This window comes from Pseudomonas guariconensis (assembly GCF_015680235.1).
Taxonomy (GTDB): Bacteria; Pseudomonadota; Gammaproteobacteria; order Pseudomonadales; family Pseudomonadaceae; genus Aquipseudomonas; species Aquipseudomonas guariconensis_A.
Window position 1 is genome coordinate 1 of sequence record NZ_JADLJL010000018.1, and the last position, 95,906, is coordinate 95,906.

Annotated in this window: 81 protein-coding genes and 1 tRNA gene; 47 read left to right on the forward strand and 35 right to left on the reverse strand. The window is 63.9% G+C overall.

Features of this window, described 5'->3' with window-relative positions; translation table 11 throughout:
* Window positions 1-79 precede the first annotated feature (79 nt).
* Window positions 80-1,543 carry a D-alanyl-D-alanine carboxypeptidase/D-alanyl-D-alanine-endopeptidase gene (gene dacB, locus IRZ56_RS13955; protein WP_196145456.1) on the reverse strand — a complete coding sequence of 488 codons (1,464 nt, stop codon included), beginning with the start codon at window positions 1,541-1,543 and terminating at the stop codon, window positions 80-82.
* A 185-nt stretch (window positions 1,544-1,728) separates the two neighbouring features.
* Between dacB and IRZ56_RS13960 the strand changes: the two genes are divergently transcribed.
* A complete protein-coding gene (locus IRZ56_RS13960) occupies window positions 1,729-2,076 on the forward strand; it encodes a YggL family protein (RefSeq protein ID WP_196145457.1) in 348 nt (115 codons plus the stop codon).
* Window positions 2,077-2,109: 33 nt separating this feature from the next.
* Here the strand turns inward: IRZ56_RS13960 and IRZ56_RS13965 are convergent, their stop codons facing one another.
* The 6 genes from IRZ56_RS13965 to IRZ56_RS13990 form a co-directional block, all read right to left on the reverse strand.
* Window positions 2,110-5,724, reverse strand: a complete 3,615-nt coding sequence (locus tag IRZ56_RS13965) for a transporter substrate-binding domain-containing protein (RefSeq protein ID WP_196145458.1) — start codon at window positions 5,722-5,724, stop codon at window positions 2,110-2,112.
* 8 nt (window positions 5,725-5,732) lie between these two features.
* The gene (locus tag IRZ56_RS13970; RefSeq protein WP_196145459.1) at window positions 5,733-6,353 is read right to left on the reverse strand and encodes a response regulator transcription factor; all 621 of its coding nucleotides are present in this window, start codon (window positions 6,351-6,353) and stop codon (window positions 5,733-5,735) included.
* Between the two features lie 270 nt (window positions 6,354-6,623).
* A complete protein-coding gene (locus tag IRZ56_RS13975) occupies window positions 6,624-7,955 on the reverse strand; it encodes a deoxyguanosinetriphosphate triphosphohydrolase (RefSeq protein ID WP_196145460.1) in 1,332 nt (443 codons plus the stop codon).
* A 75-nt stretch (window positions 7,956-8,030) separates the two neighbouring features.
* On the reverse strand, window positions 8,031-8,360 hold the full coding sequence (locus IRZ56_RS13980) for a hypothetical protein (protein WP_196145461.1): 330 nt from the start codon (window positions 8,358-8,360) through the stop codon (window positions 8,031-8,033).
* Window positions 8,357-8,731 (reverse strand): phage holin family protein, encoded by a 375-nt coding sequence (locus IRZ56_RS13985; protein ID WP_196145462.1) that lies wholly within the window; start codon window positions 8,729-8,731, stop codon window positions 8,357-8,359. Before IRZ56_RS13985 ends, IRZ56_RS13980 begins: the two co-directional genes overlap by 4 nt.
* Window positions 8,732-8,740: 9 nt before the next feature.
* Window positions 8,741-9,055, reverse strand: coding sequence for a DUF883 family protein (locus IRZ56_RS13990; RefSeq protein WP_196145463.1), 315 nt, complete (start codon window positions 9,053-9,055; stop codon window positions 8,741-8,743).
* Between the two features lie 297 nt (window positions 9,056-9,352).
* Here IRZ56_RS13990 and IRZ56_RS13995 point away from each other — a divergent pair, with 297 nt between their 5' ends.
* From IRZ56_RS13995 to IRZ56_RS14015, 5 genes are all read left to right on the forward strand, one after another.
* Window positions 9,353-10,561, forward strand: coding sequence for an ammonium transporter (locus tag IRZ56_RS13995; RefSeq protein WP_196145464.1), 1,209 nt, complete (start codon window positions 9,353-9,355; stop codon window positions 10,559-10,561).
* A 72-nt stretch (window positions 10,562-10,633) separates the two neighbouring features.
* Complete coding sequence (locus IRZ56_RS14000) at window positions 10,634-10,870, forward strand: glutaredoxin family protein (protein WP_196145465.1); 237 nt, start codon at window positions 10,634-10,636, stop codon at window positions 10,868-10,870.
* 89 nt (window positions 10,871-10,959) lie between these two features.
* The gene (locus IRZ56_RS14005; RefSeq protein WP_196145466.1) at window positions 10,960-11,391 is read left to right on the forward strand and encodes a D-Ala-D-Ala carboxypeptidase family metallohydrolase; all 432 of its coding nucleotides are present in this window, start codon (window positions 10,960-10,962) and stop codon (window positions 11,389-11,391) included.
* 64 nt (window positions 11,392-11,455) lie between these two features.
* A complete protein-coding gene (locus tag IRZ56_RS14010) occupies window positions 11,456-11,764 on the forward strand; it encodes a transcriptional regulator (protein ID WP_196145467.1) in 309 nt (102 codons plus the stop codon).
* Window positions 11,765-11,814: 50 nt separating this feature from the next.
* Window positions 11,815-12,699, forward strand: a complete 885-nt coding sequence (locus IRZ56_RS14015) for a pseudouridine synthase (RefSeq protein WP_196145468.1) — start codon at window positions 11,815-11,817, stop codon at window positions 12,697-12,699.
* 249 nt (window positions 12,700-12,948) lie between these two features.
* Here IRZ56_RS14015 and IRZ56_RS14020 read toward each other — a convergent pair whose 3' ends face one another.
* From IRZ56_RS14020 to acnA, 3 genes are all read right to left on the reverse strand, one after another.
* Window positions 12,949-14,514 carry a methyl-accepting chemotaxis protein gene (locus IRZ56_RS14020; RefSeq protein ID WP_196145469.1) on the reverse strand — a complete coding sequence of 522 codons (1,566 nt, stop codon included), beginning with the start codon at window positions 14,512-14,514 and terminating at the stop codon, window positions 12,949-12,951.
* 63 nt (window positions 14,515-14,577) lie between these two features.
* Window positions 14,578-15,363, reverse strand: a complete 786-nt coding sequence (locus IRZ56_RS14025; protein WP_196145470.1) for a CPBP family intramembrane glutamic endopeptidase — start codon at window positions 15,361-15,363, stop codon at window positions 14,578-14,580.
* A gap of 491 nt (window positions 15,364-15,854) precedes the next feature.
* Window positions 15,855-18,596: an aconitate hydratase AcnA gene (gene acnA, locus IRZ56_RS14030; protein ID WP_196145471.1), complete on the reverse strand. Its 2,742-nt coding sequence runs from the start codon at window positions 18,594-18,596 to the stop codon at window positions 15,855-15,857.
* A gap of 240 nt (window positions 18,597-18,836) precedes the next feature.
* On the opposite strand from acnA, the gene rlmM reads away from it, so the two are divergent.
* The 3 genes from rlmM (at window position 18,837) to pdxB (ending at window position 21,495) form a co-directional block, all read left to right on the forward strand.
* The gene (gene rlmM, locus IRZ56_RS14035; protein ID WP_196145472.1) at window positions 18,837-19,901 is read left to right on the forward strand and encodes a 23S rRNA (cytidine(2498)-2'-O)-methyltransferase RlmM; all 1,065 of its coding nucleotides are present in this window, start codon (window positions 18,837-18,839) and stop codon (window positions 19,899-19,901) included.
* Between the two features lie 149 nt (window positions 19,902-20,050).
* On the forward strand, window positions 20,051-20,293 hold the full coding sequence (gene tusA / locus IRZ56_RS14040) for a sulfurtransferase TusA (RefSeq protein ID WP_196145473.1): 243 nt from the start codon (window positions 20,051-20,053) through the stop codon (window positions 20,291-20,293).
* Between the two features lie 59 nt (window positions 20,294-20,352).
* Window positions 20,353-21,495: a 4-phosphoerythronate dehydrogenase PdxB gene (pdxB, locus tag IRZ56_RS14045; RefSeq protein WP_196145474.1), complete on the forward strand. Its 1,143-nt coding sequence runs from the start codon at window positions 20,353-20,355 to the stop codon at window positions 21,493-21,495.
* 136 nt (window positions 21,496-21,631) lie between these two features.
* Here pdxB and IRZ56_RS14050 read toward each other — a convergent pair whose 3' ends face one another.
* Window positions 21,632-21,805 carry a PA1571 family protein gene (locus tag IRZ56_RS14050; protein ID WP_196145475.1) on the reverse strand — a complete coding sequence of 58 codons (174 nt, stop codon included), beginning with the start codon at window positions 21,803-21,805 and terminating at the stop codon, window positions 21,632-21,634.
* A gap of 265 nt (window positions 21,806-22,070) precedes the next feature.
* Between IRZ56_RS14050 and IRZ56_RS14055 the strand changes: the two genes are divergently transcribed.
* The gene (locus IRZ56_RS14055) at window positions 22,071-23,834 is read left to right on the forward strand and encodes an ABC transporter transmembrane domain-containing protein (RefSeq protein WP_196145476.1); all 1,764 of its coding nucleotides are present in this window, start codon (window positions 22,071-22,073) and stop codon (window positions 23,832-23,834) included.
* Window positions 23,835-24,387: 553 nt separating this feature from the next.
* Window positions 24,388-25,983, forward strand: a complete 1,596-nt coding sequence (gene mqo / locus IRZ56_RS14060; RefSeq protein ID WP_196145477.1) for a malate dehydrogenase (quinone) — start codon at window positions 24,388-24,390, stop codon at window positions 25,981-25,983.
* A 298-nt stretch (window positions 25,984-26,281) separates the two neighbouring features.
* Here mqo and IRZ56_RS14065 read toward each other — a convergent pair.
* Both IRZ56_RS14065 and IRZ56_RS14070 read right to left on the reverse strand, forming a co-directional pair.
* Window positions 26,282-26,358, reverse strand: a tRNA-Pro gene (locus tag IRZ56_RS14065).
* Window positions 26,359-26,440: 82 nt separating this feature from the next.
* On the reverse strand, window positions 26,441-26,662 hold the full coding sequence (locus tag IRZ56_RS14070) for a YgdI/YgdR family lipoprotein (protein WP_196145478.1): 222 nt from the start codon (window positions 26,660-26,662) through the stop codon (window positions 26,441-26,443).
* A 176-nt stretch (window positions 26,663-26,838) separates the two neighbouring features.
* Between IRZ56_RS14070 and moaB the strand changes: the two genes are divergently transcribed.
* A complete protein-coding gene (gene moaB, locus IRZ56_RS14075) occupies window positions 26,839-27,378 on the forward strand; it encodes a molybdenum cofactor biosynthesis protein B (protein ID WP_196145479.1) in 540 nt (179 codons plus the stop codon).
* A 22-nt stretch (window positions 27,379-27,400) separates the two neighbouring features.
* Window positions 27,401-28,588: a gephyrin-like molybdotransferase Glp gene (gene glp, locus IRZ56_RS14080; protein WP_196145527.1), complete on the forward strand. Its 1,188-nt coding sequence runs from the start codon at window positions 27,401-27,403 to the stop codon at window positions 28,586-28,588.
* Here the strand turns inward: glp and IRZ56_RS14085 are convergent.
* Window positions 28,577-29,824 (reverse strand): glycosyltransferase family 4 protein, encoded by a 1,248-nt coding sequence (locus tag IRZ56_RS14085; protein WP_196145480.1) that lies wholly within the window; start codon window positions 29,822-29,824, stop codon window positions 28,577-28,579. The genes glp and IRZ56_RS14085 overlap by 12 nt on opposite strands.
* A 196-nt stretch (window positions 29,825-30,020) precedes the next feature.
* On the opposite strand from IRZ56_RS14085, the gene yegS reads away from it, so the two are divergent.
* On the forward strand, window positions 30,021-30,908 hold the full coding sequence (yegS, locus tag IRZ56_RS14090; protein ID WP_196145481.1) for a lipid kinase YegS: 888 nt from the start codon (window positions 30,021-30,023) through the stop codon (window positions 30,906-30,908).
* Here the strand turns inward: yegS and IRZ56_RS14095 are convergent.
* From IRZ56_RS14095 to IRZ56_RS14105, 3 genes are all read right to left on the reverse strand, one after another.
* A complete protein-coding gene (locus IRZ56_RS14095) occupies window positions 30,892-31,551 on the reverse strand; it encodes a response regulator (protein WP_196145482.1) in 660 nt (219 codons plus the stop codon). The two genes, yegS and IRZ56_RS14095, sit on opposite strands and share 17 nt — an antisense overlap.
* Window positions 31,541-32,437, reverse strand: a complete 897-nt coding sequence (locus IRZ56_RS14100; protein ID WP_196145483.1) for a sensor histidine kinase — start codon at window positions 32,435-32,437, stop codon at window positions 31,541-31,543. Before IRZ56_RS14100 ends, IRZ56_RS14095 begins: the two co-directional genes overlap by 11 nt.
* A gap of 285 nt (window positions 32,438-32,722) precedes the next feature.
* On the reverse strand, window positions 32,723-33,235 hold the full coding sequence (locus IRZ56_RS14105) for a histidine kinase (protein ID WP_196145484.1): 513 nt from the start codon (window positions 33,233-33,235) through the stop codon (window positions 32,723-32,725).
* A gap of 340 nt (window positions 33,236-33,575) precedes the next feature.
* Between IRZ56_RS14105 and IRZ56_RS14110 the strand changes: the two genes are divergently transcribed.
* Together IRZ56_RS14110 and IRZ56_RS14115 are read left to right on the forward strand one after the other, a co-directional pair.
* Window positions 33,576-34,511, forward strand: coding sequence for a chemotaxis protein (locus IRZ56_RS14110; protein ID WP_196145485.1), 936 nt, complete (start codon window positions 33,576-33,578; stop codon window positions 34,509-34,511).
* Window positions 34,512-34,571: 60 nt separating this feature from the next.
* Window positions 34,572-35,375: an MOSC domain-containing protein gene (locus tag IRZ56_RS14115; protein WP_196145486.1), complete on the forward strand. Its 804-nt coding sequence runs from the start codon at window positions 34,572-34,574 to the stop codon at window positions 35,373-35,375.
* A 181-nt stretch (window positions 35,376-35,556) separates the two neighbouring features.
* Here IRZ56_RS14115 and IRZ56_RS14120 read toward each other — a convergent pair whose 3' ends face one another.
* A complete protein-coding gene (locus IRZ56_RS14120; RefSeq protein WP_196145487.1) occupies window positions 35,557-37,485 on the reverse strand; it encodes a transglycosylase SLT domain-containing protein in 1,929 nt (642 codons plus the stop codon).
* Between the two features lie 221 nt (window positions 37,486-37,706).
* On the opposite strand from IRZ56_RS14120, the gene IRZ56_RS14125 reads away from it, so the two are divergent.
* The gene (locus tag IRZ56_RS14125; RefSeq protein WP_196145488.1) at window positions 37,707-39,641 is read left to right on the forward strand and encodes an ATP-binding cassette domain-containing protein; all 1,935 of its coding nucleotides are present in this window, start codon (window positions 37,707-37,709) and stop codon (window positions 39,639-39,641) included.
* A 225-nt stretch (window positions 39,642-39,866) separates the two neighbouring features.
* Here IRZ56_RS14125 and IRZ56_RS14130 read toward each other — a convergent pair whose 3' ends face one another.
* Window positions 39,867-40,310 (reverse strand): universal stress protein, encoded by a 444-nt coding sequence (locus IRZ56_RS14130; RefSeq protein ID WP_084859247.1) that lies wholly within the window; start codon window positions 40,308-40,310, stop codon window positions 39,867-39,869.
* 108 nt (window positions 40,311-40,418) lie between these two features.
* Here IRZ56_RS14130 and IRZ56_RS14135 point away from each other — a divergent pair, with 108 nt between their 5' ends.
* The 7 genes from IRZ56_RS14135 to IRZ56_RS14165 all read left to right on the forward strand — a co-directional run bounded on the left by IRZ56_RS14135 (window position 40,419) and on the right by IRZ56_RS14165 (window position 48,563).
* The gene (locus tag IRZ56_RS14135) at window positions 40,419-40,856 is read left to right on the forward strand and encodes a hypothetical protein (RefSeq protein WP_196145489.1); all 438 of its coding nucleotides are present in this window, start codon (window positions 40,419-40,421) and stop codon (window positions 40,854-40,856) included.
* 384 nt (window positions 40,857-41,240) lie between these two features.
* Window positions 41,241-43,388 (forward strand): fatty acid oxidation complex subunit alpha FadB, encoded by a 2,148-nt coding sequence (gene fadB / locus IRZ56_RS14140; RefSeq protein WP_196145490.1) that lies wholly within the window; start codon window positions 41,241-41,243, stop codon window positions 43,386-43,388.
* A gap of 31 nt (window positions 43,389-43,419) precedes the next feature.
* Window positions 43,420-44,595, forward strand: a complete 1,176-nt coding sequence (gene fadA / locus IRZ56_RS14145) for an acetyl-CoA C-acyltransferase FadA (protein ID WP_196145491.1) — start codon at window positions 43,420-43,422, stop codon at window positions 44,593-44,595.
* 75 nt (window positions 44,596-44,670) lie between these two features.
* Window positions 44,671-44,922: a DUF1653 domain-containing protein gene (locus IRZ56_RS14150; protein ID WP_196145492.1), complete on the forward strand. Its 252-nt coding sequence runs from the start codon at window positions 44,671-44,673 to the stop codon at window positions 44,920-44,922.
* Window positions 44,923-45,022: 100 nt separating this feature from the next.
* Window positions 45,023-47,632, forward strand: coding sequence for a type I DNA topoisomerase (topA, locus tag IRZ56_RS14155; RefSeq protein ID WP_196145493.1), 2,610 nt, complete (start codon window positions 45,023-45,025; stop codon window positions 47,630-47,632).
* Between the two features lie 123 nt (window positions 47,633-47,755).
* A complete protein-coding gene (locus IRZ56_RS14160; protein WP_196145494.1) occupies window positions 47,756-48,277 on the forward strand; it encodes a DUF6586 family protein in 522 nt (173 codons plus the stop codon).
* 52 nt (window positions 48,278-48,329) lie between these two features.
* On the forward strand, window positions 48,330-48,563 hold the full coding sequence (locus IRZ56_RS14165; protein ID WP_084858188.1) for a hypothetical protein: 234 nt from the start codon (window positions 48,330-48,332) through the stop codon (window positions 48,561-48,563).
* A 50-nt stretch (window positions 48,564-48,613) separates the two neighbouring features.
* Here IRZ56_RS14165 and sulA read toward each other — a convergent pair whose 3' ends face one another.
* The gene (sulA, locus tag IRZ56_RS14170; protein WP_196145495.1) at window positions 48,614-49,102 is read right to left on the reverse strand and encodes an SOS-induced cell division inhibitor SulA; all 489 of its coding nucleotides are present in this window, start codon (window positions 49,100-49,102) and stop codon (window positions 48,614-48,616) included.
* A 13-nt stretch (window positions 49,103-49,115) separates the two neighbouring features.
* A complete protein-coding gene (lexA, locus tag IRZ56_RS14175) occupies window positions 49,116-49,724 on the reverse strand; it encodes a transcriptional repressor LexA (protein ID WP_196145496.1) in 609 nt (202 codons plus the stop codon).
* Between the two features lie 265 nt (window positions 49,725-49,989).
* Between lexA and IRZ56_RS14180 the strand changes: the two genes are divergently transcribed.
* The 3 genes from IRZ56_RS14180 to nagZ are packed head-to-tail and all read left to right on the forward strand — an operon-like array spanning window position 49,990 to window position 52,290.
* Complete coding sequence (locus IRZ56_RS14180; RefSeq protein ID WP_084858185.1) at window positions 49,990-50,703, forward strand: TetR/AcrR family transcriptional regulator; 714 nt, start codon at window positions 49,990-49,992, stop codon at window positions 50,701-50,703.
* A gap of 40 nt (window positions 50,704-50,743) precedes the next feature.
* A complete protein-coding gene (locus IRZ56_RS14185; protein WP_196145497.1) occupies window positions 50,744-51,268 on the forward strand; it encodes a L,D-transpeptidase in 525 nt (174 codons plus the stop codon).
* Between the two features lie 23 nt (window positions 51,269-51,291).
* On the forward strand, window positions 51,292-52,290 hold the full coding sequence (gene nagZ, locus IRZ56_RS14190) for a beta-N-acetylhexosaminidase (protein WP_196145528.1): 999 nt from the start codon (window positions 51,292-51,294) through the stop codon (window positions 52,288-52,290).
* Between the two features lie 126 nt (window positions 52,291-52,416).
* Here nagZ and IRZ56_RS14195 read toward each other — a convergent pair whose 3' ends face one another.
* Genes IRZ56_RS14195 through mfd form a run of 3 tightly spaced genes read right to left on the reverse strand, consistent with a single transcriptional unit; the run spans window position 52,417 to window position 59,764 of the window.
* Window positions 52,417-55,683: a DEAD/DEAH box helicase gene (locus IRZ56_RS14195; RefSeq protein ID WP_196145529.1), complete on the reverse strand. Its 3,267-nt coding sequence runs from the start codon at window positions 55,681-55,683 to the stop codon at window positions 52,417-52,419.
* A gap of 49 nt (window positions 55,684-55,732) precedes the next feature.
* The gene (locus IRZ56_RS14200) at window positions 55,733-56,305 is read right to left on the reverse strand and encodes a CsiV family protein (RefSeq protein WP_196145498.1); all 573 of its coding nucleotides are present in this window, start codon (window positions 56,303-56,305) and stop codon (window positions 55,733-55,735) included.
* Window positions 56,306-56,314: 9 nt separating this feature from the next.
* Entirely contained in the window at window positions 56,315-59,764 is a 3,450-nt protein-coding gene (mfd, locus tag IRZ56_RS14205) for a transcription-repair coupling factor (protein WP_196145499.1), read from the reverse strand.
* Between the two features lie 167 nt (window positions 59,765-59,931).
* On the opposite strand from mfd, the gene IRZ56_RS14210 reads away from it, so the two are divergent.
* The 3 genes from IRZ56_RS14210 to sthA all read left to right on the forward strand — a co-directional run bounded on the left by IRZ56_RS14210 (window position 59,932) and on the right by sthA (window position 64,107).
* On the forward strand, window positions 59,932-61,395 hold the full coding sequence (locus IRZ56_RS14210) for a glyceraldehyde-3-phosphate dehydrogenase (protein WP_196145500.1): 1,464 nt from the start codon (window positions 59,932-59,934) through the stop codon (window positions 61,393-61,395).
* Window positions 61,396-61,537: 142 nt separating this feature from the next.
* Window positions 61,538-62,509: an FAD:protein FMN transferase gene (locus IRZ56_RS14215; RefSeq protein WP_196145501.1), complete on the forward strand. Its 972-nt coding sequence runs from the start codon at window positions 61,538-61,540 to the stop codon at window positions 62,507-62,509.
* Window positions 62,510-62,712: 203 nt separating this feature from the next.
* On the forward strand, window positions 62,713-64,107 hold the full coding sequence (gene sthA / locus IRZ56_RS14220) for a Si-specific NAD(P)(+) transhydrogenase (RefSeq protein ID WP_196145502.1): 1,395 nt from the start codon (window positions 62,713-62,715) through the stop codon (window positions 64,105-64,107).
* Between the two features lie 42 nt (window positions 64,108-64,149).
* Here sthA and IRZ56_RS14225 read toward each other — a convergent pair whose 3' ends face one another.
* Window positions 64,150-64,872, reverse strand: a complete 723-nt coding sequence (locus IRZ56_RS14225; RefSeq protein WP_196145503.1) for a glycerophosphodiester phosphodiesterase — start codon at window positions 64,870-64,872, stop codon at window positions 64,150-64,152.
* A gap of 30 nt (window positions 64,873-64,902) precedes the next feature.
* Window positions 64,903-65,487 carry a PilZ domain-containing protein gene (locus tag IRZ56_RS14230; protein ID WP_196145504.1) on the reverse strand — a complete coding sequence of 195 codons (585 nt, stop codon included), beginning with the start codon at window positions 65,485-65,487 and terminating at the stop codon, window positions 64,903-64,905.
* Between the two features lie 93 nt (window positions 65,488-65,580).
* On the opposite strand from IRZ56_RS14230, the gene IRZ56_RS14235 reads away from it, so the two are divergent.
* The 3 genes from IRZ56_RS14235 (at window position 65,581) to IRZ56_RS14245 (ending at window position 68,828) form a co-directional block, all read left to right on the forward strand.
* Window positions 65,581-66,831 carry a lipoprotein-releasing ABC transporter permease subunit gene (locus IRZ56_RS14235; protein ID WP_196145505.1) on the forward strand — a complete coding sequence of 417 codons (1,251 nt, stop codon included), beginning with the start codon at window positions 65,581-65,583 and terminating at the stop codon, window positions 66,829-66,831.
* Between the two features lie 7 nt (window positions 66,832-66,838).
* Window positions 66,839-67,522, forward strand: coding sequence for a lipoprotein-releasing ABC transporter ATP-binding protein LolD (gene lolD, locus IRZ56_RS14240; protein ID WP_196145506.1), 684 nt, complete (start codon window positions 66,839-66,841; stop codon window positions 67,520-67,522).
* Window positions 67,523-67,583: 61 nt separating this feature from the next.
* A complete protein-coding gene (locus IRZ56_RS14245; RefSeq protein WP_196145507.1) occupies window positions 67,584-68,828 on the forward strand; it encodes a lipoprotein-releasing ABC transporter permease subunit in 1,245 nt (414 codons plus the stop codon).
* 180 nt (window positions 68,829-69,008) lie between these two features.
* On the opposite strand, the gene IRZ56_RS14250 is transcribed toward IRZ56_RS14245, so the two are convergent.
* The gene (locus tag IRZ56_RS14250; RefSeq protein ID WP_196145530.1) at window positions 69,009-70,355 is read right to left on the reverse strand and encodes a heavy metal sensor histidine kinase; all 1,347 of its coding nucleotides are present in this window, start codon (window positions 70,353-70,355) and stop codon (window positions 69,009-69,011) included.
* Window positions 70,352-71,032: a heavy metal response regulator transcription factor gene (locus tag IRZ56_RS14255; RefSeq protein ID WP_196145508.1), complete on the reverse strand. Its 681-nt coding sequence runs from the start codon at window positions 71,030-71,032 to the stop codon at window positions 70,352-70,354. The genes IRZ56_RS14250 and IRZ56_RS14255 overlap by 4 nt, the downstream gene beginning before the upstream one ends.
* Before the next feature lie 221 nt (window positions 71,033-71,253).
* On the opposite strand from IRZ56_RS14255, the gene queF reads away from it, so the two are divergent.
* On the forward strand, window positions 71,254-72,084 hold the full coding sequence (queF, locus tag IRZ56_RS14260; protein WP_196145509.1) for an NADPH-dependent 7-cyano-7-deazaguanine reductase QueF: 831 nt from the start codon (window positions 71,254-71,256) through the stop codon (window positions 72,082-72,084).
* Window positions 72,085-72,163: 79 nt separating this feature from the next.
* Here the strand turns inward: queF and IRZ56_RS14265 are convergent, their stop codons facing one another.
* Window positions 72,164-72,427 (reverse strand): DUF4404 family protein, encoded by a 264-nt coding sequence (locus IRZ56_RS14265; protein WP_084858169.1) that lies wholly within the window; start codon window positions 72,425-72,427, stop codon window positions 72,164-72,166.
* 123 nt (window positions 72,428-72,550) lie between these two features.
* A complete protein-coding gene (locus IRZ56_RS14270) occupies window positions 72,551-73,114 on the reverse strand; it encodes a phosphonoacetaldehyde phosphonohydrolase-related protein (protein ID WP_196145510.1) in 564 nt (187 codons plus the stop codon).
* A gap of 191 nt (window positions 73,115-73,305) precedes the next feature.
* Here IRZ56_RS14270 and IRZ56_RS14275 point away from each other — a divergent pair, with 191 nt between their 5' ends.
* The 3 genes from IRZ56_RS14275 to rssC all read left to right on the forward strand — a co-directional run bounded on the left by IRZ56_RS14275 (window position 73,306) and on the right by rssC (window position 76,106).
* Window positions 73,306-74,013, forward strand: a complete 708-nt coding sequence (locus tag IRZ56_RS14275; protein WP_196145511.1) for a VacJ family lipoprotein — start codon at window positions 73,306-73,308, stop codon at window positions 74,011-74,013.
* A 429-nt stretch (window positions 74,014-74,442) separates the two neighbouring features.
* Complete coding sequence (gene rssB, locus IRZ56_RS14280) at window positions 74,443-75,627, forward strand: two-component system response regulator RssB (RefSeq protein ID WP_196145512.1); 1,185 nt, start codon at window positions 74,443-74,445, stop codon at window positions 75,625-75,627.
* Window positions 75,624-76,106, forward strand: coding sequence for an anti-sigma factor antagonist RssC (gene rssC, locus IRZ56_RS14285; protein ID WP_008099230.1), 483 nt, complete (start codon window positions 75,624-75,626; stop codon window positions 76,104-76,106). Before rssB ends, rssC begins: the two co-directional genes overlap by 4 nt.
* Window positions 76,107-76,199: 93 nt before the next feature.
* On the opposite strand, the gene IRZ56_RS14290 is transcribed toward rssC, so the two are convergent.
* The 3 genes from IRZ56_RS14290 to dusA form a co-directional block, all read right to left on the reverse strand.
* A complete protein-coding gene (locus IRZ56_RS14290) occupies window positions 76,200-78,086 on the reverse strand; it encodes an alkaline phosphatase D family protein (RefSeq protein WP_196145513.1) in 1,887 nt (628 codons plus the stop codon).
* A 191-nt stretch (window positions 78,087-78,277) separates the two neighbouring features.
* Window positions 78,278-79,204: a transaldolase gene (gene tal / locus IRZ56_RS14295; protein ID WP_196145514.1), complete on the reverse strand. Its 927-nt coding sequence runs from the start codon at window positions 79,202-79,204 to the stop codon at window positions 78,278-78,280.
* A gap of 122 nt (window positions 79,205-79,326) precedes the next feature.
* Window positions 79,327-80,337: a tRNA dihydrouridine(20/20a) synthase DusA gene (gene dusA, locus IRZ56_RS14300; protein ID WP_196145515.1), complete on the reverse strand. Its 1,011-nt coding sequence runs from the start codon at window positions 80,335-80,337 to the stop codon at window positions 79,327-79,329.
* Between the two features lie 538 nt (window positions 80,338-80,875).
* Here dusA and IRZ56_RS14305 point away from each other — a divergent pair.
* From IRZ56_RS14305 to IRZ56_RS14325, 5 genes are all read left to right on the forward strand, one after another.
* Window positions 80,876-81,358, forward strand: a complete 483-nt coding sequence (locus IRZ56_RS14305) for a formate dehydrogenase subunit gamma (protein WP_084858113.1) — start codon at window positions 80,876-80,878, stop codon at window positions 81,356-81,358.
* Window positions 81,352-82,911, forward strand: a complete 1,560-nt coding sequence (locus IRZ56_RS14310) for a formate dehydrogenase beta subunit (RefSeq protein WP_196145516.1) — start codon at window positions 81,352-81,354, stop codon at window positions 82,909-82,911. The genes IRZ56_RS14305 and IRZ56_RS14310 overlap by 7 nt, the downstream gene beginning before the upstream one ends.
* Window positions 82,908-85,784: a formate dehydrogenase subunit alpha gene (gene fdhF, locus IRZ56_RS14315; RefSeq protein ID WP_196145517.1), complete on the forward strand. Its 2,877-nt coding sequence runs from the start codon at window positions 82,908-82,910 to the stop codon at window positions 85,782-85,784. Before IRZ56_RS14310 ends, fdhF begins: the two co-directional genes overlap by 4 nt.
* On the forward strand, window positions 85,781-85,990 hold the full coding sequence (locus IRZ56_RS14320) for a formate dehydrogenase subunit delta (protein WP_196145518.1): 210 nt from the start codon (window positions 85,781-85,783) through the stop codon (window positions 85,988-85,990). The genes fdhF and IRZ56_RS14320 overlap by 4 nt, the downstream gene beginning before the upstream one ends.
* 184 nt (window positions 85,991-86,174) lie before the next feature.
* A complete protein-coding gene (locus IRZ56_RS14325) occupies window positions 86,175-87,992 on the forward strand; it encodes an ABC transporter ATP-binding protein/permease (protein ID WP_196145519.1) in 1,818 nt (605 codons plus the stop codon).
* 5 nt (window positions 87,993-87,997) lie between these two features.
* On the opposite strand, the gene IRZ56_RS14330 is transcribed toward IRZ56_RS14325, so the two are convergent.
* A complete protein-coding gene (locus tag IRZ56_RS14330) occupies window positions 87,998-89,215 on the reverse strand; it encodes an MFS transporter (protein WP_196145520.1) in 1,218 nt (405 codons plus the stop codon).
* 320 nt (window positions 89,216-89,535) lie between these two features.
* Here IRZ56_RS14330 and IRZ56_RS14335 point away from each other — a divergent pair, with 320 nt between their 5' ends.
* The 5 genes from IRZ56_RS14335 to IRZ56_RS14355 all read left to right on the forward strand — a co-directional run bounded on the left by IRZ56_RS14335 (window position 89,536) and on the right by IRZ56_RS14355 (window position 94,576).
* Window positions 89,536-91,770, forward strand: coding sequence for a TonB-dependent siderophore receptor (locus IRZ56_RS14335; RefSeq protein WP_196145521.1), 2,235 nt, complete (start codon window positions 89,536-89,538; stop codon window positions 91,768-91,770).
* Window positions 91,771-91,874: 104 nt separating this feature from the next.
* Window positions 91,875-92,162 (forward strand): iron transporter, encoded by a 288-nt coding sequence (locus tag IRZ56_RS14340; protein WP_196145522.1) that lies wholly within the window; start codon window positions 91,875-91,877, stop codon window positions 92,160-92,162.
* Window positions 92,159-93,688, forward strand: coding sequence for a PepSY-associated TM helix domain-containing protein (locus IRZ56_RS14345; protein ID WP_196145523.1), 1,530 nt, complete (start codon window positions 92,159-92,161; stop codon window positions 93,686-93,688). Before IRZ56_RS14340 ends, IRZ56_RS14345 begins: the two co-directional genes overlap by 4 nt.
* Complete coding sequence (locus IRZ56_RS14350) at window positions 93,685-94,011, forward strand: DUF3325 domain-containing protein (protein WP_196145524.1); 327 nt, start codon at window positions 93,685-93,687, stop codon at window positions 94,009-94,011. The genes IRZ56_RS14345 and IRZ56_RS14350 overlap by 4 nt, the downstream gene beginning before the upstream one ends.
* Window positions 94,012-94,036: 25 nt before the next feature.
* A complete protein-coding gene (locus IRZ56_RS14355; protein ID WP_196145525.1) occupies window positions 94,037-94,576 on the forward strand; it encodes a histidine phosphatase family protein in 540 nt (179 codons plus the stop codon).
* Between the two features lie 82 nt (window positions 94,577-94,658).
* Here the strand turns inward: IRZ56_RS14355 and IRZ56_RS14360 are convergent, their stop codons facing one another.
* Window positions 94,659-95,444: a sulfite exporter TauE/SafE family protein gene (locus IRZ56_RS14360; protein WP_196145526.1), complete on the reverse strand. Its 786-nt coding sequence runs from the start codon at window positions 95,442-95,444 to the stop codon at window positions 94,659-94,661.
* Window positions 95,445-95,906 lie beyond the last annotated feature (462 nt).

Below are 95,906 nucleotides of genomic sequence, written 5' to 3' on the forward strand. Positions count from 1 at the left end.
GGCTCCCACAGGCCATGTGGGAGCCGGCTTGCCGGCGATGGGGCCGGGATTCAGGCGCTACAGGCCTAGCCCAGAACGATCAAGGCACGACGCCTATCGTCCCAGCCCCCACCTTGGGCTGGCGATAAAGGTCCAGCAATACCTGGTCCAGAACCTGCGAAGCCCCCCAAGGCTTGGGGTCGTTCAAGATCGCTGCCACCGCCCAGGTATGCCCATTGCTGTCGCGGCTGAAGCCGGCGATCGCCCGGACGGTATTGAGCGTTCCGGTCTTGATATGGCCTTCGCCACTCAGGGCCGTGCGCTTGAGTCGCTTGCGCATGGTCCCGTCCATGCCCACCAGGGGCATGGAGCTTATGAATTCTGCCGCGTAAGGGCTCTTCCAGGCCGCCTGCAACAGCGCCGCCATTTCACGGGTGCTGACCCGCTCGGCACGGGACAGCCCGGAGCCATTCTCCATGACCAGGTGCGGCGCGGTGATGCCCTTCTTCGCCAACCACTGGCGCACCACACGCTGGGCGGCACGTGCGTCATCCCCGTCGGCATCGGTGCGGAACTGTGCACCCAGGCTCAGGAACAGCTGCTGGGCCATGGTGTTGTTGCTGTACTTGTTGATGTCGCGGATCACCTCCACCAGGTCCGGCGAGAACGCCCGGGCCAGCAGGCGTGCGCTCTTGGGCACGTTCTCGATGCGGTCGCGGCCTTGGATGCTGCCGCCCAGCTCGTTCCAGATCGCACGTACGGCGCCGGCGGCGTAGGTCGGATGGTCGAGCAGCGACAGGTAGGTCTGGGAGTTGCAGCCATCACCGAGCTGGCCGCTGACAACCACGCTTACCCCATCGGCCTGGGTCACTGGGTTGTAACGTACATCGCCCGTGCAGCGCTTGGATGCCACGGCCTTGACCTGGTTGTCGATACGGATGTTGGCCAGCGGCGGTTCGACGGCCACCGTCACCTTGCCGCCGTCGTTGCGGGCTACGAAACGCAGGGCCTTGAGGTTGACCAGCAACGAATCCGGGCGTACCAGGAACGGCTTGTTCATGTCGCCGCCGTCGTCATTGAACTGCGGCAGGTTAGGCTGGACGAAGTGACTGCGGTCCAGCACCAGGTCACCGGTAATGGTGCGCACGCCGTTGGCACGCAGGTCGCGCATCAGCAACCAGAGCTTTTCCATGTTCAGCTTCGGGTCGCCGCCACCTTTGAGGTACAGGTTGCCGTTGAGTACACCATTGCTCAGGGTACCGTCGGTATAGAACTCGGTTTTCCACTGGAAGGTCGGGCCGAGCAGTTCCAGCGCCGCGTAGGTAGTGACCAGTTTCATGGTCGAGGCCGGGTTGACCGAGACATCGGCATTGAACACGGTCGGCGTGCCTGGGCCGTCAAGGGGCAGCATCACCAGAGACAGGGCCGAATTTTCCAGCTTGTTGGCCTTCAGCGCCTGCTGCACCTTGGGCGAGAGGGTGGTATTGACCGTGGCAGCCTGGCTGGTCATGGCGAATGGCAGGAACAGGCCGGCAAGAATCAGGGGACGAAGCGTTTTGATCATGTGTGATTTCAACCCTGCGCACGAGGGAAAAGACAACGGGGCTGTATAGATGATGGCCCCAGGACAAAATACTGTGCGCATTATGCCCCAAGCGCACCGCCCATGGGCCATGTTCGACGGAAAAGCGCCGCTTTGGCGCGGAAACTGGTAAAGTGCCGCGCGTTAATACTCAAGAGGATTGTTTCATGGCCACCAACCGTTCCCGTCGCCTGCGCAAGAAGCTCTGCGTGGACGAATTCCAGGAGCTGGGTTTCGAACTGAACCTGGAATTCAAGGAAGACCTGTCCGACGAAGCCATCGATGCCTTCCTCGATGCCTTCCTCGCCGAAGCCATGGATGCCAATGGCCTGGATTATGTTGGCGGCGATGATTTCGGCCTGGTCTGCCTGGCCAAGCGTGGCTCGGTCAGCGAAGAGCAGCGCGCCATTGTCGAAGCCTGGCTCAAGGGCCGCAGCGAGCTGACCAAGATCGAACTCAGCCCGCTGCTGGACGCCTGGTATCCGGACAAGCCGATCAATACCTCGGCTTCCTGATCCATCTGCGCGGCCGCCGCTCGGCGCGCCGCTTCAGCGAGCCCTGGCCAGATCCTGCAGATGCCTGGCCAGGGCTTTCTCGACACGGCGCATATGCCGTGCCAAGGCCTGCCTTCGCAGCTTGCGTTGCGACAGGGCCAATGGCTGACCTTCCAGCGCCTCGCACGCCTTTATCAAGGCCCTGGCTTCGAGCATCCTCGCCACGCCGAGGATATGGTGTGCCTGGGTGGCGAGCATGTGTGGATCGAGGCCTGGGTCGATGGCCATCAACGTGGCCAGGTCCTGTTGCAAGCTTTGCTGCAGGGCTTTGAGTAGCCGTTCATGGTTGGCGGGATCATCTCCGGCGATGGTGGCCAAGCCTGCGGGTTCGAAGTGCTTGGGTCGCGGTTTTGCAGGTATACCCTGCCAAGCGGGGACGATGGCGGCGAGGCGTTGGTTCAACATGTGCAAGCTGATGGGTTTGAGCAGGCAATCGTCCATGCCGACGTCCAGGCACTTCTGACGCACTTCCGGTTGGGCATTGGCGGTATAGCCCAAAATCACGCAACGTGGCCAACCAAACCGGTGTTCCTGCGCTCGAATCGCTTCGGCCACCTGGTAGCCGCTCATGCGCGGCATGTTGCAGTCCAGGATCACCAGGTCGAAACCACCCGTTCGCCATTTCTCCAAGCCTTCATGGCCATCACGCGCACTGTTCAGGCATACCCCCAGGAAGCCCAGTTGTTGCTCCATCAGCAGCAGGTTGGCTGGATGATCGTCGATCACGAGCACGTTCAGGCGCGCCACGGGCGCTTCGACCTCAGGTATGAGGGGCGTCGCTTCCATCGGCGCGGCGACACATTGCAGCGGCATGACCAAGCGCACCTGGGTACCCACTCCCGGAAGGCTCTTGATCGTCAGGCTGCCTCCCATCATTTCGCAAAGACTGCGGCTGATCGCAAGGCCCAGGCCGGTGCCCGCGCGCGCGCCTTCGCTGTGAGGGTTGGCCTGAACGAAGGGGTTGAACAATTGCTGCAGGTCATCTTCATGGATACCGATACCGGTATCACGCACTTGCAGGTCCAGGGTCGGTGCGTCCGAGCCGCCATCGCTGAGGGCGAGGCTGACGCACACCTGGCCGTCCTGGGTGAACTTGATGGCATTGCTCACCAGGTTCGAAACGACCTGTTTGAAGCGCAGTGGGTCGAGCAGGGCATGGCAGCGTGCATCCGCTGCGATCACCACCTGCAGGGTGAGGCCCTTCTGGCGCGCCAGGCCGTCGAATACCCGGGCCACCGATTCGACCAGGGTACTGGGGTCGACCGGCTCGGGCGCAAGGTAGAGATGCCCGGATTCGATGCGAACGAAATCCAGGATATCCCCGATCAGCCCCAACAGGTCCTTGGCCGAATGATAGGCGACCTCCAATGCCGGTCGGTCCAACTGCCCTTTGTCGGCGCGCCGTACGGCCAACTCCAGCATGCCGATGACCGCATTCATGGGGGTGCGGATTTCATGGCTGATGGTCGCCAGGAAGGTGCTTTTGGCACGGTTCGCGTCATCGGCCTGCTGCTTGGCCAGGCGCAGTTCCTGAATCAGCTTGCGGCGCTCGCTGATGTCGATCCAACCGCCAATGATGCCCTGGACCTCGCCCAGCGAATCACGATAGGGCAGGATCCAGTGATAGAGCGTCAGATGCTGACCGCCGATGTGGAAAGCGCGATCGAGTATCAGGGGGGTGCCTGCGGCCATGACCTGCCGGTAGTCGGCTTCTATCTGCCGGGTGTATTCACGTTCATTGCCCAGGCTTTCGTCCAGGCGTTTGCCGATCAAGTCCTCGGCCTGCGCTTCGACAGCCTCCAGGTAGCTGGCGTTGCAACTCTGCAAGCGCCCTTCGCGGTCACGTACATACATGGGGTGGGGCGTGCCGTTGAGCAGGGCGCCCATGAATTCCAGCTGGTCGTTGAGCGCGCGTTCCACACGTTGGCGGTGTTTGATCTGCCGGCGCAGGTGCGCATTCCAGAGCAAGGCCAGCAACAGCAGCAAACCTATGGCCAGCAGGAACTGCAGGGCCTCGCGGCGAAACGCCTGCCAAGGTGCGTCGTCATGCAACCGATAGCCCCGCCAGCGGTTGTCGATCACACCCAGCTCTTCCGGGGAGATGCTCTGCAGGGCTTTGTCGAGTATCGACGCGAGCGCCTGGGGTTGGCGGTTGGTGGCCATCGCGAAGGTGGCCGGCTCGCTGCCGATCGTACTGCGGATCACCAGGTCCGGGTTGTCGGCCAACGCGTGGTTGGCGTCGATCAATGTGGTGATGGCCGCATCCACCTCGCCGCTGCCGAGCAGGGCCATGGAAAAGAACGGACTGTCGGTCTCGATCCGGCCGATCTGCGGATAGCGTGCCGAGAGCAGTTCGGCGATGTTGCTGTCGCGCATGATCGCGACCTGCCTGTTCTGCAGTTGTTCGAGCGATGATGCCTGGTCACTGCCTGCACGGGTGACCAGTACATAGGCGCTTTCCAGGTACGGTCGGCTGATGTGCAGTGCAGTGTCATGTTTTTCATCGCTGGAAATGGCTGCGATGACATCGGCTCGACCATCCTTGAGCCGGGCCAGCATGTCCCGAATGCCGCTGGCCCGTTCGATTTCGAAGCGCAGGCCCGTGCGCAGGCGGACGAGTTCGAGCAAGTCGGCGGCAATGCCGCGGAAATGACCGTTGCCATCGAAGTAGGAAATGGGGGCGGCCGTTTCGTTGATGGCCACGCGCATGACCGGATGCTCTCGCAACCACTGCTCCTCGTTAGGCGAAAGCTGCAGCTTGCGATCGCTCAGAAGCAGGTCGCTGCCGGCACCCCAGCGTTTGAAGATGCTGGCCTTCATGGCGTTGGGCTGGTTGTCGAGGGTCGTGTCGACCAGCGCCTTGAGCTGGGTGTCCTGGCGACGCAGGGCGAAGCTGAAGCCGATGGCCTCGTGCTTGCCGAAGCTGGCCATGCGCAGGGGGGGCATGTGGCCCCGGTTGAGTTGGTAGTGGGTGGAAATGGTATCGCCGATGAACACATCGGCCTGGCCAAAGGCGACGGCATTGAGCGCCAAGGTCGAGGACTGGAAGGCGAGCAGTTCGGCCTTTGGGTAGGTTCGCAATACGTTCTTTGGCGACAGATAGTGATAGAGCATGCTCAAACGCAGGCCTTCGAGCTGGTCATCCAGCACGCGGCCTTCCTGTTCGCGGGTCACCAGCACCGGTTGGTCGACGGCATAGGGCCGGGAAAGGGCGAGCCCGGCACTGGCCTCGTAGCCGTTGGCGCTGCCGAGCAGGTCGATCTGGCCTCGGGTGAGTGCGTCGATCGCTGCCTGGCGACTGTCGAAACCCAGCACCTGCACTGGCAGCCCCAAGGCACTGCCGATCAACCCTGCATACTCGGCGGTGAGTCCTTGGTAGTCTCGCCCTCCCGTGGTGATGTCAAAGGGCGGATAGTCCGGAAAGGACGTCCCGACCACCAATACCCGCTTTTTTTCCAGCCACTGACGTTGAGCGTCGTTCAGCGCCGGAGGGATCGGCTTGAGGTTCGAACGCGTGAGCAGGTTCAGCATCTTGGGGGGCGCCGGTTCGGCAACGGCCGCGCCGCACATCATGAGCAAAGCTAGATAAATGGCCAGGTACCGCCCCATGCCGCACCTCAAACCAAGGCGTTGCGCTTGGCGACATCGATCAGGTCGACCAATGTCTGGACCTGAAGTTTTTGCATGAGCCGTTTTTTGTAGGTGCTGACGGTCTTGTTGCTGAGAAACATCCCTTTGGCGATATCCTTATTGCTTCTTCCCTGTGCGAATAGTTGCAATACCATAAGCTCTCTGTCATTGACTTGTCGGAAAAGTCGTATTTCAGTGTTGGATTCGGCAAGGCTGCCATTAACCGCCTGGCTTGGGAAGTAATTGTAACCAGACAGGACCGCTTTGATTGCACTTAGCAGCTCGCTAAGATCTTCTTGTTTTCCGACATACCCCGCAGCGCCTGACTGCATGCAACGGATGGCGAAAAGCGCAGGTGACTGGGCGGTCAGAACTAGAACTTTCAAGGGTAACGCCATGCTTTGGAAGCGGGAAAGCACTTCCAGGCCGTCCAGCTTTGGAATGGCGATATCCAGGATTACCAAGTCGGGGCGTGTTTCGCGGATCATCTGCATGGCGTCCACGCCATTGTCCGACTCGCCGACAATCTTGTAATCCTGGTTCTCCAGCAGCATTCGAACTGCCAGGCGAATTACGGGGTGATCGTCGACAATATATACAGAGTGCATATTCAACTTCCATGCGTAGGTGTCGGAAACAGCGGATACCTTAGCTCAGTTGCTAGATGAGGAATACGCGATGAAAGGCTGTAATTACGATATGGGAAAAGGCTTACAGTAAAAAGCTATCCGCGCTACGCATTCAGCGTGTTTAGGTGGGTGTCAGACCAAGATTTGGTTACTTTTTATTTGGAAATATAAAGAGATGTTTAATTGAAAGGGTGGTTGTTAAGATATTTCCTTCAATGACGTCGATTGAGTGTGGGTTGGCTCCCGCCCTTATGCAGGGCTGGAGCGTCCGGTCATTTCACTGGCCATTTCGCTGGCATAACTATCAGTCATGCCGGCAATGAAGTCGATCATGCGCAGGAACGCATTGTGTAGCGAGCCATGAGGGTCAGGGGCATGGTTGCCGATCAGGTCCAGCACACGTCGGCTCTTGAACGACGGCGTGCGCCCACCATGCTGTTCCAGCGCAGCCCCACAGAACGCGTTGAGGAGGATCTCAAGGGTGGTGTAGGCGCCTATTTCATGCAGGGTCTTGCGCTTGTCCTGGAAGATTTTCTTGCGTGCCATGTCCTTGGCCTGCAGGACGCAGCGCTTGGCTGGGCCATGCATGTGCTCCACCAGGTCCCCGGCCAGGTGGCCGGCAAGCAGGGCTTGTTGCTGCTCGACGAAGGCCTGGGCGGCGGCATTGGTCAGGTGTTCGATGGCCTTGCCACGCAGGATCGCCAGTTTGCGTCGCTTCGAGTCCGCCGGCCCGAGCTGGCGGTAGGTTTCGGGAAGGTCGTCGCCCACCAGGTCAAGCAGCAAGGCCTCGACTTCGGCGTACTGCAACAACTCCATCTCCAGGCCATCTTCCAGGTCGATCAATGCGTAGCAGATATCGTCGGCCGCTTCCATCAGGTACACCAATGGATGCCGTGCCCAGCGCTGCTGCTCGAGCTGCGGCAGGCCAAGCTTGCGGGCAATCTGTTCGAGCAGTGGCAGTTCGCTCTGGTAGCAGCCGAACTTGTGCTTCTTGTAGCCCAGGGCGTCGGCGTGGCGGGCACTCCAAGGGTATTTCACATAGGTACCCAGGGTGGCGTAGGTCAATCGGGTCCCGCCGTCGAACTGGTGGTATTCCAGTTGGGTGAGGACGCGAAAGCCTTGGGCGTTGCCTTCGAAATTAAGGAAGTCGGCCCGCTGGTCGTCGCTCATGTCGTCCAGCCAGCCGCGCCCGGCTGCCTGTTGGAACCAATGGCGGATGGCGTCTTCGCCGGAATGCCCGAATGGCGGGTTGCCAATGTCATGGGCCAGGCAGGCGGACTGGATGATCATCCCCAGGTCGCTGGGCTCGCACCAGGCGGGCAGGCTATCGCGCAGGGTCTCGCCGACGCGCATGCCCAGCGAGCGGCCGACGCAACTGACTTCCAGGGAGTGAGTCAGGCGGGTATGGATATGGTCGTTGCTGGAGACCGGGTGTACTTGGGTCTTGCGTCCCAGGCGGCGGAAGGCACCGGAGAAGATGATGCGATCATGGTCCTTGTGGAAGGGGCTACGCCCCAGTTCCTCGGGGCTGTACAGGGCTTTGCCCAGGCGTTCGCGGGTCAGCAGGGTATGCCAGTCCAAGGCTCGATCTCCCATCAGATGGAGGCCATAGCTTCCCGTGTCGAGCGCGCCCGCGCAAGCGGCGGGCACGAGGGGTCAGGGGCGTCGGCTGCCGTGCAGGAACAGGCGGACCAATGGCACCAGGCTGGTACCCAGGCGCAGCAGGCGGCTGAGGTTGCCGCTGCGTACGCCTTTACCCGTGAGAAAGCCCAGGGCGACCACCGCGCCCAGGCCCCACAGAGGCGCGTGCTTGATGCCCAGGCCGCCGTGCAACGAATCGCCCATGCCGCGCAGGCGGCGGACGGGCTCGAGCAGTTGCGCCGATTCGTGGCGGATCTCCTGACGGTGCATTTCCAGGCGCAGGCGCAGCAGCGCCTTGCGTAGCTCCTTGGGGTTTCGGGTATTGGGCAGTTCGGGCAGGCTCATGGCAACAGGCGCTCCCGGTCCTTGGCAAGTTCTTCGAGGGTGGCGCTGAAGGGTGACGATTCGTCGAACACGGCAGCTTTCAGGCGCAATCCGCAGTACAGCGCAGCGATGCCATAAAACACGCACAAGCCAACGATGCCGGCCAGGCGATAGCTGTCCCACAACAGCACCAGCACCAGGCCGGACAGCGCCGTCAGCAGCAGCAGACCGAACACCAGGGCAAGGCCCGCGAACAACAGCAGGCTGAGGGTTCGGGCTTTCTGTTCCTGCAGTTCGATGCCGAACAGTTCGATATGGCTGTGCAGCAGGCCGAGCAGGGCCGCGCCGAGGCGCTTGCCGGAAGCGCTGGCGCCTGGGGCGTCGTTGTCCATGGGCACTCCTTAACGTCGATTGGCCAGCAAGCCGATCAGCAAGCCGACCCCGGCGGCAATGCCAATGGCTTGCCAAGGGTTTTCCTGGACGTATTGCTCGGCACTGCCTAGGGCTGCCTGGCCACGTTCGCGGACCGAATCCTGGGTCGAGTGCAGGGATTCTCGGGCCTGGGTCAGGCGCTCATGCAGCTGTTCGCGAAGTGCATCGGCCTGGTCGCCGGCCAGGTTGGCTGTGTCGGCGAGCAATTTCTCGGTGTCACGCACCAGGGCCTGGAAGTCATCCATCAATAGCTCTTGAGCAGTCTTTGCCGGTTTGTTGGCCATGCGATTTCTCCCTGTGAAAGTGTGTGGCTATTTCGAGTGATGGGCGAAGCGGAAGGTTCAGTGCAGTTGCTGGTATGGCCCTTGCTATTACCTGGGGCATGGTCATCAGGGCGTGCGTCGAATGCGTGCACCTGGCTGGCCGATACCGATAAACCTTAACCCAATCCACGACAAACCCAAGAAAAAACCACGCAGCTCCCGCCCGGCTCACCGAAACAGGGCAGGGGGCTGGCACCGAACCGGTGCACGGATGCGGGCTCTTGAACTGTCCTGGTGCTTTTTCAGGTCTGCCTACTCATGGAAAACACGCACAGCGCTATGGACTCCCTCGTTCATGGCTCCAATACCCTGTTCATCCTCATGGGTGCCATCCTGGTGCTGGCCATGCATGCAGGCTTCGCCTTCCTCGAGGTGGGCACGGTGCGTCACAAGAACCAGGTCAATGCCTTGTCGAAGATTCTCAGCGACTTCGCCATTTCGGCCCTGGTGTATTTCTTCGTCGGCTACTGGGTGGCCTATGGTGTGAGTTTCCTCCAGCCGGCTGCCGAGCTCGCCACCGACCATGGCTATGCATTGGTCAAGTGCTTCTTCCTGCTGACCTTCGCCGCGGCGATCCCGGCGATCATTTCTGGCGGCATCGCCGAACGCGCCCGTTTCGCGCCGCAGCTGTGCGCCACAGCCCTGATCGTGGCATTGGTCTACCCCTTCTTCGAAGGCGTGGTGTGGAATGGCAACTTCGGCCTGCAAGCGTGGCTGCAGGCGCGTTTTGGCGCCCCGTTCCATGACTTCGCAGGGTCGGTGGTGGTGCATGCCATGGGCGGCTGGCTGGCGTTGGCGGCGGTATTGCTGCTGGGCGCGCGCCGTGGACGCTACCGCGACGGGCGGCTGGTGGCGTTCGCGCCGTCGAGCATTCCGTTCCTGGCGCTGGGTTCGTGGATCCTGATCATCGGCTGGTTCGGCTTCAACGTCATGAGCGCCCAGACCTTGCAGGGCATCAGTGGCCTGGTGGCGATCAATTCGCTGATGGCCATGGTCGGCGGAACGCTGGCCGCCCTGGTGGCCGGGCGCAACGACCCAGGTTTCCTGCATAACGGCCCGCTGGCAGGGTTGGTAGCCATTTGTGCAGGCTCCGACCTGATGCATCCCATCGGTGCCTTGGTGACCGGCCTGATAGCCGGGGCCTTGTTCGTCTGGTGCTTCACCGCCGCGCAGAACCGCTGGAAGATCGATGATGTGCTGGGTGTCTGGCCGCTACATGGGCTTTGTGGTGTCTGGGGCGGCATTGCCTGCGGTGTCTTCGGGCAATCGGTACTGGGCGGAATGGGAGGTGTCAGCCTCGTCAGCCAAGTGCTTGGCAGCCTGGCAGGCGTACTCGTGGCGTTGGTGGGCGGCTTCGCCGTGTACGGATCGATCAAGGCAGTGCATGGGCTGCGCTTGAGCCATGAGCAGGAATTCCAGGGCGCTGACCTGTCGCTGCATCGTATCGGGGCCACTAGCCAGGATTGATGCTCGTCAGGTGCGCAGGGCAGGGGATGGACCTAGAATAGGTATCCCCCTCCATAGACCCGAGGCTTGGTCATGCTGCCTGAATGCCAATTGTTCGGCACCCTTGGGTGCCACTTGTGCGAAGTCGCCGAGGGCGTGCTGATGCCTTTTGTCGAACATGGCCTGCTGGTCGAACTGGTCGACATTGCCGACAGCGAGGCCTTGTTCGAGCGCTATGGGTTGAGCATCCCGGTGTTGCGACGTTGCGACACGGGGGCTGAACTGGGTTGGCCGTTCGATGCCGAGCAGGTCGTGGCGTTCTTGGGGTAAGAAATGCTCGGGTAGGAGTCATCTCCCTCCTGCATCCAACAGGGCATGGATCGAAAATTCGGGGCCGATCCGAACCCTGGAGTAACGTGATGTTCATTACCCCCCATTTCACTCTCGCAGAAATGACCGTTTCGCAAATCGCCGCGCGCGAAGGGCTGGACAACAAACCGGGCCCGCAGGCCTTGGCCAATCTTGACCTGTTGTGCCAGGCCTTGGAGGGCGTGCGTGCGCTGTGTCGAGCCCCTGTTCTCATCAGCAGTGGGTTTCGCAGCCAGGCCGTCAACCAGCGGGTGGGCGGCGCTCGCAACAGTGCCCATCTTTCCGGGCTGGCCGCCGATTTCACTGTGGTGGAAATAGAGCCTCGGGAGGTGGTTCAGCGCATCCTCGCCAGCGACCTGGTGTTCGACCAATTGATCCTGGAATATGACAGTTGGGTCCATCTTGCCGTGGCGGTACAGGCGCCGCGACGGGAGGTGCTGACCGCTCGACGAGGCACGGGTTACCTTCCGGGGCTGCATTGAGGCGATTGACGCAGGCGTGGCGGCATCCGTATGCTGTATATAAATACAGTATTGGGAATGCCACATGCTCAATGTCGAGCAATTGAAATACAGCGTCAATCGCATGCCGCCTTCGCGTGTGAGCGAAGCCGTGCTGGAACTGCGGCTCGAAGGCCTGGTGACCGACGACCGCACCCCGTTCGGCAAGGTCCACTTCAACACCTGTTTCGCCGAAATCGAGGCGCTGTTCCAGCGCGCCGGCTATCACCGCCCGCTGGATGTGGTGGGGTACCAAGGGCTGGTCTATGCCCTCTTCGATCCGGGCCGCTGGGAGGCCGTGCAGGTGTTGCGCTGGTTGAAGGAGCACAGCGAGTTGACCGGCCAGGCTGGTTGAGCCGGCGGGCATGACGGATAATGCCCGCCTTTGAATGCCCGAGCCTTGCCATGACCGCAACTTTCGACCCCGCCCGCCAGCAAGCCAGTACCGTATGCCTGCCCCCTGGCCGTTGGGCGACCGTGCTCGATTGTTTGAGCGATCATTTCAAGGGCATCGGTCGCGAGCAGTGGCTCGACCGTTTCGCCCGTGGGCGGGTACTGGACGCCGAAGGGCGGGCGATCCCTGCTGACCTGCCCTATCGCCAGGGCATGCGCCTGCATTATTTTCGCGAAGTGCCCAACGAAAGGCCGATACCCGTACAAGAGGCCATCCTGCACGTCGATGAGCATCTGGTGGTGGCCGACAAACCGCATTTTCTTCCCGTCACCCCCACGGGTGAATATGTCGAGCAGACCTTGCTGCGCCGCCTGATCCGTCGTCTGGACAACCCCCACCTCGTGCCGTTGCATCGAATCGACCGCCACACCGCGGGGCTGGTGCTGTTCTCGGCGAACCCGCAGAGCCGAGGTGCTTACCAGCGGCTTTTTCCCGAGCGACGTATCGACAAACACTACCAGGCCATCGCTGCGGCGCTGCCGGAGCGGGCGTTCCCGTTGGTGCATCGCAGCCGCCTGGTACATGGCGAGCCCTTCTTTCGCATGCACGAAGTGGAAGGGGAGGCAAACAGCGAAACGTGGGCCGAGGTGTTGGAGAAGAACGGCGAGCTGTGGCGCTACGGGCTGTCGCCGGTGACCGGCAAGACGCACCAGTTGCGGGTCCACATGGCGTCCCTGGGCGCCGGGATCTGCAACGATCCGTTCTATCCGCAGCTGACGAACGAAGAGGACGACTACCGGCGTCCCTTGAAGCTGTTGGCGCAGAGCTTGCGGTTCGAAGACCCGTTCACGGGGCAGGTGCGTTATTTCGAGAGCCGGCTGGCACTTGACTGGTGATCGACGGCTTGGGGTGGGTGGGCCGTATGGCTTGACTTTTCAGGTCCTGTGGGGCTTGCCCCGCGGTTAGGCCGGGGCCGATAACACCGTCGCCTGGCAAGGGCTTCGCCCTTGATCGCGGGGCGAGCCCGCTCCCACAGGGGGCGCTGGGTGACCTTCAGGTAAGACGGTGTCTCTGAGCAGCGCAGGGCAGGTGGGAGCCGGCTTGCCGGCGATGGGCTGCGAAGCAGCCCCGCTTCAGGACAGGCCTCAGCGGTTGAACCGCTCCACCAGCGAATACTGGCTGCCGGCCGTGCTGGTCAGTTCCTCGCTCAACAATGCCGAACGCTGCGCCTGTTCGGCCGTCTGGTCGGCCAGGTCGGCGATGGTGCTGATGTTGCGGCTGATCTCGTCGGCCACGGCAGTCTGCTCTTCGGTCGCGGCGGCGATCTGGGTGGCCATGTCGGTGATGTTGGCCACCGCTTCGCTGATCCCCGCCAATGCCTGGTCGGCTTCCATGACCCGTTCCACACCTTCCTGGGCCTGGCGATGGCCATTCTCCATGGTCTGCACTGCATTGCTGGCAGTCTGTTGCAGCTTGGCGATCAGGCCGTGGATCTGCCCGGTGGACTCGGCGGTACGCTGGGCAAGCTGACGAACCTCGTCGGCCACTACCGCGAAGCCACGGCCCATTTCGCCCGCCCGGGCGGCTTCGATGGCTGCGTTCAGGGCCAACAGGTTGGTCTGGTCGGCGATGCCTTTGATCACATCCACCACGCCACCGATCTCGTCGCTGTCCTTGGCCAGTTGGGTCACGGTCTGCCCGGTTTCGCCAACGGCAACCGACAGGCGCTCGATGGCTTCACGGGTTTCCCCGGCGATCTGACGGCCCTGGCTGGTCAGGCGGTTGGCTTGCTGGGTGGCGTCGGCGGTGCGTTGTACGTGGTTGGCCACCTCTTGGGTGGTGGCGGCCATCTGGTTGACCGCAGCGGCCACCTGCTCGGTTTCCACGCGTTGGCGCTCGAGCCCGGTGGAGCTCTGGTGCGCCAGGGCATCGGACTGGCGAGCCTGGTCGCTGAGCTGTTCGGCGCTGTCCTGCAGGCGCGTCAGGCAGGTCTTCATGCGCGCATCCTGGCTGAGCATGGCCATTTCCAGGCGTGCCTGGACGCCGCGGCTGTCGGTGTACATCTGCGCGATCAACGGGTCGGAGGTGGTCTGCTCGGCCAAGCGCAGCAGGCGCTTGAGGCCGCGCTGCTGCCAGCCTAGGCCAAGCAGGCCCAGCGGCACGGACAGGCCTGCGGCCAGGGCGAAGCCCCAGGAATGGCCAAGCCAGTTGCCGATGGAAAAGCCGATCTGGCTGATCAGGATGAACGGCAACCAATCCTGCAGCACCGGCAGCCATTTGTCGCGGCGCGGGATCGCTGGCTTGCCTTGGTTGATGCGCTGGTACAGCGCCTCGGCCCGGCGGATTTGCTCGGCCGTGGGCTTGACCCGCACCGACTCGTAGCCGACCACCTGGTTCTTTTCGAACACCGGCGTGACATAGGCATTGACCCAATAATGGTCGCCGGACTTGCAGCGGTTCTTGACGATGCCCATCCAGGGCAGGCCCTGCTTGAGGGTCTGCCACATGTGAGCGAACACAGCCGATGGCACATCGGGATGGCGCACCAGGTTATGGGGCGCGCCCGTGAGCTCCTCTCGGGAAAAGCCACTGATGTCGATGAAGGCATCGTTGCAGTAGGTGATCACGCCCTTGGCGTTGGTGGTGGAAATCAACCGCTGCTCGGCAGGAAATGTCCGTTCTCTCTGGGTAATGGGCTGGTTGTTACGCATGGGGCTCAATCCGCAAGGCTTTGGATTGGTATCGGCATGCCCGGACTTTTATTGAGTGTTTATTTAATGGATTGCGTAGGGCGATAGCATTGGATAGGTGAAGCCCGCGAAATGCGCCAGGTTCAGGCCGAAGTGACACAGCACCGCGGCGACCAGCCCGCCATGGCGATAGGCAAGGCCATAGCCGATGCCGGCTAGGCTGGCCAGGCAGAACCACTGCCAGCCGCCGCCCAGGTGCGCCAGGCCGAACAACAGCGCGCTGGCAAGCAGGGCCAGGTTGGCATGGCCGAACAGTCGTTGCAGGCCGCCCTGGAGGTATCCCCGAAACAGTAGTTCTTCCGTCAGGCTTACCAGTAGCAGGTTGTTCAGCAGCCAGATCCAGGCCTGGTCCGGCCATTTCGGTGCCCAGGCCACCAGCCCTGCAGCCCAGGCACCGCCCAGGCAGACGAGCACGATGGCGGGAAAAGTCATTGCCAAGCTCGGGGCCCAGGTTCGACCGCGCCAGGCCAGGACCCAGGGGCAGGCCAGCAGCAGCCAGAAGCCGATCAGGGGTTTGTCCAGGTTCAGGTACATGGAAAAGGGCAGGGCGCCGGTGCTGAAGACCGCTTTGTCGATTACCTTGGCGCCGTGGAAACCGGGTAGCCCGTGCAGGGCGAGGGCGATGGCCAGGACGATGAAGGAGGCATGGCCAAGAACCTGCTGCCAACGTACCGGGCGACGGGCCAGCAGGTAGGCACCGAGCAGGGCGATGAAGGTGGGCAGGCTGGCCAGGCCAAGGCTGCCGTAGGCCAAGGCCAGGAGGTAGCCGAGGCCGAGCAGGAGCAGGGCGCTGTAATGGGGGGGAGACATGGGCGATCCTTGTCGTGGGTGAGACTGGTAGGTACGACTCACCGGATGGCGTCCAGGACACGTCATCGGGGCATAAGGTCGCTCCCAGAGTGTGGTTGGCGAAGTACCGGTGGGAGCCAACTGTCTTGAGTTGCTTGCCCCGGTCCTATCGCTGGCAAGCCAGCTCCCACAGGTACGGCGGTGTCACTGAAAACAGCGCAGGCCTGGTGGGAGCGGGCTTGTCCCGCGATTGGGCCGGGCCCGATATCACCGTCGCCTGGCAAGGGCTTCGCCCTTGATCGCGGGACAAGTCGGACCGCCGCACCGCCGCTCCCACAGAGGGAGGCTGCGCTAGCCGCTCGTTCGTTGTGCGACAGCGCAGCCCTGGAGGGATGGGTGATCTCCCACAGGGTGTGGTTGGCGCTGCACCAGTGCGAGCCGACTTGCCCACAACCATAGAATCTCCCACAAGGACCTAAAGAAAGGGCCGCGAAGCGGCCCTGGTCGTGGGCTTAGGCTGCGATCAATTGCCGCAACACGTAGTGGAGAATGCCGCCGGCCTTGAAGTACTCCACTTCATTGAGCGTATCGATCCGGCACAGCACTTCGAGCTGTTGCTGCTGGCCATCCTCTCGGGTGATGCGCAGCGGCAGGGTCATGCCAGGGCGGATCTGCGTGCCGGTCAGGCCCAATACGTCGATGCGCTCGGTGCCGGTCAGGCCCAGGACCTTGCGGTCTTCGCCAGCCCTGAACTGCAATGGCAGCACGCCCATGCCCACCAGGTTGGAGCGGTGGATGCGCTCGAAACTTTCGGCCAGCACCGCCTTGACCCCCAGCAGGTTGGTGCCCTTGGCGGCCCAGTCGCGGCTGGAGCCGGTGCCATACTCCTGGCCGGCGATCACCACCAGTGGCGTGCCTTCATCCTGATAACGCATGGCCGCGTCATAGATCGACAGCTTCTCGCCGCTGGGCACGTGCACGGTGTTGCCGCCTTCCTCGCCACGCAGCATCTCGTTGCGGATGCGAATGTTGGCGAAGGTGCCGCGCATCATGACCTCATGGTTGCCGCGCCGCGAACCATAGGAGTTGAAGTCCCGGGGCTCTACGCCCTTGCTGCGCAGGTAGCGCCCGGCCGGGCTCTCGGCCTTGATGTTGCCGGCCGGGGAAATGTGGTCGGTGGTCACCGAATCACCGAGCAGGGCGAGGATGCGTGCACCCTGGATATCGCGGAGCTGCGGCAGCGGGCCACCGATGTCGTCGAAGAACGGTGGGTGTTGGATATAGGTGGAGTCGGCCTGCCAGACATAGGTGGCGGCCTGAGGCACTTCGATGGCCTGCCACTGCGCGTCGCCGGCGAAGACTTCGGCGTATTCCTTGTGGAACATGGCCGTGTCGACCTTGGCTACGGCATTGGCGATCTCATGTTGGCTGGGCCAGATGTCGCGCAGGTAGACCGGCTGGCCGTCCTTGCCGATGCCCAGCGGGTCGCGGGTCAGGTCGGTGCGTACGCTGCCGGCCAGGGCATAGGCGACCACCAGGGGAGGCGAGGCCAGCCAGTTGGTCTTCACCAGCGGGTGGACGCGGCCTTCGAAGTTGCGGTTGCCCGAGAGCACCGAGGCCACGGTCAGGTCCGCCGAGCCAATGGCATGCTCGATGGCCTCGTCCAGTGGGCCGGAGTTGCCGATGCAGGTGGTGCAGCCATAACCGACCAGGTCGAAGCCGAGCTGGTCGAGATAGGGCGTAAGGCCGGCGGCCTTGAAGTAGTCGGTGACCACCTTGGAGCCGGGCGCCAGGGAGCTTTTCACCCAGGGTTTGCGGGCAAGGCCCTTCTCGACGGCCTTCTTGGCCACCAAGCCTGCGGCCATCATTACGCTCGGGTTGGAGGTGTTGGTGCAAGAAGTGATCGCCGCGATCACCACGGCGCCGTCGCGCAGGGTGTGCGTCTGGCCATCATGGGTGTAGTCGATCTCGCCGGCCTGGTCGGCATTGCCGACCGCCACGCCGCCACCGCCTTCGCTTTCCAGGCGACCGACTTCCTTGGCCAGGGGCTTGGGCTGCAGCTCGATGAAGTGGTCGAAGGCCTGGCTGACCTGAGTCAGCGCGACCCGGTCCTGGGGCCGCTTGGGCCCGGCCAGGCTCGCTTCGACGTCGTGCATGTCCAGCGACAACGTGTCGCTGAATGCCGGCTCATGGCCCGGCAGGCGCCACAGCCCCTGTTCCTTGCAATAGGCCTCCACCAGTTGCACAGTGGCCTCCGGCCGCCCGGACAGGCGCAGGTAGTCGAGGGTCACTTGGTCCACCGGGAAGAAGCCGCAGGTGGCGCCGTATTCGGGCGCCATGTTGGCGATGGTGGCGCGGTCGGCCAGTGGCAGGTCGGCCAGGCCGTCGCCGTAGAACTCCACGAACTTGCCTACCACGCCCTTCTTGCGCAGCATCTGGGTCACGGTCAGCACCAGGTCGGTGGCGGTGATGCCTTCGCGCAACTTGCCGGTCAGCTTGAAGCCGATGACTTCGGGAATCAGCATCGACACGGGCTGGCCGAGCATCGCCGCTTCCGCCTCGATACCGCCCACGCCCCAGCCGAGCACGCCCAGGCCGTTGATCATGGTGGTGTGCGAGTCGGTCCCGACCAGGGTGTCAGGGAAGGCATAGGTGCGGCCGTCCACTTCGCGAGTCCAGACCGTGCGGCCCAGGTATTCCAGGTTGACCTGGTGACAGATGCCGGTGCCTGGTGGCACCACGCGGAAGTTGTCGAACGCGTTTTGGCCCCAGCGCAGGAAGGCGTAGCGCTCGCCATTGCGCTGCATCTCGATGTCGACGTTCTGGGCGAAGGCGGCGGGGCTGGCGTAGCGGTCGACCATCACCGAGTGGTCGATCACCAGGTCCACCGGCGAGAGCGGGTTGATCCGCTGTGGGTCGCCGCCGGCCTTGGCCATGGCCGCGCGCATGGCGGCCAGGTCGACCACGGCCGGTACCCCGGTGAAGTCCTGCATCAACACCCGCGCCGGGCGGTATTGGATCTCGCGGTCTGAGTGGCGTTCACCGAGCCAGTCGGCCAGGGCCTGCAGGTCGTCGCTGCTGACGGTCTTGCCGTCTTCCCAGCGCAGCAGGTTCTCCAGCAGCACCTTGAGCGACATGGGCAGGCGGTGCAGGTCGCCCAACTGCCGGGCGGCCTCGGCGAGGCTGAAATAGTGGTAGGTCTTATCTGCGACCTTGAGTGTCTTGAGGCTGTTCAGGCTATCGAGCGAGGGCATTGCCAACTCCTTCTGCGCCGGTGCACGGCAACTCCAGGCCGGTGTCACCGCTCTGTGACGGTCCGCACGGCACGGACCTGGCTGAATGCTCAGGGTAGACCGGTTTGCCGACCCTGACTCAATTCTGGACCGGTGGGACGTGTCGCAGGTTCCGATCTTCCTTTATCATCGCCGCCCTGCCGGCGCCCGCCTTGCGCCGGATCAAGGCTGGCGATCGATGCCAGCGAAGTGGAGCGAGAGATGAATACCCTGTTCATGCATTGCCGGCCCGGTTTCGAGGGTGAGGTCTGCGCCGAAATCAGCGAATACGCCGCCCGCCTGGGGGTTGCCGGCTACGCCAAGGGCAAGCCGCAGAGCGCCTGCGCCGAATTCGTCTGTGCCGAGCCAGACGGCGGCGAGCGGCTGATGCGTGAGCTGCGCTTCGATCGGCTGATCTTCCCGCGCCAATGGGCCCGGGGCCTGTACGTCGACTTGCCGGAGAGCGACCGCATCAGCGTTCTGCTCGAGCAACTGGCGGGTTACCCAGTGTGCGGCAGCCTGTGGCTCGAGGTGCTCGACAGCAACGAAGGCAAGGAGCTATCGACGTTCTGCCGCAAGTTCGAGGTGCCGCTGCGCAAAGCGCTGGAAAAGGCCGGGCGCCTGGTGGAGAAGACGGGCGGGCCGCGCCTACTGCTGACGTTCATCAGTGGTCGGCGGGTCTTCGTCGGCCTGGCCGAGGCTGACAATTCGGCGCTTTGGCCCATGGGCATCCCGCGCTTGAAGTTTCCACGCGAGGCGCCGAGCCGCTCGACCCTCAAGCTGGAAGAGGCTTGGCACCAGTTCATCCCGCGCGACCAGTGGGACCAACGCCTGAACGATGACATGACCGGCGTCGACCTGGGGGCTTCGCCTGGTGGCTGGACCTACCAGTTGGTCAAGCGCGGGATGCTGGTGACCGCCATCGACAACGGCCCCATGGCCGAAAGCCTGATGGACACCGGCCTGGTCCAGCACTTGATGGCCGATGGCTTCACCTGGCAACCGCGGCAGACGGTGGACTGGATGGTCTGCGATATCGTCGAGAAGCCTGCGCGCACTGCGGCGCTGATCGAGACCTGGCTGGGCGAGGGTCTGTGCCGTGAGGCCGTGGTCAACCTCAAGTTGCCGATGAAGCAGCGCTATGCCGAGGTGCGTCGGCTGCTCGACCGGATCGAGGCGAGCTTCAAGGCCCGCAAGATCAAGGTGACGATCGCCTGCAAGCAGCTGTACCACGATCGTGAGGAAGTCACCTGCCACTTGCGACGCCTGGACCTCAAGCCGCGTTGAACGCTGTCATCGCGGCCGCCTGGCAAGCGCTTGGCACTCGATAGCGGGCCAGGCCCGCTCCAGGGCAGGAGCCAGCCTGTGGGGTAGCCGATCCCCCCTTGGAGCCTGGCGCCCGATGCGCGACAATGGCCCATCATTTGGAGTCCCCCATGACCGATTTCACCCCTGACGCCGTCCTTGATGCCACCGGCCTGAATTGCCCGGAGCCGGTGATGATGCTGCACCAGCATGTACGTGACCTGGCCGCCGGAGGCCTGCTCAAGGTCATCGCCACCGACCCCTCGACCCGTCGCGACATCCCCAAGTTCTGCAACTTCCTCGGCCATGAACTGCTGGAGCAGCAGGAGCAGGGCGGCACCTACCTGTACTGGATCCGCAAGAAGGCCGACTGAGCCCGCTGGATCGCGCCCCGCAGAGGGCCTACACTGCGCTCCCCTGACAGGAGAGCGCCATGCTGATAGTTGCCGACGAGAATATCCCGCTGCTCGATGCCTTCTTCGCCGGGTTCGGCGAGATCCGCCGCTATCCCGGGCGCAGCATCGACGCGGCCTGCGTCAAGGACGCCGACGTGCTGTTGGTGCGTTCGGTGACCCGAGTCGACCGGCATCTGCTTGAAGGCAGCCAGGTACGTTTCGTCGGTACCTGCACCATCGGCACCGACCACCTCGACCTCGATTACTTCGCCCAGGCTGGCATCCACTGGAGCAGCGCGCCAGGCTGCAACGCCCGTGGCGTGGTGGACTATGTACTGGGCAGCCTGCTGACCCTGGCCGAACTCGATGGCGCCACGCTGGGCGAGCGGGTGTATGGTGTGGTTGGCGCCGGGCAGGTGGGCGAGCGCCTGGTGCGTGTGCTGCATGGCCTGGGCTGGAAGGTGCTGGTATGCGACCCGCCCCGCCAGGCGCAGGAGGGCGGGGATTTCGTCAGCCTCGATACCCTGCTCGAAACCTGTGACGTGATCAGCCTGCACACCCCGTTGCAGCGCGGCGGCGAACACCCGACCTGGCACCTGTTGGGTGCGCAGCAGTTGGCGCGCCTACGGGCAGGCGCCTGGCTGATCAATGCCAGCCGTGGCCCGGTGGTGGACAACCATGCGCTGCGCGAGCTGTTGCTCGATCGCGAAGACGTGCATGCGGTGCTGGACGTATGGGAGGGCGAGCCACAGGTGGACCTGGACCTTGCCGACCTGTGCACCTTGGCCACGCCGCATATCGCAGGCTACAGCCTCGATGGCAAGCAGCGCGGCACGGCACAGATCTACCAGGCGTTCTGCCGCTGGCGGGGCGAGCCCGAGCAGGTGCAGCTGGCCGATTTGCTACCGGCACCAATGCTGGCGCAGGTCGAGCTGGACGCCAGCGCCGAGCCCGCCTGGGCCTTGGCGACCCTGTGCCGCGCGGTGTACGACCCGCGTCGTGACGATGCCGATTTCCGTCGTAGTCTCAGCGAAGACCCAGCCGAACAGCGCGCCGCGTTCGACCTGCTGCGCAAGCACTACCCGCAGCGACGCGAGATCGAGGGGCTGGCAGTGCGCCTGAGAGGCGAGGCGCCGCAGTTGGCGCAGATGGTCAATGCGCTGGGCGCCGTGCTCGCCTGACATTCCTTGGCTGATGATATCGCCGGCAAGCCGGCTCCCACCGGATCGATGCGACGCTCGGCCTTGTGGGGCCGGCTTGCCGGCGAAAAGGTCAATAAAAACCCGGCGCAAGGGCCGGGTCGAAGTCATTCCTGGCTTACGCCTTGGGCACCTGTTTCACCCGGCTTTCCTCCAGCTCCTTGCAGGCCTGCTGGATCATCTGCTCGGTGATCGGTACCTCGCGCCCCTGGGCGTCGATGATCGAACCGCACACCTTCGGTTGCGGCTGGTGGGTGGTCTTCGGTGCTTCGCTGCTGTGTTGCAAGCTCATGTCCTGTCTCCTCATCAGGTTCAAGCTCAGGATAACCCCGGTGCCGTGACTGGCCTGTGACAGCTCCCTGGCGTCGCGACAGGGATAGTCCACCAGAAAGTGGGATAAAGCTCCAGAGGGCTATTAGATCGAAAGCGCATAGGGGTCGGCCTATGCTTTCCATCGCTGCGCTTCGTTCTGTACACGATGCCCAGCGAGCGCTGGCAGTTCCGTTCGAGCGGATGAGTGGTAGTGTGCAGTCTTCTGGCACGCGGATGGTCCTTTCATGCTCGAACCGGTTTCTTCCCGCCAACGCCGCGCCTTGCGCCTGGCCTGGCAGTTCATTCACCCGTACCGCAAGCAGGTGGTGTTGGCCTTAATGGCGCTGGTGGTCACCGCCGGCATCACCTTGTCGATGGGGCAGGGTATCCGCCTGCTGGTCGATCAAGGTTTCATGACCCGCTCTCCCCACCAGCTGAACCAGACCATTGGCCTGTTCCTGCTGCTGGTGTTGGCGCTGGCGATCGGCACGTTCAGCCGGTTCTACCTGGTCTCGTGGATCGGCGAGCGTTGTGTGGCGGATATCCGCAGGGCCGTGTTCGACCACCTGATCGGCTTGCATCCGGGCTTCTTCGAAGACAACCGCAGCTCGGAAATCCAGTCGCGGCTGACCGCCGATACCACCTTGCTGCAATCGGTGATCGGCTCGTCGCTGTCGATGTTCCTGCGTAATGCCCTGATGGTGATCGGTGGCGTTGCGTTGCTGTTCGTCACCAATCCCAAGTTGACCAGCATCGTGGTATTGGCGCTGCCGCTGGTGTTGACGCCGATCTTGTTGTTCGGTCGGCGGGTGCGCAGCCTGTCGCGCCAGAGCCAGGACCGGGTGGCCGACGTGGGCAGCTATGTGGCCGAGACCCTGGGGCAGATCAAGACCGTGCAAGCCTACAACCACCAGGCGTTGGATCGTGAGCGTTTCGCCGATACGGTAGAGGCGGCCTTCGCCGTGGCCCGGCGGCGGATTGCCCAACGCGCCTGGCTGATCACGCTGGTAATCGTACTGGTGCTTGGCGCGGTCGGGGTGATGCTGTGGGTCGGCGGCATGGACGTCATCGCTGGGCGTATCTCCGGGGGAGAGCTGGCCGCTTTCGTGTTCTATAGCCTGATTGTCGGCAGTGCCTTTGGTACGCTCAGCGAGGTGATCGGTGAGCTGCAGCGCGCCGCCGGAGCAGCCGAGCGCATTGCCGAACTGCTGGCGGCCCGCAGCGCGATCCTGCCACCGGCGCATGCGACCGCCTTGGCAGCGGGGCGGTCCAGCGGCCGCATAGAGTTGCGCGATCTGCATTTCGCCTATCCGTCTCGCCCGGGCGTGGCAGCCATCGATGGCCTGGACCTGGTCGTCGAGCCGGGGCAGACCGTGGCGCTGGTTGGGCCTTCAGGGGCAGGTAAATCCACGTTGTTCGACCTGTTGCTGCGCTTCTACGACCCGCAGGGTGGGCAGATTCTGCTCGATGGGCAGGCGATCACCGAACTGGATCCAGACGACCTGCGTCGCCAGTTTGCCCTGGTGGCCCAGAACCCGGCGCTGTTTCGCGGTACCGTCGAAGCCAATATCCGCTACGGACGGCCCGAAGCCAGCCTGGCCGAGGTCGAAGCGGCAGCACGCAGCGCCCATGCCCATGAATTCATCGAGCAGTTGCCCCAGGGTTATCAGACTCTCCTGGGGGAGGGTGGCCTAGGGCTCTCCGGCGGCCAGCGCCAGCGCTTGGCGATCGCCCGTGCGCTGCTGCTGGATGCGCCGATTCTGTTGCTCGATGAAGCCACCAGTGCCCTCGACGCCCAGAGTGAACACCTGATCCAGCAGGCATTGCCGCCCCTGATGGCCGGGCGCACCACCCTGGTCATCGCCCACCGCCTGGCCACGGTTCAGCACGCCGAGCGCATCGCGGTGATCGACCATGGGCGTGTGGTGGCGGTGGGCAGCCACCGCCAACTGATCGAGCAAAGCCCGTTGTATGCGCGCTTGGCTGCCCTGCAGTTCGGCCCGGGCTAGACGCTTTGCGCGGTTGTAACATTTTTGTAGCAATGGCTGGAAACTATCTCGCCGTCCCTCAGAGTGCAAATCCTCACCCTACTCGGCGGTAGCCTGGCGGTGATGTTGCTGATCGCTCTGGTGTGCTTCCAGTTCCAAGTCACGTCCCGGCTCAGTGCCTGAGAAGGCCGTTTCGCCTACCCGCGCCTACAGAAGGCGAAGGCACACCGGGCGGGGGAAAACCGCCACTTGCAGGCCGAAAGGGCAACGTAATGTGGCGGATTGCCGCCAGCGAAACCGCTAAAGATGGGGTGCGACCACACGTCCTAGCTATTAGCCGTTGGTCTTGGTGAAACTGGCACAACTCCTGCTTTAGGGCGAGCCGGGCCAAGGCCCATGGCAATCCTGTCCCGACCCATCGAAACCCCAGGCGTCGACCTTCATCGGTCCTGCAGGCCAGTTGCCGCAGGATGACGCGTCGCTGACGCGAAGGCCGCGCGAGCCAGAACAACAACCGGGCGTGCATCGCGGGGGCAGGGCAACGCCAGCCACTTCACTTCAATTGGATTGAACTATGAAAAAAATCCTGCTGACGCTCCTGTGCCTGAGCGTCATCGGCTGCTCCAAGCCCGGTGAGCCGGAAAAGTCCGTCGACGTCCTGCTGATCGGCGGCGGCATCATGAGTGCGAGCCTGGGTACCTACCTCACCGAGCTCGAGCCGAACTGGAAAGTCGACGTCTACGAGCGCATGGACCAAGTCGCCGAGGAAAGCTCCAACGGTTGGAACAACGCCGGTACCGGCCACTCGGCCTTCTGCGAGCTGAACTACACCAGCGAAGGCAAGGACGGCAAGATCGACATCAGCAAGGCGGTCAACGTCAACGAGCAGTTCGAGGTCTCCAAGCAATTCTGGGCCTATCAGGTCGAGCAGGGCGTGCTGAGCAACCCGAAGTCGTTCATCAACAACGTGCCGCACATGAGTTTCGTCTGGGGGGATGAGAACGTCGCCTTCCTGCACAAGCGCGTCGAGGCCCTGCAGCACAGCTCGCTGTTCCGCGGCATGGAGATCTCCGAAGACCACGAGCAGATCCGCAAGTGGGTACCGATCGTGATGGAAGGCCGTTCGCCTGAGCAGAAGGTCGCCGCCACCCGCATGGCCATCGGCACCGACGTGAACTTCGGCGAGATCACCCGCCAGCTGTTCGCTTCGATGACCCGCAACCCCAACGTCCAGGTGCACCTGCGCCATGAAGTGCGCGATATCGTGCGCAACGACGACGGCAGCTGGAACGTGGTGGTGGCGGACTTGGCCAACGGTGGCAAGGAGACCAGCGTCAACGCCAAGTTCGTGTTCATCGGTGCCGGTGGTGGTGCCCTCAAGCTGCTGCAGAAGTCCGGTATTCCGGAAGCCGAAGGCTATGCGGGCTTCCCGGTCGGTGGCCAGTTCCTGATGACCGACAACCCGGACATCGTCGCTCGCCACAAGGCCAAGCTGTACGGCAAGGCCTCGGTCGGTGCGCCGCCGATGTCGGTACCGCACCTGGATACCCGCATGATCGACGGCAAGGAAGTGCTGCTGTTCGGCCCGTTCGCGACCTTCTCCACCAAATACCTGAAGAATGGCTCGCTGCTGGACATGTTCGCGTCGCTGACCACGCACAACATCATGCCGATGATGAATGCCGGTATCGACAATATCGACCTGAGCACCTACCTGATGGGCCAGCTGATGCTCAGCTTCGATGACCGCATGAACGCCCTGCGCGAATACTTCCCCAACGCCAAGAACGAGGACTGGAAGCTGCTGCAGGCCGGCCAGCGTGTTCAGGTGATCAAGAAGGACCCTGAGCACGGCGGCATCCTGCAGTTCGGCACCGAGGTGGTGGCTTCTCAGGACGGCACCATCGCCGCGCTGCTGGGGGCTTCGCCAGGTGCTTCCACCGCGGCGCCGATCATGCTGACGGTACTGGAAAAGACCTTCAAGGACCGCGTCCAGAGTCCTGAATGGCAAGCCAAGCTCAAGGAAATCGTGCCGACCTATGGCCAGAAGCTGAACAACAACCTCGAGCTGACCAACAAGACCCGTGAATGGAGCAGTGCGCGTCTGCAGCTGCTGTACGTTCCGGTGCAGCCGGAAGAGGCGGTGGCCGAAGCGGTCACGGTGCAGTAACGCTGTAGCGAAGAACGTCCCTTCAGGGTAATGCCTGTCAGTTAAGGATAAGGGGCGCTGCACGCCCATCGCCGGCAAGCCGGCTCCCACAAGTAACGCGTCAGCCTTGAGGGCAGCGTTGCCCCTGTGGGAGCCGGCTTGCCGGCGATGGGCTGCTAAAGGGGCATGCTGCTTTGCTGCGGTTGCGGCCATTGCAGGCTCTGTGTGGGAGCGGGCTTGTCCCGCGATTGGGCCGCAGGCCCCAGCTTTTCCGAAGACAACAAAAAGCCCGCTCGAGGCGGGCTTCTTGGATAGGATTTGGTCGGAGAGACAGGATTCGAACCTGCGGCCTTCTCGTCCCGAACGAGACGCGCTACCTGGCTGCGCTACACTCCGATGAACAAAATCCTACTGCATCGCATTTTTCGACGCAACCCCTTGTTGCAAAAAGAGTGTTTGCCGAAAAAGGCCGTTCAAATCACAGCTCTTTGACGGTGCGGATCTGGTCTTTGTTGATGCGGGTGCGCTTGCCGTCGAGCTGCTCGAATTCGTAGAAACCGGAGTCTTCGTCATACGAAGGGGTGTCCACTGCCTGGACCTCGCGGCCATCATTGAGGGTGATGACGGTCGGCGATGCGCAGCCAGCGAGGGCACCAAGGCCGAGGGCGAGCAGGAAAGCGGGAAGGGTCCGTTGAATCATTGTGTTTCTCCAGTACGATCGTGCTTGATGTCTAGTAGGACGCCAGGCGTCCACGCAAAGTTCCTTGCACAGTGCAGCATAGCGCCATTGCGCAGGCATTGACCGAGAACAACGGCGGCGTCGCGGTGGCCTGTGATATAACAGCGACCATCTTCCCTTTCCTGCGACGGACTCCCATGAAAGCCAAGGCAGACACCCCTTTCGTGCCGCTGAATATCGCCGTGCTCACGGTCAGCGATACCCGCACCTTCGAGACCGACACGTCCGGCCAATTGTTTGTCGACCGCCTGAACGCGGCGGGCCATCGCCTGGCGGCCCGCGTGCTGCTCAAGGACGACCTGTACAAGATCCGCGCCCAGGTCGCCACCTGGATCGCCGATGACCAGGTGCAGGTGGTGCTGATCACAGGCGGTACTGGTTTCACCGGCCGTGACAGCACGCCGGAAGCGGTCGCTTGCTTGCTCGACAAGCAGGTCGAGGGCTTCGGCGAGCTGTTCCGGCAAATATCCGTGGCCGACATCGGCACCTCCACCGTGCAGTCCCGCGCCTTGGCGGGCCTGGCCAACGGCACCCTGGTGTGCTGTCTGCCGGGCTCGACCAACGCGGTGCGCACTGGGTGGGACGGCATCCTGGCCGAGCAGCTCGATGCCCGCCATCGCCCCTGTAACTTCGTACCGCACCTGAAACAGGCAGCGGCCTGTGAAAGCCGTGGTTGAGGTCGGCAAAGCCCGCCCACTGATGGCGGTGGAAGAGGCCCTGGAGCGCTTGCTCGCGCTGGCCGAGGCCGCGCCGATCAAGGGTTCGGAAAGCGTGGCCCTGGCCGATGCCCAGGGGCGGGTGCTAGCCCGAGAGGTGGTCGCCGAGCTCGACCTGCCGCCCTGGCCGAACAGTGCCATGGACGGTTATGCCCTGCGCCTGGCGGATTGGCAGGGTGAGCCCTTGCCAGTGAGCCAACGTATCTTCGCCGGCCATGCCCCTGCGCCGCTGCAGCCGGGTACTTGTGCACGGATCTTTACCGGCGCGCCGCTGCCCGAGGGAGCCGACTGCGTCGAGATGCAGGAAAACACGGAGGTGCTGCAAACCGGTCAGGTGCGTTTCCTTGAGCCGCTCAAACCAGGGCAGAACGTACGCCCACAAGGGCAGGAGGCTCGCGTAGGCGAACAGGTGATGGCGGCTGGCACGCGGCTTGGGCCTATCCAGCTGGGGTTGGCGGCAACCTTGGGCCATGCCCGGCTCGAGGTGGTGCGCAAGGTGCGCGTCGCCGTGCTGTCCACGGGTGACGAGCTGGTCGAGCCTGGCCAGCCGTTGGGCCCTGGGCAAATCTACAACAGCAATCGGCGTTTGCTGGCCAGTTGGTTGCAGCGTCTGGGCTGCGAAGTGGTGGACGTGGGCATCCTCGCCGATGACCTGCAGCGCACTCGCCAATGCCTGGCCGGTCTGGGTGACGTCGACCTGATTCTGTCGAGCGGCGGTGTCTCGGTTGGCGAGGCCGACTACCTGGGCATGGCCCTGCGCGAAGCGGGCGAGCTGGCGTTGTGGAAGCTGGCCATCAAGCCGGGCAAGCCGTTGACCTTTGGGCATTTTCGCGGTGTCCCGGTGATCGGCTTGCCAGGCAACCCGGCGTCGACCCTGGTGACCTTCGCCTTGCTGACGCGGCCTTACCTGCTGCGCCGCCAAGGCGTGGCGCAGGTCGCTGCGCTGCGTTTCAACGTGCCGGCCGGCTTCGACTGGCCCAAGCCGGGAGGCCGGCGCGAATACCTGCGGGCGCGGATCGAAGACGGCCAGGCACGCATCTACAAGAACCAGAGCTCCGGCGTGCTGCGTAGCGCGGCCTGGGCCGAGGGGCTGGTGGAGGTGCGTGAGGGCACCACGTTGCGCCAGGGTGACATCGTGTCGTTCATTCCTTTCAGCGAGCTACTTGACTGAGCGGCCGAGCAGCGCGTTGTCCAGCGACGAAGCCTCGACCGGCCCCAACTGGCTCAGGCGCATGTGCACATTCATCAATTGCTGCGCCGCGACGCTCCAATCGTGGCGCTGGCGGACGAATTGGCGGCCTGTCTCGCCCAGTTGACACATGCGCCAGGGTTGGTTGAGCAATTGCGTGATCAACAGTGCCAGCTGGCCGCTGTCATCGCTGCCCAGGTAGTGCTCGCCGCTGTTGATCGCCAGGCCCGACGCCCCCTTACTGGTGGTCAGCACCGGCAACCCGGCGGCCATGGCTTCAAGGATCTTCACCTTGGAGCCGCCGGCATAGCGCAGCGGCGCGAAGAACAGTGCCGAGCGCCGTTGCAGGTCCCGCAGATCCGGGCGATAGCCGATCCATTCGATGCGCGGGTCGTTCCAATGCAGCTTCCAGCTGGCCGGCAGCGCGTGCCCGGCGATGGCCAAGCGCACGGCCGGGTTGCTCATCCACACTTGCGGCAGGATCTCTTCCAGCGCCCATTCGATGGCTTCCAGGTTGGCGCCGTATTCGAAATTGCCTACGAACAGCAGCCGTTGGCTGCGGTAGGCCGGGCGTACGTCCTGGTAATAGTCACAATCGACGCCATTGACCACCACATTCACCGACCGGCCGCTGATCTGTCCGATCCATTCGGCATCATGGGCACTGACGGCCACCACTTCGCTGGGCTGGCGCAACACGCGCTGCTCCCAGCGCCGGTAGCGCCAGCGGTCGAAGGCATTGAGGGGGCGTAGCCACAATGGCAGCCGGTCATGACAGGCGGTGCCCATCACCGACTCTAGGTTGTGCTCGGTGAGCATGAAGGGCAGGCGGCGGGCTTGCAGGGCTTTTTCGAAGGGCTGGAAGCTGTAGCTGTGCTCGACCTGGATCACATCCCAGGGTTCGTCCAGCAACTGTTCGAAGCGGTGTCGCAGGCAAGGCGCCAGGCCATGGATGATGGCCCGCATGGGGTAGTCGATGATCGGCGAGGCCAACAGGTTGAGCGGGCTGTGCAGAGGGCGTCGGGGCAGCACGATCAAGCGCTCGACCAAGGGTTCCAGCATGTCCCGGGCGGCATCGCCGAGCGGCACCTTCGACTGCGCCAGCAAGGTGATCCGGTGGCCCTGGCGCGACAGTTCGCGCAGCAGGTGATATTGCCGGGTCTTGCTGCCGCTGGTGGTGGGCCAGGGCAGGTAGGGCAGTGTCCAGAGTATGCGCATGGCCCCGCTACCTCGTCGACGGCTGGTACGCTGTACAGCCAGGGGATATGGCATGAGCATAGTCAATAAAATGGCCATGTCGCCAGGTAGTTGGTCGGGGTAGCCAAGTTTTTGTCGATTATGGGGCGTCTGGCCATGCAACCATTGTGGGTCAGCCGTGGTCGAGATTGGAGGCGATAAGGCGAGGGTAGGGATGATGGGCGAGCGCAAGGCAATGTTGATCCTGCATGGCAAGCAAGCCATGAACGAAGAAGTACGCAGTGCTGTGGGCGCCCTGCGTGAGCGCGGCTGGGTGCTGGATGTGCGCTTGACCTGGGAGGCGGGCGACGCCCAGCGGTTAGTCGGCGAAGCCTTGGCCGCCGGTTATTCACACGTGGTTGCTGGTGGTGGGGATGGCACCTTGCGCGATGTCGCCGAGGCCATGGGCCAGGCCGGACACTCGGCCAGCCTGGCGCTGCTGCCCCTGGGTACGGCCAACGACTTTGCCAAGGCCGCAGGGGTACCGCTGGAGCCCGAGGCTGCATTGAACCTGCTGGAACAGCCGGCACAGGCGGTAGACCTGGGCAAAGTGGGCGACCAGCTGTTTCTCAACATGGCCACTGGCGGTTTCGGCAGCCAGGTGACGGCCAATACGTCGGAAGACCTGAAGAAGGTTCTGGGCGCTGCGGCTTACCTGTTCACGGGCTTGTCACGCTTCAGCGAGCTGCAAGCGGCCTCGGTGGAGCTGCAAGGGCCGGGCTTCCATTGGCAAGGCGATTTATTGGCGCTGGGCATCGGCAACGGCCGTCAGGCCGGTGGCGGGCATGTATTGTGCCCCGATGCAGTGGTCGACGATGGTTTGCTGGATATCGGCATCTTGCCCGCGCCCCAGGAGATGGTCGGGGCATTGCGTGAATTGCTGGCTGGCGAGGGGCTGTTCGTCCGGGCCCGTCTGCCTTGGGTCGAAATCAAAAGCTCCCAGGGACTGGACATCAACCTCGATGGTGAACCGCTGCAGGCCGACAGCTTGCGCTTCGAGGCAAGCCCTGGTGCATTGCGCCTGCACTTGCCGGCGGACTCGCCAGTACTCAGTCGTCCAGGCTGATGATCTTCTCGCGTACGGCAAACAGTACCAGGCCCGCGACGTCATAGATCTGCAGGCGTTTCATGATTTGCGAGCGGTGGGTTTCGACGGTCTTGATCGACAGGCCTAGGCCGCTGGCGATCTCTCGGGTCGACTTGCCGCGCACGATCAGGCGTAGGATTTCCAGCTGGCGCGCCGTCAGGTTATGGCGGTCAACGGCTGGTTGCTTGCCGTCCTGAGCGCGCAGCAGCGCCTGGTTGATCACTGTGTGGGCGATGGCCGGGCTCAGGTAGCGCTCGCCACTGCGCAAGGCGGCCAGGGCCTGTTCCAGTTCGTTGGCCGTGGTGTCCTTGAGCAGGTAGCCATGGGCGCCACTCTCCAGGGCGCGCATGATCAGGTCGGGGTCGGTGTGCATGGAAAGTATCAGCACTTTGCAGGCAAGGTCGTTTGCTCGCAGCTGGTTCAGCGCATCCAGGCCGCTGGTCGAACGCATCGAAATATCCAGCAGGACGATGTCCGGCACCAGGCGCTGGACCATTTCCAGCAATTGGCTGCCATCGTCAGCCTCGCCGACCACCGCATAGCCGGGAATATCGGACACCAGGGCGCGCACGCCGGCACGGATCAGCGAGTGGTCGTCCACCAGCAGCAATCTACAGGTCATGGGAGGTAGAGATCCTGGCTCGTTCTTCGGTGCGCGGTGGCCAAGGGAACAAGGCGTCGATACGAGTGCCTTGGCCGGGCTGGCTGGTGATGGTCAGGCTGCCCTGCAAGGCCGTGGCGCGTTCCAGCATGCCCGCCATGCCACGCTGGCCTGCCTCGGCGGGGTCGCTGGCTGGGACGAAACCGCAACCGTCGTCCTGGATTGACAGGGCAAGGCCGGCGGGGGTCCGCTGCAGGCTAATCGTGAGGTTGCATGCGTTGGCGTGGCGCAACATGTTGGTGACGGCTTCCTGGGTGATACGGAATGCCGCCATGGAAACGTCCTCGCAGATGCCTTCCAGGCGTTGGTGGCATTGAAGGCTCCAATGTACCTCGCTGTTTTCCAGCGTACGCAGCAAGTGGGCGCGCAGGCTGGCTTCCAGGCCCAGGCTGGCCAGCTGGCGCGGGTTGAGAAGGGCGGAGACGTCGCGCACATTGCCCAAGGTGTTGTCCAGGGTCCTGCGCAACGTCTCGCAATGCGCCTGCAGGTCGGCAGGCATGCGCCGCTGTAGCCAGTCGACCTGGAGCTTGGCGGCCGTGAGTAGTTGGCCGATGTCGTCATGCAGCTCGCGGCTCAGGCGTTGGCGTTCGCTTTCCTGCACCTTGAGCATGCGATCGGCTAATTCCGCTGGCTGAAGGGTGATCGAGCGCCCCCATTGACGCCAGTGCCAAAGAACGCCGGCCAAGGCGAGCAGTTGCAGGAGCAACAGGCTGGCAGGCAGCGGCTGCCCGCGCAGGCTCAGCACCAGGTTGGCAAGTAGGGAGGCCACGCATATCAACGCGGTCGTCCAGCGCAGCAAGGTGGCGCGGTAGCGGCAACGCGATGGAGTTTTAAAGCGTGGGGACATAGGTAGAAAAGCCACTGAATTATTGCTCTTGGAGGCCTTGCATGGGGGTGATCAGAGGCTTTGGCATCCTGCGTTCAACAGTCATCGAAGGTGTCCATCCAATTGGACAATACCCGCTACGCGTGCATTCGATTGCGGGCATGGTATCACTTCAGGTTCATTTGGTCGCTGCTGGGTAATGACCTGGAAGCCCGGTATTGTCGGGCGCAAGTGGCGTTATGTCGGGTTCTGAATCGTATGCATGGCGATGGGTTTGGAGCAAACCCACATGCCTGGGCAAGCACATCAATGCCGGGGGCTGTTCAGGCTGTCGGAGGGCCTGGATATCGCCTGGGCGGGATGTGAGTGGGCGCAGACCTCGCCGCGGGCCTGGCAAGGGCCGCACAGTGCGGGGAAGGGTTGGCCCAGGGCATTGGCCAGTTCGCCCAGCAGCAGATGTTGCTCCTCGGTATCCAGGCCGAGGCGGCCGGTCGAGGCGTCCACCAGCTCCAACTGCCACGCCAGCAGGTTCAAGCACGCATGCAGTGCACTCAAGGCTTCACTGCCCAGGTGCCGTTGCTGGCAGGCAGGCTCGAGCAACCGTTGCAAGGTGGCCGTGTAATGGGCAAGTTCGACCAGGCCCAGCAGGTTGGCGCGACGGGCGAGGGTCTCGAGGGTTTCATTCAGGCAGAGGCAGGCATCGGGATCGTTGTGGATCAGCTCGAGGTGTTGCAGGCATTCCAGCGACTTTGTCAGCCACACCTGTGCATCCACAAGGAAATCCTGCAGGGCGCCATTGTTCAGTGGTGCGCTGTCCATCATGACGCCCCTGCGCGCAGGGCTGGACACGCGGTTGGCAACACCGAGACTGTCGCTAGCAAAGCCTGACTCCATTCATGCAATGAGAAAGGCGTCACATTAATGGCTAACGGATACGGGGAAAATCAGGTCGCACCCGATTGCCACTAGGGGAAACCCTGATGGTTTTTGAGGCGAGGGCGCAAAGGCGGGGGGTAGGAGGCCTATCGGCAGTAAAGCATGATGGTAAATTGATATCAATTAGGCATCATGCATTTTCCTGTAATAGGTCAAGCTGCTGCCCGAGCCGCCGATACAGGGCAGATGACATCATTCACCGACTCAAGCCTGGGGGTTTCCAATGGCTGGCATTCTCGACACGGTCGACCAACGAACGCAATTGGTGGGTGAGAACCGCCTGGAGATTCTCATGTTCCGCCTGGCGGGCCGCCAGTTGTTCGCCATCAATGTGTTCAAGGTCCAGGAAGTATTGCAGCTGCCCAAGCTGACATTGATGCCGCAACGCCATGCGTTCGTGTGCGGCGTGGTCAACCTGCGCGGGCAGACGCTGCCGGTGATCGATCTGTCCCAGGCGATTGGCATGCGCCCGCTGCAGCCGGGCCCGGACAGCACGATCATCGTCACCGAATACAACCGCTCGGTACAGGCGTTCCTGGTCGGTGGTGTCGATCGCATCGTCAACATGAATTGGGAAGCGATCATGCCGCCGCCGTCCAGTGCCGGGCGCCAGCATTACCTGACGGCGATCACCAGGGTCGATGAGCAACTGGTCGAGGTGATCGATGTGGAGAAAGTACTGGCCGAGATCGTGCCCTATAACACGCGCGTGTCCCGAGACAAGCTCGACGACCCGGTCCTGGCACGGGCCCGAGGGCGTGAGGTATTGCTGGTGGACGACTCCAGCGTGGCCTTGGTGCAATTACGCGAGACCTTGTCCCAGCTGGGCATGAAGCTGCATGTGGCCAGTGACGGCCTGAAGGCCTTGCGCATGCTCAAGGGTTGGGCCGATGCGGGGGAGGATGTCTGCGAAAAGCTGCTGATGGTGTTCACCGATGCGGAAATGCCGGAAATGGACGGTTACCGGCTGACCACGGAGATTCGCAGCGATGCCCGTCTGCGTGGGCTGCATGTGGTGCTGCATACCTCATTGTCGGGCAGTTTCAACGAATCGATGGTCAAGAAGGTCGGCTGCGACAATTTCCTGTCCAAGTTCCAGCCTGACCGCCTGGTGGACGTGGTCCACCAACGGCTGATGCTGGATGTGGCCACCGCCTAGTGATTGCAGGCCGCTGCCGGGTATAAGCTTGCGCTTTCGACTGGCACGAGGCGGGCAGGGATGTTTTTGAGTGCGTTGTATCGGTACCCGGTGAAATCGGGGCAGGCCCAGAGCCTTGAGGCTTCGGCGGTAGACTTGCTGGGCCTGCAGGGCGACCGGCGCTGGATGGTGGTGGAGGAGGGCAACGGGCGCTTCCTCACCCAGCGGGCCTGGCCACGGCTTGGGCAGCTCAAGGCCCGTTATGGCGTAGATGGCCAATTGCTGCTCGAAGCATCGGGGCTGGCGTCGATTACGGTGCCTGTACCACCTGCCGACGAGGCGCTGCGGGGAGTGACCATCTGGCGCGACACCTTGCGCGTGCCCGATGCCGGTGATGTTGCCGCGGCCTGGTTGAGCGAGCTGCTCGGCAAGCCGGTGCGCCTGGTGTATTGCCCTGAACAGCGGGCCCGTTACTTGCCCAGTGGCTACGGGTTCAACAGTGACCGTGCGGCGTTCCCGGACGGGTTTCCTTTGCTGTTGATCGGGCAGGGGTCGCTCGATGAGCTGAATCGACGGATCGGGCGGCCCATGGAGATGTTGCGGTTCCGGCCGAACCTAGTGGTGTCGGGGACTGAGCCGTTTGCCGAGGACGGGTGGAAGCGGATTCGTATCGGCGACCTGGTTTTCCGGGTGCTCAAGCCCAGCGTACGCTGCATCCTGACGACCCTGGACCCGGCGACCGGGGAGCGCAGTGCGGATCGGGAGCCTTTGACGACGTTGAAGACGTTCCGTGAGCGCGAGGGGGATGTGTTGTTCGGGCAGAACCTGGCGGTGGATGGCAGCGGGGAGCTGCGGGTGGGGATGGCGGTTGAGGTGCTCGAGTAGGTTTGGGCTGCGGGCCCCTGCGTTTGCCTGGCCCGGTGGTGTCCATCGCGAACGGGGCTCAGGGATGAGGCTGCTGTGCAACCTATCGCCGGCAAGGCCCACGGCCCACTCCGTGGGAGCCGGCTTGCCGGCGATAGCCCCAACGACGATCCAAGTAGCGACTGTCGAGTAGCCCACCCCATCACATACCGTCAAAATACCGCTCGTGCCAATCCACCAACGGCTGCGGCGAGTTCAGCTTCTGCCCGTAGATGACCGAATAAGACAGCACGTTCTGCACATATTGCCGTGTCTCATCGAAGGGAATCGACTCCACCCAGACATCGAAGCTCAGGTGCTTGGCGCCCTTGAGCCATTGGCGCACCCGCCCGGGACCTGCGTTGTACGCCGCGGAGGCCAGCACCCGGTTGCCGTTGAACTGCCCGTGCACCTGGCTCAGGTAGGCCGCCCCCAATTGGATGTTCTTGTCCGGGTTGAGCACTTGCGACGGTGAGGCCAACGGTATGTTGAACTTGCGCGCTGTCTCCTTGGCGGTCGCCGGCATCAGTTGCATCAGGCCGCTGGCCCCGACGCTGGAACGGGCGTCTTCCATGAAGGCGCTTTCCTGGCGGGTAATGGCGAATACCCAGCTTGAATGCAGCCCACGTACTTTGGCCTCGCGTACCAGCGTGTCGCGGTGGGCCATGGGGAAGCGGATGTCCAAGTCGTCCCAGTATTGCGCCTGGCTGATGGTGCGAATCGCCGGGAAGTACCAGCGCAGGTCATAGGCCAGGCGCGCCTGGGCGACCATCTCGTCGCGGTTGAAATGACGGCTGACGTGGTACCACTCGCGGCGGCCTTCGACGATCTGGCCGCGGGCATGGAATTCCAGCGCGCGGCGAATACCCGGGGTATTGCGAACCTTGTTGATCACCTGCTGGCTCAGCACCAACGGTTTGTTGTTCAGCTGGTAGGGCGTTTGCGCCCGGTCGGCCGCCAGGAAGCCGTAGAAGTCGCGTTCACGGGCGACGGTCTTGTACAACAGCGGGATCTGCGGGTTGTTCGGCTGGGCCAGCTCCAGGCTGCGTGCCTGCCAGTAGCGCCAGCGGTTGCTGCTGGCCAGGTCCTGGGGCAGGCGTTGGGTCAGTTTGTAGGCTTCTTCCCAGCGGCCTAGGCGCAAAAGCAGGCGCAGGCGCCATTCGCTGACCGTGTTGTCGCGCAGTTCGGGGTCGTAGCGGGTCATCAGGTCAAGGGCACGCGGATCATAGCGGCGTGCCAGGGTCAGGCCGATCTCGCGGGCGATGGCGACCTTTTCGTCACGGGAGAAGTGCATGCGCTGGGCATAGTCGTCGAGCAGCGCCATGGCCCGCTCCGGGTCCTGGCGGGCCAGGCGGCGCAGGCCCAGGCTGACCACATCGGACATCGCCTCGTTGGCCGGGGCGAAGCGCGACGGCTGGTTGAGCAACTGTGGCTTCTGCGCCACGTCGATCAGCAGCCGGCCTTGGGGAGCGAGGGTGGTCAGGCTTTTCACCAGGCTGTTGGCCAGGCCGTAGTTGCGCGCCTGTGCCGCCAGCTTGGCGCGGTGCCAGCGCTTGGCTTCGGTCAACTGGCCCTCGGCGGCCCAGAGGCCGAACAAGGTGTCGCATGCTGCCGGCTGCGACTTGCCCACGTTCCACAGTTTTTCGGCGCTGGCGAAGCCCTCGGCACGCTGGCCATGGGTGATCTGGTACTGGCCGTTCAGGCAGTCCAGCTCGGTGAAGTTGAGTTTGGGGTCATAGTACTTGACGAAGGTGTCCCACTCACCGCGTTCGGCGAGCCAGCGCAGCCAGCGCAGTTTCATCCAGTTGGCCTGGGGCAGGTCGCCGTGCTTGGCGAGGAAGCCTTCGATTTCCTGGTTGCTGGCGCTCTTGAGGCGAGCGGTCAGCTCGTCGTAGGCCAGGTACGGCGTCAACGGGTAGTCGCGCAGTGCTTGGGCGTAGCGCAGGTAGGGGCCTTTATCGCCCTTGGCCAGGGCGCGTTTGGCTTCATCGTAGTACTGACGTTGCTGGGTGATATCGATGGCCTGTGCCGCGCTCGCGGCGGTGGCGGTGAGCAGCAGGCAGGAAACGAGTTGGAACAGGCGGCTGCGCATGAGACGTCCGGGCAGTTGAACCATGGGAAAGTGACGGCGGAGCCAGCACTGTTGGGATCTATTGCCTTAGCTTAGCCGTTTGCCGGCGGCGGATGAAAGCACTGTGCTTGTATCCAATCATTATCTTCGACCGCGTGTCGCGCAGCCTCTGGAATACGGCCCGGCTGATGCCGGGAAGAGGCAAGTCAGGTAGAATGCGCGCCCGGTTTTTGGAGACGATTATGACCCTGCTCAAATTCAGCGATGTGTCCCTCGCGTTCGGTGCCATGCCGCTGCTGGACAAGGTGTCCTGGCAGATCGCTCGTGGCGAGCGGGTGTGCATCATCGGCCGCAACGGCACCGGCAAGTCGAGCATGCTGCGCCTGGTCAAGGGCGAGCAGCGGCCCGATGACGGCGAGATCTGGCGCGCCCCGGGCCTGAAGATCGGCGAGCTGCCGCAGGAGTTGCCGGTGGCCGACGAGCGTAGCGTGTTCGACGTCGTGGCCGAGGGCCTGGACGGCGTCGGGGCGCTGCTGGCCGAATATCACCACCTGAGCCAGAACATCCAGGGCGACGCTGACTTGGAGAAGCTCATGCATGTCCAGCACGAGCTCGAGGCTCGGGACGGCTGGCGCCTGCAGCAAGTGGTGGAAAGCACCCTGAGCCGCCTGCAACTGCCGGCCGACAAAACCCTGGCCGAGCTCTCCGGTGGCTGGCGCCGCCGTGTGCTGCTGGCCCAGGCATTGGTGTCCGAGCCCGACCTGCTGCTGCTCGACGAGCCAACCAACCACCTGGACATCGGCGCCATCGCCTGGCTCGAGGAAGCCCTGAACGGTTTCAACGGCGCGGTACTGTTCATCACCCACGACCGCTCCTTCTTGCAGAACCTGGCCACCCGCATCCTCGAGCTGGACCGTGGCGGCCTGATCGACTGGAACGGTGACTACGCCAGCTTCCTAGTGCACAAGGAGGCCATGCTGGCCGCCGAGGAAACCGCCAACGCGCTGTTCGACAAGCGTCTGGCCCAGGAGGAAGTGTGGATTCGCCAGGGCATCAAGGCCCGGCGTACCCGCAACGAGGGCCGTGTGCGTGCCCTCAAGGCCCTGCGTGTGGAACGTGGCGAACGGCGTGAGCGCCAGGGCAAGGCGAACATCCAGATCGAGGTGGCGGACAAGTCCGGCAAGCAGGTCATGATGCTGGAGAATGTCAGTTTCGCCCATACCGATGGCCCCATGCTGGTCAAGGATTTTTCCATGGTCCTGCAGCGCGAGGACCGCATCGGCCTGCTGGGCGCCAACGGCACCGGCAAGACCACCTTGCTCAAGCTGATGCTCGGCGACCTGGAGCCCAGCAGTGGCAAGGTCGAGCGTGGCACCAAGCTGGAAGTCGCCTATTTCGACCAGATGCGCCACCAACTGGACCTGGAAAAGACGGTCATCGACAACCTCGCCGAAGGGCGCGACTTCATCGAGATCGACGGCCAGAATCGCCACGTGCTCAGCTACCTGGGCGATTTCCTGTTCAGCCCGCAGCGCGCGCGTACGCCGGTCAAGGCCTTGTCGGGCGGCGAGCGGGCGCGCCTGTTGCTGGCCAAGCTGTTCAGCAAGCCGGCCAACCTGCTGGTGCTGGACGAACCGACCAACGACCTGGACGTCGAAACCCTCGAGCTGCTCGAAGAGGTGCTGTCGAACTTCAAGGGCACCGTGTTGATGGTCAGCCACGACCGGGCTTTTCTCGATAACGTGGTCACCAGCACCCTGGTATTCGAAGGCCAGGGGCGGGTGCGCGAATATGTCGGGGGCTACGAGGACTGGATCCGCCAGGGCGGCTCACCGAAGCTGCTGGGCGTGACCGAAAGCAAGGGCGGCAAGGCAGAGCTAGGCAGTGCGGTGGTGGAGAAGCCTGTCGAGCAGGCAGCGCCAGCGCCCGTTGCGCCTGCCGCTGCGGTGGAGCCTGGGAAGAAGAAGCTCAGCTACAAGCTGCAACGTGAGCTGGAAGCCCTGCCGGGGCAGATCGACGCGCTGGAGCAACGCATGGCCGCGGTTCAGGAAGAGGTCAATGCGCCAGGCTTCTACCAGCGCCCGATCGGCGAGACCTCGGCGGTACTGGCCAGGCTGGAGCAGATGCAGGGTGAGCTGGACGCCCTGGTCGAGCGCTGGGCGGAATTGGAAGGCTAGTGTGGTGTTTTGCAAATACGACCAATAAGTCGCGAGTTATTTTTGTGCTCAAGCAAGGCGTCGCGACGAGTCGTAGCCCAGCTACGGCGAGGATCGACAACGCAGCATGAGCGCAAAAAGCGCCGCGACTTATGGTTGTTATTTGTGAAACACCACACTAGAGGGGCGCCATGCGCCCCATCGTCAGCCCTCTGTAGGAACGGGCTTGTCTCGCCCCCAATACTGTCAGCCTTCTTTCTTCAACAGGCGCACTGCCAGAACGTCACAAGGCGCACCGTGCAGCACGTCGTTGGCGGTAGAGCCAAGCAGCAGGGCCAGGCCATGGCGGCCGTGGCTGCCCACCACGATCAGGTCGCAATTCTGCTCCTTGGCCAGCTGATGGATTTCCTGGCGCGGCTGGCCGTAGGTCAGGTGCGAGTCGCCACGGTTGATGGTCGGATACTTGTTGAACAAGCGATCCATGCGCTCCTTGGCCTGGTCGAACTGTTGCTGCTGCAGTTGCGACAGGTCCATCGGCACGTCTCCGCCGAAGGCCATGGCCATGGGCTCGACGATATGCACGAGGGAGACCTTGGCGCCCGTGGGCTCGGCGAGTTTCATGGCGCGCTTGATCACCGGGTCGCATTCTTCGGTCAGGTCGACGGCGACCAGAAGATGTTCATAGGACATGGGTGGTACTCCTGCAGTCGCGATAGTAGAAGTATGGTCGCTTTCGGGCCGAATGCCGTGAAACCTGGCTAACCAGCTCATTTGCAACGCTTTATGGGAACTACAGATATGACGGTATGGCTGGTGGTGTCAATCCTTGCGCTGATTCTCAGCCCCCTGGCCTGGTTGCGCCCATCGCGCAAGCAGAGCGAACAGATGAACCTGCGCATGGAAGGGCGGCGCATGGGCCTTGCCATGCAACTGGCGCCCCAGACCTGGCCGCATTGGCTGGAAAAGGAGCCGCCAAGCCCTTGCCCGCAGTACCACCGCGCGCGGCGTAAAGGCCATGACGATACCTGGGTGTATTGGCAAATTACCCCAGGTGTATGGTGGAACCAGTGGCGCGAGCCTTGCGAGGACGCGCGCCTGTGCGAGGCCTTCACGCGCCTGCCTGCGAGCGTCTACAAGATCGAGGCTGATAGCCGCATGCTTGCCCTGTACTGGAGCGAGCGGGGTGACAAATCTGTTTTGCAGGATATTGCGCAGGTACTCGAAACCCTCGCTTGATAGCGCTTGGGATATTTGGGCGGACATGAGATCCGGCACCGCCTGCGCGGCGCGCGACCTCACAGGCGCCGCCAAATCCAAGGCATGCGCTGTGCCATGAATACCCGCTAATCACTGTCATCATGTTTCGTACCCAATGGGTGCAAAATGACCGGAAAGTCGCGTTTTCACCGTGCTTGCGAGCATTTGACAACGCCGATCTTTTCGGAGAATGTGTGCGTACCCAAATCAAACGGGCGTATGAATTGAGCGTTTGTATGTCGAACGGCTCTAACAGAATCCCGACTCGCACGCTGACGGGTGTGCCTGGGTAAGGGGCCGAGCCGGCCTTTGCACCAGCGTTCGGCGTGTACAGTTCAGCTTCCATATCGTGGAGATCAGTTGATGATTTACGAAGGTAAAGCCATCACGGTTAAGGCTCTTGAAAGCGGCATCGTCGAACTGAAGTTCGACCTCAAGGGTGAGTCCGTCAACAAGTTCAACCGCCTGACCCTGGACGAACTGCGCCAGGCCGTGGACGCCATCAAGGCCGATGCCGCCATCAAGGGCGTGATCGTCAGCAGCGGCAAGGACGTGTTCATCGTCGGCGCCGACATCACCGAATTCGTCGACAACTTCAAGCTGCCCGAGGCCGAGCTGGTCGCCGGCAACCTGGAAGCCAACCGCATCTTCAACGACTTCGAGGACCTCGAGGTCCCGACCGTCGTCGCCATCAACGGCATCGCCCTGGGTGGCGGCCTGGAGATGTGTCTGGCGGCCGACTATCGCGTGATGGCCAGCACGGCCAAGATCGGCCTGCCGGAAGTCAAGCTGGGTATCTACCCAGGCTTCGGCGGTACCGTGCGCCTGCCGCGCCTGATCGGCTCGGACAACGCCATCGAGTGGATCGCCGCCGGCAAGGAAAACCGTGCCGAGGACGCGCTCAAGGTCGGTGCCGTCGACGCGGTGGTAGCCCCCGAGCTGCTGCAGGCTGCGGCCCTGGACCTGGTCAAGCGTGCCATCAGCGGTGAGCTGGACCACAAGGCCAAGCGCCAGCCCAAGCTGGAAAAGCTCAAGCTCAACGCCATCGAGCAGATGATGGCCTTCGAGACCGCCAAGGGCTTCGTGGCAGGCCAGGCCGGCCCGAACTACCCGGCGCCGGTCGAAGCCATCAAGACCATCCAGAAGGCGGCCAACTTCGGCCGGGACAAAGCCCTGGAAGTCGAAGCCGCAGGCTTTGCCAAGCTGGCCAAGACCTCGGTCGCCGAAAGCCTGATCGGCCTGTTCCTCAATGACCAGGAACTCAAGCGCAAGGCCAAGGCCTATGACCAGATCGCCCACGACGTGAAGCAGGCCGCCGTGCTCGGCGCCGGCATCATGGGCGGCGGCATCGCCTATCAGTCGGCGGTCAAGGGCACGCCGATTCTTATGAAGGACATCCGCGAAGAAGCCGTCCAGCTGGGCCTGAACGAAGCCTCCAAGCTGCTCGGCAAGCGTGTCGAGAAGGGCCGCCTGACCCCGGCCAAGATGGCCGAGGCGCTCAATGCCATTCGCCCGACCTTGTCCTACGGTGATTTCGGCAACGTCGACATCGTCGTCGAGGCCGTGGTCGAGAACCCGAAGGTCAAGCAGGCCGTGCTGGCGGAAGTGGAAGGGCAGGTCAAGGAGGATGCGATCCTTGCCTCCAACACCTCGACCATCTCGATCAACCTGTTGGCCAAGGCGCTCAAGCGCCCGGAAAACTTCGTCGGCATGCACTTCTTCAACCCAGTGCACATGATGCCGCTGGTGGAGGTCATTCGTGGCGAGAAGTCCAGTGACGTGGCCGTCGCCACCACCGTGGCCTACGCCAAGAAGATGGGCAAGAACCCGATCGTGGTCAACGACTGCCCGGGCTTCTTGGTCAACCGCGTGCTGTTCCCGTACTTCGGCGGTTTCGCCAAGCTGGTCAGCGCAGGCGTGGATTTCGTGCGCATCGACAAGGTGATGGAGAAGTTCGGCTGGCCCATGGGCCCGGCTTACCTGATGGACGTGGTCGGCATCGACACCGGCCACCATGGCCGTGACGTCATGGCCGACGGCTTCCCGGACCGTATGAAGGATGATCGCCGCTCCGCCGTCGATGCCCTGTACGAGGCCAACCGCCTGGGCCAGAAGAACGGCAAGGGCTTCTACGCCTACGAGACCGACAAGCGCGGCAAGCCGAAGAAGGTTGCCGACCCATCGGTGCTGGAAGTGCTCAAGCCGATCGTCTTCGAACAGCGTGAAGTGACCGACGAGGATATCGTCAACTGGATGATGATCCCGCTGTGCCTGGAGACCGTTCGCTGCCTGGAGGACGGCATCGTCGAGACCGCCGCCGAGGCCGACATGGGCCTGGTGTACGGCATCGGCTTCCCTCCCTTCCGCGGTGGCGCGCTGCGCTACATCGATTCGATCGGGGTCGCCGAGTTCGTCGCCCTGGCAGACCGGTACGCCGATCTGGGGCCGCTGTACCACCCGACCGCGAAGCTGCGCGAAATGGCCAAGAACGGCCAGCGCTTCTTCAACTGAGCGCCCAACGAGTTAGAGCGAGAGTATTGATATGAGCCTGAATCCAAGAGACGTGGTGATTGTCGACTTCGGTCGCACGCCGATGGGCCGCTCCAAGGGGGGCATGCACCGCAACACCCGTGCCGAGGACATGTCCGCGCACCTGATCAGCAAGCTGCTGGAGCGTAACGACAAGGTCGACCCCAAGGAAGTCGAGGACGTGATCTGGGGCTGCGTCAACCAGACCCTCGAGCAGGGCTGGAACATCGCCCGCATGGCGTCGCTGATGACCCCGATCCCGCATACTTCGGCAGCCCAGACCGTCAGCCGTCTGTGCGGTTCGTCCATGAGCGCGCTGCATACCGCCGCCCAGGCGATCATGACCGGCAACGGCGATGTATTCGTGGTCGGCGGCGTCGAGCACATGGGCCACGTCAGCATGATGCATGGCGTCGACCCGAACCCGCACCTGTCCCTGCACGCGGCCAAGGCCTCGGGCATGATGGGCCTGACTGCCGAGATGCTTGGCAAGATGCACGGCATCACCCGTGAGCAGCAGGACCTGTTCGGCCTGCGTTCGCACCAGCTCGCTCACAAGGCGACGGTCGAAGGCAAGTTCAAGGACGAGATCATCCCGATGCAGGGGTATGACGAGAACGGTTTCCTCAAGGTCTTCGACTATGACGAAACCATCCGCCCGGAAACCACCCTCGAGGGCCTGGCGTCGCTCAAACCGGCGTTCAACCCCAAGGGCGGTACCGTCACTGCGGGTACTTCGTCGCAGATCACCGATGGCGCCTCGTGCATGATCGTCATGTCCGGCCAGCGGGCCATGGACCTGGGCATCCAGCCCTTGGCGGTGATCCGTTCCATGGCCGTGGCAGGCGTAGACCCGGCGATCATGGGCTATGGCCCGGTTCCGTCGACCCAGAAAGCCCTCAAGCGTGCCGGCCTGACCATGGCCGACATCGACTTCATCGAGCTCAACGAAGCCTTCGCCGCACAGGCCCTGCCAGTGCTCAAAGACTTGAAAGTGCTCGACAAGATGGAGGAGAAGGTTAACCTGCACGGCGGCGCCATCGCCTTGGGCCACCCGTTCGGTTGCTCGGGCGCGCGGATTTCCGGCACCCTGCTCAACGTCATGAAGCAAAATGGCGGTACCCTGGGTGTCGCCACCATGTGCGTCGGCCTGGGCCAGGGCATCACGACTGTCTTCGAACGCGTCTGATCGCGTCGTCGACAGCGACCGGGGCCTTGTGCCCCGGTTTTTGTTTGTTCGGATTTGTTCAAGAGGGTGTGCAACATGCAGATACAACCAGGCATATACCGGCATTACAAAGGTCCGGAGTACCGTGTGCTGGGCGTTGCACATCACACGGAAACCGATGAGTCGCTGGTGATCTACCAGTTGCTTTACGGTGACTACGGCTTGGGTGCCCGGCCGCTGGCCATGTTCCATGACACTGTAGAGGTTGACGGCGAGCAAGTGCCGCGCTTTGCTTTGGTCGAGGCCGAGGAGGGGATGTTCAAGCGCCCCGATACGGCAAGCGACTGAACCTGAGCGCTTGACCTCACTCTGTTGCCACTATATATAGCGGTGCCGCGTCCGGCACCTGACGCGTTTTTCATCTTCAGATTCAGGAATATTCCGATCCATGGGCAAATCGCTGGTCATTGTGGAATCCCCGGCCAAGGCCAAGACCATCAACAAGTACCTGGGCAGCCAGTACGTGGTGAAGTCGAGTATCGGCCATATCCGAGACCTCCCCACCAGCGGTTCGGCCAGCGCCAGCAAGGAACCGGCGGCCAAGCGCGGCAAGGCCGCGGGTGAGGCGCCGGCCCTGTCGCCGAAAGAGAAGGCCCGCCGCCAGCTGGTGGCCCGCATGGGCGTCGATCCAGAAGCCGGCTGGAAGGCCAAGTACGAGATCCTGCCCGGCAAGGAAAAGGTCATCGACGAATTACGTCGCCTGGCCAAAGATGCCGACACCATCTATCTCGCAACCGACTTGGACCGCGAAGGGGAGGCCATCGCCTGGCACCTGCGCGAGGCCATTGGCGGCGACGACACCCGCTACAAGCGCGTGGTGTTCAACGAAATCACCAAGAAAGCCATCCAGGAGGCCTTCTCCCAACCGGGTGAGCTGGACATCGACCGGGTCAATGCCCAGCAGGCACGCCGCTTCCTCGACCGCGTGGTCGGCTACATGGTCTCGCCGCTGCTGTGGGCCAAGATCGCCCGAGGCCTGTCGGCTGGCCGCGTACAGTCGGTGGCGGTCAAGCTGGTGGTGGAGCGCGAGCGTGAGATCCGTGCGTTCGTCCCGGAGGAATACTGGGAAGTCCATGCCGACCTGGGTACCGCCAAGAGCGCCAAGGTGCGCTTCGAAGTGGCGCGCGAAAAAGGCGAAGCCTTCAAGCCGCTGAACGAAGCCCAGGCCATGGCGGCCCTGGAGAAACTCAAGGCCTCCAGCTACAGCGTAGCCAAGCGCGAAGACCGCCCGACCAGCAGCAAGCCGTCGGCGCCGTTCATCACCTCGACCCTGCAGCAGGCTGCGAGCAACCGCCTGGGCTTCGGCGTGAAGAAAACCATGATGATGGCGCAGCGTCTCTACGAAGCCGGCTACATCACCTACATGCGTACCGATTCGACCAACCTGTCGGTCGATGCCCTGGACATGGCGCGCAGCTACATCGAGCGCGAGTTCGGCAAGCAGTACCTGCCTGAAAAGCCGGTGGTGTACGGCAGCAAGGAAGGCGCCCAGGAGGCGCACGAGGCGATTCGTCCTTCGGACGTGAATACCCACCCGAGCAAGCTCAGCGGCATGGAGCGTGACGCCGAGCGCCTGTACGAGCTGATCTGGCGCCAGTTCCTGGCCTGCCAGATGCCGCCTGCGCAGTACCTCTCCACCAGCGTCACGGTCAATGCCGGCGACTTCGAGCTGCGTGCCAAGGGCCGTATCCTCAAGTTCGACGGTTACACCCGTGTGCTGCCCCAGCAGAGCAAGCCGGGCGAAGATGACGTGCTGCCGGAAATGGCCCAGGGCGAGGTCCTCAAGCTCATCCAGCTCGACCCGAGCCAGCATTTCACCAAGCCGCCGGCACGCTACACCGAAGCCAGCCTGGTCAAGGAAATGGAAAAGCGTGGCATCGGCCGCCCGTCGACCTATGCGGCGATCATCTCCACCATCCAGGACCGCGGCTACGTGACCTTGCACAACCGCCGCTTCTATTCCGAGAAGATGGGCGACATCGTCACCGAGCGCCTCTCCGAGAGCTTCTCCAACCTCATGGACTATGGCTTCACCGCCGGCATGGAGGAGAACCTCGACGACGTGGCCCAGGGCGAGCGCGATTGGAAGAGCGTCCTCGACGAGTTCTATGGCGACTTCAGCAAGAAGCTGCTGACCGCCGAGTCGGCCGAGAACGGCATGCGTGCCAACCAGCCGACGCTGACCAACATTCCGTGCAAGGAATGCGGCCGGCCGATGATGATCCGCACCGCCTCCACGGGCGTCTTCCTCGGTTGCTCGGGCTACAGCCTGCCGCCGAAGGAGCGTTGCAAGGCCACCGTGAACCTGGTGCCGGGCGACGAGATCGCAGCCGACGACGAAGGTGAGTCCGAGTCCCTGGTGTTGCGTGGCAAGCACCGTTGCCCGATCTGCGCCACGGCGATGGACGCCTACCTGCTGGACGAAAAACACAAGCTGCACATCTGCGGCAACAACCCGGATTGCCCGGGGTACGAGATCGAAGAGGGCAGCTACCGCATCAAGGGTTACGAAGGGCCAAGCCTGGAATGTGACAAGTGCGGCAGCGAGATGCAGCTCAAGACCGGCCGCTTCGGCAAGTTCTTCGGTTGCACCAACCCTGCGTGCAAGAACACCCGCAAGCTGCTCAAGAGCGGCGAGGCGGCGCCGCCAAAGATGGACAAGGTGGACATGCCGGAACTCAAGTGCGAGAAGGTCGACGACACCTACGTGCTGCGCGATGGCGCCTCGGGGTTGTTCCTGGCCGCCAGCCAGTTCCCGAAGAACCGCGAGACCCGTGCGCCCTTGGTGCTGGAAATCGTCCCGCACAAGCATGAGATCGATCCGAAATACCACTTCCTCTGCGATGCACCGCAGCAGGACCCGGATGGCCGCCCGGCGGTGATCCGCTATAGCCGTAAGACCAAGGAGCAGTACGTGCAGTCGGAGGTTGATGGCAAGCCGACTGGCTGGAAGGCGTTCTACGACGGCAAGGCGTGGAAGGTCGAAGACAAGCGCTGATCGGTAAGCGCTGAAAAGGGGGCCGCTTCGCGGCCCTTGTCTTTTATGACATTCGGCTTGCGGCAGGGCGGGGCAATCCCTGAAACTGAGGCATCGCCTTGCAGCCTCAGGGAGGCCATCGAAATGGCCCAGGAACTCTACACCCGCACCAACCAGAAACTGTTCTTTGCCGGGCTAGCCCTGGAGTCCATGGCCAAGGCTGCCGACAGCCAGGCAATGAATGCCCAGGGTCTGATCCAGGCAGAGCGTGAGTCGGCGCTGTTTCACTTGTATGGCGCGCTGCTTGGCCTATGCCATGAGATCGCCGGCTTTTACCGTTTGCCGCAGGCTGCGGCAGCGCAGGTGGAGCTGCTGCTCAATGAGGACGCGCTCAACGGCATCGCCATCCCAGAGGTGGCGGAAATGCTGGAGCTGGCGCGTCAGCCGGAAACTTGGCTCGCGCAAATGCTTCGTGCTTATGCCGATTTGTTCCGACCGCCGGTCGCCAAAAAAGCACCGAAAACCGATGTCACCCAACCTTTGATCGTGGCTGTGAACCTGGATGAGCCCGAACAATTGGCGCTGTCCCGGGACGAGCTAGAAAGCTGGCGGCGTAATCTGAAGGACTTGGTGCGACGTTTCCGTGACGCGTTGAGTGAGTGCTGATAGCGCCAGTGGCTGGTACAATACTGGCCTTTCGTGAAAAGCAGGCCTTAGTATGTCAACGTCCTTTCTAGAAATTGTCGAGTTGCCTGATGGCCGGATTGAGCTGCGCCGCGCCGAGGACGAGGGTTCTTTGGTGACCCTGGATTTCTCCGAGGACGCCAAGGCGTTCCTGCAAGGCCAGCATGTGGAAGTCGCCAAGGCCATGCTGAGTGTCGGCGTGCAAATGGCAGGTCGCCTGGTTGAAGGCGATCTCGAGCATGAAGAAGGGCCACGCGTGTTGCACTGAGCCCTTGCGCTTCGCGATTCAGAAATTGAAATACAGGCAAAGCCTGAACATCAGCCGAGGCGGATGTTCAGGCTTTGTGCGTTTCCGCTAGTGGCCGCGCGGGTCAGTTGCTGACGAGCCGTGGCATTGAGGTTGCCAAGCCAGCTGACCACGGTATGGCTGTGGCCCAGGCGCAAGGCTTCGCAGGCCAATTGCAGGGCGCTTTGGTTCGCGCCTGGTTGCAGCAACAGGATGCGTTCACGGTTGAGGCCGGCATCGCGTAGCCAGGCCTGGGTCAGGCTGGCGGGCGGGGCAATGAGGGTCAGCCAGCGGGTTTCGTCTTCTTCGCTCAGCTCTCGCAGAACCGGCGCCAGCAGGCTTTGGCAGTGGCCAGGCGCGCCACGCAGGGACAGTTCGCTGAACAGCTCGGGCTGCTGGGGTTTGCGTGGCTGCTCCGTGACGCTGTTGCGGGCTTTCAGGCCAGGCAGCACGGGTTGGGCCAGGAAGGCCTCGAACAGGGGGAGCTGTGCTTGCTGGGGTGCATGGATGAACTGCTGCATGACGCCTCCTGGATCAGCGGCGAATGACGCCGACACTCAAGCCCTCGATCACCAGTTCCTGTTCTTTCAGGTCGACTTCGATGGGGGCGAATTCGGGGTTTTCGGCGACCAGCCAGACCTTGCTGCCTTCGCGCTTGAAGCGCTTGACGGTCACTTCGTCGCCGATGCGGGCAACGACGACTTGGCCGTTACGGGCTTCGCGGCAGGTATGTACCGCCAGCAGGTCGCCGTCGAAGATGCCGATGTCCTTCATGCTCATGCCGTGCACGCGCAACAAGTAGTCGGCGCGAGGGTGGAAGAAGGCCGGGTTGATGTTGCAGGATTCCTCGATGTGCTGCTCGGCGAGGATGGGGGCGCCGGCGGCGACGCGGCCGATGATCGGCAGGCCGCTTTCCTCCGCCTTGGTTTCCAGGCCGGGGATGCGGATGCCGCGGGAGGCGCCCGGGGTCATTTCGATCGCGCCCTTGCGGGCCAGTGCCTTGAGGTGTTCCTCGGCAGCGTTGGGGGACTTGAACCCCAGTTCCTGAGCGATTTCCGCGCGGGTCGGCGGGAAGCCGTTGTCTTCCAGGCAGCGTTTGATGAAGGCCAGGATTTCGGCTTGGCGTGGCGTCAGTTTCAACATGGCGGGCGCTCTGTCTTTTTATACAGTGACTGGAATTATATACAGTAGATGGCCAGCTGCAAGCCATAAGCTTCAAGAAAAAGCCGCAAGGGCAGTGAGCGCACCTTCGAAATCGCGTTCCATGGCTTTGCAACCGTCGACGTGACGTGTCGCTTGCAGCTTGCGGCTCGGCGCTTTTAAATGGCGACCCACCAGTCACCGAACCTTGACAACAGGCCTGCTTGAAACGTATGTTTCAAACAACTGTTTGTCAGGCGGAAAAGTCATGGCCCAATCCGAAACCGTTGAACGCATTCTCGACGCTGCCGAGCAGCTGTTCGCGGAAAGGGGGTTCGCGGAAACCTCGTTGCGGCTGATCACCAGCAAGGCTGGGGTCAACCTGGCGGCGGTGAACTACCATTTCGGCTCCAAGAAAGCCCTGATCCAGGCGGTCTTCTCGCGCTTCCTCGGTCCGTTCTGTGCAAGCCTGGAGCGTGAGCTGGACCGGCGCCAGGCTCGCCCCGAGCCTCGGCCGAGCCTTGAAGAACTCCTGGAAATGCTGGTGGAGCAGGCGCTGGCCGTGCAGCCGCGCAGCAACAACGACCTGTCTATCTTCATGCGCCTGCTGGGCCTGGCCTTCAGCCAGAGCCAGGGCCACCTGCGCCGCTACCTGGAAGACATGTACGGCAAGGTGTTCCGTCGCTACATGCTGCTGGTCAACGAAGCCGCTCCGCGTATTCCGCCGCTGGAGCTGTTCTGGCGGGTGCACTTCATGCTTGGCGCCGCGGCATTCAGCATGTCGGGCATCAAGGCCTTGCGTGCCATTGCCGAGACCGACTTCGGCGTCGATACCTCGATCGAACAGGTGATGCGCCTGATGGTGCCGTTCCTGGCCGCCGGCATGCGCGCCGACAGCGGTGTCACCGACGAAGCGATGGCTGCAGCGCAATTGCGCCCGCGCAGCAAGACCGGTTCCGCGCCGGCCTCGGCCAAGGCCTGAGCGCTGGGCGTGGAAGGGCGCTTGCGCTAAGCTAGCGCCCATGTCTGACCTCGATTTCCTGCACATTTCCCTCGCCGACCAGCGCCTCTATGGGTTCGCCCAGGGCGAGCTGCGTGTGCGTCTGGCCGTGTCCACGGCGCGCAATGGCGCTGGCGAACGCAATGGCTCGGGGTGCACACCCCGCGGCCTGCACCAGGTCCGCGTGAAGATCGGTGCCGGCTTGCCGCTGGGCGCCGTGCTGAGCAGCCGACGCTGGACCGGCGAGGTCTGGTCCGAGGCGCTGGATGCACGTTTTCCCGGGCGAGACTGGATCCTGAGCCGCATCCTCTGGCTCAGCGGCTGTGAGCCGGGGTTCAATCGTCTCGGCCAGGTCGACACCTTTCGCCGCTACATCTACCTGCATGGCACGCCGGACACTGAACCTATGGGTGTACCGCTGTCCCATGGCTGCATACGCATGAGGAACAGCGACCTGGTGCCGCTGTTCGATCGTGTGCAGGAACACTGCCGGGTGTGGATCGACGAAGCCGCCTGCCCGCAATGGGGCGTTTTGCCTCTTCACTGAAGGATTCAATTATGACCGCCAGCCTGCAAGGCTCCCTGATGGTGGATATCGCCGGTAAATGGCTGACCGCCGAAGACCGCCATCTATTGCGCCAGCCCGAGGTGGCCGGCCTGATCATTTTCGCCCGCAACATCGACAGCCCCCGCCAGGTGCGCGAGCTGTGCGCGTCCATCCGCGCCATCCGGCCCGACCTGATCCTCGCGGTCGACCAGGAAGGTGGCCGGGTCCAGCGCCTGCGCCAGGGCTTCGTGCGCCTGCCGGCCATGCGCGCGATCGCCGACAACGCCAACGCCGAATACCTGGCCGAGCAGTGCGGGTGGTTGATGGCGACCGAGGTGCTGGCGGTCGGCCTGGACCTGAGCTTCGCGCCGGTGCTGGACCTCGATCATCAGCGCAGCGCGGTGGTCGGCAGCCGGGCGTTCGAAGGTGACTCGGCACGGGCCACGCTGTTGGCTGGTGCCTTCATCCGCGGCATGAACGCCGCCGGCATGGCCGCCTGTGGCAAGCACTTCCCCGGGCATGGTTGGACGCAAGCGGATTCCCATGTGGCGATCCCCACGGATGAGCGCAGCCTGGAGCAACTGCGCCAAGCTGACCTGGTGCCGTTCACGCGCCTGAGTGGCCAGTTGGCGGCCGTGATGCCGGCCCATGTGATCTATCCGCAGGTGGACAACCAGCCGGCTGGCTTCTCCCGGCGCTGGTTGCAGGACATCTTGCGCGGCGAATTGGGCTTTAAGGGTGTGATCTTCAGTGACGATCTGTCCATGGCCGGCGCCCATGTGGTCGGGGATGCGGCCAACCGTATCGAGGCCGCGCTGAGTGCAGGCTGCGACATGGGCCTGGTGTGCAACGACAGGGCCGCGGCGGAGCTGGCGCTGAGCGCGGCGCAGCGCCTGAAGGTCAAGCCGTCGCCGCGGATCGCGGGGATGCGCGGGCGCGGGTTCGCACGTACCGATTATCGCCAGCAGCCGCGTTGGCTGGAGGCATTGGGTGCCTTGAGAGAGGCGCAGTTGATCGATTGACCGGGGGACTGCGCTGGCTCATCGCGGGACCAGCCCGCTCCTACAGTGACTGCGCCAGTCCAAGAGGGGCGCTGTAGCTGTAGGAGCGGCCTTGCGCCGCGATCGAGGACGAAGTCCTCGCTGGGGTCAGCGGCGTTTACCCGGCAACGGCGCGAACAGCGCCTCGATCTCGTCATCGCCCAGGCGCCACTGCCCAGCCTGCCCGCCATCGAGCAGGCTGGCCGCCAGCGCGGCCTTTTCCTGCTGCAATTGTTGGATCTTCTCTTCCACCGTTCCCCGGGTGATCAGCTTGAACACGAATACCGGCTTGTCCTGCCCGATGCGATAGGCGCGGTCGGTGGCCTGGTTCTCGCTGGCCGGGTTCCACCAGGGGTCGTAGTGGATCACCGTGTCGGCGGCGGTCAGGTTCAGGCCGGTGCCGCCGGCCTTGAGGCTGATCAGGAACACTTCGCTGTGACCGTTCTGGAACTGCTGCACGGGCATGCGGCGGTCGCGGGTGTCGCCAGTCAGCAGGCTGTAGCGGATCTTGCGCTTTTCCAGCTCGGCCTCGATCAGGGCCAGCATCGAGGTGAACTGGGAAAACAGCAGCACCCTTCGCCCTTCGCTGAGCAACTCCTCGAGCATCTCCATCAGGCTGCCCAGCTTGCCTTTGTCGGCCTGGTTGCCCTTGGCTTCCACGCCCTTGACCAGGCGCAGGTCGCAGCAGACCTGGCGTAGCTTGAGCAAGGCGTCGAGGATGACGATCTGGCTGCGCGCCGCGCCGTTGCGGGCGATCTCGTCGCGGACTTTCTTGTCCATCGCCACCCGTACCGTTTCGTAGGTGTCGCGCTGGGCATCGCTGAGCTCGACCCAGTGGACCATCTCGGTCTTGGCGGGCAGCTCGGTGGCCACCTGCTCCTTGGTGCGACGCAGTAGGAAGGGGCGGATGCGGCTGGCCAGGTGGGCCATGCGTTCGCTGTCGCCATGGCGTTCGATGGGCGTGCGGTAATCCTGATTGAAGCGCTTGAGGTCGCCCAGCCAGCCGGGCATCAGGAAGTGGAACAGCGACCACAGCTCGCCCAAGTTGTTTTCCATCGGCGTGCCGGTCAGGCACAGGCGCTGCCCGGCCTGCAGTTCGCACACCGCCTGGGCGGCCTTGCTGGTGCTGCTCTTGATGTTCTGCGCCTCATCCAGGATCAGCACGCTCCAAGGTACCGGGCGCAGGTGCTCGAGGTCTCGCGGCGCCAGGGCATAGGTGGTCAGCACCAGGTCGTAGTCACCCAATCTGTCGAAATGCTTGCTGCGGCCCGGGCCGTGCAGCGCCAGCACGCGCAGGCCGGGGGCGAAGCGCTGGGCTTCGTCGAGCCAGTTGGGTACGAGGCTGGTGGGCATCACCGCCAGGGCGGGGTGTCGCAGGTGGCCGTTTTCCTTTTCCAGCAACAGGTGAGCCAGGGTCTGTAGGGTCTTGCCCAGGCCCATGTCGTCGCCGAGGATGCCGCCCGTACCCATTTCGCGCAGTGCCTGCAGCCAGTTCAGGCCCTGTCGCTGGTAGGGGCGTAGGGCGGCGTTCAGCCCTTTGGGTGGCTCGACCTGCAGATCGCGGGCATCGCGCAGGCGTCGGCCCAGGTCACGCAGGTGTTCGCCGCCTTCCCAGAGCAACGGCAGGTGGTCGATATCGTTCAGGCGGGCGACGTCGGCGCGTTCCAGGCGCAGGGAAGGGCCGGCGGCCTGTTCGTGCAGGTACAGCTCGCCCAGGGTGCCCATCACCGCCTTGATGCGGCCATAGGGCAGGGCGACACGCAGGGCCGGGCTGTCATGGCGACCGCGGTTGAGGTCGATCAGCAGGTGTTCGTCGTCGCTGCGCCGGGCCAGCTCGCTGGGGCGCAGCAATTCGGGGCTGCTGCGCAGCAGTTGCAGCATGATCGGCAGCAGGCTGTGGCGCTGGCCATCGACCACGATTCCCAGCTCCAGGTCGAACCATTCATGGCCAGGCGTTTCGTCGATGGTGGCGTACCAATCGTCGATGTCCTGCAGGTCGAAGGCGAAATCCCGAGGGATGTCGATTTCCCAGCCTGCCTCGCGCAGGCGTGGCAGGCTTTCACGGGCGAACTGCAGCCAGGCTTCGTCGTCGGCAAGCTGAAACATCTCGCCGGCGCTGTCGGGCAGGGCCTTGCTCTGCCGGGTGGCAGGTTTGAAGCCCAGCCCGCGCAGGGTCTTGCGTATGGCTTGCTCGGCCTGGGGCTGGCGGTGGATGCGCTGGCTGGTCTCGCCCACGAGCCGGTTCAGGGGCTTTTCGTCGCTGCCGCTGGCCAGCAGGCCGTCGTAGTTGAAGGCCAGGGCGGCGCGGTGTTGGATCTGACGCTGCATGCGCCCGGTCTTGGGCATGTAGGCGCTGAATTCCAGGCTGCCGAGGGTCAGGTGCGGGCGTGGCTGGATGTGCTCGTGTTCTTCGCTGCGCACGGTGGTCGGCGTGGGGACCTGGCGGTTGAGGGCGTTGAGCCGATGGCTCAGCGGCACGACCAGATCCTCGGGTACCGTCGGGGCACGGGCCAGCTGGCTGGCGATGAAAGGGTCCAGCTCGTGCCGCAGCCGGCCTGTTTGCCGGGCCTGGGTATCCACGTAGTACAGCGGGTCCAGCGGCAGCACCGGGAACAGGGCATTGCCTTCGTTATACCAGGCGCCACGGTAGCTGCCGTTGTCCTGGCGGACCCAGCGGAACTCCGCCGACTGTTCAGGGCCTTGGGCGAATGGCTCGGGCTGGTCCTCGAACAGCAGGCGACCGGTGGCCAGGGCATATTCGAGCAATTCCGCGCCTTTCTTGCCCTCCAATGGCGTCGAGGGTGAAACGATGGCCGTGTTCTGCGAACTGATCAGGCGCAGCAGGCGAGCATCTTCTTCGGTCACATAGCGTGGGGTGTAGTAGATCATCTCCGGCAGCGAAGTGATCTTGCCCAGCTTCAGTTTGCCGTCGCTTTGCAGCGTGCCCTTGAGGGCTTCCAGGCGGCACTGCATACGGTCGAGCCTGACCTGGTAGTAGATGGCCGGCCCCTTGCGCGAGGGATTTGGCTCCGCCGGCTTGGCCGTGGGGGCTTCGAGTGCCTTGACCCACTGGCTCAGTTCGGGCGGGAGCGACGGCCCGCAACCGGGTGCCGTGGGGTCGTCGATACAGTCTTGCAGGTGAAACAGCGCTGCGGCGCAGTGCTTGCAGTTGTTCCCCACCGGGCAGGTGCAGCGCCCGAGTACATGCAGCTTCGCGCCGCTATGGGCCAGATGGATCTGCTGGCTGTAGCGCTGGCCTGCGGAGCCCGAGCAAACGGCCTCGATCGCCTGGTCACTGGCCGAAAGAATCTTGACCTTGCCCTGGAGGGCGTAGTCCAGGCCGCGGCCAAGCGCTCCGTCATTGAAGGCGGACATCCAGCCTGCATGGGCCAGGAGCAATTGCTGCACACCGCGCGCGCTCACCTCATTGCTCCATCATCTCCGGGTCGAGCACGGGCAGCTTGCGCATGCCGGCGGGGGCGACCTTCAGCAGCACGGCCAGGTGGCCGCCGTCGAGGAACGTCAGCTGGTTGGCCTTCATGTTGCTGTTGCTCTGCCTGAACTGCTCGCTGCGCAGCACGCTGCCATTGCCGTCGAGCTGGTTGACCCAGAAGTTGGCATCCACGGCGATGAAGCGGCCGTCGGCGATGCTCAGGTTGCCTTCGATAGGGAAGTGCCCGAACTGTTCGTCCCCGGCGCTCAGGGCGATGCGGCTTGGCGTGCTGCCGACCTGCTGTTGCCAGGCTTTGTGCAGCAGCACGGTGTAGTCGGCCGTCGCCTGCAGGCGGGTGGCTTCATCGTCCAGCGCCAGTGGCCGTTCGGCCGCCTTGTCCAGGCGTGGCGCGCCAGCGCTCCAGTCTTCGGGGGCGAACGGGCTGGTCACGGCGGGCACGGCATTCTGGCGCAGCAGGATCATTTCTACCTGATAGAGGCCTTCGGCGAAGGCGGCCGGCGCGAACAGCGTCAGCATCAAGGTCAGGCAACGGATGGCACGCATGGATCTTCCTTAGGCAGGCTGTGGGGTCAGGCGCTCGAACAGCGCCTCCAGGGTGTTGAAACGTTCGTCTGGGCGCTCCATCGGCACGAGGAAGCGGAATTGCGTGGCGCCCTCGAACTTGTAGCGCTTGGGCTGGCCCTGGATCAGCTTGATCAGGGTCAGCGGGTCGACCGGTGTCTGGGCTTCGAACTCGAGCTTGCCGCCGTTGGGGCCGGCATCGACTTTCTTGATACCGAGCTTTTCCGCGTGCAGCTTGAGCGACGTCAGGCGCATCAGGTTCTTGGTCGGCTCCGGCAGTAGGCCGAAACGGTCGATCATCTCGACCTGCAGGTCCTTGAGGCCTTCTTCGTCGGCGGCCGAGGCAATGCGCTTGTAGAGGATCAGGCGGGCATGCACGTCCGGCAGGTAGTCTTCCGGAATCAAGGCCGGCAGGCGCAGGTTGATCTCCGGGCCGCCGCCCAGCGGTTGCTCGAGGTTCGGCTGGGTGCCCTTGCGGATCGCCTTGACCGCGCGCTCGAGCATTTCCATGTACAGGGTGAAACCCACGGCCTGGATCTGCCCGCTCTGGCCTTCGCCGAGCAGCTCGCCGGCGCCACGGATCTCCAGGTCGTTGGTGGCCAGTACGAAGCCTGCGCCCAGGTCCTGGGTGTTGGCGATGGCCTCCAGGCGCTTCTCGGCATCGGCGCTGACCTTCTGCCGGGCTGGCGTGAGCAGGTAGGCGTAGGCCTGGTGGTGGCTGCGGCCCACCCGCCCGCGCAGCTGGTGCAGCTGAGCCAGACCGAACTTGTCGGCGCGCTCGATGACGATGGTGTTGGCGCTGGGCACGTCGATACCGGTTTCGATGATGGTCGAGGCCACCAGCACGTTGAAGCGCTTGTGGTAGAAATCGCTCATCACTTGTTCCAGCTCGCGCTCGCGCATCTGCCCATGGCCGATGCCGATGCGTGCCTCGGGCACCAACTCGGCGAGGTCGGCGGCGCATTTTTCGATGGTTTTCACATCGTTGTGCAGGTAATAGACCTGGCCGCCGCGCAGCAACTCACGCAACAGCGCTTCCTTGACCGTGCTCTTGTTCTGCTCCATGACGAAGGTGCGCACCGACAGGCGACGCGCCGGCGGCGTGGCGATGATCGACAGGTCGCGCATGCCCGCCACCGCCATGTTCAGCGTGCGCGGAATGGGCGTGGCGGTCAGGGTGAGGATGTCGACTTCGCTGCGCAGGGCCTTGAGCTGCTCCTTCTGGCGCACGCCAAAGCGGTGCTCTTCGTCGATGATGGCCAGGCCCAGGTCTTTGAAGCGCACATCGTCCTGCAGCAGCTTATGGGTGCCGATGAGGATATCGATCTTGCCTTCGGCAAGGTCGGCGGCAGCGGCGGCCACTTCCTTGGCCGACTTGAAGCGGCTCATCACTTCCACGGTCACCGGCCAGTCGGCAAAGCGGTCGCGGAAGCTGTTGTAGTGCTGTTGGGCGAGCAGCGTGGTAGGCACCAAGACGGCCACCTGGCGGCCGCTGTGCACGGCGATGAAGGCTGCGCGCATGGCCACTTCGGTCTTGCCGAAGCCAACGTCGCCGCAGACCAGGCGGTCCATCGGCTTGGGCGCCAGCATATCGGCACGCACAGCTTCGATGGCCGCTTGTTGGTCGGGGGTTTCCTCGAACGGGAAGCCGGCGCTGAACGTGGCGTAGTCGGCCGCGGGGTCGACAAATGCATAACCCTTGCGCGCCGCGCGGCGGGCATAGATGTCGAGCAGCTCGGCAGCCACGTCGCGTACCTGTTCGGCAGCCTTGCGCTTGGCCTTTTGCCAAGTCTCCGAGCCCAGTCGGTGCAGCGGGGCCAGGGCATCGTCGCTGCCGGTGTAGCGGGCGATCAGGTGCAAGTTGGCCACCGGCACATACAGCTTGGCGTTCTCGGCGTATTCCAGGGTGAGGAATTCGGCGGCCTGGCCGTCGATTTCCAGGGTGGCCAGGCCCAGGTAACGGCCTACGCCATGGTCGATGTGCACCACCGGCGCACCTTCGCGCAGCTCGGTCAGGTTCTTGATCACCGCGTCGTTGGCGGTTTCGCCGCGCTTGTCGCGGCGCCGGCGCTGCATCACCCGCTGGCCGAACAGCGGGCTTTCGGCGATCAGGGCCAGGCCTGGGTCGTCCAGCAGCAGGCCCTCGTCGAGCGGGGCGATGGTGATTGCCAGGCGTTCGGCACCGGTAATGAAGTCGTGCCAGCCTTCGACGGTTTGCGGGCGCAGTTTCAGCCGCTCGAGCAGCTCCAGCAGCACCTCACGGCGGCCGGCCGATTCGGCGGTGAACAGCACGCGGCCAGGGAACTGAGCGAGGAAATTGGCGAGTTCGGCCAGCGGCTGGTTGGCCTTGGCCTCGATGGCCAGATTGGGCAGGGCGCGCGCCGGGAAGCGCGCGCGGCCCGCACCTGGGTCGAGGTCTTCGCTGCTGACCACCACCCGTGGCCACTGCTTGAGTCGGGCGAAGCAGTCCTCCACCGGCAGGAACAGCTCGGCCGGCGGCAGCAGCGGGCGGCTGAGGTCGCCGCGGCGGTCTTCATAACGCCCGCGCACGTCGTTCCAGAAATGCTCGGCGGCCTGCTCCACGCCGGGCAGCGAGAACACCTGGGTGTCGGCCGGCAAATAGTCGAACAGGGTCGACGTTTCTTCGAAGAACAGCGGCAGATAGTACTCGATACCGGCGGGGATGATGCCGCTGGCCAGGTCCTGGAAGATCGCGCTGCGGCGGAAATCCACATCGAAGCGCTCGCGAAAGCGCGCCTTGAAGCGGGTCACTTCTTCCTTCTGCATCGGGAATTCGCGCGCCGGCAGCAGGCGCACTGAGTCGACCTTGTCGATCGAGCGCTGGGTCTCGGGGTCGAAGGTGCGCAGGGTCTCGATCTCGTCGTCGAACAGGTCGATCCGGTAGGGCAGCTTGCTGCCCATGGGGAACAGGTCGATCAACGCGCCGCGCACGGCGAACTCGCCATGCTCGTAGACCGTGTCGACACAGCGGTAGCCGCTGGCCTCCAGACGCGTGCGCATCTGTTCCACGTCGATCGTCTGGCCGACATCCAGCACCAGGCTGCTGCCCAGCAGGAAGCGGGTCGGGGCCAGGCGGTGCAGGGCGGTGGTGATCGGCACCACGAGGATGCCGTGGTCCAGTTCCGGCAGCCGGTAGAGGCTGGCGATGCGCTGGGAAATGATGTCCTGGTGCGGCGAGAACAGGTCGTAGGGCAGGGTCTCCCAGTCGGGGAACGGCAGCACCGGCAGGTCGGGCGCGAAGAAGCGCAGCTCCTGTTCCAGACGGTCGGCAGCCTGGCTGTCGGCGGTCAACAGCAGGGTGAAGCGGCCAGCGCTGCTGGCGGCTTCGGCGATGGCAAGGCTCAGGGCGGCCCCGGGCAGGTTGCCCCAGGTTTGTTTGCCGGCCGTGGCCGATAATTGCGGTAGGCGCAGAACTGACACGGGAGATTGGACTCCAAGCGTTGCGGCAAAGACGACAATTGTACCGGTGCCGGTGCGCGCTGTCAGGCTCGGAAGGGCGTGGCGACGGGCTCTGGCGGTGGCGACAGGCGCTCATTGCCCGATACGTCGAGGGGCGTCATAATGTAGCCCCTTTTTTCTCCCCCTACATGTGGAAGGTTCCCGTGACTCAGAAGCCCGACCAGTGTCTTGGTGAGTGGATCGATCGTGAAGCCCTGGCTGAAGCGATGATCCCGCTTATCGGTCAGCTCTACCGCAATAACAACGTGGTGAGCTCGATCTATGGCCGCAGCCTGATCAATCGTTCGGTTATCTCGATCCTCAAAGCCCACCGCTTTGCCCGTCACCGTCAAGCCGACGAAACCGAACTGTCCGTCCACGAGACATTCCCCCTGCTCAAGGCCATGAGCGAGCTGAAGCTGGGTGCCGCCTCGGTCGACCTGGGCAAGCTGGCCAACAAGTTCAAGCAGCAAGGCAACGGCCGCACTGTCGAGCAGTTCGTGCGCGAAGAGCTGGCCGATGTCGTCGGCCAGCAGAACGTTTCCCCACGCAAGGGCACCGACGTCGTCCTGTACGGCTTCGGCCGCATCGGCCGCCTGCTGGCGCGTATCCTGATCGAGAAGACCGGTGGTGGCGACGGCCTGCGCCTGCGCGCCATCGTCGTGCGCAAGGGCGCCGAGAACGACCTGACCAAGCGCGCCAGCCTGCTGCGTCGTGACTCGGTACACGGCCCGTTCGACGGCACCATCGTCATCGACGAGCAGAACAACACCATCACCGCTAACGGCAACCTGATCCAGGTCATCTACGCCAAGAACCCGAGCGAAGTCGACTACACCCAGTATGGCATCCACGATGCCCTGATCGTCGACAACACCGGTGTATGGCGTGACGCCGATGGCCTGGGCCAGCACCTGGCCTGCCCTGGCGCTTCCCGCGTGATCCTCACCGCACCTGGCAAGGGTGCGCTGAAGAACATCGTGCACGGCATCAACCACGGTGACATCACCGCCGACGACAAGATCGTCTCCGCCGCCTCCTGCACCACCAACGCCATCGTGCCGGTGCTCAAGGCCGTGAATGACCAGTACGGCATCGTCAACGGCCACGTCGAGACCGTTCACTCGTTCACCAACGACCAGAACCTGATCGACAACTTCCACAAGGGCAGCCGCCGTGGCCGCGCCGCGCCGCTGAACATGGTCATCACCGAGACCGGTGCCGCCACCGCTGCGGCCAAGGCGCTGCCGGTGCTCAAGGGCAAGCTGACCGGCAACGCCATCCGCGTGCCGACGCCGAACGTCTCGATGGCCATCCTGAACCTGAACCTGGAAAAGGCCACGACTCGCGACGAAATCAACGAGTACCTGCGCCAGACCGCGATGCACTCGGAACTGCACAAGCAGATCGACTACGTCAGCTCCCAGGAAGTGGTATCGACCGACTTCGTCGGCTCGCGCCACGCCGGTGTGGTCGACGCCGAGGCGACCATCTGCAACGACAACCGCGTTGTCCTGTACGTCTGGTACGACAACGAGTTCGGTTACAGCTGCCAGGTGGTGCGCGTGATGGAAGACATGGCCGGTGTGAACCCGCCAGCGTTTCCACGCTGATCCGCTTGTAATGCGTTGAAGAAACGGGAACCTTCGGGTTCCCGTTTTTTTTGGCCACGAAGCGCCGATCTGCACGGTACCTGTAGGCGGCTGGACAATCGAGAGATCGAGTTTGCGCGTACTTCTATTACTGTTCATCCTGATGTCCCTTGGTGCCTGCGACCCAGCCCCGACGCTGGAGCGCCTGGGCGGCCCGACCATGGGCAGCAGCTACAGCATCCAGTATGTTCGCGACCCCGGCGGCCCGTCGCGAATGGAAGTGCTGGAAACCGTCGATGCGATCCTCGGCGACATCGACGAGCATTACTCGACCTACCGCGGCGACTCCACCGTCAACCAGTTCAACCAGCTGCCGGCCAATCACTGCCTGGCGTTGCCGGCGGACATGCTGGCACTGGTGGGCTTCGGCCAGCACCTGGCCGAGCAGAGCCAGGGGGCCTTCGACCTTACCGTCGAGCCGCTGCTCGACCTCTGGGGCTTCGGCCCCCAGGCCCGGCGGGCACAGGTGCCCGACCCGTTGCAGCTGGCCCAGGCGCGCCAGCGCGTGGGCTACCGGCACCTGCGCATCGAGGGCGGTGCCCTGTGCAAGGACGCCCCGGTGGAACTGGACTTCAACAGCATCGCCGCGGGCCACGCCGTGGACCTGATCGCCGAACGCCTGCAAGCGATGGGCGTCAGGCATTTTCTCGTCGAGGTCACCGGCGAGCTCAAGGCCGTGGGCAACAAGCCCGATGGCAGCCCGTGGCGGGTCGCCCTGGAATTGCCCCGCGAAGACCGCCAGGTCGCTCGCCAGGTGATCGCCGTGGATGGCCTGTCCGTGTCGACCTCGGGTGACTATCGCCACTATTTCGAGGACAATGGCCGGCGTTATTCGCACACCTTCGATGCCCGCCTGGGGCGCCCGGTCGAGCACGACCTGGCGGCAGTCACCGTGCTCGACGCCTCGGCGCTGCAGGCCGATGGCTACTCGACGCTGCTGTTGATCCTCGGCGCGGAGCAGGGCTGGGATTTCGCCATGGCCCACGGCATCGCCGCGGTATTGGTGACCCGGGCCGAGGGTGGCTTCGTCTCCCGTGCTACGCCTGCGTTCGAGCAGGCGTTGAAAGGCAGGTGAAAGCGCAAGCACGGATGATCGTCGCCAGGGAGCCGGTGAATGACATGTAGTGCGGTCAAAATTGGCCTACGACGCGACCAAGGGTTAATGTGCGCGGCGTTCACGCTTGATTAGACTGCACCCGAATTTTCTCATGACGCCCCGGCGGCATGATCGAGTCCCGCGGGTAACCGTAACCCCGGGCCAGTTCTGAAGGAGTACGCATGGCTGTCTACAACTACGACGTAGTGGTGCTGGGTTCCGGCCCGGCCGGTGAAGGCGCGGCAATGAACGCCGCCAAAGCGGGGCGCAAGGTGGCGATGGTCGACAGCCGTCGCCAGGTCGGCGGCAACTGCACCCACTTGGGCACCATCCCGTCCAAGGCACTGCGTCACTCGGTGCGGCAGATCATGCAGTTCAACACCAACCCGATGTTCCGTGCCATCGGCGAGCCGCGTTGGTTCTCCTTCCCCGATGTGCTCAAGAGCGCCGAGAAGGTGATCGCCAAGCAGGTGGCCTCGCGTACCGGCTACTATGCGCGCAACCGCGTCGATGTATTCGTCGGCACCGGCAGCTTCGCCGACGAGCAGACCGTCGAAGTGGTCTGCTCCAATGGCGTGGTCGAGACCCTGGTGGCCAAGCACATCATCATCGCCACCGGTTCGCGCCCGTACCGCCCGGCCGACATCGATTTCCACCACCCGCGCGTCTATGACAGCGACACCATCCTCAGCCTGAGCCACACCCCGCGCAAGCTGATCGTCTACGGTGCGGGAGTGATCGGCTGCGAATACGCATCGATCTTCAGTGGCCTGGGTGTGCTGGTCGAACTGGTGGACAACCGTGGCCAGCTGCTGAGCTTCCTGGATTCGGAAATCTCCCAGGCGTTGAGCTACCACTTCAGCAACAACAACATCACCGTACGCCACAACGAGGAGTACGACCGGGTCGAAGGCCTGGACAACGGGGTGATCCTGCACCTGAAGTCGGGCAAGAAGATCAAGGCCGACGCCTTGCTGTGGTGCAACGGCCGTACCGGCAACACCGACAAGCTGGGCCTGGAGAACATCGGCATCAAGGTCAACAGCCGTGGCCAGATCGAAGTCGACCAGGCCTACCGCACCAGCGTACCGAACATCTATGGCGCCGGTGATGTGATCGGCTGGCCGAGCCTGGCCAGCGCCGCCCACGACCAGGGCCGTTCGGCCGCCGGCAGCATCGTCGACAATGGCAGCTGGCGCTTCGTCGATGACGTGCCGACCGGTATCTACACCATTCCGGAGATCAGCTCGATCGGCAAGAACGAGCAGGAGCTGACCCAGGCCAAGGTGCCGTACGAAGTGGGCAAGGCCTTCTTCAAGAGCATGGCCCGCGCGCAGATCGCCGGCGAGCCCCAGGGCATGCTGAAGATCCTGTTCCACCGCGAGACCCTGGAGATCCTCGGCGTGCACTGCTTCGGCTACCAGGCTTCGGAGATCGTCCATATCGGCCAGGCGATCATGAACCAGCCGGGTGAGCAGAACAACCTGAAGTACTTCGTCAACACCACCTTCAACTACCCGACCATGGCCGAAGCCTATCGGGTAGCGGCCTACGACGGCCTGAACCGGCTTTTTTGAGCGGCTCCGGCCGGTGGCCTGAGCCGGCCGGGGAGTCCGGATTCAGCCCTTCCCAAGGGTGGTCATGGCCAAACCGGGAAAGTCTGTAATCAGGCTGTCTACGCCAAAGTCGGCGAGCCGGCGCATCAGCGCCGGTTCGTTGACCGTCCACACCGATACGTGCAACCCCTGGCGCTGGGCCTTGAGCAGGCGCTCGGGGGTGCACAGTGTCCAGTTCAAGGCCAACATCTCGCAGCTGTAGTTCTGGGCGACCTTTAGCGGGTCGAGCCAGGCGTATTCGGCTACCAGCCCGCGGGACACGTCCGGCACCAGCTCCAGTGCGGCGCCGAGCACTTCGCGGGAGCTCGAGGTGATGGTCACCTTGTCGAGCAGGCCGTATTGCTGGGCCAACTCGCGGATGGCCAATACGGTACTGGCGGCGCGGGTGCGCGAGGCACTCTTGACCTCCAGTTGCCAGTGCTCGAAGGCGCATTTTTCGAACAGTTCCTCCAGCCGCGGAACGGGGCAGGGCTGCACCCAGCCCGGGCCGCCCTTGCGCGCGTCATAGGTGACCAGCTCGGCGGCGGTGTGCTCGACCACCTTGCCACGTCGGCCGGTGGTGCGCTTGAGGCTGGGGTCGTGGATCACCATCAGCTCATTGTCGGCTGACAGGTGCAGGTCCAGCTCGCAGCGATTGACGCCGTGGGACAGGCACTGGCGGAAGCTGGTCAAGGTGTTTTCGGGCGCTTCGCCCTTGGCGCCGCGATGGCCATAGATCAGGGTCACGTTCGTTCCTTCAAATCAGAGTGAATAGGCTCAGGAGGCGGGGTCGTTCTGTTCCAGCGCCTGGCGCCGTTGTTGTTGCTGGCGCTGCAGGATGTAGCGGGCCAGCAACTGGCGCTGGGCGTCGGTCATGTCGATGAATTCGGTGCCGACTTCGTAAAGGCCGTCCGGGCGCGGGTCGCAATGGGTCACCCGAGCGCGCAGCAGCAGGCCCAGGGCGCGAGGCATCAGCACCATCTTCACGGCCACCCGGGTATCGGTGGCGATCGGGGTTGCCTGGGCGAACTCGATGCCGCCTTCGGAAAGAATGACCGGCTGCGGCTGCCCGATTTCGCCCAGCAGGGCCTGGGCCATCACCGCGCTGAGCAGGTCGAGGCGTTTGTTCTGCACCCGCAGGAATGCCGCCAGGGTGCGGTCCTTTTCGCTCAGCTGGCGCATCAGGTGCTGGGATTCGAAGTCGGCAAGGTGCAGCTCGCTGAGCAGGTTGAACAGCGGTGAAGCATCTTGCAACAGGTCTGTTTCCAGGGCTTCGGCCGCGCCCAGGGGGCTGATTTCAAGTGCGATACTGTCTTCGATGCGGTAGTATTCGCGGCGATCTTCTTCGTCTAGTGTCGTCATGGCGAACCCATGGTTACGGCGGTGGTCCGAGTGTAAAGCCGCTGTAGGCGCCCTGCCACAAGGACGTTCCCTTTCATCCGAACAAGCCCCGACATGTTCAGACCTCTTTTCGTATTCATCGGTACGCGTTATACCCGTGCCAAGCGTCGCAATCACTTCGTCTCGTTCATTTCGCTGACTTCGATGATCGGCCTCGCCCTGGGCGTGGTGGTGATGATCGTGGTGTTGTCGGTCATGAACGGTTTCGACCACGAGATGCGTACCCGCGTGCTGGGCATGATCCCTCACGCCACCCTGGAAAGCGGCCAGCCGCTGGACGACTGGCCGGCCCTCGCTCAACAAGTAAAGCAGAATCCGCAAGTGCTTGCGGTGGCGCCTTTCACCCAGATGCAGGGGTTGTTGACCCATGACGGCAAGGTGCAAAAGGTGCTGCTCAATGGCATCGACCCTGCCCGCGAGCGCGAGGTGTCGATCATCGACAACTTCGTCCGCGACGGCAGCCTCGACAAGTTGGCGCCGGGCGAGTGGGGAATCATGATCGGCGACAAGGCCGCGGCCAAGCTGGGCGTGGGCATCGGCGACAAGCTGACCTTTGTCGCACCGGAGGTCAGCGTGACCCCGGCTGGCATGTTCCCGCGCATGAAGCGTTTCACCGTGGTCGGTACCTTCCATGTCGGCGCGGGTGAGATCGACGGCTACCTGGGCCTGACCAACATCAACGACCTGTCGCGCCTGCACCGCTGGAAGGCCGACCAGGTCCAGGGCCTGCGCCTGAAGTTCGACGATCTGTTCCAAGCCCCGCGCGTGGCCTGGAACATCGCCCAGAACCTGGGCGAGCAGGAGTTCTATGCCCGCGACTGGACCCGCACCCATGGCAACCTGTACCAGGCGATCCGCATGGAGAAGGCCATGATCGGCTTGCTGTTGTTGCTGATCGTGGCGGTGGCGGCGTTCAACATCATTTCCACCCTGGTGATGGTGGTCAACGACAAGCGGGGCGACATCGCCATCCTGCGTACCCTGGGCGCCACACCGGCGCAGATCATGGCCATCTTCATGGTCCAGGGTACGGTGATTGGCGTGGTCGGCACCCTGATCGGCGCCCTGGTCGGGATCTTCGCGGCGCTCAATGTCAGTGCGGTGATCGCCGGCATCGAGAAGCTGATCGGGCACAAGTTCCTGAATGCCGATGTGTATTTCATCGATTACCTGCCGTCGCAGATCCAGGCCCAGGACGTGTACATGGTCTGTGGTGCGGCGCTGGTCCTGAGTTTCTTCGCCACCCTGTACCCGGCCTGGCGTGCGGCCCGCACCCAGCCTGCAGAGGCGCTACGTTATGAGTGAGTCGCGCATGAGTGATAAAGCCGTACTGAGTTGCCGCAACCTGGGCAAGTCCTACGAGGAAGGCCCGGAGTCGGTGCAGGTGCTGTCGGGCTTGAACCTGGAGCTGCACGCCGGTGAGCGGGTGGCCATCGTCGGCAGCTCCGGCTCTGGCAAGAGCACCTTGCTCAACCTGTTGGGCGGCCTCGACACCCCGACCCAGGGCAGTGTCTGGCTGGCCGGCGAGGAGCTGTCGGCCCTCGGCGAGCGTGCCCGTGGCCTGCTGCGCAACCGGGCCTTGGGCTTCGTGTACCAGTTCCACCACCTGCTGCCGGAGTTCACCGCCCTGGAGAACGCCTGCATGCCGCTGCTGATCGGTCGCACGCCCATCCCCGAGGCCCGCGAACGTGCCGAGGCGTTGCTCACGCGGGTGGGCCTGGGCCATCGCCTGAACCACAAGCCGGCCGAGCTTTCCGGCGGTGAGCGCCAGCGCGTGGCGATCGCCCGTGCCTTGGTCAATCGCCCGGGCCTGGTGATGCTCGACGAGCCCACCGGCAACCTTGACCACCACACCGCCCAGGGCATCCAGGAACTGATGCAGGAGTTGTCCAGCTCGTCCCAGACAGCGTTCCTGGTGGTGACCCACGACCTCAACCTGGCGCGCCAGATGGACCGGGTCCTGCGCCTGGAAGACGGCCACCTGGTGCCGATCTGAGCCGCTCGCACGCGGCGGCAGGAGCCGCTGCGTAACTCTTTTTCATTGGGTGTTCTCGTACATGTTCAGACCCTTGCCCTTGTTCATCGGTGCCCGCTACACCCGTGCCAAGCGCCGCAACCATTTCATCTCGTTCATCTCCATGACCTCGATGATCGGCCTGTCCCTGGGCGTGCTGGCGATGATCGTGGTGCTCTCGGTGATGAACGGTTTCCAGCGCGAAATGAGTTCGCGCATCCTCGGCCTGGTGCCCCACGCCAGCGTCCTGGGCGTGCAGCCGCTGGGCGACTGGCGCAAGGTCGCCGATGCCGCGCTGAAGAACCCGGCCGTGATGGCCGCCGCGCCGCTGACCGAAATGGAAGGCATGCTTTCCTATAAAGGCGCCATGCAGCCGATCCAGGTCAGCGGTATCGACCCGGCCGAGGAGGGCAAGGTTTCGATCGTCGGTCAGCATATCGTCCAGGGGCGGCTGCAGGACCTGGTGCCCGGCGAGTATGGCGTGGTCATCGGCGAGCTGACCGCTCGGCGCTTTCGCCTCAACACCGGCGACAAGCTGACCCTGATCGTCCCGGAGATCAGCAAGGCGCCGGGGGGTATTACGCCGCGTATGCAGCGCCTGACCGTGGTCGGCATTTTCAAGGTCGGGGCCGAGCTGGATGGCTCGCAAGCCTATATCCATGTGGCCGATGCCGGCCAGATGCAGCGCTGGGCGCCGGGCAGCGTGCAGGGCGTGCGCCTGAAACTGCACGACCTGTACGCCGCCCCGCAGGTGTCCAAGGTCATCGCTGCGGGCCTGGGCGAGGGCTACCGCGCCGATGACTGGTCGCACACCCAGGGCAGCCTGTTCAGCGCGATGAAGATGGAAAAGACCATGATCGGCCTGTTGCTGATGATGATCATCGCCGTGGCGGCCTTCAACATCATCGCCACCCTGGTGATGGTGGTGAACGACAAGGGCTCGGACATCGCTATCCTGCGCACCATCGGCGCTACGCCGGCGCAGATCATGGGTACCTTCATGGTCCAGGGCTCCTTGATCGGTATCGTCGGTACCTTGGTCGGCGGTGTGCTGGGTGTGGTCGCCGCGTTCAATGTCAGCCAGATCGTCGGCTGGCTGGAACGTATCAGCGGGCAGCATATCTTCACCTCCGATGTATATTTCATCAGCAGCTTGCCGTCCGAGTTGCAGTGGGGCGATGTGGCAATCATCTGCACGGCGGGGCTGGTGATGAGCTTCCTGGCGACGATCTACCCGGCGTATCGGGCGTCCCAGGTGGAGCCGGCGATGGCGTTGCGTTACGAGTGATGGTCCGGGGCCGCTGCGCGGCCCATCGCCGGCACACAAGGGGGTAGCGCCTGCCATTAGTTCTTTGCGCGACAGCGTGGCCTCAAGGGCTGGGATGGCCCTCATGGAACTGCACATCATTCATTGAGTGAGCAGGGCCCCTGTGGGAGCCGGCTTGCCGGCGATTTGGCGCAGCGGCCCTTATTCGGGTAGTTCGATGACGAACCGCGTCCAGCCGTCTGCACACTCGGCGCGAATGGTGCCGCCATGGGCTTGGATGATCGAACGGGTGATCGCCAGGCCCAGCCCCGCATGCTCGCTGCTGCCTTCCCGGCGCGCAGGGTCGGCGCGGTAGAAGCGGTCGAACAGCCGCGGCAGCATGGCCGGCGCGATCGCAGGGCCGGTATTGGCGACGGTGATCCGCGTGCCAGCCACCAGCGCCACGTGAATTTCCCCGCCTTGTGGCGTGAAGCGCAGCGCATTGTCGAGCAGGTTGGACAACGCCCGGCGCAGCATGTGGCGGTCGCCTTCGAGTATCGCCTGGCCCTCGCGCAGCACGTGCACCTCGGCATCTTCGGCCAAGGGTGCGTAGTACTCCAGCAAGGCATCCAGCTCCTGGGCCAGGTCCAGCGTCTCGCGGTTGGGCATCAGTAGGCCATGGTCGGCCTTGGCCAGGTACAGCATGTCGTTGACCAGCTGCGCCATCCATTGCAGCTCTTCAAGGTTGCCGTGCAGCGCTTCGCGATACTCCTCCAGGCTGCGTGGGCGGGTGAGGGTGACCTGGGTATGGGTCAGCAGGTTGGACAGCGGCGTGCGCAGTTCATGGGCGATGTCGGCGGAAAACGCCGAGAGGCGCTGGAAGGCATCGTCCAGCCGCTGCAGCATGGCATTGACCGTGTCGGCGAGCTCCGCCAGCTCGTCGGGCATCTGCGCCACCGGCAGGCGGGTGGTCAGGGAGCGGGCATTGACGCTGGCGGCCACTTCGCCCATCTGCCGCAAAGGACGCAGCCCGCGACGCGCAGCCCAGGCGCCGAGCAGAGCGGTGGCCAGGGCCGATAGGCCGACCGTCAGCCAGATCAGGCGCTGCATGCCCTGCAAGAAATGCTGGTGATGGGTGATATCGAGGAACAGGGTCAGTTGCCCGGCGCTCGGGTTTCGCTCATCCAAGTGGGTCGAAAGGCTGCGGTAGTCGATGCCGTTGGCATGCAAGGTCGCCAGGCCCGAATGGCGGGGCACCTCGGGCAGGTCAGTACGGCTGTCGTACCACACCACGCCGTCGGCGCCGCGAATGCGCAGGGCCAGGTCGGCCTGGTGGCTCAACTCGTTGCGCAGTGCCGGCAGCCGTTGCGCCAGCGCGTCGGGGCTGGCCACGCCGTCGAGCAGGGCACGCATCAGGGACAGCCGGCTGCCGAGCAATTGCTGGTCCAGCTCGACGAAGTGCCGTTCGCTGGCCCGGCTGAACAGCAGCCCAGCGGTCAGCGAAACGGCTGCGGTACAGGCGGCGAATAGCAGGGCCAGGCGCCCGCCAAGGGACAGGCGACGCATCAGTCCTGGCGCTCCTCGAGCACGTAACCCATGCCGCGCACGGTGTGGATCAGCTTGTTGGCATGGCCGTCGTCGATCTTCAGGCGCAGGCGGCGGATCGCCACTTCGATGACGTTGGTGTCGCTGTCGAAATTCATGTCCCATACCTGCGAGGCGATCAGCGACTTGGGCAGCACTTCGCCCTGGCGGCGCAGCAGCAGCTCGAGCAGGGCGAATTCCTTGGCGGTCAGGTCGATGCGCTGCCCACTGCGGTCGGCGCGGCGGCGAATCAGGTCCAGGCGCAGGTCGGCCAGGCCCAGCGTGGTGTCCTGGTTGGGGCTGGTGCCGCGGCGCAGCAGCGTGCGGACCCGTGCCAGCAGCTCGGAGAAGGCGAAGGGCTTGACCAGGTAGTCGTCGGCGCCCAGCTCCAGGCCATGCACGCGATCTTCGACGGCATCGCGTGCGGTGAGGAACAGCACTGGCGTATCCAGGCCGGCCTGGCGGACCGCCTGGAGGATCTGCCAGCCGTTGCGCCCCGGCAGCATCACGTCGAGGATCAGCAGGTCATGGTCGCCGCTCAGGGCCAGGTGCTGGCCGGTGTCCCCGTCGCTGGCCAGCTCCGTGGCGAAGCCCGCTTCGCTCAGGCCCTGGCACAGGTACTGGCCGGTCTTGGCCTGGTCTTCGACGATCAGCAGTTTCATGGTGTCCCTTGTGCTGGAAGGTGAGAGCGGTCGTTGCCGGGCAGATGATACGTGACCCCAGGTCTGCCGGGCGAAGCTGACAGCGTTGTAATGCAGCTGTCAGCCAACAGCCAGCCGCGCTTGGTCGCCTGGTGGGGGGCGGCGGGCGACGCCAGTGCCAAGGCAGGCGTTAAAAACGGTAGACTAGGCCCATTCGAAACTTCCGTATCCAGGTCAGGTCCATGCATCCCGCCGCCGAACACTCCCCGCTGGGCAAGTCCAGCGAGTACATCGCCACCTATACACCTTCGCTGCTGTTCCCCATTCCGCGCACGGCCAAGTGGGCCGAGCTGGGCGTCACGGCCCAGACCTTGCCCTGGCAGGGCGTGGACTACTGGAACTGCTTCGAACTGTCCTGGCTGCTGCCTTCGGGCAAGCCGGTGGTGGCCATTGGTGAATTCGCCATTCCGGCCGACTCGCCGAACATCATCGAGTCCAAGTCGTTCAAGCTGTACCTCAATTCGCTGAACCAGACGGTCTTTGCTTCGGTCGGCGAGCTGCAGGCTTGCCTGGAAAAGGACCTGTCCGCAGCTGCCGGCAAGCCGGTGGGCGTTCGGGTTCGCAGCCTGGGCGAGGTCGAGGCTCAGGGCGTGGTGGCGCTGCCTGGCCAATGCATCGATGCCCTGGACGTGAACATCAGCAACTACGAGCAACCCCAGCCGGAGCTGCTGCACTGCGACGCGCAGCGTGTGGTCGAGGAAACCGTGCACAGCCACCTGCTCAAGTCCAACTGCCCGGTGACCGGTCAGCCGGACTGGGGAAGCGTGGTGGTGCAATACAAGGGCCTGGCCCTGGATCATGCCAGCCTGCTGAGCTACCTGGTGAGCTTCCGCCAGCATGCCGACTTCCATGAGCAATGCGTCGAGCGCATCTACCTGGACCTGCTGCGCCTGCTCGAGCCGGAACATTTGACGGTGTATGCGCGCTATGTGCGCCGCGGCGGCCTGGACATCAACCCCTACCGCAGCACCGGGTCGATCAGCCCGAGCAACCAGCGGCTGGTTCGTCAGTAGGCCAAGGGGGCCGCAGTGCGGCCCTTTCGCGGCACAAGGCCGCTCTACAGGTGCGCGAAGCGGCCAGGATAGGCGATGATCAGATCCCCATGCTGTGCAGGCTGTTGGCGATATTGCGCAGAATGGCGGTCAGGTCTGGGTGGTCTGCTTCGAAGCGCTCGACGGCCGAGTTGACACCATCGACCAGGTTGGTGTCCTGGGTGGCTTCCTCCAGTTTGATCTGGGCTTCGATCTGCTGCATCAGTGCATGCAGATGCTCGCGCTCTTCCAGCGAGAGCGGCGGGTTGCGTTCCAGTTGCTCGCGCAGGCTCTCGAGTTGCTCTTGCAGTTCGCGGGCAGGCATTGGGTGTTCTCCCTCTATGGCTTGGCAAGGCATTGACCTTCGCAACGGGGCAAAGGTTCTGGCCTGCCTTCAAGCGTAATCCACCCGCGGGCGCTTTGCATGATCCGCGTCAACGAGGCCGTATCAGGGTTTTTCACCCTTGCGCCGGCGCAGGCCGATATCGGCAAGGCAGGTGTCCAGGGCCTCCAGATGGTCGATCACCGAATGCACGCCCAGGCCGAACAGCGCGAGGGTCGCCTTGCCGCGGGCCAGCTCGCGCTCCCGCTCGGTCATGGCCTGCCACTGGCGGGAGCTGGGGTCGCACTCGGGGCTGCAGCCGGCCAGGCCGACTGTCCACAACCCGGCATTGAGGCCTGCCTGCAACAGGCGTGGCTGGCCGCTGACCAGCACGCAGCCCTCCAGGCGTTCGCTTTGCAGGGCCATCAACGCCTGCCAGCAGGCATTCGGTGCCGGCAAGGGGCAGCCGTTGACCAGTTGCCCTGGCAGCCAGTCGGGCAGCACGGCGGCCAGGCGCTTGCCTTGGCTTGGGCTTACGTCGTCGAGCCAGATGCAGGGCACGCGCTGGCGCCGCAGGCTGGACAGGGTGTCGAGGGCGCCGGGCGAGGGCAGGGGAGCGCCGCCCATGGGTTGGACCAGGCAACCGCGCAGCCCGAAGAGCACGGCGGTGAAGTCGGAGGCATCGTGCATGGCAACGTCCCTGAAATAGCCCGCAGGCTAGGTCGGCTGTGTGACCGCTGGATGACACCGCAACAGTTGTTCACATAATCTTGAATAAAAAAGTGTAAGGCTGTTTATCAGCCAATCAGCATTTATACTGGCGTCTTAATTACGCAGCGCCCAGGGGCGCCGCGGCCGTGAAATCCGATGGAGAAACATGTATGCGTAGGATCGGTGCCGGAGTGATCGAGCGAGTCACCCAGGCCTGTGTCTGCGCCAGCTTGTTGCTGGCGCCTGTGGCAGCTACCCAGGCGGCCACCGAGGAGGATCCCTGGGAGGCGGTCAACCGACCGATCTTCAAGTTCAACGATACCCTCGACACCTATGCCCTCAAGCCGTTGGCCAAGGGCTATCAGGCGGTGACCCCGCAGTTTCTCGAAGATGGCATTCACAACATCTTCCGCAACCTGGGCGACGTCACCAACCTAGTGAACGATGTGCTGCAGCTCAAGCCGCATGCCGCCGGCGTCGACACCGCGCGTCTGATCGTCAACACCACCTTCGGCCTGGGGGGCTTCTTCGATGTGGGCACCAAGATGGGCCTGCAGCGCAACGACGAGGACTTCGGCCAAACCCTGGGCTACTGGGGCGTGGGCAGTGGCCCCTACGTGGTCATTCCGTTCCTCGGCCCAAGCACCGTGCGCGATGGTCTGGCCAAGTACCCGGACACCTACACCCGGCCGTACCGCTACATCGACCACGTGCCGACCCGCAACTCGATCTTCGCCCTGGACGTGATCGACACCCGGGCCGAGCTGTTGTCGGCAGAGAAGCTGATCAGCGGCGACAAGTACATCTTCATCCGTAATGCCTACCTGCAGAACCGTGAGTTCCGCGTCAAGGATGGCGAGGTCGAAGACGACTTCTGATTCGCTGAGTCGCAGTGCTGCCAGGTGGCGGTTCAGGGCCGTTCAATCAGTGAGTTCGTGGCTTGGGGCTGCTATGCAGCCCATCGCGGGGCAAGCCCGCTCCAGGAAGGGCGCCTATTCCAAGCCCCGCGATGGCCATGAAACGGCACTGCTCACGCCTGGCTTCCAACCATTCGGATCGTATCGGGTCGCTTTCTTATAACTTCCGGTCATTTGCCCTATAACGGTGCGAGACACTCGACCCTTGCATGCTTGAAACGCCTGGCGGATGAGAGTACCGTCTGCGCCTTACAGGGTACCTCTGCGAGTTGCCGGGCTTGTTTTCTTGTCCTACAACTCAAGTAGAGTGTTGCCACACCGTATTCCAGTAGCGCCGCGCCCGCTTTGCCGACGCCGCTACGCCAACCCAATCCGGCGCCGTTCGCCCACATGCAGAAAACCAGTGCAACGCTGCTGATCATCGATGACGACGACGTGGTCCGTGCCAGCCTCGCCGCCTATCTGGAAGACAGTGGCTTCAGCGTCCTCCAGGCCGGTAATGGCCAGCAGGGGCTCCAGGTCTTCGAAGAACACCAGCCCGACCTCGTGATCTGCGATCTGCGCATGCCGCAAATGGGCGGCCTCGAGCTGATCCGTCGGGTCAGCGAGCGCGCGCCGCAGTTGCCGGTGATCGTGGTTTCCGGCGCGGGTGTCATGAGCGATGCGGTCGAGGCCTTGCGCTTGGGCGCTGCCGATTACCTGATCAAGCCCCTGGAAGACCTCGCCGTGCTCGAGCACTCGGTACGCCGGGCCCTCGACCGTTCGCGCCTGGTGCTCGAGAACCAGCGCTACCGCGACAAGCTCGAGGCGGCCAACCGTGAGCTGGAAGCCAGCCTGCACCTGTTGCAGGAGGACCAGAACGCCGGCCGTCAGGTGCAGATGAACATGCTGCCGGAAAGCCCGTGGGTGGCCGGTGACCTGTCGTTCGAGCACCAGATCATCCCCTCGTTGTACCTGTCGGGTGACTTTGCCGACTACTTCCGGGTGGATGATCGGCGTATCGCCTTCTACCTGGCGGACGTATCCGGCCATGGCGCCTCGTCTGCGTTCGTCACGGTGCTGCTCAAGTTCATGACCACCCGTTTGCTGTTCGAATTCAAGCGCAGCAACAGGATGCGCGAGTTCAAGCCCTCGCAGGTGCTCAGCCACATCAACCGTGGGCTGATCAACTGCAAACTGGGCAAGCACGTGACCATGGTTGGCGGGGTGATCGACGAGGACACCGGGTTGATGACCTACAGCGTCGGCGGCCATCTACCATTGCCGGTGCTCTATACCCCGGGCCAGGCCCGCTACTTGGAAGGCCGCGGCCTGCCGGTGGGGCTGTTCGAAGAAGCCAGCTACCAGGACCAGGTGCTGGAGTTGCCGCCGCGCTTCAGCCTGAGCCTGATGTCCGATGGCATTCTGGACCTTTTGCCAGGGGATACACTCAAAGATAAGGAAGCGACCTTGCCGGAAATCGTCAAGGACGCGGGGGGCAGCCTGGACGGGCTGCGCCAACGATTCGAATTGGCTACGCTTGGGGAGATGCCGGATGATATCGCCCTATTGGTGTTGAGCAGGAACCTTGAATGAGTACCGGTAGAATCCAGTTCGCCGAGCAGAGCGGGACCTTCGTTCTGAAGTTTGTCGGTGAAGTGCGCCTGACCCTGTGCTCGGCGCTGGATGCGACGATCGAAAAGATCTTCACTGCGCTGAACTTCTCGGCCATCGTCATCGACCTGACCGAGACCGAGAGCATCGACAGCACCACCCTTGGCCTGTTGGCCAAGCTGTCCATCCTGTCCCGGCAGAAAGTCGGGCTGTTGCCGACCGTGGTCACCACCAACCCGGACATTTCCCGGTTGCTGCAATCGATGGGCTTCGACCAGGTGTTCAATATCGTCGATCGCCCGGTGCCATGCCCGGAGTGTCTGACCGACCTGCCGTCCCAGGACCAGAACGAGGATGTGGTGCGCTCCAAGGTGCTGGAGGCGCACAAGATCCTCATGGGCCTGAACGACTCCAACCGCGAGGCGTTCCATGACCTGGTGAGCGCCTTGGAGCGTACCTGATTCCTGATAGCCTTTCGGGTTGCGTTGCCGCAATGGCTGGCTAGCGCTACCCGTGTAGGCGCGGGCTTGCCCCGCGATTGCGTCAGGCTCGCATTACTCCACCTCGCAGAATTCATTGGCCGGCGACCCATCGGCATTGAGTTGCAGCACCCGCGCCGGTCGCCCTTGTTCGTCGAAGAACACCTGCCCCAACCCTGCACTGTTCCACAGCCGTTCACCGGCCTGGCTGCGGCTGGGCGTGCGCGGCACCACCTCCATCTGCCGGCGCTTGGTGAACCAGTTGAGCGGCGAGCGGGGCGCGTAGAGCCAGCGGTTCAGGCGATCCAGCACGTCCAGCAGGCGCTTGGGGAACTGGTTCTTGATACCGCTGCTGGTGATCTGCCACAGGTGTGGGCTGCGCTGTCGATGGCGGATCAGCACTTCATAGACGAATGAATAATGCACGTCACCGGAGAGGATCACGTAATGCCCCGGCGTGCGCGAGTGGCGGAAGATATTGAGGATGACCTGGGCCGCGCCACGATGGGCCATCCAGTTCTCGGCGTCCACCAGCAATGGGTAGCCCAGCCAGCTGAATACCCGCTGCACGGTCTCGATCAGCTTGACACCGAAGATCGGCGCCGGAGACACGATGATCGCCGAAGGGTGGTCGAGCAGCGCCTGCTGCAGCTCGCTCAGGGCTTCCCAATCCAGCAGGCCGGAGGGTTTCTTCAGGCTGCTTTCGCTGCGCCAGCGGCGGGTGCGGGTGTCGAGCACCAGCAGGGGCGGGGTACTGGGCAGGTTGAACTGCCAGCCCTGGAAGCGCAGGAGCTGGTCGATCAGCGCGTCATGCGCCGGGTGGTCCAGGTGCGCTTGCAGGGCCTGTTCTCCCAGGGCCTTGCTTTGTTCGACCAGTGCCTGGCAGCTGTCCGGGTCGTTGCCCCAGCCTTGGCAGAGCAGGTAGCCCAGCAGTGCATTGCCGATGATCCGGCGGGAGAACGGATTCCCGTAGGCGGTTTCCTCCCATTGTGCTGACAGGTTCCAGTCATCGGTGATGTCGTGGTCATCGAAGATCATCAGGCACGGTAGGTGGGCCATGACCCGCGCCACCTGACCGAGGTCCGCGGCGAACGCCTCGATCAGCGGCAACTCCTGGCGGTAGCGGGCCTGGCGCTTGTCGGTCAGGCCTGCGGGCATGTCCAGGCGCACCATCTGCCAGGGTGTTGGCGACCAGACCAGCAGGTACATGGCCATGACTTCAGCGAAGGTCACCAGATGGTTGTCGGCGTTGCTGCTGGAGAAGATCGGCTTGCGCTTGCCGCCGAAGAAGCGTTCGCGCAAGGTCTCGTTGCCCTCCTGGGCGGGCAGCAAGTCGGCGCGGTGGTAGTAGCAGGCCGGGTGGCGATACAGCTCGGCACTGTTGTTGACCAAGGCGCCTTCGAGGGTTTCCTGGAACAGGCCCAGGCGCTCCACGAGCCCATGGATAGCCCGCAACATGGGCCCCGCGACATCGTCGGCATAGACCTGGTCGCCGCTCATCAGCAGCAGCGCGGGGCGCTCCTGGGGCGGTTGGCCCTGTTTCAGCAAGCGGTCGGCGCAAAGCAGACCGTCGACGGCCGGGTGGTGGGGCTTGCGGCAGGAACCGTGGAGCAACTGGTCGATGCGTTCGCGCAACACGAAATTCGGCCGTTGCTGGCCTGGGTAGAGCAGGTGCGGTGCCCAGTCGGCGGTGCCCTGGGCGTCGCCCAGCAACAGGTCGTATTCGATCGCCACGTTGCACGGCAGCGGCGGATCGAACCGGATGTCCAGCAAGTGCACGAACGCATGCGTGCCGATGGGCACCACCTCGCAATGGAGGTCGGTCGTGATGCCTGGGCAATCGAGGGTGAATTCAGGGCGAAGCGGTTGCGTGGCTACCAGCCAGATGACCAGGCGCTGGGGTTCCAGGCGGCGTAGCACGGGGCCGGCGAGCACGAGGGGGAGCGGGGCGTCGATTGCCATTGATCCTGGTGTCTGTTCTATCCAATCGCGGGGCAAGCCCGCTCCCACACGCTTGGCGCCAGCCCTGTGGGGGCGGGTTTGCCCCGCGATTGCGTCGGTAGATTCATAGGGAAAGGCCCGGTAACGGCCCCCAACGACAACGGGCGGAAAATGCTCGGCATTTCCCGCCCGCCGGGCAAGCCAGATTTGTATCAGGCCTTTTCAGCCATCAGCGCTTCGAGCTTCTCTTGGTCGCGGGCGAACTGGCGAATACCTTCGGCCAGTTTCTCGGTGCCCATGGCGTCTTCGTTCATCGCCCAACGGAATTGGCTTTCGCTCAAGTGCTGCTTGGCTTCACCGGCATTGCCCGGCTGGAGCACGCGGGGCAGTTGGCCCTGGTCGTCGCTCAACTGTTGCAGCAATTCGGGGCTGATGGTCAGGCGGTCGCAGCCGGCCAACTGCTCGATCTGGCCGATGTTGCGGAAGCTCGCGCCCATGACCACGGTGTCGTAGCCATTGGCCTTGTAGTAGTTGTAGATGCGTGTCACCGACTGCACGCCCGGGTCTTCGGCGCCGACGTATTCCTTGCCGGTGCTTTTCTTGTACCAGTCGTAGATACGGCCCACGAACGGCGAGATCAGGAACACCCCCGCATCGGCGCAGGCCTGGGCCTGGGCGAAGGAGAACAGCAGGGTCAGGTTGGTCTGGATGCCTTCCTTTTCCAGCTTCTCGGCGGCGCGGATGCCTTCCCAGGTGGAGGCCAGCTTGATCAGCACGCGGTCACGCGGCACGCCGGCCTTTTCGTACAGCTCGATCAATTGGCGGGCCTTGGCCAGCAGGGCAGGTTCGTCGAACGACAGGCGCGCATCCACTTCGGTGGAGATACGCCCCGGGATGACCTTGAGGATACCCGAGCCCACGGCCACGGCGAACGTGTCGCAGGCCAGGTCCACATTGCCCTTGGCATCGCGCTTCACCTGCTTGAGCAGGTCCGCGTAACCCGGGATCGCCGCAGCCTTGAGCAACAGCGAAGGGTTGGTGGTGGCGTCGACCGGCTTGAGGCGGGTGATGGCGTCCAGGTCCCCGGTGTCGGCGACCACGGTGGTGAACTGCTTGAGTTGTTCCAGCTTGGAGGTCATGGGCGTGCTCTGTCCTGTGCAATGACTCGACATTACCCGAGCCCCGACAGCCACTCAAGGGCCGGCGGGGCAGGTCGGGCGAGGGAATGAAGGTTCGAGTCGAAAGCGCGCCCGGGGTTCCGTCAGCGGCCCTGCAGCAGCTCGGCGGCTTGGTCGAGCACGGCCAATGGGTCCTGGGCCTTGTGGATGTCTGCCGACAGCAGCTGGCGGAAGCGCCGCGCACCCGGGAAGCCCTGGCCCAGGCCGAGGATATGGCGCGTGATGTGGTGGATGGCCCCGCCGCTTTGCATGTGCGCGACGATATAGGGGCGCAGTTGCACCATCGCTTCGCTGCGGCTGACCACCGGAGCCTCGCTGCCGAACAGCTGCTGGTCCACGTCGGCCAGCAAGTAAGGGTTGTGGTACGCCTCGCGCCCCAGCATCACCCCATCGAAGGTCTGAAGGTGCGCGTGGCATTCCTCCAGCGTCTTGATACCGCCGTTGAGCACCAGCTCCAGGTCCGGGAAGTCGGCCTTGAGCTGCGCCGCCACGTCATAGCGCAGCGGCGGGATCTCACGGTTCTCCTTGGGCGACAGGCCCTCGAGGATGGCGATGCGCGCATGCACGGTGAAGCTGCGGCAACCGGCATCACGCACCTGGCCGACGAAGTCGCACAGCTCGGCATAGCTGTCGCGGCCGTTGATGCCGATGCGGTGCTTGACCGTGACCGGAATAGTCACCGCATCGCGCATGGCCTTGACGCAATCGGCCACCAACGCCGGGTGGCCCATCAGGCAGGCGCCGATCATATTGTTCTGCACCCGGTCGCTGGGGCAGCCGACATTGAGGTTGACCTCGTCGTAGCCCGCCTCCTCGGCCAACCGCGCACAGGCCGCCAGCTCCGCCGGCACACTGCCGCCCAGCTGCAGGGCCAGCGGGTGCTCGGACACATCGTGGCGCAGGAAACGGTGGGCATCGTTGTGCAGCAGCGCGCCGGTGGTGACCATCTCGGTGTAGAGCAGGGTGTGCTTGGAGAGCAGGCGCAGGAAGAACCGGCAGTGGCGGTCGGTCCAGTCCATCATCGGCGCAACGCTGAAGCGGCGGGAGGGCTCAGGGCGAGCAATGGTCAGGGTGGTGGCGTTTTCAGCTGGCATGGTTCACGGCGGGTAACGGGGCGGACGGAAGTGTCTGCGGCGCAGGGTGTCGGTCGGACGCGCTGGAGAAGAGTGCGAAAGCGGCCGTTACATTGTTCGGCGCTGCTCCGAAGACAGTCGGGCCATAGTCTATCAAGAGTGGCGGTCGTTTACCTCTTGGAAGGAGCCTCGACCGTCGGTCGCTCCGGTCCAGCGGGTGGATTCGGTCATTCACCCATTTGCCATGGCCGCGAAAAGTCATGCTGATGGGGTGGTCGGGTTGAAGCGAAAAACAGTTGGCTCCTACAGCACCAGGCAAAAAGCCTTCCAGCACCCCGCGTCGGTTTCAGGATGTGCCCTGTCGCTTGGGTGCAAATCTCCAGCGCCAGGGCTGCCATGCTTTAAGGATGCCTAGGGAACCAGTGCGCGCAGACGCATGGCCATGGGCACGGAGGGCGTCCGTAACCATGCAACCGTGACATGGCCGGTGCGCCGCAGCAGAAGACACCGGCGGCCTGCCCAGGGAGGCAGGTCGGTCCGTGATGCCGAGGTCCGCTGTATGCCTGATGAGACGCTTCACCTGCCATTGATCCAGACCGTGCTGGAACGCTTCAAGGACACCCCCGGTGCCTTGCTGCCGATCCTCCACGCCATCCAGGAAGGCGCGGGCTATGTGCCCGATGGCGCCGTTCCCGACATCGCCCATGCTCTGAACCTCAGCCAGGCCGAGGTACGCGGGGTGATCAGTTTCTACCACGATTTCCATACCACGCCGCCGGCGCGCCATACCCTGCGCCTGTGCCGGGCCGAGTCTTGCCAGAGTCGTGGGGCCGAGGCGCTCGCCGCGCAGCTGCGCGAACAGCTGGCGCTGGACGACCATGGTACCAGCGCCGATGGCGCGATCAGCCTGCGACCGGTGTACTGCCTGGGCGCCTGCGCCTGCTCGCCAGCCCTGGAGCTCGATGGCCAGTTGCATGCCCGTATCACCCCTGAACGCTTGCGTTCCCTGGTCAATGGCTGCCTGGAGGACGAAGCATGCTGAAGCTGTTCATTCCCTGCGATTCGATCGCCCGCGCCGTCGGTGCCGACCAGGTCGTCGAAGCCTTGGCCCGCGAGGCCGAACGTCGGCAGTTGCCGGTAGACATCCAGCGCACCAGTTCCCGTGGCTTGTACTGGCTGGAGCCGCTGGTCGAAGTGGAGCAGACCGATGGCCGCCACGGTTTCGGCCCGGTCAGCGTCGATGACGTGCCTGGCCTGTTGGATGCGCTGGCCGGTGAGCCTGCCAAGCATTCGCTGGCCCTGGGGCCGGTCGAAGACATTCCGTACCTCAAGACCCAGCAGCGCCTGCTGTTTGCCCGTGCCGGCATCACCCGGCCGCTGTCGCTGGACGACTACCGCGCCCACGGCGGTTTCGAGGGCCTGGCCCGGGCCGTTGCGCTCGATGGCGCCGAAGTGGTCGCCGCCGTGCTGGACTCCGGCCTGCGTGGCCGTGGCGGCGCGGCGTTCCCGGCCGGTATCAAGTGGCGCACCGTGCGTGACGCCCGTGCAGAACAGAAGTACGTGGTGTGCAACGCCGACGAAGGCGACTCCGGTACCTTCGCCGACCGCATGCTGATGGAAGGTGACCCCTTCCTGCTGATCGAAGGCATGGCCATTGCCGGTCTCGCCGTGGGCGCGACCATGGGCTACATCTACGTGCGTTCCGAATACCCGGATGCGATCCGCGTGCTGAACCAGGCCTTCGACATCGCCCGTGAGGCAGGTTACCTGGGCAATGACGTCGCTGGCGGCGGCAAGGCCTTCGACCTGGAAGTGCGGGTCGGTGCCGGTGCCTATATCTGCGGTGAGGAAACCGCGCTGCTGGAATCCATCGAAGGCAAGCGTGGCATCGTCCGTGCCAAGCCGCCGCTGCCCGCGCTCGAGGGCCTGTTCGGCCTGCCGACGCTGGTGCACAACGTGCTCACCCTGGCCTCGGTGCCGGTGATCATGGCCAAGGGCTCGGCGTTCTACCGCGACTTCGGCATGGGCCGCTCGCTGGGCACCATGCCGTTCCAGCTGGCAGGCAACATTCGCCAGGGCGGCCTGGTCGAGCGCGCTTTCGGCCTGACCCTGCGCGAACTGGTGGAAGGCTATGGCGGTGGTACCGCCAGCGGCCGGCCGTTGAAGGCTGCGCAGGTGGGTGGCCCGTTGGGCGCCTGGGTGCCGCCCAGCGCCTTCGACACGCCGATGGACTACGAGGCCTTCGCCGCCATCGGCGCGATGCTCGGCCACGGTGGCGTGGTCGTCGCCGACGACACCCTGAACATGGCCAGCATGGCCCGCTTCGCCATGCAGTTCTGTGCCGAGGAATCTTGCGGCAAGTGTACGCCGTGCCGAATCGGCTCGACCCGTGGCATGGAAGTGGTGGACCGGCTGATCGCCGCCACCGATGTCACCGAGCGTCAGAACCAGGCCCAACTGCTGCATGACCTGTGCGACACCATGCAGTACGGCTCGCTGTGCGCCATGGGCGGGATGACCTCCTACCCGGTGGCCAGCGCCCTCAAGTATTTCCCCGCCGACTTCGGTCTGACCACTACGGAGGTCGCCCAGTGATCAATTTCTTCGACCCCGCCAGCGACATCGACCTGGGGACGCCTGCCCGCGAAAGCGATGTGCAGGTCAACCTGGTCATCGATGGCCGTGAAATCAGTGTGCCTGCCGGCACCTCGGTGATGCGTGCCGCGGCGCTGCTGGGCACCACCATTCCCAAGCTCTGCGCCACCGACAGCCTGGAGGCCTTCGGCTCCTGCCGCATGTGCGTGGTGGAAATCGAGGGCATGCGCGGTTACCCGGCATCCTGCACCACACCCGTCACCGAGGGCATGGTGGTGCGTACCCAGACCTCACGCCTGGCCGACCTGCGCCGCAACGTGATGGAGCTGTACATCTCCGACCACCCGCTGGACTGCCTGACCTGCTCGGCCAACGGCAACTGCGAGCTGCAGACCGTCGCCGGCCAGGTGGGCCTGCGCGAGGTGCGCTACGGCTACGAGGGCGAAAACCACCTGGACGAAAAGAAGGACGTCTCCAACCCGTACTTCGACTACGAGCCGAGCAAGTGCATCGTCTGCAACCGCTGCGTACGTGCCTGCGAAGAAATCCAGGGCACCTTCGCCCTGACCATCACCGGCCGTGGCTTCGAGTCGCGTGTGGCAGCAGCTGGCGGTGACAACTTCCTAGAGTCCGAATGCGTCTCCTGCGGTGCCTGCGTGCAGGCCTGCCCGACCGCGACCTTGAGCGAGAAGAGCCTTATCCAGCTCGGCCAGCCCGAGCGCGCCGTGATCACCACCTGCGCCTATTGCGGCGTGGGCTGCTCGTTCCGCGCCGAGATGAAGGGCGACCAACTGGTGCGCATGGTCCCGGACAAGAACGGCGGCGCCAACCATGGCCATGCCTGCGTCAAGGGCCGCTTCGCCTGGGGCTATGCCACCCACCCGGATCGCGTCACCAAGCCGATGATCCGCAAGCACATCAACGACCCGTGGCAGGAAGTCAGCTGGGACGAAGCGGTCAACTACGCGGCCAGCGAGTTCCGTCGCATCCAGCTCAAGTACGGGCGTGATTCCATCGGCGGCATCACTTCCAGCCGCTGCACCAACGAAGAAGCCTACCTGGTGCAGAAGCTGGTACGCGCCGCCTTCGGCAACAACAACGTCGACACCTGCGCGCGCGTCTGCCACTCGCCGACCGGCTATGGCCTGAAGCAGACCCTGGGCGAGTCGGCCGGTACCCAGAGCTTCGACTCGGTGATGCAGGCCGACGTGGTGCTGGTGATCGGTGCCAACCCCACCGACGCCCACCCAGTGTTCGGCTCCCAGCTCAAGCGTCGCCTGCGTCAGGGCGCGCGGCTGATCGTCATCGACCCGCGCCGGATCGACCTGGTGGATTCGCCTCACGCCCGCGCCGAGCTGCACCTGCAGCTGCGTCCGGGCACCAACGTGGCCATGCTCAATGCCCTGGCCCATGTGATCGTCACCGAAGGCCTGGTCGACCAGCCGTTCGTCGATGCTCGCTGCGAGGCGGCAGACTTCGCCCGTTGGCGCGACTTCGTCAGCCTCCCGGAAAACGCACCTGAAGTGCTCGGCCCGGTCTGCGGCGTGCCGGCCGAACAGATCCGCGAAGCGGCTCGCCTGTACGCCACCGGCGGCAACGCGGCGATTTACTACGGCCTGGGCGTCACCGAGCACAGCCAGGGCAGTACCGCGGTGATGGGCATCGCCAACCTGGCCATGGCCACCGGCAACGTCGGCCGCGAAGGCGTGGGCGTGAACCCGCTGCGTGGGCAGAACAACGTCCAGGGCTCCTGCGACATGGGCTCCTTCCCCCACGAGCTGCCTGGCTACCGGCACATCTCCAACGAGACCGTGCGCAGCGAGTTCGAACAGGCCTGGGGCGTGACCCTGCAGCCCGACCCGGGCCTGCGCATCCCCAACATGTTCGAGGCGGCCCTGGACGGCAGCTTCAAGGCGCTCTACTGCCAGGGCGAGGACATCGCCCAGAGCGACCCCAACACCCAGCATGTCACCGCCGCCTTGATGGCCATGGAGTGCGTGGTGGTACAGGACATCTTCCTCAACGAGACCGCCAAGTTCGCCCACGTATTCCTGCCGGGCAGCTCGTTCCTCGAGAAGGACGGCACCTTCACCAACGCCGAGCGCCGCATCTCGCGGGTACGCAAAGTCATGGAACCGCTGGCCGGCAAGGGCGACTGGGAAGCCACCGTGGCCCTGGCCAATGCGCTGGGCTACAAGATGGACTACCGCCACCCCTCGGAAATCATGGATGAGATCGCGCGCCTGACCCCGACCTTCCACCGGGTCAGCTACGCCGAGCTCGACCGCCACGGCAGCCTGCAATGGCCGTGCAACGACGAGGCGCCGGATGGCACGCCGACCATGCACATCGACCAGTTCGTGCGTGGCAAGGGCCGCTTCATGCTGACCGGCTACGTGCCGACCGACGAGAAGGTCAACAACCGCTTCCCGCTGTTGCTGACCACTGGGCGTATCCTCAGCCAGTACAACGTCGGCGCCCAGACCCGCCGTACCGAGAACGTTGCCTGGCATGCCCAGGACCGCCTGGAGATTCACCCGACCGACGCCGAGAGCCGTGGCATCAGCGATGGCGACTGGGTCGGCGTGGGCAGCCGGGCAGGGCAGACGGTGCTGCGTGCCAAGATCAGCAGCCGGGTCGCGCCGGGCGTGGTGTACACCACGTTCCACTTCCCCGAGTCCGGGGCCAACGTGATCACCACCGATAACTCCGACTGGGCCACCAACTGCCCTGAGTACAAGGTCACGGCGGTGGAAGTGGTGCGGGTGTTCCAGCCGTCCGAATGGCAGAAGCGCTACCAGGCCTTCAGCGATGAACAGCAGCGGCTGCTCAAGGAACGCCGCCAAGCCGAGAAAGCCGAGGTGCGCCGATGAGCAGTGGTCACGAAAGCCTGGTCAAGATGGCCAACCAGATCGCCCAGTACTTCGCCAGCGAGCCCGACCGGGCGCTGGCGGTGGAGGGGGTGAGGCAGCATATCCAGAGCTTCTGGACGCCGGCCATGCGTCGGCAACTGGGGGAATGGTCCCAGGCCAATCCGCAGGCCGAGCTGCATACGTTGGTGCGTGAGGCACTGGCCTAGCGCGGTCCCGCCCAATCGCCGGCAAGCCGACCCCCACAGGGGGCTGTGCCAATGCTCCCTGTGGGAGCCGGCTTGCCGGCGATTGGGCCGCTCGCAAAAGATGAAAAGTCCGTCATGTATGCCTGACGAATCCGGGGGCAATGCTACGCTCGCCAGATAACCCGCATTCGTATGGAAGTCACCCATGGACATGAACTGGCACCAGGCCCTGCAGGAGAGCCTGAGCTGGCTCGCAATCGCCTCTCTGTTCACCCTTGCCGGCTTTGCCGCCGCCGGCGCCCTGGCGGTGCGTTTTACCCGTTGGGGCCGGCAGTTTTGGCAGCTTGCCGGCGCCTATTTCAATTTCAGGCGCAGCTGGCGCCCGTTGCTGGTGTTCGCGCTGTTGCTGGTACTTACGCTGTTTTCAGTACGGCTGAACGTGCTGTTCTCGTTCTGGTACAACGGCTTCTACAGCGCCCTGCAAGCCCTCGACCAGACGGCGTTCTGGTACCTGCTGGGCGTATTCGCCGTATTGGCCACCATCCATGTGCTGCGCTCGTTGTTCACCTACTACGTGACCCAGGCCTTCAGCATCCGCTGGCGCGTGTGGCTGACCGAACGCCTGACGGCCGACTGGATGCAGGGCGATGCCTACTACCGCGGGCGCTTCCTCGCAGAGCCGGTAGACAACCCTGACCAGCGTATCGAGCTGGACGTCAACGCATTCGTCACCGGGTCCGTGTCGCTGGCCTTGGGTGCGGTCAGCGCGCTGGTGTCCCTGGTCGCCTTCACCGCCATCTTGTGGGGGCTTTCCGCACCGCTGACGGTGGCTGGCATGGAGATTCCCCGGGCGATGGTGTTTGCCGTGTACCTGTACGTCATCGTCGCGACCTGGATCGCCTTCCGCCTCGGGCGCCCGCTGATCCGCCTGAACTTCCTCAACGAAAAACTCACCGCCAATTTTCGTTATGCCCTGATGCGCCTGCGCGAGAACGCCGAGAACATCGCGTTCTACCAAGGGGCCCAGGTGGAGCGGGGTACGCTGTTGGGGCGCTTCGGCGCGCTGATCGTCAATGTCTGGGCGCTGGTCTACCGGAGCCTGAAATTCAACGGTTTCAACCTGGGGATCAGCCAGGTCGCGGTGGTATTCCCGTTCATTCTTCAGGCGCCGCGGTTCTTCAGTGGCGCGATCAAGCTCGGTGACGTCATGCAGACCTCCCAGGCCTTCGGCCAGGTGCAGGATTCGCTGTCGTTCTTCCGTGAGTCCTACGATACCTTCGCCCAATACCGCGCCACCCTGGACCGTCTGACCGGTTTCATCGACGCCAACCAACAAGCCAGCGCGTTGCCGCGGGTGGTCACCAAGGACCAAGCCCAGGCGCTGGACATCTCCGGCCTGCAGGTGTTGCGCCCCGATGGCCACCGTTTGATCGCCGACCTCGAACTGCACCTGCAGGCCGGCCAGGCCCTACTGATCAAGGGGCCGTCCGGCAGTGGCAAGACCACATTGCTGCGGGCGTTGGCAGGCTTGTGGCCCTACGCCGAGGGCCAGGTCGCCCGGCCGTTGGGCAACCGTGCGCTGTTCCTCTCCCAGCGCCCGTACCTGCCGCTGGGCGACCTGCGCACCGCCATCGCCTACCCGGCGGCCGGTGCGCCCGAGGACGACCTGCGGATGCAACAGGCCCTGCGCCAGGTCAACCTGGCCCACCTGGCCGAGCGTCTGGAAGTCAGTTGCGATTGGTCGCATATCCTTTCGGTCGGTGAGCAGCAGCGCCTGGCTTTCGCTCGGCTGTTATTCAACCGGCCGCAGGTGGTGTTCCTCGACGAGTCCACCTCGGCCATGGATGAAGGGCTCGAACACGCGCTCTATTCACTGCTGCGCCATGAAATGCCCGACACCTTGCTGGTGAGCGTCGGCCACCGCAGCACCTTGGCCGCGTTCCACACCCACAGGCTGGAAGTCGATGGTCAGGGCGGCTGGTCGTTGTTCGAGCAGCAAGCGGTCGAGGGCACGCTGGCCTAGTTCTGTCAGCGGTCGATGGCTCCGCGCAACAGGGCCACCCCGGCGAGGGTGGCCGCGGCGAGGAGGGCACCCAGCAGGAACGTGGCCTGGTAGCCGGCGGCATCCCAGAGCAGGCCGGCCATTACGCTGGCGACCAGCAACGCCACCCCGGACAGCAGGTTGAACATCCCGAACGCAGTGCCGCGCAAATCAGCCGGTGCGCTGTCGGCGATCAGCGCGCTGAAGATGCCCTGGGTAAAGCCCATGTGCAGCCCCCACAGCACCACGCCCAATCCCAGGCCCAGCCAGCCCGGTGCCCATGCCAGGGTCAGGTCGGCGGCCACCAGCAGCCCCAGGCCGATCAGCAGCATCGCCCGGCGCCCGACCTGGTCCGACAAGGCGCCGGCAGGGTAGGCCGAGAGTGAGTAGGCCAGCGACATCAGCACCAGCACAGCGGGCGCCCACAAGGCTGGCAGGCCCATGGCCTGGCCACGCAGCAGCAGGAAGGCTTCACTGAAGCGCGCCAGGGTAAACACCGTCGCCAGGATGATCAGCCGCCAGTAACGCCCGCCCAGGCGGGCCAGTTCCTTGACCGCCAGAGGGGCGCGCACGGGAGCTGGCCTGCTGGAAGCCTCGGGCTCGCGAACGAAGGCGATGAGTACGAACAGGGCCAGGAAAGCCGGTATCACCGCTATCCAGAACACCGTCTGGAAGTGGCTGGCCGTCAGCCACATCAACAGGATCGCCAGCAATGGCCCGAGGAAGGCGCCCACGGTATCCAACGCCTGGCGCAGGCCGAAGGCCGCACCCCGCAGCCCAGGCGGGGTGACATCGGCGATAAGCGCGTCCCGCGGGGCCCCGCGGATGCCCTTGCCGATCCGGTCGACGAAGCGCGCCCCGACCAGCCACCCCAGCCCCGAAGCCAGGGGAAACACCGGCTTGGTCAGCGCCGCCAGGCCATAACCCAGCACCGTGAGCAGCTTGCGCTTGCCCAGCCGGTCGCTCAGCGCGCCGGAAAATACCTTGCTGATCGACGCCGTCGCCTCGGCTATACCTTCGATGAAACCCACCGCTACCACCGAAGTGCCCAGTACCGTGACCATGTAGAGCGGCAGCAACGCGTGGATCATTTCCGAGGAAATGTCCATGAACATCGACACGAAACCCAGGGCCCAGACGCTACGGGGGATGGCCTGGAGCGTCTGGTGGGAGGGCGAGGAGGGGGCGTGGCCAGCATGTCTCATCGAGGTCCTCGCGGGCTTGTCATGTTCGATACGGTGTAATGCTCTTCACTGTAGGACATGGCCATGTCGGAGACGAACTGCTGGGTCGAGTCGGGTGAGGACCAGCGCTGCGGCGGTCCGGCAATTGCGGTGGTATGGCAAGGGCTTCGCCCTTGATCGCGGGACAAGCCCGCTCCCACAAGTTCCCTGCCTATCTGTAAATTTCGTAAATAAGATTTAAACCCATTTGAGAATCATTATATTCACGATCCCTGTCAGCCCCCGTAATCGTATGGGGGCCGGGTTATGCCTTTGGCCCATGAACCGCAGGAGATCTGTCGATGCAACCCAGAACCTCACCCAACAGCTTGGCCCTGGCCTTTGTCGCACTGGCGTCGCCGGCCATGGTGGCGACTGCGGCCCAGGCCGAGCAGAAGCAGGCCGCCGAGGTGCTGGAGGTTCCGGTCGATGGCAATGCCTTGGTGATCCAGGACACCCTGGTCACCGCCGAACGTGAAGCTCGCCAGGCCCTGGGCACCTCGATCATCACCGAGGAGGACATCAAGCGCCATCCGCCGGCCAACGACCTGTCCGACCTCATCCGCCGCGAACCCGGGGTCAACCTGACCGGCAACAGCGCCAGCGGCGCGAGGGGCAACAACCGCCAGATCGACCTGCGCGGCATGGGCCCGGAGAACACCCTGATCCTCATCGATGGCAAACCGTCGAGTGCGCGCAACTCGGTGCGCTACGGCTGGAACGGTGACCGCGATACCCGTGGCGAGACCAACTGGGTGCCGGCCGAGGCGGTCGAGCGTATCGAGATTCTTCGCGGCCCGGCTGCGGCGCGCTACGGCTCCGGCGCCATGGGCGGGGTGGTGAACATCATCACCAAGCGCCCCACCGACGAACTCAAGGGCAATGTCAGCCTCTACACCCAGCTGCCCGAAGACAGCGCCGAAGGGGCCAGCCGCCGGGCCAACTTCAACCTCGGCGGTGGCCTGACCGAGAACCTGGGCTTTCGCCTCTACGGCGGTCTGGCCAAGACCGACGCCGACGACCTGGACATCAACGCAGGGCACGCCAACAGCGCCTTGGTGGCCGGCCGCGAGGGCGTGCGCAACAAGGACATCAACGGCCTGTTGAGCTGGAAGCTCAACGACGAGCATCGTCTGGAACTCAACGCCGGCTACAGCCGCCAGGGCAACATCTTTGCCGGCGACACCATGAACAGCAACGGTGGCGGCGACCCGGAATTCGTCTCCAACCTGTATGGCCATGAAACCAACGTCATGCAGCGCAGCACCTACGACCTGACCCACCTGGGCGACTTCACCTGGGGTACCAGCAAGACCGTGCTGGCCTATGAATACGTGCGCAACTGGCGGTTGAACGAAGGCCTGGCCGGGCGCACCGAAGGCGCGCCGAACGACGAGGGGGCAGCGATGTCGCGCCTGCGCAACACCCGCCTGAACAGCGAAGTGAACCTGCCGTTCGCCCTGGGCAGCACAGAGCACGTGCTGACCCTGGGCGGGGAGTACCTGTACGAATCGCTCAACGACCAGGGCTCGTTCCGTCCGCAGACGTCCGACCCGAGCGGCAATGACCCGATCGTTGGCTTCGACCGCAGTGAAACCAAGATGACCGCCAGAAGCTACGCGTTGTTCGTCGAGGACAACATCGTACTGGGTGACACCACCATCACCCCGGGTCTGCGCTTCGATCATCACGAAACCTTCGGCGACAACTTCAGCCCGAGCCTGAATCTGTCGCACAAGCTCACCGAGGCCCTGAGCCTCAAAGGCGGCATCGCCCGTGCCTACAAGACACCGAACCTGTACCAGTCCAACCCCAACTACCTGCTCTACAGTCGGGGTAACGGTTGCAGCGTGAAACAGACCAACAACGGCGGTTGCTACCTGCAGGGCAACGCCGATCTCAAGCCTGAGATCAGCGTCAACAAGGAAATCGGCCTGCTGTACGACCGTGGCAGCTGGCGGACCAGCGCGACCTACTTTCGCAATGACTACAAGAACAAGATCATCGGTGGTACCGATGTGGTCTACAACCTGGGCAGCGGATCGCGTGTGACCCAATGGGAAAACGCCGGCAAGGCGCGGGTCGAAGGCATCGAGGGCAACTTCTTCATGGAGCTGACCCCGACCCTGGACTGGAACACCAACCTGACCTGGATGCTCGACAACGACAACCGCGAGACCGGCGAGCCGCTGTCGGTGATCCCCGAATACACCGTCAACACCACCCTCGACTGGCGTGCTACCGACAAGCTGTCGTTCCAGGTGGCGGGTACCTATTTCGGCAAACAGAAGTCGCCGACCTACAACTACCGCACCGAGCAGGACTACGACAAGGCTGCCCAGCAGGACGTGAAGGCGTATGGCCTGGTGGACGTGAGTGCTGGTTACAAGTTCAACGCCAACTATGACGTGCGGGTAGGGGTGAACAACCTCTTCGACAAGCAGATCCTGCGCGGCGGCAACGCCAGCAGCTCGGGGGCCAACACCTACAACCAGCCGGGGCGTGCGGTGTTCGCGGCGCTGAATATTTCGTTCTGATGTGTACAGGGGCCGCTGTGCGGCCCGATCGCGTAGAGCCTGTAGGAACGGGCTTGTCCCGCGATCGGTCTGCGCAGCAGTCCCGTGCACTCAAGGAGCCGTCGATGAGCACGCTTTCCACCAGCCTGGGCATCCTCTCGCGCAGCGCCGCCGCATTGCTCGGCGGCTATGCCTTCACCTACGCCTTCACGGCCTGCCTGGCCCGTCTGTTGCCGCTGGCCCCGGCCGATGCCGTGACCGTCGCCACGCTACCGGCCTTCATCTTCTACACCGCCGCGATCCTTTGGGCCTTCGCCAGCCGTGATGCCTTGCGTGCCTGGCTGCCCATGGCCATCGCCACACCACTGGCTATGGCAGGGTTCTGGCCCCAGGTCGTGAGGTGGCTGGCATGAAGAACACCTTCACCCAATCGATGGCTTGGTTGCATACCTGGGCCGGGTTGATCTTCGGCTGGTTGCTGTTCGCCATCTTCGTCACCGGTACCCTGGCGGTGTTCGACAAGGAACTCAGCCATTGGATGCAGCCGGAGATTCCGGCCAGCGCAGTCTCCCAGGCCGACGCCGCCCACCGCGCCATCGCCTACCTGCAGGCCCATGAGCCCACTGCTGATAACTGGGGCATCAGCCTGCCCACCGAGCGCTCGCCGGGGCTGCGGGTTTCCACCGGCGACCGTCGCCATGGCGTCGGCGTGCAACTGGACCCGCAGACCGGCGAGCCGATCCAGGTGCGTGACAGCGTCGGCGGCAATTTCTTCTTCCGCTTCCATTTCACCCTGGATCTGCCGCGCAATTGGGGCATCTTCGTGGTCGGCGCCTTGGCCTTGGTGATGCTGGCGGCACTGGTCACCGGCATCGTGATCCACAAGAAGATCTTCAAGGAGTTCTTCACCTTCCGCCCGGCCAAGGGGCAGCGTTCCTGGCTGGATTTTCACAATGCGAGCGCGGTGCTGTTGCTGCCGTTCCACCTGATGATCACCTATACCGGGCTGGTGATCTTCATGCTCATCTACATCCCGGCCGGGGTCGACGCGCTGTTCGACGGCGACACCCGGGCGTATTTCCAGGCCCAGGGCAATGCGCGGCCGGAGACGCCGCGCCAGTTGGTCCGGCAGCCTGGTGTATTGGTCGACGTGGCCCCCTTGCTGGCCGAAGCCCAGGCACGGCTGGGGCCTATCGGCGGCCTGAACATCCGTAACCCCAATACGGCCGCGGCGCGCATCGAGATCCGCCCTGAGCTTGGCAACCGCATCGCCCTGACCAAAGGGCACGCCATGGTCTTCGACGGTGTCACCGGCGAACGGCTCGGCGACGTACCCGAGCTGCGCCCGGCACCGCTGACCCAGCGGGTGATGGCAGGCCTGCATTTTGCTCAGTTCGGTGGCTACCCCATGCGTTGGTTGTACTTCGTATGCGGGCTGGTGAGCTGCGCGATGATCGCCAGCGGGCTGGTACTGTTCTGCGTCAAGCGCGGGCGCAAGTACGCCGACGCCACGGACGAGACGTGGCCGCGTCGCTGGTACCGGTTGGCCGAGGTCTGCAACATCGGGTTCGTCAGCGGCCTGTTGCTGGCCTGCGTCGGCCTGCTGTGGGCCAGTCGCCTGCTGCCGGTGGAGTTGGCGCACCGCGAGGCCTGGGAGGTGCGGGCGTTCTTCGGCGCTTGGTTGTTGGCGCTGTTGCACGCAGGCGTGCGACCTGCCAGGCGCGCCTGGGTCGAGCAATTGGGCCTGGTTTCGTTGTTGTGTGCCGGGCTTGGCGTACTGGGTGCAGCCAGTGGGGCGAGCGGCAACCTGCGGTTGGGCGTCGAAGCCACCGGCTTGGTCCTGGGCTTGGGGCTGGCCATGGCGGCCTGGCGAGTGGCGCGTGCCGATGGGGCGCCGGTGAAGCGCCGTACAGCGCGCTACGTGGGGGCCAAGGGATGACGATGATGATGGTGGGGGGCCTGTTGTGGGCCTACGTAGGCATGGTCGGCCTGTGCCAAGGGCTGGAGCGGCACTACAAGCAGGTCTGGGGCAGGGCATGCCCGCCGCTGCTGCGCCGTGCACTGCGTGGCGGCGGCTGGGCAGCGCTGGCCGTTAGCCTGCTACTGTGCGCCGAAGCCTGGGGCTGGGCCATGGGGCCGGTGGCCTGGTTCGGGATGATCTCGCTGGCGGCAGTGGTGCTGGTGCTGCTGCTGCCGTATTGGCCGCGGCTGGCAATTGGGCTGGCGGGGTTGCTGCCGCTCTGGGCGGTGTCGATACTCTGAGCACCGCTCAACGACGAGACCACCTGTGAAAGCCGTTCGCCTGACCCTCATCTGCCATGCCTTGACCCAGAGCCAAAAGGTCGGACACTTCCACGCTGTCGACGAGGCCATCCTGCCCGTAGGCCACTGGCCCGCCGCAGCCGAGCCGGGCATTCGCATCCTGAGCGCGCCTGAACCTCGCGCGCTGCAAACGGCCATCGGCCTCGGGGCAACCCCAGCTATCGAGCCGGCCCTGGCGGACGTTGACCTGGGCGCCTGGCAGGGGCTGGCGCTCAAGCACTTGCAGGCCGAGGCCCCCGAAGCATTGGAACAATGGCTGCAAGATCCGCACTGCGCACCCCATGGTGGCGAGCCCATCGGCCAGCTTTGCCAACGGATTGCGGCCTGGCTGGAGGCGTTCAACGGGCCGGGAGAGACCTGGGCGGTGACCCACCCGCAGGTGATACGGGCTGCGCTGGTTCATGTGCTGGGCAGCCCATTGGCGGGGTTTCAGCATATCGACGTGCTGCCATTGGCGCGGTTGCAGTTGAGCCGGGCGGGGCAGTGGCGGTTACGCTTGGGCTGAGCGAGCTGGAGGGCTCCCGGGATCCTGTAGGAGCGGCCTTGTGCCGCGAAAGGCGCGCACAGCGCGCCCCCCATTACCCGATCTAGAACGCCAGCTTGTAGCCGATCAGCAACAGCATCGTCGCCAGGCAAGGGCGCAGCACGCGGTCGGAGATACGCCCGGTGAGGTGGCTGCCCAGGTAGATGCCAGGCAGCGAGCCGAGCAGCAGGTAGCCCAGCAGCGACCAGTCCATGTTGCCCATGCCGGCATGGCCCAGGCCTGCCACTAGGGTCAGGGGCACAGCATGAGCGATTTCGGTGCCTACCAGGCGGCGGGTGACCAGGAACGGGTAGAGCAGGAACAACGCTACGGTGCCCAAAGCGCCAGCGCCGATGGACGTCAGGGTGACCATCACGCCGAGCATCACGCCGGTGAGCACCGTGAGGATATTCAAGGTGCGGTCGCTCAGGTGATAGTGGTCGCCCGCGTGGCGGTTGGCAAAAGCCTGCAGGCGGGATTTGAACAGGATCGCCAGGGCGGTGAGGATCAGCACCACGGCCAGGCCTTGTTTGATCACTGCATTGAGCGCCGAGGTATCGGTGTGCAGGGTGCTGAGGAACCACAGGGTCGATGCTGCCGCAGGCACGCTGCCCAGGCTCAGCAAGCCGGTGATCTTCCAGTCGATGTTCTTGTTGCGCCCGTGCACCCAGACGCCGCTGGCCTTGGTGATGGCGGCATAGAGCAGGTCGGTGCCCACGGCGGTAGCCGGGTTGATGCCGAACCAGAGCAGGATGGGGGTCATGAGCGAGCCGCCGCCCACGCCGGTCATGCCGACGATGAACCCAACAACCAGCCCCGCGATGGTGAAACCGAAAGAACCTACATCCATACGCTACTCGACGCCCAACTTGCCCGTGATCGGATGGCTGCCAGCATAAAGGTTTTTTTATAACCGAATAGACTTGTTCGTTATTAGGTTATAACCAGCTGCTTTCTGTCTTCGTCTGGATGGATAAGGTGGCAATTCACCAGCCCTGTAGGAACCAGCTTGCCCCGCGATCAAGGGCGAAGCCCTTGCTAGGCGGCGGTGATATCTGGCCCGGCCCAATCGCGGCACAAGGCCGCTCCTACAGGATCACGCAAACCTTGCCACTGGCGGGTTGCCTGTAGGAGCGGGCTTGCCCCGCGATGGGCTGCGTAGCAGCCCCAATGAGATGGCCCAAAATTAACCGACCGACCTGCTTTTGCTTGCGATGCGCAATAGTCCAGGCGCCGCCAAACGCGACGTCAGGAGGCCGAGTGGAGGCATTACGGAGGTGGGTGCCGGGCATGGATGCCCGGCAAGCGGCGC

What these genes read in the sequence shown, in the direction of transcription:
- IRZ56_RS14115 (WP_196145486.1), top strand. Translation starts at nt 34,572, where the DNA reads ATGTTTTTGAGTGCGTTGTATCGGTACCCGGTGAAATCGGGGCAGGCC.
- IRZ56_RS13965 (WP_196145458.1), bottom strand. Translation starts at nt 5,724, where the DNA reads ATGGGGCGGTACCTGGCCATTTATCTAGCTTTGCTCATGATGTGCGGC.
- rssC (WP_008099230.1), top strand. Translation starts at nt 75,624, where the DNA reads ATGAGTACCGGTAGAATCCAGTTCGCCGAGCAGAGCGGGACCTTCGTT.
- IRZ56_RS14070 (WP_196145478.1), bottom strand. Translation starts at nt 26,662, where the DNA reads ATGATTCAACGGACCCTTCCCGCTTTCCTGCTCGCCCTCGGCCTTGGT.
- IRZ56_RS14150 (WP_196145492.1), top strand. Translation starts at nt 44,671, where the DNA reads ATGCAGATACAACCAGGCATATACCGGCATTACAAAGGTCCGGAGTAC.
- IRZ56_RS14340 (WP_196145522.1), top strand. Translation starts at nt 91,875, where the DNA reads ATGAGCACGCTTTCCACCAGCCTGGGCATCCTCTCGCGCAGCGCCGCC.
- IRZ56_RS14120 (WP_196145487.1), bottom strand. Translation starts at nt 37,485, where the DNA reads ATGCGCAGCCGCCTGTTCCAACTCGTTTCCTGCCTGCTGCTCACCGCC.
- IRZ56_RS13970 (WP_196145459.1), bottom strand. Translation starts at nt 6,353, where the DNA reads ATGCACTCTGTATATATTGTCGACGATCACCCCGTAATTCGCCTGGCA.
- IRZ56_RS14350 (WP_196145524.1), top strand. Translation starts at nt 93,685, where the DNA reads ATGACGATGATGATGGTGGGGGGCCTGTTGTGGGCCTACGTAGGCATG.
- dacB (WP_196145456.1), bottom strand. Translation starts at nt 1,543, where the DNA reads ATGATCAAAACGCTTCGTCCCCTGATTCTTGCCGGCCTGTTCCTGCCA.
- queF (WP_196145509.1), top strand. Translation starts at nt 71,254, where the DNA reads ATGCATCCCGCCGCCGAACACTCCCCGCTGGGCAAGTCCAGCGAGTAC.
- mqo (WP_196145477.1), top strand. Translation starts at nt 24,388, where the DNA reads ATGAAAAAAATCCTGCTGACGCTCCTGTGCCTGAGCGTCATCGGCTGC.
- sulA (WP_196145495.1), bottom strand. Translation starts at nt 49,102, where the DNA reads ATGCAGCAGTTCATCCATGCACCCCAGCAAGCACAGCTCCCCCTGTTC.
- IRZ56_RS14015 (WP_196145468.1), top strand. Translation starts at nt 11,815, where the DNA reads ATGACCGCAACTTTCGACCCCGCCCGCCAGCAAGCCAGTACCGTATGC.
- IRZ56_RS13960 (WP_196145457.1), top strand. Translation starts at nt 1,729, where the DNA reads ATGGCCACCAACCGTTCCCGTCGCCTGCGCAAGAAGCTCTGCGTGGAC.
- glp (WP_196145527.1), top strand. Translation starts at nt 27,401, where the DNA reads ATGGCGGTGGAAGAGGCCCTGGAGCGCTTGCTCGCGCTGGCCGAGGCC.
- IRZ56_RS14025 (WP_196145470.1), bottom strand. Translation starts at nt 15,363, where the DNA reads ATGTCTCCCCCCCATTACAGCGCCCTGCTCCTGCTCGGCCTCGGCTAC.
- IRZ56_RS13990 (WP_196145463.1), bottom strand. Translation starts at nt 9,055, where the DNA reads ATGGCCAACAAACCGGCAAAGACTGCTCAAGAGCTATTGATGGATGAC.
- IRZ56_RS14095 (WP_196145482.1), bottom strand. Translation starts at nt 31,551, where the DNA reads ATGACCTGTAGATTGCTGCTGGTGGACGACCACTCGCTGATCCGTGCC.
- fadB (WP_196145490.1), top strand. Translation starts at nt 41,241, where the DNA reads ATGATTTACGAAGGTAAAGCCATCACGGTTAAGGCTCTTGAAAGCGGC.
- IRZ56_RS14310 (WP_196145516.1), top strand. Translation starts at nt 81,352, where the DNA reads ATGCTGAAGCTGTTCATTCCCTGCGATTCGATCGCCCGCGCCGTCGGT.
- IRZ56_RS14325 (WP_196145519.1), top strand. Translation starts at nt 86,175, where the DNA reads ATGGACATGAACTGGCACCAGGCCCTGCAGGAGAGCCTGAGCTGGCTC.
- IRZ56_RS14200 (WP_196145498.1), bottom strand. Translation starts at nt 56,305, where the DNA reads ATGCGTGCCATCCGTTGCCTGACCTTGATGCTGACGCTGTTCGCGCCG.
- IRZ56_RS14305 (WP_084858113.1), top strand. Translation starts at nt 80,876, where the DNA reads ATGCCTGATGAGACGCTTCACCTGCCATTGATCCAGACCGTGCTGGAA.
- IRZ56_RS13985 (WP_196145462.1), bottom strand. Translation starts at nt 8,731, where the DNA reads ATGGACAACGACGCCCCAGGCGCCAGCGCTTCCGGCAAGCGCCTCGGC.
- IRZ56_RS14230 (WP_196145504.1), bottom strand. Translation starts at nt 65,487, where the DNA reads ATGACGACACTAGACGAAGAAGATCGCCGCGAATACTACCGCATCGAA.
- IRZ56_RS14270 (WP_196145510.1), bottom strand. Translation starts at nt 73,114, where the DNA reads ATGCACGATGCCTCCGACTTCACCGCCGTGCTCTTCGGGCTGCGCGGT.
- tusA (WP_196145473.1), top strand. Translation starts at nt 20,051, where the DNA reads ATGACCGATTTCACCCCTGACGCCGTCCTTGATGCCACCGGCCTGAAT.
- acnA (WP_196145471.1), bottom strand. Translation starts at nt 18,596, where the DNA reads ATGCCCTCGCTCGATAGCCTGAACAGCCTCAAGACACTCAAGGTCGCA.
- IRZ56_RS14160 (WP_196145494.1), top strand. Translation starts at nt 47,756, where the DNA reads ATGGCCCAGGAACTCTACACCCGCACCAACCAGAAACTGTTCTTTGCC.
- IRZ56_RS14210 (WP_196145500.1), top strand. Translation starts at nt 59,932, where the DNA reads ATGTGGAAGGTTCCCGTGACTCAGAAGCCCGACCAGTGTCTTGGTGAG.
- IRZ56_RS14235 (WP_196145505.1), top strand. Translation starts at nt 65,581, where the DNA reads ATGTTCAGACCTCTTTTCGTATTCATCGGTACGCGTTATACCCGTGCC.
- IRZ56_RS14085 (WP_196145480.1), bottom strand. Translation starts at nt 29,824, where the DNA reads ATGCGCATACTCTGGACACTGCCCTACCTGCCCTGGCCCACCACCAGC.
- sthA (WP_196145502.1), top strand. Translation starts at nt 62,713, where the DNA reads ATGGCTGTCTACAACTACGACGTAGTGGTGCTGGGTTCCGGCCCGGCC.
- IRZ56_RS14125 (WP_196145488.1), top strand. Translation starts at nt 37,707, where the DNA reads ATGACCCTGCTCAAATTCAGCGATGTGTCCCTCGCGTTCGGTGCCATG.
- IRZ56_RS14290 (WP_196145513.1), bottom strand. Translation starts at nt 78,086, where the DNA reads ATGGCAATCGACGCCCCGCTCCCCCTCGTGCTCGCCGGCCCCGTGCTA.
- IRZ56_RS14165 (WP_084858188.1), top strand. Translation starts at nt 48,330, where the DNA reads ATGTCAACGTCCTTTCTAGAAATTGTCGAGTTGCCTGATGGCCGGATT.
- dusA (WP_196145515.1), bottom strand. Translation starts at nt 80,337, where the DNA reads ATGCCAGCTGAAAACGCCACCACCCTGACCATTGCTCGCCCTGAGCCC.
- tal (WP_196145514.1), bottom strand. Translation starts at nt 79,204, where the DNA reads ATGACCTCCAAGCTGGAACAACTCAAGCAGTTCACCACCGTGGTCGCC.
- IRZ56_RS14000 (WP_196145465.1), top strand. Translation starts at nt 10,634, where the DNA reads ATGCTGCCTGAATGCCAATTGTTCGGCACCCTTGGGTGCCACTTGTGC.
- IRZ56_RS14100 (WP_196145483.1), bottom strand. Translation starts at nt 32,437, where the DNA reads ATGTCCCCACGCTTTAAAACTCCATCGCGTTGCCGCTACCGCGCCACC.
- IRZ56_RS14320 (WP_196145518.1), top strand. Translation starts at nt 85,781, where the DNA reads ATGAGCAGTGGTCACGAAAGCCTGGTCAAGATGGCCAACCAGATCGCC.
- IRZ56_RS14255 (WP_196145508.1), bottom strand. Translation starts at nt 71,032, where the DNA reads ATGAAACTGCTGATCGTCGAAGACCAGGCCAAGACCGGCCAGTACCTG.
- IRZ56_RS14275 (WP_196145511.1), top strand. Translation starts at nt 73,306, where the DNA reads ATGCGTAGGATCGGTGCCGGAGTGATCGAGCGAGTCACCCAGGCCTGT.
- IRZ56_RS14360 (WP_196145526.1), bottom strand. Translation starts at nt 95,444, where the DNA reads ATGGATGTAGGTTCTTTCGGTTTCACCATCGCGGGGCTGGTTGTTGGG.
- IRZ56_RS14245 (WP_196145507.1), top strand. Translation starts at nt 67,584, where the DNA reads ATGTTCAGACCCTTGCCCTTGTTCATCGGTGCCCGCTACACCCGTGCC.
- IRZ56_RS13980 (WP_196145461.1), bottom strand. Translation starts at nt 8,360, where the DNA reads ATGAGCCTGCCCGAACTGCCCAATACCCGAAACCCCAAGGAGCTACGC.
- IRZ56_RS14335 (WP_196145521.1), top strand. Translation starts at nt 89,536, where the DNA reads ATGCAACCCAGAACCTCACCCAACAGCTTGGCCCTGGCCTTTGTCGCA.
- moaB (WP_196145479.1), top strand. Translation starts at nt 26,839, where the DNA reads ATGAAAGCCAAGGCAGACACCCCTTTCGTGCCGCTGAATATCGCCGTG.
- IRZ56_RS14330 (WP_196145520.1), bottom strand. Translation starts at nt 89,215, where the DNA reads ATGAGACATGCTGGCCACGCCCCCTCCTCGCCCTCCCACCAGACGCTC.
- IRZ56_RS14130 (WP_084859247.1), bottom strand. Translation starts at nt 40,310, where the DNA reads ATGTCCTATGAACATCTTCTGGTCGCCGTCGACCTGACCGAAGAATGC.
- pdxB (WP_196145474.1), top strand. Translation starts at nt 20,353, where the DNA reads ATGCTGATAGTTGCCGACGAGAATATCCCGCTGCTCGATGCCTTCTTC.
- topA (WP_196145493.1), top strand. Translation starts at nt 45,023, where the DNA reads ATGGGCAAATCGCTGGTCATTGTGGAATCCCCGGCCAAGGCCAAGACC.
- yegS (WP_196145481.1), top strand. Translation starts at nt 30,021, where the DNA reads ATGGGCGAGCGCAAGGCAATGTTGATCCTGCATGGCAAGCAAGCCATG.
- IRZ56_RS14020 (WP_196145469.1), bottom strand. Translation starts at nt 14,514, where the DNA reads ATGCGTAACAACCAGCCCATTACCCAGAGAGAACGGACATTTCCTGCC.
- lexA (WP_196145496.1), bottom strand. Translation starts at nt 49,724, where the DNA reads ATGTTGAAACTGACGCCACGCCAAGCCGAAATCCTGGCCTTCATCAAA.
- IRZ56_RS14110 (WP_196145485.1), top strand. Translation starts at nt 33,576, where the DNA reads ATGGCTGGCATTCTCGACACGGTCGACCAACGAACGCAATTGGTGGGT.
- rssB (WP_196145512.1), top strand. Translation starts at nt 74,443, where the DNA reads ATGCAGAAAACCAGTGCAACGCTGCTGATCATCGATGACGACGACGTG.
- IRZ56_RS14180 (WP_084858185.1), top strand. Translation starts at nt 49,990, where the DNA reads ATGGCCCAATCCGAAACCGTTGAACGCATTCTCGACGCTGCCGAGCAG.
- IRZ56_RS13995 (WP_196145464.1), top strand. Translation starts at nt 9,353, where the DNA reads ATGGAAAACACGCACAGCGCTATGGACTCCCTCGTTCATGGCTCCAAT.
- IRZ56_RS14010 (WP_196145467.1), top strand. Translation starts at nt 11,456, where the DNA reads ATGCTCAATGTCGAGCAATTGAAATACAGCGTCAATCGCATGCCGCCT.
- IRZ56_RS14050 (WP_196145475.1), bottom strand. Translation starts at nt 21,805, where the DNA reads ATGAGCTTGCAACACAGCAGCGAAGCACCGAAGACCACCCACCAGCCG.
- lolD (WP_196145506.1), top strand. Translation starts at nt 66,839, where the DNA reads ATGAGTGATAAAGCCGTACTGAGTTGCCGCAACCTGGGCAAGTCCTAC.
- IRZ56_RS14215 (WP_196145501.1), top strand. Translation starts at nt 61,538, where the DNA reads ATGTCCCTTGGTGCCTGCGACCCAGCCCCGACGCTGGAGCGCCTGGGC.
- IRZ56_RS14345 (WP_196145523.1), top strand. Translation starts at nt 92,159, where the DNA reads ATGAAGAACACCTTCACCCAATCGATGGCTTGGTTGCATACCTGGGCC.
- IRZ56_RS14105 (WP_196145484.1), bottom strand. Translation starts at nt 33,235, where the DNA reads ATGGACAGCGCACCACTGAACAATGGCGCCCTGCAGGATTTCCTTGTG.
- IRZ56_RS14055 (WP_196145476.1), top strand. Translation starts at nt 22,071, where the DNA reads ATGCTCGAACCGGTTTCTTCCCGCCAACGCCGCGCCTTGCGCCTGGCC.
- IRZ56_RS14185 (WP_196145497.1), top strand. Translation starts at nt 50,744, where the DNA reads ATGTCTGACCTCGATTTCCTGCACATTTCCCTCGCCGACCAGCGCCTC.
- IRZ56_RS14005 (WP_196145466.1), top strand. Translation starts at nt 10,960, where the DNA reads ATGTTCATTACCCCCCATTTCACTCTCGCAGAAATGACCGTTTCGCAA.
- fadA (WP_196145491.1), top strand. Translation starts at nt 43,420, where the DNA reads ATGAGCCTGAATCCAAGAGACGTGGTGATTGTCGACTTCGGTCGCACG.
- IRZ56_RS14195 (WP_196145529.1), bottom strand. Translation starts at nt 55,683, where the DNA reads ATGTCCGCCTTCAATGACGGAGCGCTTGGCCGCGGCCTGGACTACGCC.
- IRZ56_RS14135 (WP_196145489.1), top strand. Translation starts at nt 40,419, where the DNA reads ATGACGGTATGGCTGGTGGTGTCAATCCTTGCGCTGATTCTCAGCCCC.
- IRZ56_RS14265 (WP_084858169.1), bottom strand. Translation starts at nt 72,427, where the DNA reads ATGCCTGCCCGCGAACTGCAAGAGCAACTCGAGAGCCTGCGCGAGCAA.
- rlmM (WP_196145472.1), top strand. Translation starts at nt 18,837, where the DNA reads ATGAATACCCTGTTCATGCATTGCCGGCCCGGTTTCGAGGGTGAGGTC.